General features: G+C 64.7%; 102 protein-coding genes and 3 pseudogenes (1 of these 105 cut by a window edge). 66 read left to right on the top strand and 39 right to left on the bottom strand.

The window, feature by feature from the left end; genetic code table 11:
• Window positions 1–35 precede the first annotated feature (35 nt).
• The 4 genes from I6F31_RS01500 to I6F31_RS01485 all read right to left on the bottom strand — a co-directional run bounded on the left by I6F31_RS01500 (window position 36) and on the right by I6F31_RS01485 (window position 3,789).
• A complete protein-coding gene (locus tag I6F31_RS01500) occupies window positions 36–311 on the bottom strand; it encodes a hypothetical protein (protein ID WP_225184572.1) in 276 nt (91 codons plus the stop codon).
• 14 nt (window positions 312–325) lie between these two features.
• On the bottom strand, window positions 326–757 hold the full coding sequence (locus tag I6F31_RS01495; protein WP_109144574.1) for a pyridoxamine 5'-phosphate oxidase family protein: 432 nt from the start codon (window positions 755–757) through the stop codon (window positions 326–328).
• 191 nt (window positions 758–948) lie between these two features.
• The gene (gene sulP / locus I6F31_RS01490) at window positions 949–2,688 is read right to left on the bottom strand and encodes a sulfate permease (protein WP_225112685.1); all 1,740 of its coding nucleotides are present in this window, start codon (window positions 2,686–2,688) and stop codon (window positions 949–951) included.
• A 441-nt stretch (window positions 2,689–3,129) separates the two neighbouring features.
• Window positions 3,130–3,789 (bottom strand): hypothetical protein, encoded by a 660-nt coding sequence (locus I6F31_RS01485; protein ID WP_225184571.1) that lies wholly within the window; start codon window positions 3,787–3,789, stop codon window positions 3,130–3,132.
• Between the two features lie 1,078 nt (window positions 3,790–4,867).
• Here I6F31_RS01485 and I6F31_RS01480 point away from each other — a divergent pair.
• From I6F31_RS01480 to I6F31_RS01465, 4 genes are all read left to right on the top strand, one after another.
• The gene (locus I6F31_RS01480) at window positions 4,868–6,487 is read left to right on the top strand and encodes a hypothetical protein (protein WP_225184570.1); all 1,620 of its coding nucleotides are present in this window, start codon (window positions 4,868–4,870) and stop codon (window positions 6,485–6,487) included.
• A 62-nt stretch (window positions 6,488–6,549) separates the two neighbouring features.
• Window positions 6,550–7,593, top strand: coding sequence for a TAXI family TRAP transporter solute-binding subunit (locus I6F31_RS01475; RefSeq protein WP_141697548.1), 1,044 nt, complete (start codon window positions 6,550–6,552; stop codon window positions 7,591–7,593).
• Entirely contained in the window at window positions 7,590–8,219 is a 630-nt protein-coding gene (locus I6F31_RS01470) for a hypothetical protein (RefSeq protein ID WP_074447514.1), read from the top strand. The genes I6F31_RS01475 and I6F31_RS01470 overlap by 4 nt, the downstream gene beginning before the upstream one ends.
• Window positions 8,220–8,243: 24 nt before the next feature.
• The gene (locus I6F31_RS01465) at window positions 8,244–8,861 is read left to right on the top strand and encodes a hypothetical protein (RefSeq protein WP_081494513.1); all 618 of its coding nucleotides are present in this window, start codon (window positions 8,244–8,246) and stop codon (window positions 8,859–8,861) included.
• 280 nt (window positions 8,862–9,141) lie between these two features.
• Here I6F31_RS01465 and I6F31_RS01460 read toward each other — a convergent pair.
• Window positions 9,142–9,294, bottom strand: a pseudogene (locus I6F31_RS01460) (SDR family NAD(P)-dependent oxidoreductase); the annotation flags it as partial.
• Window positions 9,295–9,456: 162 nt separating this feature from the next.
• On the opposite strand from I6F31_RS01460, the gene I6F31_RS01455 reads away from it, so the two are divergent.
• The 3 genes and pseudogenes from I6F31_RS01455 to I6F31_RS36600 all read left to right on the top strand — a co-directional run bounded on the left by I6F31_RS01455 (window position 9,457) and on the right by I6F31_RS36600 (window position 12,467).
• Complete coding sequence (locus I6F31_RS01455) at window positions 9,457–10,227, top strand: methyltransferase domain-containing protein (protein WP_225184569.1); 771 nt, start codon at window positions 9,457–9,459, stop codon at window positions 10,225–10,227.
• Window positions 10,228–10,409: 182 nt separating this feature from the next.
• Window positions 10,410–10,967: pseudogene (locus I6F31_RS36605) on the top strand (TRAP transporter small permease); the annotation flags it as partial.
• 219 nt (window positions 10,968–11,186) lie between these two features.
• Window positions 11,187–12,467, top strand: a complete 1,281-nt coding sequence (locus I6F31_RS36600) for a TRAP transporter large permease subunit (RefSeq protein ID WP_036025977.1) — start codon at window positions 11,187–11,189, stop codon at window positions 12,465–12,467.
• A gap of 181 nt (window positions 12,468–12,648) precedes the next feature.
• On the opposite strand, the gene I6F31_RS01440 is transcribed toward I6F31_RS36600, so the two are convergent.
• Window positions 12,649–13,719 (bottom strand): glycosyltransferase family 4 protein, encoded by a 1,071-nt coding sequence (locus tag I6F31_RS01440; RefSeq protein ID WP_036004379.1) that lies wholly within the window; start codon window positions 13,717–13,719, stop codon window positions 12,649–12,651.
• A 274-nt stretch (window positions 13,720–13,993) separates the two neighbouring features.
• On the opposite strand from I6F31_RS01440, the gene I6F31_RS01435 reads away from it, so the two are divergent.
• From I6F31_RS01435 to I6F31_RS01420, 4 genes are read left to right on the top strand one after another with little or no spacing between them, the layout of a single operon-like run.
• Window positions 13,994–15,757 (top strand): ABC transporter ATP-binding protein, encoded by a 1,764-nt coding sequence (locus I6F31_RS01435; RefSeq protein ID WP_036004382.1) that lies wholly within the window; start codon window positions 13,994–13,996, stop codon window positions 15,755–15,757.
• Between the two features lie 58 nt (window positions 15,758–15,815).
• Entirely contained in the window at window positions 15,816–18,020 is a 2,205-nt protein-coding gene (locus I6F31_RS01430) for an amylo-alpha-1,6-glucosidase (protein ID WP_225184568.1), read from the top strand.
• An 18-nt stretch (window positions 18,021–18,038) separates the two neighbouring features.
• Entirely contained in the window at window positions 18,039–18,560 is a 522-nt protein-coding gene (locus I6F31_RS01425; protein WP_057026798.1) for a PRC-barrel domain-containing protein, read from the top strand.
• Window positions 18,561–18,583: 23 nt separating this feature from the next.
• Window positions 18,584–19,897, top strand: a complete 1,314-nt coding sequence (locus I6F31_RS01420; protein ID WP_036004390.1) for an MFS transporter — start codon at window positions 18,584–18,586, stop codon at window positions 19,895–19,897.
• A 43-nt stretch (window positions 19,898–19,940) separates the two neighbouring features.
• Here the strand turns inward: I6F31_RS01420 and I6F31_RS01415 are convergent, their stop codons facing one another.
• The 4 genes from I6F31_RS01415 to fixL all read right to left on the bottom strand — a co-directional run bounded on the left by I6F31_RS01415 (window position 19,941) and on the right by fixL (window position 23,340).
• Window positions 19,941–20,639 carry a helix-turn-helix domain-containing protein gene (locus tag I6F31_RS01415; protein ID WP_036004466.1) on the bottom strand — a complete coding sequence of 233 codons (699 nt, stop codon included), beginning with the start codon at window positions 20,637–20,639 and terminating at the stop codon, window positions 19,941–19,943.
• Between the two features lie 102 nt (window positions 20,640–20,741).
• The gene (locus I6F31_RS01410; protein ID WP_109144567.1) at window positions 20,742–21,158 is read right to left on the bottom strand and encodes a response regulator; all 417 of its coding nucleotides are present in this window, start codon (window positions 21,156–21,158) and stop codon (window positions 20,742–20,744) included.
• Window positions 21,159–21,201: 43 nt separating this feature from the next.
• Window positions 21,202–21,819, bottom strand: coding sequence for a response regulator FixJ (fixJ, locus tag I6F31_RS01405; RefSeq protein ID WP_225184567.1), 618 nt, complete (start codon window positions 21,817–21,819; stop codon window positions 21,202–21,204).
• A 3-nt stretch (window positions 21,820–21,822) separates the two neighbouring features.
• Window positions 21,823–23,340 (bottom strand): sensor protein FixL, encoded by a 1,518-nt coding sequence (fixL, locus tag I6F31_RS01400; RefSeq protein ID WP_225139638.1) that lies wholly within the window; start codon window positions 23,338–23,340, stop codon window positions 21,823–21,825.
• A 217-nt stretch (window positions 23,341–23,557) separates the two neighbouring features.
• On the opposite strand from fixL, the gene I6F31_RS01395 reads away from it, so the two are divergent.
• The 10 genes from I6F31_RS01395 (at window position 23,558) to ccoS (ending at window position 33,091) form a co-directional block, all read left to right on the top strand.
• Complete coding sequence (locus I6F31_RS01395) at window positions 23,558–24,391, top strand: universal stress protein (RefSeq protein ID WP_225184566.1); 834 nt, start codon at window positions 23,558–23,560, stop codon at window positions 24,389–24,391.
• Between the two features lie 39 nt (window positions 24,392–24,430).
• On the top strand, window positions 24,431–24,856 hold the full coding sequence (locus tag I6F31_RS01390; RefSeq protein WP_225146138.1) for a CBS domain-containing protein: 426 nt from the start codon (window positions 24,431–24,433) through the stop codon (window positions 24,854–24,856).
• A 321-nt stretch (window positions 24,857–25,177) separates the two neighbouring features.
• Entirely contained in the window at window positions 25,178–26,827 is a 1,650-nt protein-coding gene (ccoN, locus tag I6F31_RS01385; RefSeq protein WP_036004408.1) for a cytochrome-c oxidase, cbb3-type subunit I, read from the top strand.
• 12 nt (window positions 26,828–26,839) lie between these two features.
• Window positions 26,840–27,574 (top strand): cytochrome-c oxidase, cbb3-type subunit II, encoded by a 735-nt coding sequence (gene ccoO / locus I6F31_RS01380; RefSeq protein ID WP_225184565.1) that lies wholly within the window; start codon window positions 26,840–26,842, stop codon window positions 27,572–27,574.
• A 13-nt stretch (window positions 27,575–27,587) separates the two neighbouring features.
• A complete protein-coding gene (locus I6F31_RS01375; protein WP_025034779.1) occupies window positions 27,588–27,752 on the top strand; it encodes a cbb3-type cytochrome c oxidase subunit 3 in 165 nt (54 codons plus the stop codon).
• A 6-nt stretch (window positions 27,753–27,758) separates the two neighbouring features.
• The gene (gene ccoP, locus I6F31_RS01370) at window positions 27,759–28,634 is read left to right on the top strand and encodes a cytochrome-c oxidase, cbb3-type subunit III (RefSeq protein WP_225184564.1); all 876 of its coding nucleotides are present in this window, start codon (window positions 27,759–27,761) and stop codon (window positions 28,632–28,634) included.
• A gap of 121 nt (window positions 28,635–28,755) precedes the next feature.
• The gene (gene ccoG / locus I6F31_RS01365; protein ID WP_225184563.1) at window positions 28,756–30,222 is read left to right on the top strand and encodes a cytochrome c oxidase accessory protein CcoG; all 1,467 of its coding nucleotides are present in this window, start codon (window positions 28,756–28,758) and stop codon (window positions 30,220–30,222) included.
• Window positions 30,223–30,237: 15 nt separating this feature from the next.
• The gene (locus I6F31_RS01360) at window positions 30,238–30,723 is read left to right on the top strand and encodes a FixH family protein (protein WP_057026793.1); all 486 of its coding nucleotides are present in this window, start codon (window positions 30,238–30,240) and stop codon (window positions 30,721–30,723) included.
• Between the two features lie 11 nt (window positions 30,724–30,734).
• Window positions 30,735–32,924 carry a cation-translocating P-type ATPase gene (locus I6F31_RS01355; RefSeq protein ID WP_225184562.1) on the top strand — a complete coding sequence of 730 codons (2,190 nt, stop codon included), beginning with the start codon at window positions 30,735–30,737 and terminating at the stop codon, window positions 32,922–32,924.
• Complete coding sequence (gene ccoS / locus I6F31_RS01350) at window positions 32,924–33,091, top strand: cbb3-type cytochrome oxidase assembly protein CcoS (protein ID WP_008550618.1); 168 nt, start codon at window positions 32,924–32,926, stop codon at window positions 33,089–33,091. Before I6F31_RS01355 ends, ccoS begins: the two co-directional genes overlap by 1 nt.
• Here ccoS and I6F31_RS01345 read toward each other — a convergent pair.
• Together I6F31_RS01345 and I6F31_RS01340 are read right to left on the bottom strand one after the other, a co-directional pair.
• On the bottom strand, window positions 33,088–34,290 hold the full coding sequence (locus I6F31_RS01345; protein ID WP_225184561.1) for an MFS transporter: 1,203 nt from the start codon (window positions 34,288–34,290) through the stop codon (window positions 33,088–33,090). The genes ccoS and I6F31_RS01345 overlap by 4 nt on opposite strands.
• Window positions 34,291–34,502: 212 nt before the next feature.
• Window positions 34,503–34,982 carry a cupin domain-containing protein gene (locus I6F31_RS01340; RefSeq protein WP_225184560.1) on the bottom strand — a complete coding sequence of 160 codons (480 nt, stop codon included), beginning with the start codon at window positions 34,980–34,982 and terminating at the stop codon, window positions 34,503–34,505.
• A gap of 273 nt (window positions 34,983–35,255) precedes the next feature.
• Between I6F31_RS01340 and I6F31_RS01335 the strand changes: the two genes are divergently transcribed.
• The gene (locus I6F31_RS01335; RefSeq protein ID WP_225184559.1) at window positions 35,256–35,972 is read left to right on the top strand and encodes a peroxiredoxin-like family protein; all 717 of its coding nucleotides are present in this window, start codon (window positions 35,256–35,258) and stop codon (window positions 35,970–35,972) included.
• Window positions 35,973–36,157: 185 nt separating this feature from the next.
• Here I6F31_RS01335 and I6F31_RS01330 read toward each other — a convergent pair whose 3' ends face one another.
• Window positions 36,158–37,045: a LysR family transcriptional regulator gene (locus I6F31_RS01330; RefSeq protein ID WP_036004434.1), complete on the bottom strand. Its 888-nt coding sequence runs from the start codon at window positions 37,043–37,045 to the stop codon at window positions 36,158–36,160.
• A 180-nt stretch (window positions 37,046–37,225) separates the two neighbouring features.
• Here I6F31_RS01330 and I6F31_RS01325 point away from each other — a divergent pair, with 180 nt between their 5' ends.
• From I6F31_RS01325 to I6F31_RS01315, 3 genes are all read left to right on the top strand, one after another.
• Window positions 37,226–38,050 carry a 3-hydroxybutyrate dehydrogenase gene (locus I6F31_RS01325; RefSeq protein ID WP_225139632.1) on the top strand — a complete coding sequence of 275 codons (825 nt, stop codon included), beginning with the start codon at window positions 37,226–37,228 and terminating at the stop codon, window positions 38,048–38,050.
• 58 nt (window positions 38,051–38,108) lie between these two features.
• Entirely contained in the window at window positions 38,109–39,254 is a 1,146-nt protein-coding gene (locus tag I6F31_RS01320) for a patatin-like phospholipase family protein (protein WP_225184558.1), read from the top strand.
• Window positions 39,255–39,344: 90 nt separating this feature from the next.
• Window positions 39,345–40,292 carry an oxygenase MpaB family protein gene (locus I6F31_RS01315; RefSeq protein ID WP_225184557.1) on the top strand — a complete coding sequence of 316 codons (948 nt, stop codon included), beginning with the start codon at window positions 39,345–39,347 and terminating at the stop codon, window positions 40,290–40,292.
• A 142-nt stretch (window positions 40,293–40,434) separates the two neighbouring features.
• Here the strand turns inward: I6F31_RS01315 and glgA are convergent, their stop codons facing one another.
• Window positions 40,435–41,850, bottom strand: a complete 1,416-nt coding sequence (gene glgA, locus I6F31_RS01310) for a glycogen synthase GlgA (RefSeq protein WP_225184556.1) — start codon at window positions 41,848–41,850, stop codon at window positions 40,435–40,437.
• Window positions 41,851–42,041: 191 nt separating this feature from the next.
• Here glgA and I6F31_RS01305 point away from each other — a divergent pair, with 191 nt between their 5' ends.
• The 8 genes from I6F31_RS01305 to I6F31_RS01270 all read left to right on the top strand — a co-directional run bounded on the left by I6F31_RS01305 (window position 42,042) and on the right by I6F31_RS01270 (window position 51,034).
• Window positions 42,042–43,238: a CoA transferase gene (locus I6F31_RS01305; RefSeq protein ID WP_036025930.1), complete on the top strand. Its 1,197-nt coding sequence runs from the start codon at window positions 42,042–42,044 to the stop codon at window positions 43,236–43,238.
• A 130-nt stretch (window positions 43,239–43,368) separates the two neighbouring features.
• On the top strand, window positions 43,369–44,904 hold the full coding sequence (locus I6F31_RS01300) for an ABC transporter substrate-binding protein (RefSeq protein WP_109144553.1): 1,536 nt from the start codon (window positions 43,369–43,371) through the stop codon (window positions 44,902–44,904).
• Between the two features lie 7 nt (window positions 44,905–44,911).
• The gene (locus I6F31_RS01295) at window positions 44,912–45,862 is read left to right on the top strand and encodes an ABC transporter permease (RefSeq protein WP_036025925.1); all 951 of its coding nucleotides are present in this window, start codon (window positions 44,912–44,914) and stop codon (window positions 45,860–45,862) included.
• Window positions 45,849–46,721, top strand: a complete 873-nt coding sequence (locus I6F31_RS01290) for an ABC transporter permease (protein ID WP_036004454.1) — start codon at window positions 45,849–45,851, stop codon at window positions 46,719–46,721. Before I6F31_RS01295 ends, I6F31_RS01290 begins: the two co-directional genes overlap by 14 nt.
• Window positions 46,718–47,710, top strand: coding sequence for an ABC transporter ATP-binding protein (locus tag I6F31_RS01285; RefSeq protein WP_225184555.1), 993 nt, complete (start codon window positions 46,718–46,720; stop codon window positions 47,708–47,710). Before I6F31_RS01290 ends, I6F31_RS01285 begins: the two co-directional genes overlap by 4 nt.
• Window positions 47,707–48,678: an oligopeptide/dipeptide ABC transporter ATP-binding protein gene (locus I6F31_RS01280; protein WP_074447511.1), complete on the top strand. Its 972-nt coding sequence runs from the start codon at window positions 47,707–47,709 to the stop codon at window positions 48,676–48,678. Before I6F31_RS01285 ends, I6F31_RS01280 begins: the two co-directional genes overlap by 4 nt.
• A 75-nt stretch (window positions 48,679–48,753) precedes the next feature.
• Window positions 48,754–49,821 (top strand): alcohol dehydrogenase, encoded by a 1,068-nt coding sequence (locus tag I6F31_RS01275; RefSeq protein WP_036025902.1) that lies wholly within the window; start codon window positions 48,754–48,756, stop codon window positions 49,819–49,821.
• 133 nt (window positions 49,822–49,954) lie between these two features.
• On the top strand, window positions 49,955–51,034 hold the full coding sequence (locus tag I6F31_RS01270) for an isocitrate/isopropylmalate dehydrogenase family protein (RefSeq protein WP_057026781.1): 1,080 nt from the start codon (window positions 49,955–49,957) through the stop codon (window positions 51,032–51,034).
• A gap of 33 nt (window positions 51,035–51,067) precedes the next feature.
• On the opposite strand, the gene I6F31_RS01265 is transcribed toward I6F31_RS01270, so the two are convergent.
• The 3 genes from I6F31_RS01265 to I6F31_RS01255 form a co-directional block, all read right to left on the bottom strand.
• A complete protein-coding gene (locus I6F31_RS01265) occupies window positions 51,068–51,889 on the bottom strand; it encodes an enoyl-CoA hydratase (RefSeq protein ID WP_225184554.1) in 822 nt (273 codons plus the stop codon).
• Window positions 51,890–52,186: 297 nt separating this feature from the next.
• Window positions 52,187–52,558, bottom strand: a complete 372-nt coding sequence (locus I6F31_RS01260) for a helix-turn-helix transcriptional regulator (RefSeq protein WP_020608151.1) — start codon at window positions 52,556–52,558, stop codon at window positions 52,187–52,189.
• 29 nt (window positions 52,559–52,587) lie between these two features.
• Window positions 52,588–53,637 carry a LysR family transcriptional regulator gene (locus I6F31_RS01255; protein ID WP_036025896.1) on the bottom strand — a complete coding sequence of 350 codons (1,050 nt, stop codon included), beginning with the start codon at window positions 53,635–53,637 and terminating at the stop codon, window positions 52,588–52,590.
• 485 nt (window positions 53,638–54,122) lie between these two features.
• Between I6F31_RS01255 and I6F31_RS01250 the strand changes: the two genes are divergently transcribed.
• From I6F31_RS01250 to I6F31_RS01235, 4 genes are all read left to right on the top strand, one after another.
• Window positions 54,123–54,389, top strand: coding sequence for a hypothetical protein (locus I6F31_RS01250; protein WP_025034806.1), 267 nt, complete (start codon window positions 54,123–54,125; stop codon window positions 54,387–54,389).
• 206 nt (window positions 54,390–54,595) lie between these two features.
• Window positions 54,596–55,327: a cytochrome c biogenesis protein CcdA gene (locus tag I6F31_RS01245; RefSeq protein ID WP_036004503.1), complete on the top strand. Its 732-nt coding sequence runs from the start codon at window positions 54,596–54,598 to the stop codon at window positions 55,325–55,327.
• 143 nt (window positions 55,328–55,470) lie between these two features.
• Window positions 55,471–55,743, top strand: a complete 273-nt coding sequence (locus I6F31_RS01240; RefSeq protein ID WP_036025895.1) for a hypothetical protein — start codon at window positions 55,471–55,473, stop codon at window positions 55,741–55,743.
• Window positions 55,744–56,002: 259 nt separating this feature from the next.
• Complete coding sequence (locus I6F31_RS01235; RefSeq protein ID WP_225184553.1) at window positions 56,003–57,547, top strand: heme peroxidase family protein; 1,545 nt, start codon at window positions 56,003–56,005, stop codon at window positions 57,545–57,547.
• A gap of 79 nt (window positions 57,548–57,626) precedes the next feature.
• On the opposite strand, the gene I6F31_RS01230 is transcribed toward I6F31_RS01235, so the two are convergent.
• The 7 genes and pseudogenes from I6F31_RS01230 to I6F31_RS01200 all read right to left on the bottom strand — a co-directional run.
• Window positions 57,627–58,682: an ABC transporter substrate-binding protein gene (locus tag I6F31_RS01230; RefSeq protein WP_036004511.1), complete on the bottom strand. Its 1,056-nt coding sequence runs from the start codon at window positions 58,680–58,682 to the stop codon at window positions 57,627–57,629.
• A 4-nt stretch (window positions 58,683–58,686) separates the two neighbouring features.
• Window positions 58,687–59,019: a hypothetical protein gene (locus I6F31_RS01225; protein ID WP_225146128.1), complete on the bottom strand. Its 333-nt coding sequence runs from the start codon at window positions 59,017–59,019 to the stop codon at window positions 58,687–58,689.
• Complete coding sequence (locus I6F31_RS01220; RefSeq protein ID WP_225123698.1) at window positions 59,016–59,774, bottom strand: ABC transporter ATP-binding protein; 759 nt, start codon at window positions 59,772–59,774, stop codon at window positions 59,016–59,018. The genes I6F31_RS01225 and I6F31_RS01220 overlap by 4 nt, the downstream gene beginning before the upstream one ends.
• The gene (locus tag I6F31_RS01215) at window positions 59,771–60,577 is read right to left on the bottom strand and encodes an ABC transporter permease (protein WP_036004520.1); all 807 of its coding nucleotides are present in this window, start codon (window positions 60,575–60,577) and stop codon (window positions 59,771–59,773) included. The genes I6F31_RS01220 and I6F31_RS01215 overlap by 4 nt, the downstream gene beginning before the upstream one ends.
• Window positions 60,574–61,395, bottom strand: coding sequence for an ABC transporter permease (locus I6F31_RS01210; protein WP_225184552.1), 822 nt, complete (start codon window positions 61,393–61,395; stop codon window positions 60,574–60,576). Before I6F31_RS01210 ends, I6F31_RS01215 begins: the two co-directional genes overlap by 4 nt.
• Before the next feature lie 153 nt (window positions 61,396–61,548).
• A complete protein-coding gene (locus I6F31_RS01205) occupies window positions 61,549–62,370 on the bottom strand; it encodes a FadR/GntR family transcriptional regulator (RefSeq protein WP_036004523.1) in 822 nt (273 codons plus the stop codon).
• Window positions 62,371–62,598: 228 nt separating this feature from the next.
• Window positions 62,599–62,788, bottom strand: a pseudogene (locus tag I6F31_RS01200) (sensor histidine kinase); the annotation flags it as partial.
• A 327-nt stretch (window positions 62,789–63,115) separates the two neighbouring features.
• Between I6F31_RS01200 and I6F31_RS01195 the strand changes: the two are divergent.
• From I6F31_RS01195 to I6F31_RS01185, 3 genes are all read left to right on the top strand, one after another.
• Window positions 63,116–64,114 (top strand): TRAP transporter substrate-binding protein, encoded by a 999-nt coding sequence (locus tag I6F31_RS01195; RefSeq protein ID WP_225127425.1) that lies wholly within the window; start codon window positions 63,116–63,118, stop codon window positions 64,112–64,114.
• An 82-nt stretch (window positions 64,115–64,196) separates the two neighbouring features.
• Window positions 64,197–64,712, top strand: a complete 516-nt coding sequence (locus I6F31_RS01190; protein ID WP_225184551.1) for a TRAP transporter small permease — start codon at window positions 64,197–64,199, stop codon at window positions 64,710–64,712.
• Entirely contained in the window at window positions 64,709–66,028 is a 1,320-nt protein-coding gene (locus I6F31_RS01185) for a TRAP transporter large permease (protein WP_036004535.1), read from the top strand. Before I6F31_RS01190 ends, I6F31_RS01185 begins: the two co-directional genes overlap by 4 nt.
• Window positions 66,029–66,302: 274 nt before the next feature.
• Here the strand turns inward: I6F31_RS01185 and I6F31_RS01180 are convergent, their stop codons facing one another.
• Window positions 66,303–67,577, bottom strand: a complete 1,275-nt coding sequence (locus I6F31_RS01180) for a serine hydrolase domain-containing protein (RefSeq protein WP_225184550.1) — start codon at window positions 67,575–67,577, stop codon at window positions 66,303–66,305.
• 160 nt (window positions 67,578–67,737) lie between these two features.
• Here I6F31_RS01180 and I6F31_RS01175 point away from each other — a divergent pair, with 160 nt between their 5' ends.
• A complete protein-coding gene (locus tag I6F31_RS01175) occupies window positions 67,738–68,655 on the top strand; it encodes a dioxygenase (protein ID WP_225127421.1) in 918 nt (305 codons plus the stop codon).
• A gap of 16 nt (window positions 68,656–68,671) precedes the next feature.
• Here the strand turns inward: I6F31_RS01175 and I6F31_RS01170 are convergent, their stop codons facing one another.
• Window positions 68,672–69,562, bottom strand: coding sequence for a LysR family transcriptional regulator (locus I6F31_RS01170; protein WP_036025875.1), 891 nt, complete (start codon window positions 69,560–69,562; stop codon window positions 68,672–68,674).
• 102 nt (window positions 69,563–69,664) lie between these two features.
• Here I6F31_RS01170 and I6F31_RS01165 point away from each other — a divergent pair, with 102 nt between their 5' ends.
• Window positions 69,665–70,534: an NmrA/HSCARG family protein gene (locus tag I6F31_RS01165; RefSeq protein ID WP_225184549.1), complete on the top strand. Its 870-nt coding sequence runs from the start codon at window positions 69,665–69,667 to the stop codon at window positions 70,532–70,534.
• A gap of 75 nt (window positions 70,535–70,609) precedes the next feature.
• On the opposite strand, the gene I6F31_RS01160 is transcribed toward I6F31_RS01165, so the two are convergent.
• Both I6F31_RS01160 and I6F31_RS01155 read right to left on the bottom strand, forming a co-directional pair.
• A complete protein-coding gene (locus I6F31_RS01160; protein ID WP_225127416.1) occupies window positions 70,610–72,346 on the bottom strand; it encodes a bifunctional protein-serine/threonine kinase/phosphatase in 1,737 nt (578 codons plus the stop codon).
• Window positions 72,347–72,406: 60 nt separating this feature from the next.
• Window positions 72,407–73,246 (bottom strand): formate/nitrite transporter family protein, encoded by an 840-nt coding sequence (locus I6F31_RS01155; protein ID WP_036004575.1) that lies wholly within the window; start codon window positions 73,244–73,246, stop codon window positions 72,407–72,409.
• A gap of 675 nt (window positions 73,247–73,921) precedes the next feature.
• Here I6F31_RS01155 and I6F31_RS01150 point away from each other — a divergent pair.
• The 11 genes from I6F31_RS01150 (at window position 73,922) to I6F31_RS01100 (ending at window position 87,649) form a co-directional block, all read left to right on the top strand.
• On the top strand, window positions 73,922–75,241 hold the full coding sequence (locus I6F31_RS01150) for a CmpA/NrtA family ABC transporter substrate-binding protein (protein WP_036004553.1): 1,320 nt from the start codon (window positions 73,922–73,924) through the stop codon (window positions 75,239–75,241).
• A gap of 64 nt (window positions 75,242–75,305) precedes the next feature.
• Window positions 75,306–76,202 carry a nitrate ABC transporter permease gene (gene ntrB, locus I6F31_RS01145; protein ID WP_074447510.1) on the top strand — a complete coding sequence of 299 codons (897 nt, stop codon included), beginning with the start codon at window positions 75,306–75,308 and terminating at the stop codon, window positions 76,200–76,202.
• 11 nt (window positions 76,203–76,213) lie between these two features.
• Window positions 76,214–77,008: an ABC transporter ATP-binding protein gene (locus I6F31_RS01140; protein ID WP_036004558.1), complete on the top strand. Its 795-nt coding sequence runs from the start codon at window positions 76,214–76,216 to the stop codon at window positions 77,006–77,008.
• Between the two features lie 340 nt (window positions 77,009–77,348).
• Entirely contained in the window at window positions 77,349–78,740 is a 1,392-nt protein-coding gene (locus I6F31_RS01135) for an MFS transporter (protein WP_036025866.1), read from the top strand.
• Window positions 78,741–78,869: 129 nt separating this feature from the next.
• Entirely contained in the window at window positions 78,870–79,298 is a 429-nt protein-coding gene (locus I6F31_RS01130) for a globin family protein (protein WP_225184548.1), read from the top strand.
• A 10-nt stretch (window positions 79,299–79,308) separates the two neighbouring features.
• Window positions 79,309–80,526: an FAD-dependent oxidoreductase gene (locus tag I6F31_RS01125; RefSeq protein ID WP_225184547.1), complete on the top strand. Its 1,218-nt coding sequence runs from the start codon at window positions 79,309–79,311 to the stop codon at window positions 80,524–80,526.
• Between the two features lies 1 nt (window position 80,527).
• A complete protein-coding gene (locus tag I6F31_RS01120) occupies window positions 80,528–83,230 on the top strand; it encodes a nitrate reductase (RefSeq protein WP_225184546.1) in 2,703 nt (900 codons plus the stop codon).
• Window positions 83,231–83,447: 217 nt separating this feature from the next.
• Window positions 83,448–84,344: an SMP-30/gluconolactonase/LRE family protein gene (locus tag I6F31_RS01115; RefSeq protein WP_225134242.1), complete on the top strand. Its 897-nt coding sequence runs from the start codon at window positions 83,448–83,450 to the stop codon at window positions 84,342–84,344.
• Window positions 84,345–84,544: 200 nt separating this feature from the next.
• Window positions 84,545–85,384, top strand: a complete 840-nt coding sequence (locus I6F31_RS01110) for an aldo/keto reductase (protein WP_225143717.1) — start codon at window positions 84,545–84,547, stop codon at window positions 85,382–85,384.
• Between the two features lie 187 nt (window positions 85,385–85,571).
• Entirely contained in the window at window positions 85,572–86,513 is a 942-nt protein-coding gene (locus I6F31_RS01105; protein ID WP_057027221.1) for a DMT family transporter, read from the top strand.
• A gap of 56 nt (window positions 86,514–86,569) precedes the next feature.
• Window positions 86,570–87,649, top strand: coding sequence for a zinc-binding dehydrogenase (locus I6F31_RS01100; protein ID WP_036025860.1), 1,080 nt, complete (start codon window positions 86,570–86,572; stop codon window positions 87,647–87,649).
• Between the two features lie 5 nt (window positions 87,650–87,654).
• Here the strand turns inward: I6F31_RS01100 and ppk2 are convergent, their stop codons facing one another.
• Together ppk2 and I6F31_RS01090 are read right to left on the bottom strand one after the other, a co-directional pair.
• Entirely contained in the window at window positions 87,655–88,575 is a 921-nt protein-coding gene (gene ppk2, locus I6F31_RS01095; RefSeq protein ID WP_036025906.1) for a polyphosphate kinase 2, read from the bottom strand.
• A gap of 91 nt (window positions 88,576–88,666) precedes the next feature.
• Complete coding sequence (locus I6F31_RS01090; RefSeq protein ID WP_027571162.1) at window positions 88,667–89,128, bottom strand: Lrp/AsnC family transcriptional regulator; 462 nt, start codon at window positions 89,126–89,128, stop codon at window positions 88,667–88,669.
• 131 nt (window positions 89,129–89,259) lie between these two features.
• Between I6F31_RS01090 and I6F31_RS01085 the strand changes: the two genes are divergently transcribed.
• Together I6F31_RS01085 and I6F31_RS01080 are read left to right on the top strand one after the other, a co-directional pair.
• Window positions 89,260–91,623, top strand: a complete 2,364-nt coding sequence (locus tag I6F31_RS01085) for a transketolase (RefSeq protein WP_036025856.1) — start codon at window positions 89,260–89,262, stop codon at window positions 91,621–91,623.
• 249 nt (window positions 91,624–91,872) lie between these two features.
• Entirely contained in the window at window positions 91,873–93,303 is a 1,431-nt protein-coding gene (locus tag I6F31_RS01080) for an aldehyde dehydrogenase family protein (protein WP_036025855.1), read from the top strand.
• A 320-nt stretch (window positions 93,304–93,623) separates the two neighbouring features.
• Here the strand turns inward: I6F31_RS01080 and I6F31_RS01075 are convergent, their stop codons facing one another.
• On the bottom strand, window positions 93,624–94,601 hold the full coding sequence (locus tag I6F31_RS01075) for an SMP-30/gluconolactonase/LRE family protein (protein ID WP_036025854.1): 978 nt from the start codon (window positions 94,599–94,601) through the stop codon (window positions 93,624–93,626).
• Between the two features lie 90 nt (window positions 94,602–94,691).
• Between I6F31_RS01075 and I6F31_RS01070 the strand changes: the two genes are divergently transcribed.
• The gene (locus tag I6F31_RS01070; RefSeq protein ID WP_036025853.1) at window positions 94,692–95,516 is read left to right on the top strand and encodes an NAD(P)-dependent oxidoreductase; all 825 of its coding nucleotides are present in this window, start codon (window positions 94,692–94,694) and stop codon (window positions 95,514–95,516) included.
• 7 nt (window positions 95,517–95,523) lie between these two features.
• On the opposite strand, the gene I6F31_RS01065 is transcribed toward I6F31_RS01070, so the two are convergent.
• The 4 genes from I6F31_RS01065 to I6F31_RS01050 form a co-directional block, all read right to left on the bottom strand.
• Entirely contained in the window at window positions 95,524–95,934 is a 411-nt protein-coding gene (locus I6F31_RS01065) for a cupin domain-containing protein (protein ID WP_036025852.1), read from the bottom strand.
• 44 nt (window positions 95,935–95,978) lie between these two features.
• Complete coding sequence (locus I6F31_RS01060; protein ID WP_036025851.1) at window positions 95,979–96,431, bottom strand: carboxymuconolactone decarboxylase family protein; 453 nt, start codon at window positions 96,429–96,431, stop codon at window positions 95,979–95,981.
• Between the two features lie 162 nt (window positions 96,432–96,593).
• A complete protein-coding gene (locus tag I6F31_RS01055; RefSeq protein WP_225146120.1) occupies window positions 96,594–97,127 on the bottom strand; it encodes a DUF417 family protein in 534 nt (177 codons plus the stop codon).
• 30 nt (window positions 97,128–97,157) lie between these two features.
• The gene (locus I6F31_RS01050; RefSeq protein ID WP_036004628.1) at window positions 97,158–97,970 is read right to left on the bottom strand and encodes an SDR family oxidoreductase; all 813 of its coding nucleotides are present in this window, start codon (window positions 97,968–97,970) and stop codon (window positions 97,158–97,160) included.
• Between I6F31_RS01050 and I6F31_RS01045 the strand changes: the two genes are divergently transcribed.
• Entirely contained in the window at window positions 97,878–99,008 is a 1,131-nt protein-coding gene (locus I6F31_RS01045) for a LysR family transcriptional regulator (RefSeq protein WP_345944069.1), read from the top strand. The genes I6F31_RS01050 and I6F31_RS01045 overlap by 93 nt on opposite strands.
• Window positions 99,009–99,023: 15 nt before the next feature.
• On the opposite strand, the gene I6F31_RS01040 is transcribed toward I6F31_RS01045, so the two are convergent.
• On the bottom strand, window positions 99,024–99,995 hold the full coding sequence (locus tag I6F31_RS01040; protein ID WP_225184545.1) for a hypothetical protein: 972 nt from the start codon (window positions 99,993–99,995) through the stop codon (window positions 99,024–99,026).
• Window positions 99,996–100,360: 365 nt separating this feature from the next.
• Here I6F31_RS01040 and I6F31_RS01035 point away from each other — a divergent pair, with 365 nt between their 5' ends.
• On the top strand, window positions 100,361–102,073 hold the full coding sequence (locus I6F31_RS01035) for an IlvD/Edd family dehydratase (protein WP_057027028.1): 1,713 nt from the start codon (window positions 100,361–100,363) through the stop codon (window positions 102,071–102,073).
• A gap of 218 nt (window positions 102,074–102,291) precedes the next feature.
• On the opposite strand, the gene I6F31_RS01030 is transcribed toward I6F31_RS01035, so the two are convergent.
• Window positions 102,292–103,086 carry an enoyl-CoA hydratase/isomerase family protein gene (locus I6F31_RS01030; protein WP_225173691.1) on the bottom strand — a complete coding sequence of 265 codons (795 nt, stop codon included), beginning with the start codon at window positions 103,084–103,086 and terminating at the stop codon, window positions 102,292–102,294.
• Window positions 103,087–103,312: 226 nt separating this feature from the next.
• On the opposite strand from I6F31_RS01030, the gene I6F31_RS01025 reads away from it, so the two are divergent.
• Window positions 103,313–104,530, top strand: coding sequence for an FAD-dependent oxidoreductase (locus tag I6F31_RS01025; protein WP_225184544.1), 1,218 nt, complete (start codon window positions 103,313–103,315; stop codon window positions 104,528–104,530).
• A 161-nt stretch (window positions 104,531–104,691) separates the two neighbouring features.
• On the opposite strand, the gene I6F31_RS01020 is transcribed toward I6F31_RS01025, so the two are convergent.
• Window positions 104,692–105,600, bottom strand: coding sequence for a ribokinase (locus I6F31_RS01020; protein WP_225184543.1), 909 nt, complete (start codon window positions 105,598–105,600; stop codon window positions 104,692–104,694).
• A gap of 6 nt (window positions 105,601–105,606) precedes the next feature.
• Window positions 105,607–106,500, bottom strand: coding sequence for a sugar kinase (locus I6F31_RS01015; protein ID WP_057027031.1), 894 nt, complete (start codon window positions 106,498–106,500; stop codon window positions 105,607–105,609).
• Window positions 106,501–106,712: 212 nt separating this feature from the next.
• Here I6F31_RS01015 and I6F31_RS01010 point away from each other — a divergent pair, with 212 nt between their 5' ends.
• The 7 genes from I6F31_RS01010 to I6F31_RS00980 all read left to right on the top strand — a co-directional run.
• Window positions 106,713–107,561 carry a VOC family protein gene (locus I6F31_RS01010; RefSeq protein ID WP_225184542.1) on the top strand — a complete coding sequence of 283 codons (849 nt, stop codon included), beginning with the start codon at window positions 106,713–106,715 and terminating at the stop codon, window positions 107,559–107,561.
• A 174-nt stretch (window positions 107,562–107,735) separates the two neighbouring features.
• A complete protein-coding gene (locus tag I6F31_RS01005) occupies window positions 107,736–108,443 on the top strand; it encodes a TetR/AcrR family transcriptional regulator (protein WP_225185119.1) in 708 nt (235 codons plus the stop codon).
• 322 nt (window positions 108,444–108,765) lie between these two features.
• A complete protein-coding gene (locus I6F31_RS01000) occupies window positions 108,766–109,575 on the top strand; it encodes an ABC transporter permease (protein ID WP_036025834.1) in 810 nt (269 codons plus the stop codon).
• A 57-nt stretch (window positions 109,576–109,632) separates the two neighbouring features.
• Complete coding sequence (locus I6F31_RS00995) at window positions 109,633–110,625, top strand: ABC transporter substrate-binding protein (RefSeq protein WP_225184541.1); 993 nt, start codon at window positions 109,633–109,635, stop codon at window positions 110,623–110,625.
• Between the two features lie 14 nt (window positions 110,626–110,639).
• A complete protein-coding gene (locus I6F31_RS00990; RefSeq protein WP_162131154.1) occupies window positions 110,640–111,470 on the top strand; it encodes an ABC transporter ATP-binding protein in 831 nt (276 codons plus the stop codon).
• A gap of 4 nt (window positions 111,471–111,474) precedes the next feature.
• Window positions 111,475–112,869, top strand: coding sequence for a hypothetical protein (locus I6F31_RS00985; RefSeq protein ID WP_225184540.1), 1,395 nt, complete (start codon window positions 111,475–111,477; stop codon window positions 112,867–112,869).
• Window positions 112,866–113,883 carry the 5' portion of a Gfo/Idh/MocA family oxidoreductase gene (locus I6F31_RS00980; RefSeq protein WP_225184539.1) on the top strand. Its footprint extends 134 nt past the window's final position, so only the first 1,018 of its 1,152 coding nucleotides appear in the window; the start codon lies at window positions 112,866–112,868; the stop codon falls past the right edge of the window. Before I6F31_RS00985 ends, I6F31_RS00980 begins: the two co-directional genes overlap by 4 nt.

Raw genomic sequence — 113,883 nt, 5'->3', positions numbered from 1 at the left:
ACCGCGAAGGTTAGGCGTGCTTCGTCGAACCCACCTTACGGCACAAACGTGCTGAGCTCGTAGACGACGACCGCAGCGCCGAGGCAGCGCCGCCAGGGATTCACGCCGCGGATAATCTCATCGGCGCCCCAAATCACTAGTCCGCTTTTAAAGACGATTGTCAGGGCGACGCTGGCTCTTCCCGCGGAATGCCAGATCCAAAGCAGAAGGCCCGCGACGATCACGATCCATAGAATGAGGTTGGGCCATTGCGCGATGGTGATGGCACCGGTTTCGCGGCTCCTGAAGAACCAATCGAGGAATCGGCGCACGATCACCGCGTCAGTCAGATCACGACCTCACCCTCTTCGCGGCCCGTCCAATAAGTGATGCGCTTGGCTTTGACCTTGATCAGGACGATGCCCGGCGTATCGATTCCGTTTTCGAACCACTTGTCGAGGTCGCTGGTCCAATGCTGTTGGAAGGCGGCCTTGTCGCGGATCAGCTCGGCAGTCCCTTCGACCGCGAGGTAGATTCCCTTCGAGAATAGGCCCGCCTCCGATGAGAATCCGAGCGCTACCTTGGGATTTCGTTGGATGTCCGACACCGTTCGCGCCTGTTCGTAGGTGAAGTAGTACGAGGTGCCGTCGTAGGCGACGTCGCCGTTGTTGCTCATCGGACGGTTGGCAATCTCGCCGTTCTCGGTGTGCGTCGAGAGAATGGCGATGTCGATGCCGGCCATTTCCTTTGAAATTTCGGCGAGCGATTTCTTGGGCATGAACTTTCCTCCAGTGGAGCGGAGGCAACGATTGGATTGGGCCCATGTTCCCCGAAGCCGGGCACGAAGTGCGCGCCCGCGGTTCAGCAATGACTCGCTTATTGCCGGCGGCGGTCTGGCGGTTGGCCGCCATGCTCGCCGAAAATGGCCGCAGGTGCGGCCCTGCGCTGGTTGTCGCGCTGGCCGGCTCGTCAAGACCCGACGTGACGACCGACCTCGACCTGATCCTCCCAGTCCTCCCATTCGACATTGTTGATGTGGAGGTAGCTCGAGACGGCCGAGCCGATGGTCGGAAAGAACTGGGCTTCGCCGACCTGCGCATACAACCCGAACCGCTTCAGCTTGTCCTTCACGGGATCCTTCAGCTCGGCAAAGCAAAGTTCGATGCTCCTGACGTGGAGCGCCTCGTCCAGTTCGGCAATTGTGTCGCAGGCGGTGACGTCGACGCTCGTGACCGGTTCGGCGGCGACGACCAGCCAGCGCACGGGTGTCGGCGATTGCTCGACCGCGGCCAGAATACGTTCCTTGAAGAACTCGGCATTGGCGAAGAACAGCGGCGCGTCCCAGCGGAACAGCACCAGTCCGGGTATCAGGCGGGCATCGGGATATCTCGTGATGTCGTGATAGCCCTTGACGCCCTGCGCCCGCCCGAGAATTGCGGAGTGCGGACGCCAGCCGTCCCACAGAAACTCGGCAATGGCGACCGCGATGGCGAGGCCGATTCCGGGAATTGCGCCGAGCACGGCTACGCCCACGAAGCACAGCACGGTCAACCAGAATTCCCAGCGCTGGATCCGGTAGATTCGTTTGAGATCACTGATCTCGATCAGGCCGATTGCGGCTGCGATCACCACGGCGGCCAATGCGGCATTCGGTAGGTGCTGCAACAGGTTTGGCGCAGCCAACAGAAGGAACGCGATCGCAAACGCGCCGACGACACATGTGAGCTGGGTGCGGGCGCCGGCGGCTTCGGCAACGGGCGTGCGCGAGGAACTGCTGCTGATCGGGAAGCCCTGGAAAAAGCCGGTCGCCAAATTGGCCGCGCCGAGGCCCACCATCTCCTGGTTCGGATCGACCTTGTCGCCCAGACGAGCAGCATAGGTTCGCGACAACACGCTGGTATCGGCGAACGAGACCAGAGCGATGGCGCAGCCGCCGGCCAGCACGGGGATCAGATCGCCATAGCCGATCCTGGGAATGGAGAAGGCCGGCAGACCTTGTGGAAGTGGCCCCAAGACTTTCACACCATAACCAGTTCCCAGATCAAGGAGTGAGACGACAAGGGTCGCTCCGACGACGGCAATCAGGATTCCCGGCAGTCGCTTGCTGTCCTTGAGCAGCAGGATGACGATCAACGTACCAAGTCCGACTGCGAATGCGGCCCAATTGATCTTGCCATCACCGATCCCAACGGCGATCGCCCATAGGTCTCTCAGCGGTCCTTCGCTTTCGATCGAGAAGCCGAGCAGCTTTGGCAACTGGCTGATCAAAACGGTCAGCGCGATCCCGTTCATGTAGCCGTACCGTATCGGCTTGGACAGCAGCTCCGTCACGAACCCTAACCGTGCGATGCCGGCCACAATGAGCACCGTTCCCGAAACGAGCGCCATCATGGCGGCAAGCATTGCGGCGCGGACCGGATCGCCGCCGGACAGGGGGACGATGACGCCGAGGATGACAGCTGCCAGCGCCGAGTCCGGTCCGAGCACGATGATGCGGCTCGGACCGAACATCGCGTAGGCCAGAAGCGGGACGATGGTCGCGTAGAGGCCGTGGATGCCCGGCAGACCGGACGCCACGGCATAGGCAATTCCGACCGGGACAAGCATGGTCGCCAGCACGAGACCTGCGAAGACATCATGCCGAAGCCAGGCCGCTTCGTAGTACCGAAGCGTATCGATCCCGGGCACCCAACGCGTCCAAACGTTCACCGCGCGCACTCCAAAGGCCGGTCGCCATGCGAAGCGATCGCCGGTCAACAGACGATCAACACGGATATCTGCAGTCACGTGTCGGCTCGCCGATAGCGCGCGACGATCTCGCAACGACTCGACCACTCGCTTGACGCAAATCAACGTTGCCGTAACCCCGACTATTCCGCGGCGCAGCAATCCTTGGGACGAGAGCCTTCGCTCCTGGACCTGATACCGCAACCCGCCATCCACCGAAGGGCCGAGAGCCTTTTTCTGTGCCATCCTTCGCGACGCCCGCTCAGGCGGGCTCCTGAGCAGGGAGTGTGTGGCTGCAGTCTCGGAAGACACTGACGCCGATTAGCCTCATCCTGAGGAGGCGCGTAAGCGCCGTCTCGAAGGACGAGGCGTGCGCACCGGCCAAGTCATGTGCGATAACCTGGCCATCCCTCACGTTCGTCCTCACCGCACGATCATCGACTCCGGCCAGTTCGGTGCTTGCCATACCGTCGACCACGGCTGGTCACCCCCACAGCCGCGCGCCGTGACATCCACGCGGACGAGCACGAAGCTGCTGGTGCCACTGGTATAGCCTTCGGTCGTTCCCAGGCGGTAGACGTGACGAAGGCGAGAGCTCGGACGCATGTCTGTTCCGGTCCCAGCCTCGAACACGCCGGCCTCCTTTCGCCAGGTGATGAGGCCCGGCCGCGGCGTGGTGCCGAACCCGGTGTTCTGTGCGAAGAATGGAAACGCGACGAGCTTCGGATGGCGCGCGTCCTTAAGGTCGAAGACGAGATGACTTCCCACGATCCACTGACAATATACGAGGACGAAACGGCGCTCTCTCTCGACCAAGAAGCGAAGCGGAATCTCTTTCATGCCTTTTTCGACGTCGCAGTTTTCGCGTTGTGCTGCGCGCGCCACCTGCCGTGGGACCTCGGCGAGGGCTGAGACCTGGAAATCCGTTCTGCCTCCAAACGGGATGGGATCGAAGGCGGCAGTCTCATCTCGACTGCCGGCGCTCTGCTTGTCCTCGCCGAACGCGGCGGAGGTCAAGTGAACTGCGGCGAGGAGCATCAAGAGACCGACCCCAACCCTCACGCTCTTCAATGTCGAACGCATCGCATGGATTCCTAGAACTGATACCGCAAACCCCCCATCCACCGGGATCACCGCTCCCGTGATGTATCGCACCCGCGAGGCCCAAAACACTACGAGCGCACTCATGCGGTCAAGCCGGGCCGTTTCGGCGATCTCGAGCCAGCTGTGGTGGCACGAGAACAACTGAAGGGACACGCCTGGGTGTGTAACGGGCATGGGCGCGATGAGGCAAGTGAAGGACCCGCATCCGGGAGTTACGATCCTCGAAATTTGAGGCGCTCCCAACGCGGGCTTGGGCTGTCGACTCGCCTACTGCCAAGATCGGCGCCGCATCGCCAAGCTACCAGTAACTTTTGAACGTTTGCGCATTCGTCGTTCCTCAGCCTTTTCCAGGCGGGTACGAAGGTTCTGAAGCTCCGTCAGTTGAGAGCTGAGCGACAAAACACGTTGACGCAGAATCGCAATACGGTCGCACTGACCACGAGTACTCATGACGCGCCCTAAACTATGACTGTCAGGAAATGAACAGCTGGGCCAAGAAACAGAATGGACTTAAACCTATGAGTGTTGATGACCATAGCAAAGGTTCATGAAATTTGATTGACACGCGCGGCAGGGACGTCGCCGACCGCGATCGGAACATGCCAAAGATCAAAGCGCCGTTGGATCGGTGATTTTGCGCGACCACCCCAGTTCGATTCCGAGTTCTTACGGAAAACCGCTGCTAGAGCACAAGCCCGAGCACCAACCAGCTGGCAACAGACAAACAGACGCCAATTCCCAAATACGGCAATGCAATGCGCATGGTCATTCCTCCATGCCTAGACGCGACGAGAACATGGTCAGATACGCAGATTCGGGGCGCCAGCCCTATATTCCATGCGATGTATGAGGTGTTTAACGGCATCCGACGAGCATATTTAATTTGACTTTTGAATATGGTCAAAATTATATGTATTTGAGTTAACTGCTATATTTAATTTGGGCGTGTCGCCGCGCCGCAACACATTATCTACGCGTGTTCTGATCGGGTGCCGAAACCATGCGAACAGGCTGGGCGATCGCTCCATTGGAGTTGCTCTTGAGAGAGGCGTGATGCATGCGCCAATCAATCGATACTGCACCCAGGGACCGAGAAAGCACCCGAATAGAAGATGCGGCGGAGGAGCTCGGTCACGGGTCGCCCGAGACGGGCAGATGGGGCGCAAAGGACGGCTCAGCGCTCCGCTCTTCACGGACCCATTGGTGGGGTGAGACCGAGGATATCGATCCGGAGGAGACGGGTAGTTCGCTCATTGCAGCTGTCGTTCTGGTCGCCCTTATCTTCGCTGGGGTGACCCTGCTCGGTGCTTTCGACCCGTTCAACGCACAACCGACTGCCGAAACAACTCGAATCGACGGCGGGAGCGCCGCCGGCGTCGACCAGCGGCCTGACTTCGAGACCGGATCGCCAGCACTCCTTCAGAGCGAAATGTCCGAGGCCCCGATTCAGGCGGTCTCCGCAAGCGCGGCGGGCCCGCCACCACGGCTCGACGCCGACGGGCGCAGTGACGCGCTCTCCGGTGAACTGGCCGGCGCGCGCAGGGAGCTCGAAGAGGCGGTCCAGCGCACGCATGCAGCGGAAACTGCCACGGAGGAGCTGCGGCAGTCTCTTCAAATTGAGCGAGCCCGCAGCGCCGCCTTCGCGGACGAACTTGCCGGAACCCGCCGCGAAGTAGAGGCTCGTATCGCGCAGGCGCGCGAGGCGGACGAGGTGGCCGCACAGCAGAGGGATGCGGCAGCGTGGGAGATCGCTGAACTGCGGCAGTCCCTGCAGCAGGAGCGGGAAAAGAGCGCCGTCCTGGCGAAGCGAGTGAGCGCCGCGCAGGCGATAGCGGCAAGCGCTGAGCAAGAACGCTACGAGGCGCAGTCACGCGCCGCCGCCCTCGCGAGCGAGCTTGCCGGCATGACTGGCGGATCGGCTACGGCCGACGGTGCGACGGCGGAGCAAAGCGAGGCGGTGGGCGGGGAGATCGCGGAATTGCGGCAGTCCTTGCAGCAGGAGCGCGAAAGGAACGCAGCCCTCGCGCAACAAGAGGACGCCGCGCGGTCGGCAACGGCGAACGCCGAGCAACAACGCCGTGCCCTCGAAGAGGCCCAGGCTCATGCTGCCGCGCTGGAGAGCAAGCTTGCGCAAACGCGCGGCGTCATCGAATCGCTGAACGGGCATCTGCGCGAGGCGAACGATGCAGCCTCGCAGCAGAGACAGGCAGCGAACCGGGAGATCGCCGAACTGCGACAGTCGCTGGAGCGGGAGCGGAGCAGGACTGAAGCCAGGGAGAGCGAGATCGCCTCGGTATCGCGCCTTATCGATCAGCACGCCCCGGCGGCGCAAAGAAACGGCGGCCCGACCTTGTCGACGGCGCAGAACGTGACCGCAACGGAGCCGCCGACGAATCCAGGCCAGGACGAGGTGGAGGCCCGATTGATCCCGCGTGCCAGAGCGTTGCTCGATCAGGGCAATATCGGTGCAGCGCGGATTGTGCTCGAGCTTGCGGCTGAGAAGAACAGTGCGCAGGCGACCTTCATGCTCGCGGAGACATATGATCCGGCGGTTCTGTCGGCTTGGGGTGCCTATGGAACGCGCGGCGAGGCGGCCAAGGCGCGCGAGCTCTACGCGAAGGCACAGAGGAGCGGCATTCGCGGAGCCAAGGAACGACTGGATGCATTGCATCACTGAGAGTGGGCTTTGCATTCATGCCGGGAAGAGTGGTGACGGTGGGCAATCCGGAAAGGAACGACATGAACAAGCTGCCAAGGTCGCTCTCGTCGCTCGTGCTCGCCGCGCTGGTGCCGATTGCCGTGCTGCTTCAAACGACTTGCCTGGAAGCACAAACCGCAAGATCCGCCAAGGCCGATGCACAAATGCTCCGACGGCCGCTCCCTCAGGAGAGCGAAAAGGGCCGGATGAACGCCTGGACCGTCGGGCTCGCCGGCGGCCTGCTCGAGGGCGCGCCGATCCGCCTCGCGGCAGAAATGGCCCGTGTCGTCGACGACGGAGCAGAGCTGCATCTCCTGCCGATCGTCACCCGGGGCGCCACCGACAATCTGAATGCGCTGCTCTATCTGCGTGGTGTCGATACCGCGATCATCAATTCCGACGCGCTCGAGGAGTACAAGCTTCAGGTTCCGCAGATCCAAAGCCGCATCACTTATCTGCTCAATCTGTTTCCGTCCGAGTTGCACATCTTCGTGCGGCCGGAGATCACGAGCCTGCAGGACCTTGCCGGCAAGAAGGTGAACTTCAATACCCAGGGCACCGCAGCCGCCTATTCCGGTCCGCTGATCTTCAGCCGCCTCGGCATCGACGTCGACAAGACGTTCATTCCGCATCAGCTTGCCCTGGAACAGATGCGCAAGGGGGAGATGTCGGCCGTCGTGTTCATCACGTCGAAGCCCGTGGACGCCTTCGTGCGAGGCCGCTGGGAAGCTGGATTCAAGTTCCTGCCGGTCCATTACGACAGGAAGTTCGAGGACTATTATCTGCCGGCGACCTTGAACGCCAACGAGTATCCCAATCTGATCAAACAGGGTGAGCGGGTTTCGACTCTTGCCGTGCCGACGGCTCTCGTTGCATTCAACTGGCCGCCACGCTCAAACCGCTATCAACGCGTGGCGCGCCTCGTCGAGTACCTGTTCTCGCGGATTGACCGCCTGCAGGCACCAGGCTTCGATCCGAAATGGCAGTCCATCAATCTCGCGGCGTCCGTCCCCGGGCTCACCCGCTTCCCGGCTGCGCAGGAATGGCTGGATCGCAAGGCACGCAGCGTACAGGCAAGGCCATGAAGAGTGCCGTTCCTCCGTTCGCCGTCGCCTTGAACGTAGCCTGCGGAATCGCTTACGCGCAAGACACGGGCGATGCCGTCGAATCACTTCGGGCTTGTTCGGCGATGGAAGGGCGGGGCCGGCTGGAATGCCTGCAAGAACTGTCACGTAAGATTCCGCCGCCCGGGCGGCGGGCGTCAGACGGCGGCTGGCTGATCAGCGAGACCACCTCGCCGGTCGACTATTCACCCGTCGTCACCGCCACCACCTTTTCGGTTGGCGGCTCGGATGGAGCCACGATGCAACTCGCAATCCACTGCCGCAAAGGCCGAACGGAAGTCACGGTCGCCGGACCGGCGCTGTCACGGAGCGCCAACGAATACGTCATCTCCTTTCGGCTGAATGCGGACACGCCGATGCAACTCGCGGCAGCGTCGCCGTCATTCGGCTCCGGCGTCGCTTTCGGGGGCGACGTCGTAAAGTTGCTGAACGCGCTACCCGACGAGGGTCACATCGTCGTGCGCCTTTTCGCCCGCACTGGTCAGGTGCAAGACGGACAGTTCCTGCTCAGCGGATTCGAGAACGTGCGCAAGAGAATGGCGGCTGCATGCAAATGGCCACATAGCGTCGCCAGACCGGGAAGGTGATGGTCAAGGAACGGGAGACACGAGATGATCAATCCGAAGTTGACGATAGCAATCATCGGCGGCCTGGCGATGGTGCTTCTGGTCGAACCAAGCGCGCAGGCGCAACAGGACAACCAGTTGATCCCGCAGATGAGCGAGAAGAATCAGGCACGCGATCCGAAGCAACCGACTAGACGGATGCACGTGAGCAAGCCGGGGCAGACTCACACGAGCAAGCAAACCGCTGCGACACGGGCGGCGATGGCTCAGGCGACAAAACCCGAGATCGTCAAAAAGCCGCACCAGCTAATATTGCAGGTCAATTCCAATGAACCTGCGATGATGAACCTCACGCTCAACAATGCCACCAATGTCGCGCAATATTACCGCGATCTCGGTGAACCAGTCTCAATCGAGATTGTCACCTTTGGTCCCGGTCTTCATATGCTGCGCGATGATACCTCGCCGGTAAAGCCACGCATCGAGGTGCTCGCGATGAGCAATCCCGAAATCTCCTTCAAAGCCTGCGGCAACACCCAGGAAAATATGCGGAAGGCGGAGAACAAGGACATCAATCTGATTCCGCAGGCGACGGTGGTCAAATCGGGTGTCGTCCGCGTCATGGAGCTGCAGGAACAGGGCTGGAGCTACGTCAAACCGTGAGGTCCGGCGACAATGAGGCTGTCGGATGCGCAGTTAGAGCGGAATGGCTTTAGGTTGAATCGATTGCCACGGGCTCGGTGCAACCTCTCCCGCTCTTGTCAGCCGAAGCCTTGGCGAAGGCGGATGCGGGAGAGGTCACGCCACCGGCTCGCGCCCACGTCGCGCCCGACGACAGGCTTTGGCGCGGGTCAGGGCTTTCTCCTCTCGGGGCTATCCCATTGCGGAAACATTCCCCAGCCCTCTCCCGCAAGCGGGAGAGGGATTGCACTTGCCTTGTAGCAATCTCCTTCACCAGCTCGGCGAGGAGATCGGTACGGCGCGCCACGCCGACGACGCGCACACCTTCGGCGGCGCGGCCCTTGGCGATGGCGCGGCCGATGCCGATGCTCGCGCCGGTGACGACGGCGGTTTTCGATTTGAGCCCGAGGTCCATGGTCGCACGCTCCCTTGGTCCTGCCTGCTTTTTGTTGTTCGTTTGCCGCTCTGTCCCGCGGGCTTGCGAATTGCCCGACCGGGACGAGCAGTGGTAACCAAGAGGCTTGCCGAAGGACAAGAGCCTTGGCGAGGGAAATACGAAGAACAAAGGCGTCGAAGGATGGTCTGGGATCCGCAGCAATATCTGAAGTTCTCCGGCCATCGGCTCCGGCCGGCCGTTGATCTGTTGATGCGGATTCCGGATTTTGCCCCGCGTGCGATCGCCGATCTCGGCGCCGGCGCCGGCAACGTCACCAAATTGATCAGGGAGCGCTGGCCGGAGGCACGCGTGACCGGGGTCGAGGGCTCGGCGGAGATGGTCGCCGCAGGACGCAAGGCCGCCCCTGACGTGGAATGGTCGCATGAGGATCTCGGCCATTGGAGTCCGGCTGGGCAGTACGACTTGATCTATTCCAATGCCGCACTGCATTGGTTGCCCAATCATGCGGCACTGTTTCCCTCGCTGATGGAGAAGGTGACGCCCGGGGGCATGCTCGCGGTGCAGATGCCGCGCAATTTCCTCGCGCCTTCGCATGTGCTGATCGGCGAGACTGCGCTCGACGGCCCATGGCGCTCCAAGGTGGAGCATCTCGTCACCCCGCCGCCGGTGGAAGGGCCGGGCTTCTATCACGATCTGCTCGCGCCGATGTCGGCCAACATCGACATCTGGGAGACCGAATATCTGCAGGTGCTCGAAGGCGACAATCCCGTGAAGGAATGGACCAAGGGCACCTGGCTGACGCGCTATCTCGACGTGCTCCAAGGCGAGGAGAAGGCCGCGTTCGAAGCCGCCTACGGGATGCGCGTCGCGAGCGCCTATCCGAAGAATGCGGCGGGGCAGACGCTGTTCCCGTTCCGGCGCCTCTTCATGGTCGCGCAACGGAAAGGCTGATGGCGCTGCCGCAATGCGGCATAGCACGCGTTGCCTTGGACTCGCGCGGATGCCGGCTTGCGCATCCGGCGGTCATCACGTTAGCTTGGCAGCGCTTAGCTCTCGTTGTTACCGACGGCTGCGGCCCAATAACAACAGTACCAACGGTCGGGGGCAATTGCGCTCCCGGCCGTTGCGCTTGAATGATCCAATCCGGGGGGACCAAGTTGCTGCGTGTGCTGAATCGCTTTCTCGATCATCTCGAGGAATGGCTGATCGCGACGATGATCGCGGCTGCGACGTCGCTCATCTTCGTCGCGGTGGTGCACCGTTACGGCGCCGGGCTGTCGATCGACCTCGCCAAATGGGCGGAAGCCCGCAACCTCACCGTCCTCGCGGTGCCCGCGCGCGCGACGTTCGCCTGGCTTGCCGCGCTCGATTTGTCATGGGCGCAGGAGCTCTGCATCTACATGTTCATCTGGATGGCGAAGTTCGGCGCCGCCTACGGCGTGCGGACCGGCATCCATGTCGGCGTCGACGTGCTGGTCAACATCCTGCCGGGCGGCTCGCGCCGCGGCATCATAACCTTCGGCCTCCTGTGCGGCGCGCTGTTCACCGCCATCGTGGGCTATTTCGGAGCCGCCTTCGTCAGCCACATGTGGCACAGCGGCCAACAGTCCAACGACCTCGAGGCGCCGATGTGGGTGGTGTACCTCACCATTCCGATCGGCTCCGGCCTGATGTGCTTCCGCTTCCTGCAGGTCGCCTGGTCGTTCTACCGCACCGGCGAGCTGCCGCATCACGATATGGCGGGCGTCGAGGGCGTCGAGGCGGATCCGGTGCATCCGGCGCCGGTCACGCCCACCCAGGTGGTCCGGGACGAGCGCAGCCCGCTCGGCTGGATCCTGATGCTGCTGCCGGTCCTGATCGTCGCGCTGTGCTTCGCGCATGCGGCCCATGTCATCACCTTGCCGCAGGGCCTGCGCGTCTTCATCGTGTTCGCGCTGCTGCTCTCGCTGATGCTGACGGGCATGCCGATCTCGATCGCGCTGGGTCTGACCGTGCTCAGCTTCATGTTCACGCTGACCGACGTGCGAACCGAATCGGTGGCGCTAAAGCTGTTCACCGGCATCGAGAATTTCGAGATCATGGCGATCCCGTTCTTCATTCTGGCCGGCAACTTCCTGACTCATGGCGGCGTGGCGCGGCGGATGATCACCTTCGCAACCTCGCTGGTCGGCCATTGGTATGGCGGGCTCGCGCTGTCGGGCGTGGTCGCCTGCGCGCTGTTCGCCGCGATCTCCGGCTCCTCGCCGGCGACCGTGGTGGCGATCGGCTCAGTGATCCTGCCCGCGATGGTCGCGCAAGGCTTTCCGAAACGGTTCGGCGCCGGCGTGATCACGACGTCGGGCTCGCTCGGCATTCTGATTCCGCCATCGATCCCGATGGTGCTCTACGCCGTCTCGACCAACAGTTCGGTGGGCAAGCTCTTCATCGCCGGCATCGTGCCGGGGCTTGCGCTCGCCACGCTGCTCGGCATGACGACGTTCTATCGCGCCTGGCGCAACGACTATCCGCGGATGCCGAAGGCGACCTTCATGGAGCGTCTCGATGCGTTCCGCAAGTCGATATGGGGCATCCTCCTGATCGTGATCGTGATCGGCGGCATCTACAGCGGCCTGTTCACGCCGACTGAAGCTGCCGCCGTCAGCGCGGTCTACGCCTTCATCGTCGCGGTGTTCATCTACAAGGACCTGAAGCTGCGCGACGTGCCGCGCGTGCTGCTGTCGTCGGCCAACCTTTCGGCGATGCTGCTCTACATCATCACCAATGCCGTGCTGTTCTCGTTCCTGATGACCTACGAGAACGTGCCGCAGGCGCTGGCGCAATGGATGATCGACCAGGGCCTGGGCTGGATCGGTTTCCTGCTGCTCGTCAACATCCTGCTGCTGCTCGCAGGCAATGTGATGGAGCCGTCCTCGATCATCCTGATCATGGCGCCGATCCTGTTTCCGGTCGCGGTCAAGCTCGGCATCGACCCAATTCATTTCGGCATCCTGATGACGGTCAACATGGAGGTCGGCCTGTGCCATCCGCCGGTCGGCCTCAATCTCTACGTCGCCTCGGGCATCGCCAAGATGGGGATCACCGAGCTCACGGTCGCAGTGTGGCCGTGGCTGCTGACGATGCTGGGCTTCCTCGTGGTGGTGACCTATTGGCCGGGCCTGTCGCTGTGGCTGCCGCGGCTATTGGGGATGTAGCGGTGCGACAGGTGTACCCTCTCCCCTTGTGGGAGAGGGTGGCTTCGCGAAGCGAAGCCGGGTGAGGGGTTTCTCTCCTCACGAACAGTTCTGCGAGCGGAGACATACCCCTCATCCGGCGCTTCGCGCCACCTTCTCCCACAAGGGGAGAAGGGAAGAGACTGGCAGCGATGTAGAAAGTCTACTCTGCGCTGCTCACCAGCTTGATCCGCGGTGCCTGCGCCTCGGTCAGGCTGCGATAGGCGGCGAGGTAGTCCAGGGCCATGCGCCGCGCGGTGAAGCGCGTTTCGAACTGCTTGCGGATCGCGGCGCGGTCGAGTTGCGGAAGCCGGTTCACCACGCCCGCGGCGCTGATGACGTCCTCGACGATGAAGCCGGTGAGGCCCTCGTCGATGATCTCCGGCACCGAGCCGCGGTTGAAGGCGACGACCGGCGTTCCGCACGCCATGGCCTCGATCATGACGAGGCCGAACGGCTCCGGCCAGTCGATCGGCAGCAAGAGGCCGAGCGCGCCGCTGAGGAAATCCGATTTCTCGTGATCGCTGATCTCGCCGATGAAATCGACCAACGGATTGTTCTCGATCATCGGCCGGATCAGCTCGTCGTAATAATCCTGGTCGGCACGGTCGACCTTGGCCGCGATCTTGAGCGGAATGCCGCAATGGGTCGCGATCTTGATGGCGCGATCGACGCCCTTCTCGGGCGCGATGCGGCCGAGCACGGCGAGGTATTCCTGTTTCGCCGGCTTCGGCGTCAGCAGCTTCTCCGGCAGGCCGTGATGGATCGTCGTCACCCAGTTCGCCTGCGGCACCGGCCGCCGCTGCGCATTGGAGATCGAGATGACCGGCATCTTGGTGAAGGTGTTGAAGACCGGCTGATGCTCGGGAAGATCGAGCCGGCCGTGCAACGTCGTCACGAACGGGGTCGGCTGGCGGTGGAACAACGACCAGGGATAATAGTCGAGATGGAAGTGGAGGAAATCGAACTCCTCGTCGTCACATTTTTGCCGCACCCGCTCCAGCAGCACCATGTGCAGCGCGTTGGGATCGCGCACGGAACCGTCGAGCCGAAGCGCCCGCGGCCATAATGCATCGAGCTTGGCCGATGTCCGCGAGTCGCCGCTGGCGAAAAGCGTCACGTCATGGCCCAGGGCCACCAGCTCTTCCGTCAACCAATGCACCACCCGCTCGGTGCCGCCATACAGCTTGGGTGGAACAGCCTCCGTCAACGGAGCTACCTGCGCGATGCGCATCTCACCATCTCCTCTGCGATCATGAAGTTGAAACCCCCGCCTTAACGGCACCGGCAATGCCAGACGAGGGAACGTTCCCGCACCTGCGAAGTTCCTTCCCCCGAACGTTACATATTCGACACGTCGGCGGAGCGTCGCGATGCTGCCACTACATCTTCGCACATCGTCCGCATCCGCATGTCGTGATGGGATTGCCCGGGAACCGAGGCGAAGCGGTCGATGTTCACTCGACCAGTAACGAAACGAAAAATCAGCATAACGGGGCGACAGCCATATGGATCAGCTTTCTGGGTACGCGCGTAGGCCATTTGCCTTTGTCCTGCGCTATCTCCGGCGTCGTCTCGCGTCGCACTTGGTGATCCTGACCGCGGTCGTGGGGGCCGTTGCCTGCTCCGTAGGCACCCAGTATGGCGTCAAAGCTCTGGTTGACGCCTTGTCGGCCGGTCCCTCGTATGGCGGTGGCGTATGGCTGGCATTCATTCTGCTCATGTCACTGATTGCCGCCGACAACTTCCTGTGGCGGATCGCAAGCTGGACGGCGAGCTTCACCTTCGTCCGGGTCACGGGCGATTTACGGCGTGACATATTTCGTCATCTGACCGGGCACGCCCCGAGCTACTTCTCGGACCGGATGCCCGGCATGCTGACGAGCCGCATCACCGCGACCTCGAACGCGGTGTTCACTGTCGAGAACATGTTCGTCTGGAATGTGTTGCCGCCGTGCATTGCCACAATTGCGGCAATCATCCTGATTGGAACCGTCAGTCCCTACATGGCGCTCGGCCTGATCGCGATCGCGGGCGGCATGGTGGTTGCGATGTTTCGTCTGGCCGCGGCCGGCAAGCCGCTGCATGACGATTTCGCCGACAAGGCCGCATTGGTCGACGGCGAGATGATCGACGTCATCAGCAACATGCCGCTGGTGCGCGCCTTCTGCGGCATCAGCCACGAGCATGAGCGGTTCGACGCGACCGTGAACCAGGAGCTGACCGCGCGCAGCCGCAGCCTGCGTTATCTGGAGAAGCTGCGGCTGTTGCATGCCGTCATCACCGTGCTTCTGACCATTGCGCTGATGGCCTGGGCGATCTCGCTCTGGCAGAAGGGCCAAGCGACGACCGGCGACGTCGTGCTGGTCTGTACGCTCGGCATCTCGATCCTGAGCGCGACGCGCGATCTCGCGGTGGCGCTGGTCGACGTCACCCAGCACGTCGCGCGTCTGACAGAGGCGATCGCCACGCTGCTGGTGCCGCACGAGCTCCGCGATCATCCCGAGGCCGAGCCCCTGGTCAAAAGCGGCGCGGCCATCGCGTACAACAACGTCACCTTCGGCTATCCCGGCAGCGACAAGATCTTCGAGCGCTTCAGCCTGCGCCTCCAGCCCGGCCAGCGCGTCGGACTGGTCGGCCAGTCCGGCGGCGGCAAGTCGACGCTGTTCACGCTGCTGCAGCGCTTCTACGACGTCGACGAGGGCAATATCACCATTGACGGCCAGGACATCTCGAAGGTGACGCAGCTGAGCCTGCGCGAGGCGATTTCCGTCGTGCCGCAGGACATTTCCTTGTTTCATCGCTCGATTCGCGAGAACATCCGTTATGGCCGGCCGAACGCGACCGACGACGAGGTGCTGCGCGCGGCGATCGCAGCGCGCTGCGACTTCGTCGAGAGCCTGCCCGAGGGCCTCGACACCATGGTCGGCGACCGCGGCGTCAAGATGTCGGGCGGCCAGCGCCAGCGCATCGCGATCGCGCGCGCCTTCCTGAAGGACGCGCCGATCCTGCTGCTGGACGAGGCGACCGCCGCGCTCGACAGCGAATCCGAAGAGGCGATCCGCGAGGCGCTGTCCCGCCTGATGCGCGGCCGCACCGTGATCGCGATCGCTCATCGCCTTGCGACGCTGCGCAATTTCGATCGTGTCGTGGTGTTGAGGAATGGTAAGATCATCGAGGACGGCTCGCCCGAGCGCCTGATGCAGGGTCACGGGCCGTATCGTGAGCTGGTCACGCAGGAAATGAGCCGGCTCGCGCAAGCCGCCGCGTAAACCAACAGTCGCGTTCTCGAGTCGGTCGCGTTTCGAATCAAGCGCAGGGGAGCAGCTCATGTCGGCAGAAGCCGTAACCCAGTTCGTCTCCGTGACGCGGACCCCGGAACAGGTCGCGGAACAGCCCTTCTACATTCCGATGACCGGGCCCTCGGCCCGGCCGCGGCGTTCGCTCAAGCACGACGACACCTTTATCGTGCTCGACAGCCACGGCGACATCGGCGCGTCCGCTGGCGGGCCGGACGGGCTGTTCCATCACGACACGCGCTATCTTGCGCGGCTGGAGCTCGTGCTCGACGATCTCCAGCCGCTGCTGCTCGGCTCGAATCTGCGCGACGACAATTCGGCGTTGACCGTCGATCTCACCAATCCGGACATCTACCGGCAGGGCAACCTCGTTCTGCAAAAGGACCTGTTGCACGTCGTGCGCACCATCTTCCTGTGGCGCGGCACCGCCTACCAGCGCATCGGCGTGCAGAACCATGGCGACCGGCGCACCAGCTTCGAGCTGACGCTGCTGTTCGGCAACGACTTCGCCGATCTGTTCGAGGTTCGCGGCGAGCGGCGGCCGCGCCGCGGCGTCGGAACCGGCCGGCTGCTCGGGCCGACCGACGTCCTGTTCGAGTATCGCGGCCTTGACGACGCCGAGCGGACCACCGGCCTGCATTTCGATCCGCGTCCGACGCGGCTCTCGGTCAACGCTGCGACGTGGGAACTCGACCTTGAGCCGCACCAGGCCAAATCGCTGTTCGTGGCCGTGTCCTGCAACCGGCCGCTGACGGAGAAGCCGGTGCGGTTCTTCCCGGGTCTGCTGGCGCACCGCCGCGAGATGCGGCAGTCGACCATGGGCGCGGCCAGCATCGAGACCTCCAACAACATCTTCAACGAGGTGCTGTGCCAGGCCATGGCCGACCTCAACATGCTGATGACCGAGACGCCGCAGGGACGCTATCCCTATGCCGGCATTCCCTGGTACTCGACGACGTTCGGGCGCGACGGCCTCATCACCGCGCTGCAGATGCTCTGGGTCGATCCGCGCATTGCCAAGGGCGTCCTGCGCCGGCTCGCGCATTTCCAGGCCGCGGCGGTCGATCCGCTCGCGGACGCCGCGCCCGGCAAGATCCTGCACGAGATGCGCGGCGGCGAGATGGCGGCGCTCGGGGAAGTCCCGTTCGCGCATTACTACGGCAGCGTCGATTCGACCGCGCTGTTCGTGCTGCTCGCAGGCAGCTATTTCGAGCGCACCGGCGACGAGGCCACGTTGATCGAGCTGTGGCCGGCGATCGAGGCGGGGCTGGCCTGGATCGACGGCCCTGGTGATCCCGACCAAGACGGTTTCGTCGAATACCAGCGCGCGACCGAGAAAGGGCTGGCGAACCAGGGCTGGAAGGATTCCTATGACGCGATCTTCCATGCCGACGGCCGGCTTGCCGAGGGCAATATCGCGCTCGCGGAGGTCCAGGGCTACGTCTTCGCCGCCAAGCAGTTCGCGGCGCGTTGCGCGCTGCGGCTCGGCAAGCCGGACCGCGTGCGCAAGCTCGAGGCCGAAGCCAGGGCGCTCGCCGAGCGCTTCGAGCAGGCGTTCTGGTGCGAGGAGCTCGGCACCTATGCGCTCGCGCTCGACGGCAAGAAGCGGCCCTGCAAGGTCAGGACCTCGAATGCCGGGCAGATCCTGTTCAGCGGCATGGTCCGCGAGGACCGCGCGCGTCTCGTCGCTGCCGATCTGATGCGGCCGCATTTCTTCTCGGGCTGGGGCATCCGCACCGTCGCGCAAGGCGAGGTGCGCTACAACCCGATGTCCTACCATGACGGATCGATCTGGCCGCACGACAACGCGCTGATCGCGCTGGGGCTGGCGCGCTACGGCCTCAAGCATTCGGTGGCGCATGTCTTCAAGGGTCTGTTCGATGCCGCGACCTACATGGATTTGCGCCGGTTGCCCGAATTGTTCTGCGGCTTCCGGCGCGAGAAGCGGCGCGGGCCGACGCTTTACCCGGTCGCCTGCGCGCCGCAGGCCTGGGCCAGCGCGACGCCGTTCACGCTGCTGGAGGCGGCGCTCGGCCTCGAGTTCGACGTCGCGCGCGGCGAGATTCGCCTGCGCAACCCGCATCTGCCGGCGTTCCTCAACGAGGTGATCCTGCGCGATCTGCGCCTTGGCGAATCCAGCGTCGATCTTCGCGTCAGCCGTCACGGCGACGACGTGGCGCTGGAAGTGTTGCGCACGCGCGGTCAGATCCAGGTCTCGATCGTGCTGGCGCGCTAGAGGCGCGAGGAGGAGGTCATGCGTGCGATCGGAAGGTTGATCTTGGGCGTGGCGATCGTCGCGGGCTTGACGGTCGCCGAATCGCGCGCGGCCGAGGAGCCGCCTGCATCCCCGAGCGAGGCAAAGGCACCGGCAAATGTGCAACCGCCGGCTTCCACGGTGCCCGTCACGCCCAAGGACGCCGCGCCGCCGCCATCGGTGACCATCATCGGCGCGAGCGAGGCCCACGGCGTTCTCGGCCGCGACGTTCGCAGCGCCGCCGGCGAGGACATGGGTCGCATCGTCGACGTCATCGTCGATCGCACCGGCCATGTCCGCGCTGCGGCGATCGATTTCGGCGGCTTCCTCGGCGTCGGCAGCCGCAAGATCGTCGTCGACTGGAACGCGCTGCGCTTCGGCAAGATCGCCAACAAGAAGGACAGCATCACGCTGGAATTGACCAAGGCGCAGGTCGCGGCCGCACCGGAATACAAGGAGGACACGCCGATCGTCGTGCTCGGCGCGTCCGGCAGCCTTCAGCCGCTGCAAGCGATTCAGTGAGGTGCAGGGAGGGCTGACCGCCCGTGCTGTTGTCGAGGAAGCCGAATCATGCAGATCGCGGCGGCGTCGTCGAGCAGGACAACGTCGCGGAGCCGGCGGCTGCGGGCATTCCGGCGCCGTCGCGCCAGAGCCTGCGCGGCCTCGACTGGTTCATCTTCTTCCTCGCCGACGTGCAGACCGGATTCGGTCCCTTCATCGCGGTCTATCTGACGACGCAGAAATGGACCCAGGTCGAGATCGGGTTCGTGCTGTCGATCGGCGGCATCGTCGCCCTGATCGGCCAGATGCCGGGCGGCGCGATCATCGATGCCGCGAAATCGGAGCGCCTCGTCGCTGCCCTCGCGATCGCGACCATCGGCGCCTGCGCGCTGGCCTATGCGGCGATGCCGATCTTCGCCGTCGTGGTGACCGCCGCCACGCTGCATGCGATGGCGAGCTGCGTGCTCGGGCCGGCGATCGCCGCGATCAGCCTCGGCCTCGTCGGCCCGCTCGCGATCGGCGAGCGGCTCGGGCGCAACGCGCGCTTCGCCTCGCTCGGCAACGGCGTCGCGGCGGCGGTGATGGGCACCGCGGGCTACCTGTTATCGAGCCGCTCGGTCTTCCTGGTCACCTTCCTGCTCGTGATTCCAACCCTGATCGCTCTGTCGCGCATCCGCGAGAACGAGGTCGACATCAGGCGCTGTCACGGCGAGCTGCCGCCTGAAGCCGCCGACCGCGGCGATCCCAATATCTGGCACCTGATCCGGCAGCGCCCGCTCATCGTGTTCGCGCTCAGCGTGCTGCTGCTGCAGCTCGCGAACGCCGCGATGATGCCGCTGATGGCGAGCGCGGTGACGGCGCGATCGAGCCAATGGGCGACCGTGCTCGTCGCCTTTTGCATCGTCGTTCCGCAAGCGATCGTGGCGCTGCTGTCGCCGACGGTCGGGCGCAAGGCGCAAGCGTGGGGCCGGCGCCCGCTGCTGCTGATCGGATTCGGTGCTCTGGCGATTCGCGGCCTGTTGTTTGCGACCGTGCGCGATCCGTATCTGTTGGTGCTGGTGCAGGTGTTCGACGGCATCACCGCGGCGGTCTTCGCGGTGATGATCCCGCTGATCGTCGCCGACGTCGCGTTCGGCAGCGGGCATTTCAACCTGGCGCAGGGGATCGTCGGCACCGCAACGGGCATCGGCGCGTCGCTGAGCACGGTGCTTGGCGGCTATGTCAGCGACAAGTTCGGCAATGCCACCGCATTCATCGGGCTGTCCGGCGTTGCCGCAGCGGGGCTCCTGCTGATCTTCTTTGTGATGCCGGAGACGCGGCGCACGGGTCTGACAGCCACCAAAGAAATGGCCGGCTGAACGAATTCAGCCGGCCAAAGTGGGTGGGGAGGAAGATTGAGGATCAGGCGTCGAGATTGTGCAGACGCTGGCGGTTGCGCAGCACGATCTGGCGGGCACCGGAGAAACCGAGAATGCCCTGAGCGTGAAGCTGCGACAGCGCGCGCGACACGGTCTCCAAGGTGAGGCCGAGATAGTCGCCGATGTCGCGGCGGCACATCGGCAGTGCCATCATGCCGGCGACGGCGAGGCGGCGGTCCATTTCGAGCAGGAAGGTCGCGACGCGCTCCATCGCAGTCTTGCGGCCCAGCAGCAGCATGTGGTCCTCGGCATGGCGCAGCTCGCCGGCGGTCATGGCCCAGAGCTTGCGGGCGACCTGCACGTCGGTGCCGGCGGCCTTTTCCAGGCTGGCGCGCTTCACGAGGCGAACGGTGGTGTCGATGATGGCTTCAGCGGCGAGGCGGTGAGTGGGACCGGATTCGAGGCCGAACACGTCGCCGGGAAGATGGAAGGCGCCGATCTGGCGGCGGCCGTCGGAGAGAAGCTTGTAGCTGCGCACCGCGCCGGTGACGACCTGATAGACATATTCGGCCGCCTCCTCCTCGCCATAGATCTCCTCGTCCTTGCCGTAGGAGAACTCGGTGGCGACCAGGCCGACATGGCCCGCGATCGCGCCGAACTGGTCGGTAACGGGGTGGGCAGGAGCAATCTTGCCACCGATTTGGGTGTTGATCGCCTGGGTGTTGAGCGTCTGGGTCAGCATCTGCGCCATCTCCGTTGTGATGGAGCACTGCTACGATGAAACACGCAATCCGGAAATTTCGCGCGTTATCTTAGGGATGTTTACCTACGTAGAGTCCCTAGGTCACGCTCCGGGGCGGTCCTGGATGGCGTGGCGGATGCACTTGACCAGGTTTTCGTCGAGAAGCGGCTTCAAAACCACGTCCTTGATACCCGCCATCGCGGCCCGGGCCGAGATGTTCTCGTCGGGATAGCCGGTGATCAGGATCACGGGCGCGTCGCGGTGGGATTTGCGAAGCCGGCCGGTCAAATCGATGCCGTTGATGTCGGGCATCTTGTAGTCGATGACGTAGCAGTCCGGCGCGGGCGCGGCGCCGAGATTGAGCAGCGCCGTGCCACTCCTGAAGGTCCGCACGGCGAAGCCGTCGGTCTCCAGCAGGAACCGCAGGGATCCGAGAACTGCGGCATCATCGTCGACCACAAAGACGGTGGGTTGTGGGGAGGACGACGGCCGCGCACGATGTGGGCTGACCTCAACCATGCTGTCTGGCTAGCACTGCGCCGTGAAGTCGCCTTGACCTGCCTCAATCGTTGAGCATGCCGGCGCGCATCGCGAGGCGAACCAGTTCCGAAAGGCTGCTCGCCTGCATCTTGGTCATGACGTTGGCCCGGTAGACCTCAATGGTCCGCGGGCTGATGTCGTATTCGCGGGCGATCAGCTTGTTGGAGAGGCCCGCGACCAGCCCCTCCATGACCTGGCGTTCCCGCGGGCTCAAGGACGCGACGCGGGCAGCGATATCCTGCGCGACGGCCTCGTTCTTGGCGGCGGGCTCGGCCTGGCGGAGCGCCGACTCGATCATGGCGGTGAGACGGTCGTCATCGAATGGCTTTTCCAGGAAGTCGACCGCCCCGAGCTTCATCGCCTCGACCGCCAGCGGCACGTCGCCGTGACCGGTCATGATCACGATCGGGAATGGGCTTTGCTGCGCCTTCATCCGCTTCAAGAGCTCGATGCCGTCGAGGCCGGGCATGCGCACGTCGGAGACGATGCAGCCGAAACCGAGGCCGGGCAGGGCTTCGAGAAAGGCGAGCGCGTCGTCGAACAAAGTGACGGCGAAGCCGGCGGAATCCAGCAGGAAGTTCAGCGAGTCCCGCATCGCCGCGTCGTCGTCGATGACGTAAACATTTCCCTTGGTCATCATGGATCAGCTCTCGTCGGTTGCCGGCAGGGTGAAGCGGAACGTCGCTCCGCCCGCTGCGTTGCTCTCGGCCCACATGCGGCCGCCATGGGCCTCGATGATCGAGCGGCTGATGGAGAGTCCCACGCCCATGCCGGTGTCCTTGGTGGTGAAGAAGGTCTGGAACAGGTTTGGAATGATGTCTTCCCGGAAGCCGATGCCGGTGTCGGAGACCTCCACCTCGATCATGCCGTCGGCGACACGGGTGTTGGCGACAACGAGCTCGCGCCGCTGCGACTGCGCCATCGCCTCGAGCGCGTTGCGGAACAGGTTGACCAGCACCTGCTGAATCTGCACCCGGTCGGCGAGAACGAGGTCGGCGTCGGGATCGAGGCTGAAGCGCAGCTGCACGTTCTGCTCGCGCGCGCCGGCGAGCCCGAGCGCGCCGGCTTCCTCGATCAGCTTGGACAGGCTCTCGACCCGCTTCTCGGATTCGCCGCGGGAGACGAAGTCGCGCAGGCGGCGGATGATCTGGCCGGCGCGCAACGCCTGCTCCGCCGCACGGTCCAGCGCGCTTTCGACCTTCGGCATGTTGGGATCGGTGCTGCCGGCGAGGAGGCGCCGCGATCCCTTCATGTAATTGCTGATCGCCGCCAGCGGCTGGTTGAGCTCGTGGGCGAGCGCGGAAGCCATCTCGCCCATCGCGGTCAGCCGCGACACATGCACGAGCTCGGATTGCAGCTCCTGGAGCCGCGCCTGGGTCTGCTGGTGCTCGGTGAGATCGCGCACGAAGCCGGTGAAATGGGGCTCGCCCGCGCGTTGCGTCTTCCCGACGGACAGGTGCATCGGGAAGGTCGTGCCGTCGCGGCGTTTGCCCGTCACGATCCGGCCGATGCCGATGATGTGCGGATCATTGGTCCTGAGATAGCGCGTGAGATAGCTGTCGTGACGCGACTGATCGGGTTCCGGCATGAGAATGCTCACGTTCCGGCCGATCGCTTCCTGCCTGCTGTAGCCGAACAGCCGCTCCGCCGCGCTGCTGAAGAGCTGCATGATGCCGCGTGAATCGATGACGATCATGGCATCGGGCACCGTTTCGAGAATCGAGCGAAGATGATTCTCCTGGGACCGCAGGGCCTCTTCGAGCTGCTTCTCCTCGTTGATGTCGAGGAATATCCCGCTGAGGTGACGCGGCATGCCCGCATCGTCCCGGATCACGCCGGCCCTGGCCCGGATCCATTGGCCGTTTCCGGACGCGCCGCTGACCTTGAAGGACAAGTCGAGGCCCCCGCCACCTTCCGATGTGCGCCCGATCGCCTTCAGGAGGTGGTCCCGATCGCCCGGCTCCAACAGGGAAAGAAAGAGATCGTAGCTGACGGCCCGGTCCGGCTGCAGGCCGAACAGTCGCCTGGCCGTGTCCGACCAGTCGAGCTCGCGAGTCTGCAGGTCGAGGTCCCAGGTGCCGACCCCGAATCCCTCGATGCGGACTCGGAAATGCTCGCCCCGACCATCGTCTGCCGGATGGTTCCCGCGGGTCGGCGCCAAGGTTCTGCTCCTATTCTCGGCGGACCGGCAGGATGCCGTTACCGCTTCGGCAATGTCGCCCAAGGCTCGGCCGGAGGCAAGCGTGGACGTTGAATCCACTGCCGGACTCCCCATTCCGGGAGAGTGGGCAGCCAGAGACCTCGATTTGATCTAGCTCAGCCTGTTGCGCGGCAGCAGGTCTAGGATTCAAAAAATTCTGTAATGCTGGAGATCCCCGATGACATACGCCACCGTCATGGTCAGCCTGGCGCTCGATCAGCCCAACGAAGCGCGTCTTCAGGTCGCAGGCGAGCTCGCCGAACGATTCGAGGCGGCCATCGTCGGGGTCGCTGCGGCGCAGTTCGTCCCGCCGCTCTATTTCACCGACGGCGCAGAGGCGCAAGCGCTGATCGACGAGGGCGAAGCTTCGATCAAGCGGCGGCTGGCCGGGCTCGAAGCGCAATTCCGCGCCGCCGTGAAGAATCGCGGTGGGCATGCGGAGTGGCGCAGCGCGATGGATTATCCGGCCCGCTTCGTCACGGCGCAGGCGCGTTGCGCCGACATCGTCGTCAGCGGCGGGCAGAGCCCGGCCTTCTCCGATGCTTTCTCGCTGGCGAGTCCCAAGGACCTGGTGATGCAGACCGGCCGCCCGCTGCTCGTCGTTCCCGACCGGGCCAACTGGCTCGACCTGCGCAGCGTGCTGGTGGCGTGGAAGGACACGCCGGAAGCGCGGCGGGCGGTGGCGGGCGCGCTGCCGATGCTGCACAAGGCGAAGGACGTCACCATCGTGGAAATCCCGGAGCGGGGCGACGACCGTTCGGCCGTGATGGCCGGTGTCAGCGACGTTGCCGCCTGGCTCGGCCGCCACGGCATCACCGCGACTGCGCGGGTCCTCGAGGCCGCAGGAAACGAAACCCCTGCTGCGCGGTTGGAGAAAGTCGCCGGCGACATCGGCGCGGGCCTGATCGTCGCGGGCGCCTATGGTCATTCGAGATTTCGCGAACTGATCCTCGGCGGCGTCACCCAATATCTGGTGACGCAAACCGCCCGCAGCGTGCTGCTGTCGCACTGACCAGCGGCCGGCCAGTTGAGGAATCGAGGAGGACGCGCCGTGTACCAATTTCTTGAACAGACCGTCGACGGCTACATGACGCGCAACGTCAAGACGGTGCAGCGCGACCTCGACTTGTTCCAGCTCAGCGAGATGTTCGAGACCGACGATTTCAATTCCTATCCTGTCGAAGACGACGGGCAGGTGGTCGGCATCGTCACCAAGTTCGACATCCTGAAGTGCTTCGCCTTCACGCCGAGCCAGATGTTGCCGCGCTACGACGACCTGATGAGCCGCAAGATCGGCGACGTCATGACGCCCGAGTTCATCTATGTCAGCCCCGACACGCGTCTGACGCGCGTGCTCCAGATCATGGTCGAGCACCGCATCAGGAGCATCATCGTGCTCGACGGTGCGCAGAAGCTGGCCGGCATCATCGCGCGCGAGGACGTCATCGCGGCGCTCAAGGCGACGGCGCGGGAGTGAGGTCTGGATCCTTCTGTTCCAACCTCCGTGATTTCACGGAGGTTATCTATCTTTCTTCCCTTCTCCCCTTGCGGGAGAAGGTGGCGCGAAGCGCCGGATGAGGGGTCGGCTTCAACGAAAAAACTTTTCGTGCGGAACCAACCCCTCACCCAAGTGAGTTTGCCGCACCTTTCTCGCTGCCCTCTCCCACAAGGGGAGAGGGCATTTCAACCGGCACTGCATCGGCTCACATTAACAGAAATCCATCTATCTTGATTTCAATCAATTCCCCGCGAGGGTGGATGTGGTTTCTGGCAGCGTGTTCTTTCAGAGAGAATCCGCATGAGCCAGCCCTCCATCTCAAAATCCATGACCATCGGTGAAAGCGGCTTGGCTGTCGTATTCGCAGTCACCGCTTTCCTCTGCGTGATCGCCTCGGCCAAGGCGCTCGATGCGCCCTTCGCGTTCCACGCTGCGCTCAGCGCGGCGGCGAGCCTCGCTGCGGTGTTCTTCATCGTCAACCGCTACTTCGAGCGGCCGGCGGCGCTGCCGGCCCAGGAGATCAACGGCCGCCCGAACTACAGCATGGGGCCGATCAAGTTCTCGGCCTTCATGGCGATGTTCTGGGGCATTGCCGGATTCCTCGTCGGCCTCATCATCGCCTCGCAGCTGGCCTGGCCCGCGCTGAACTTCGATCTGCCCTGGATCAGCTTCGGCCGCCTGCGCCCGCTGCACACCTCCGCCGTGATCTTCGCCTTCGGCGGCAACGTGTTGATCGCGACCTCGTTCTACGTGGTGCAGAAGTCCTGCCGCGCGCGCCTTGCCGGTGACCTCGCGCCGTGGTTCGTCGTGCTCGGCTACAACTTCTTCATCCTGATCGCCGGCACTGGCTATCTGCTCGGCGTCACCCAGTCGAAGGAATATGCCGAGCCGGAATGGTACGCCGATCTGTGGCTGACCATCGTCTGGGTCGTCTATCTGCTCGTCTTCCTTGCCACCATCTTCAAGCGCAAGGAGCCGCACATCTTCGTTGCGAACTGGTTCTATCTCGCCTTCATCGTGACGATCGCGGTGCTGCATCTCGGCAACAACCCGGCGCTGCCCGTTTCGGTGTTCGGCTCGAAGTCCTACGTCGCCTGGGGCGGCATCCAGGACGCCATGTTCCAGTGGTGGTACGGCCACAACGCGGTCGGTTTCTTCCTGACCGCCGGCTTCCTCGCCATCATGTACTACTTCATCCCGAAGCGCGCCGAGCGGCCGATCTATTCCTACCGGCTCTCGATCATCCACTTCTGGGCGCTGATCTTCCTCTACATCTGGGCAGGTCCCCACCATCTGCACTACACGGCGCTGCCGGACTGGACGCAGACGCTCGGCATGACCTTCTCGATCATGCTGTGGATGCCCTCCTGGGGCGGCATGATCAACGGCCTGATGACGCTGTCGGGCGCCTGGGACAAGCTGCGCACCGATCCCGTGCTGCGCATGCTCGTGGTCTCCGTCGCCTTCTACGGCATGTCAACCTTCGAAGGCCCGATGATGTCGATCAAGGTGGTCAATTCGCTCAGCCACTACACCGACTGGACCATCGGCCACGTGCATTCCGGCGCGCTCGGCTGGGTCGGCTTCGTCTCCTTCGGCGCGCTGTACTGCCTGGTGCCGTGGGCCTGGAATCGCAAGGGCCTCTACAGCCTCAAGCTCGTCAACTGGCACTTCTGGGTCGCCACCCTTGGCATCGTCCTCTACATCTCGGCGATGTGGGTCTCCGGCATCCTGCAAGGCCTGATGTGGCGCGCCTACACCTCGCTCGGCTTCCTCGAATATTCCTTCATCGAGACCGTCGAGGCGATGCATCCCTTCTACATCATCCGCGCCGCAGGCGGCGGCCTGTTCCTGATCGGCTCGCTGATCATGGCCTACAATCTCTGGATGACGGTTCGCGTCGGCGAGCAGGAAGTCCAGATGCCCGTCGCTCTTCAGCCGGCGGAATGAGGAGCTCAAGCAATGTCGTTCTGGACACGCCACCAAATCTTCGAAAAGAACTCGATCATCCTGGTCGTCGGTATCCTCCTCGTGGTTGCGATCGGCGGTCTCGTCGAGATCACTCCGCTGTTCTACCTCAAGAGCACGATCGAGAAGGTCGACGGCGTCAGGCCTTACACGCCGCTCGAACTCGCCGGACGCAACGTCTACGTCCGCGAGGGCTGCTATCTCTGCCATTCGCAGATGGTCCGGCCCTTGCGCGACGAGGTCGAGCGCTACGGCCATTTCTCGCTCGCCGCCGAGAGCATGTACGATCACCCGTTCCAGTGGGGCTCCAAGCGCACCGGCCCGGATCTCGCCCGTGTCGGCGCCAAATATTCCGACGAGTGGCACGTCACCCATCTGGCCAACCCGCGCGCGATCGTGCCGCAGTCCGTGATGCCCGGCTATCCGTTCCTCAGCAAGGCCGAGATCGACCCGGATGCGATCGCCGGCGACATGCGCACCCTCAGGACCGTCGGCGTGCCCTATAGCGACGAGCAGCTCGCCAATGCCGCCGCCGACCTGAAGGTCCAGGCCGATCCGGACAATGCCGGCACCGACGCCTTCACCAAGCGCTACGCCAAGGCCGTCGTACGCAATTTCGACGGCAAGACCGGCACGCCGACCGAGATGGACGCGCTGGTCGCGTACCTGCAGATGCTCGGCACGCTGGTCGACTTCAAGATCTACAACGAGAAAGCCAATCTTCGCTGAGAAGGCATGAACGATGAAAGCCATCCTGACCGTCCATAATCTTGCGTCCGATCTCGTGACGACGATCTGGACACCGGTGTTCGTCGCGATCTTTCTCGCGATCATCGCCTACGCATTTTGGCCCCGTAACAAGGCTGCGTTCGACAAGGCAGCGCACCTGCCCTTGCGGGAGGAGTGAGAAACCATGACCGATCATTCTAGCGACATCGATTCCGTCTCCGGCAAGTCCACCACCGGACACGAGTGGGACGGCATCAAGGAGCTCAACACGCCGCTGCCGCGGTGGTGGGTGATCACCTTCTATCTCACCATCGTCTGGTCGATCGGCTATTGGATCGTCTATCCGGCCTGGCCGCTGATCCAAAGCAACACCACCGGCCTGTTCGGCTACTCCTCGCGCGCCGACGTCGCGGTCGAGCTCGCCAACCTCGAAAAGATCCGGGGTGACAAGATGGCGGCGCTGGGCACGGCCTCGCTCGCCGACATCCAGAAGGATCCGGCTCTGCTCGCGCTTGCGCGCGCCAAGGGCAAGACGGTGTTCGGCGACAATTGCGCGCCGTGCCACGGCACGGGTGCGACGGGGTCCAAGGGCTATCCCAACCTGAACGACGACGAATGGCTGTGGGGCGGCTCGCTCGACCAGATCATGCAGACCATCCAGTTCGGCGTGCGGTCGGGCCATGCCAAGACCCATGAGGGCCAGATGCTCGCCTTCGGTAAGGACGGCGTGCTGAAGAGCGACGAGATCGTCACGGTCGCCAATTACGTGCGGTCGCTGGCGGGCCTGTCGACCCGCAACGGCTACGACGCCGCCAAGGGCCAGAAGATCTTCGCGGAGAATTGCGCCGCCTGCCATGGCGACGCCGGCAAGGGCAACCAGGAGCTGGGCGCCCCCAACCTGACCGACAAGATCTGGCTCTACGGCTCCGACGAGGCGAGCCTGATCGAGACCATTGCCCAAGGCCGCGCCGGCGTGATGCCGGCCTGGGAAGGCCGGCTCGATCCCGCCACCATCAAGGCGATGGCGGTCTACGTCCACTCGCTGGGCGGCGGCAAATAGGCCGATCCGCGACCGACGACTTCCGGCGGGGGCGAAGAAAAGCGCCCCCGTTTGCGTTGGATCAACCCGCGCGGCGGTGCCGGGTCTAGGTTTAATCGCACCTTTGAAGAAGCTCGAGGCGATGAACAAGACCGTCAATCCGAACGAACTGAAGCCCGCGGACGACGTCGGGCCGCTCTATGCGGCCCGCAAGAAGGTCTATCCCCAGAGCGTCTCGGGCACGTTCCGCCGGATCAAATGGGGCCTGATGGCATTCTGCCTCGGCGTCTACTACTTCCTGCCCTTCGTGCGCTGGAATCGCGGTCTCGGCGCGCCGAGCCAGGCGGTGCTGATCGATCTTCCCAACAGCCGCTTCTATTTCTTCTTCATCGAGCTGTGGCCGCAGGAGGTCTATTACTTCACCGGCCTGTTGATCGTCGCCGCGGTGGCGCTGTTCCTGATGAACTCCGTCGGCGGCCGGATCTGGTGCGGCTATCTCTGTCCGCAGACGGTGTGGACCGACCTGTTCTATGCCGTGGAGCGCCTGATCGAGGGCGACCGGCGCGAGCGCATGAAGAAGGATGCCTCGAGCGATCCGATGAAGCTCGAACGCATTTCCGAGATCGTGCTCAAGCATTCGATCTGGCTCTTGATCGCCTGGTGGACCGGCGGCGCCTGGGTGCTCTACTTCAACGACGCGCCGACCCTGGTGAAGGAGCTCATCACCTTCCAGGCGCCGATGATCGCCTATGTCTGGATCGGCATCCTCACCGCGACGACCTATCTGCTCGCCGGCTTCATGCGCGAGCAGGTCTGCACCTATATGTGCCCGTGGCCGCGCATTCAGGCCGCACTCACCGACGAATGGGCGCTCAACGTCACTTATCGCTATGACCGCGGCGAGAAGCGCACCTCGGTGAAAAAGGCCGCCGAGCTGCGCGCCCTCGGCCAGCAGGTCGGCGATTGCGTCGACTGCTACCAATGCGTCGCGGTCTGCCCGACCGGCATCGACATCCGCAACGGGCCGCAGATGGAATGCATCCAGTGCGGCCTCTGCATCGACGCATGCGACAACGTGATGACAAAGATCGGCCGGCCGAAGCGGCTGATCGGCTACGACAACGACATCAACATCCATCGCCGCCAGGAAGGCAAGGCGCCGATCTACCGGATCGTCCGGCCTCGCACCGTCGTCTATAGTGCCATTATCGCGGCCGTCGGCGGCTTCATGATCTATACGCTGGCGACCCGCAGCCTGCTCGACGTCAACGTGCTGCACGACCGCAACCCGGTCGCGGTCAAGCTGAGCGACGGCTCGATCCGCAACGCCTATACGGTGCGGCTGCTGAACAAGAGCGGCTACGACCGCGTCATCGCGATCGACGTCGAGGGGCCCGTGAACCCCACGATGCACGTCGTCGGCATCGATTCGGTCACGCCGGACCGTCCGATCATCGTGATCCCGCGCGATGCGACCAGCGAGCTGCGGCTGCTGGTCACCGCGCCGGCCGAAAACAATCCGGAGAAATCGATTCCGGTCCGCTTCCACGTCATGGACATCGGGCTCGGCGTCGCCGCGAGCGCCACCGACAATTTTGTCGCGCCGTAAGATCAGGAGACCACCATGTCATCCAAGCCGCTGACCGGAACCAAGGTTTTCCTGATGCTGGTCGCTTTCTTCGGCCTCGTGATCGGCGTCAATGCCACCATGATGAAGCTCGCCATCGCAACGCTGCCCGGCACCGACGTCGACAGCCCCTATGCCGCGGGCCTCGTCTACGATCGCGAGATCTCGGCGGCGCAGGACCAGGCCGCGCGGAAGTGGAAGGTCAACGCCCATGTCGAGCGCCGCAACGATGGCGGCGCCTCGGTCCAGGTCGAGGCCCGCGACGCCGGCGGCCAGCCGATCTCCGGGCTGAAGTTCGGCGGCCGGCTGGAGCGGCCGACCGACAAGCGCGCCGACCTCGCCGTCGAGCTCAGCGAAGCCGGCATCGGCCTCTATCGCGGCAATGCGGCGTCCGTCGCGCCGGGCCAATGGGACCTGGTGATCGAGGGCGAGGCGCGGGGGACGCGCGTGTTCATGTCGCGCAACCGCGTGATCCTGAACTGAAGGATTCCGTCATGCAGGTCACGCGCGATTTCTCTCATTACGTCCGCGATGCGGGCGAGGGCCTCCGGCACATCGATCTCGCCGTCGAGGGCGTTCACTGCGCCGGCTGCATGGCCAAGATCGAGCGCGGGCTCTCGGCCATCCCCGACGTCACCCTGGCGCGCGTCAACCTCACCGACCGCCGCGTCGCGCTGGAATGGAAGGCGGGCACGCTCGACCCCGGCCGTTTCATCGACCGGCTCGAAGAGCTCGGCTACAAGGCCTATCCGTTCGAGACCGAGAGTGCGGAAGTGGCCGAGGTCGCCGAATCCCGCTTCCTGCTGCGCTGCCTCGGGGTCGCCGCGTTCGCCACCATGAACGTGATGATGCTGTCGATCCCAGTGTGGTCCGGCAACGTCTCGGACATGCTGCCGGAGCAGCGCGATTTCTTCCACTGGCTGTCGGCGCTGATCGCGCTGCCGGCGGCGGCCTATGCCGGCCAGCCGTTCTTTCGCTCGGCCTGGCGCGCTCTGTCGGCCAAGACCACCAACATGGACGTGCCGATTTCGATCGGCGTGATCCTGGCGCTCGGCATATCCGTGGTCGAGACCATCCACCACGCCGAGCATGCCTATTTCGACGCCGCGATCATGCTGCTGACCTTCCTCCTGGTCGGCCGCTTCCTCGACCAGAACATGCGGCGGCGGACCCGCGCGGTCGCCGGCAATCTCGCCGCGCTGAAGGCTGAGACGGCCGCGAAGTTCATCGGGCCCGACGAGATCTCGCAGGTGCCGGTGGCGGCGATCAATCCGGGCGACATCGTGCTGCTCCGGCCCGGCGAGCGCTGCGCGATCGACGGCACCGTGATCGAAGGGCGTTCCGAGATCGACCAGAGCCTGATCACCGGCGAGACGCTCTATGTCACGGCCGAGCAGGGCACGCCGGTCTATGCGGGATCGATGAACATCTCCGGCAGCTTGCGGGTGCGGGTCTCGGCCGCCTCCGAGGCGACGCTGCTCGCCGAGATCACGCGGCTGCTCGACAACGCGCTCCAGGCGCGCTCGCGCTACATGCGCCTTGCCGACCGGGCCTCGCGGCTCTATGCGCCGGTGGTGCATGCGACCGCGCTCCTGACCATTCTCGGATGGGTCCTCGCCGGTGCGAGCTGGCACGATGCGATCGTGACCGGCGTCGCCGTGCTGATCATCACCTGTCCCTGCGCCCTAGGGCTTGCGATCCCGACGGTGCAGACGGTGGCCTCGGGCGCGATGTTCAAGGCCGGTGTGCTGCTCAATGCGGGCGATGCGATCGAGCGGCTGGCCGAAGCCGACTATGTCATCTTCGACAAGACCGGCACGCTGACGCTGCCCGAGCTCGAAGTGGTGAATGCCGCCGACATTCCCGCCGATGTCTTCGAACTCGCCGGCCGGCTCGCACTGTCGAGCCATCACCCGGTGGCTGCCGCCGTCGCGCAAGCTGCCGGTGCGAAGTCTCCGATCCTCAGTGCGGTGGAGGAGGCCGGGCAGGGTGTCCGTGCGACCGTCGACGGCCTCGAGCTTCGCCTCGGCCGTCCCTCCTTCTGCGGTGCCGAGGCGCTGGTCGGCAGCGCCTTGGTCGATCCCGAAGCTTCCATCGTCGCGTTCAGCAAGGGCAGCGAAAAATTCATCCTCTCGGTTCGCCAGGGCCTGCGACCCGATGCCAAGGCGGTGATCGCGGCTCTGAAGGCGCGCAACATCGGCATCGAGATCCTGTCCGGCGATCGCGAGCCGGCCGTGAAGGCCGCGGCCCAATCGCTCGACATCCCCGAGTGGCGCGCCGGCGTCACCCCGGCCGACAAGATCGCGCGGATCGAGGAGCTGAAACGGCGCGGTGCGAAAGTGCTGATGGTCGGCGACGGCATGAACGATGCGCCATCGCTCGCGGCGGCCCATGTCTCGATGTCGCCGATCTCGGCCGCGCATCTCAGCCAGGCCACCGCCGATCTCGTCTTCCTCGGCCGGCCGCTGGTTCCCGTCGTCGCCGCCATCGACGCCTCGCGCAAGGCGCTGCATTTGATGCGGCAGAACCTCTGGCTTGCGATCGGCTACAATGTGCTCGCGGTGCCGGTTGCGATCAGCGGCGTCGTGACGCCCCTGATCGCCGCTGCCGCCATGAGCGGATCGTCGATCCTGGTGATGCTGAACTCGCTGCGCGCCCGCAGCGCCTCGCGGGAGATCGTGTAATGGAGATACTGGTCATCCTGGTCCCGCTAGCATTGATGCTCGGAGGTGCCGGTCTCGTCGCTTTCCTGTGGTCGCTCAGGAGCGGCCAGTACGACGATCTCGACGGCGCCGCCTGGCGCGCGATCGCCGACGACGAGCCGCCGCAGGAAGCGCCGGCCAAGCGCTAGCGTTTCAGGGCGAATGTAAGCAGGGCTGCGGCAGCGAGCGCCGCGCCCACGCCGAATACGCACGCCTGCCATCCGAAAGCGTCGAACAGGCGCCCGAGCACGGCGGTGCCGACCAGTCCGCCGCAGAAGTAACACGTAAGATAGATCCCGCTGGCGATGCCGCGATTGTCGGCTGCGGCCTGTCCGACGAAACCCGTCGCGGCGGCCTGTGCGAAGAATGTGCCGACCCCGACCAGGACCATGCCGGCGAGCACTTCGCCCAGACGCGGCGACAGCATCAAGGGCAGGCCGAGCCCGGCAACAGCGAGCGCGCCCCAGATCGTGGGCCGCGTTCCCAGCCGCGCCGCCACCCTGCCGGCCAGAAGCGTCGTGACGATCGACGGCAGGAAGACGAAATAGACGAGGCCGAGATCCATCATGCCGAGCGACAGCGGCGGCCGCACCAGCACGAAATTGACGTAGGTGAAGGTGCCGATGAAGGCGAACAGGATGCAGAAGCCGATGCCGAAAGAGGCGCGCAGCTGCGGATTGCGCCAATGCGCGATGGTGGCGGCGAGCGGCGAAGCCGCCGGCGTCATCGCATGCATCGGCGGCACGCGGTTGACGGTGAAATAGACCAGCGCCGCGCCGGCAAGATTGAGCGCCGCGAAGAAGTAGAAGTTCCAGGCGAGGCCGAGGCCATCGGCCAATGCGGCCGAGATCAGCCGGCCGACGAGATTGCTGGCGACATTGCCGGTGATGTAGGCGGCAAAGGCGCCGCCGGCGTCCATGGCGCTGCATTGCTCGCCGAGATAGGCGAGGGTGAGCGCGAAGGCGGACGCCATGCACAGGCCCTGCGCGACCCGCAACGCGGTGAAGACGGCAAGATTGGGCGCGACAGCAAGCAGGCTGGTGGGAACCGCAAGCAGGACCAGGCTGAGCAGGATGCCCGTTCGCCGGTCGATACGCGGGCTGAAGAAGCCGACGACGAGGCTGGCTGCGGCCATGCCGAAGGTGCTGGCATTGACGGCAAAGCCCATTGCCGCGGGTGTGACGCCGTAGTGCCGTGTCAGCGAGGGCAGGATCGCCTGCGTCGCGAAGAGATCGACGACCGTCAGGAATGCGGTGAGGCCGATCACGAGCGAGCGAAACGCGAAGCCAGGGGAATGCGCATTCATCGTCGTCGCGGTCGGTTTGATCGATGCGGAAAGATCGGTCATGTCGTTGCGCTCCCTCATGCCCCGAGCGCGCGCCTCGTCCTTCGAGACGACCGCGGAGCCTGTCATCGGGCCGCGCTCTGCGCCGACCCGGTGGCGGTCTCCTCAGGATGAGGCTAAGCGACATCGTGGCCGCCGAGGCTGCTGCCGCACACTCCGTCCTCATCCTGAGGAGCCTGCCTGAAGCGGGCGTCTCGAAGTATGGCCGCAGGGAATTACATATGGCGGTCGTTGGGATCCTTGCGGACGTCGCCGACATAGAGAATGACGGTCTCCTTGCCGAGGTTCTTCCACCAGTGCGAGGTGCCGTGGACTTCGGGGCGAATGTCGCCGGCCTTGTGCACGATCGGGTCGACGCAGTTGGAGGCGTATTCGACGATCTCGCCCTGCTGCACGAAGATCAGGGCCGGACGGTCGTCATGGCTGTGCCAGGGCACGATGCCGCCGGGCTCGATGGTCAGCTTGCGGAAGCGCAGCTCGCGGCCCTCAATACGGGCGGGCTGCTTGCCGAGATCGATCGCGCCGAGCGTCACGTCGGTAACGCCGACAGGCTTGTAGTCGACCATCGGCTGCGCATTCGGCTTGGTCTTGCCGGCCGGACATTCGCCGGCGAAAACCGGCGTCGCAAATGTCAGCGCGCCGAGAACGGCAACGCCTGTCCAAACCACGCGCGACATTGTGAGATGGTTAGACATGGAAAGTCTCCGCTGTTGGCCGCGAGCCCTGATGGCCGCGGGCTATGGCAGGAGCTTCGTCGAGACCTTTTCCATGTTGAAATGCCGGCTTGCTTTCGATGCGATAGCCCCGCGCTATGCCGATAGGCGGCAGCTATCGAACCGATTGGGCATCGGCATTTCCGCTTTCGCAGCATCCGGCGTCCGATGCCAGCACGCCCGATTGCGGTCGCCCCTTGCGGGCGGGCGAACCGGGAAACTAATATTCGCCCGCAAGGAAGCCGGAGCAGGAAGATGACGTCTCTCTCGCCAGCCGATGCCGAACAGCTCAGGCTCGCGTTCCAGCGCTGCCGCGACATGGACAGCACGCTGAACGAACAGCTCCGCGCCTATGCCGATGCCAGCCGCGAGGTCTTTCCGGCCTATGGCGAGGCGGTCGATCGCCTGGTCGCGCGATTGAGCGACAACGGCGGCGGCGAGACCGCGCCGCGGCCGGGCGATCCGATGCCGCCGTTCATGCTGCCCGACGAGGGTGGGCGTCTCGTGTCGCTGCCCTCGCTGCTGGAGGGCGGCCCCGTCGCGGTGATGTTCTTCCGCGGCCATTGGTGTCCCTATTGCCGGCTCAATGTCCGCGCCGTGGTCCAGGCGCTGGACCGCATCAAGGCGATGGGGGCGCAGGTCATCGCGATCGTGCCGGAGACGCAGGAATATACCGGGCAGCTCAAGGCCGAATCCGGCGCGCCGTTTCCCATCCTGACGGATCTCGACAACGGCTATGCGCTGTCGCTCAACCTCGCGATCTGGTTAGGTGCCGAGATCCAGCAATTGCTATCCTATCAGGACATGGCGAAATTCCACGGCAATGACGGCTGGATGCTGCCGATCCCGGCCGTGTTCGTGGTCGGACGCGACGGCATCGTGAAGGCCCGCTTCGTCGATCCGGATTTCCGCAAGCGCATGGAGATCGAGGATCTGATCGAAGCGCTGGAGCGCGCGAGCCAGGAGACTTGAGCTACGCTTTCTTCCTTCTCCCCTTGTGGGAGAAGGTGGCGCGAAGCGCCGGATGAGGGGTTGCCTCCGCAATCACAAATGAGGATTGGAGTCGCGGAGAGATACCCCTCACCCGTCTCGCCGCTATGCGGCGAGCCACCCTCTCCCACAGGGGGAGAGGGGAAGGGCGGTCGACACTGTAAAGACTACCCCGCGATCTCGCGCCAGTCGGCGCCGCGCAGCATGCGCATCACGGCGTTGCCCACGGCAGTGCGTTGCCGGCCGGCGACCCCATAGAGATTGACGGTGCGGCGGGCGTCCAGCCCCGTGACCGCGGCGCGGGTCAGCCGCTCCGGCACTGGCGAGGTGTGCGGCACCATGGCGATGCCCATCTCGGCCTCGACCAGCTCGATCAAATCGCGCTCGTTCGAGACCTCATGACCCTGTTCGATGTCGATGCCGTGCTCGCGCAGGCTCGCGGAGATGCGGCGCGCGTGCTCGCAGAAAGTTCGGCTCAGCAGCAACTCCGATCGCAGGTCGTCCAGTTCGACCGAGCTGCGGCCGGCCAGCCGGTGCCCATCGCCGACGACGAGCTCGAAGCTCTCGGTGAACAGCGGCCAGACATCCAGCCGGTCCCAGGCCTCGTCGATCTCGGCCGCAATGCCGAGCTCGGCTTCGCCCTTCTTCAGGAAGTCGCCGACCTCCCGGCCCGAGCCGCGCAGAAAGCGGAATTCGAGCCGGTTGAACTGCCGCTTGATCTCGTTGAGATGCGGAATCAGCAAAGCGAGGTCGATCGAATGCGTCAGCGCAATGCGGAGCGCACCGATCTCTCCGCTCCTGAACGAGGAGGCGAGCGAGCGCGCGCCGATGGCCGCGTCATAGCACTGCTTCAGGAGTGGATGCATGCGCTGGCCGAGCTCAGTCAATTGCGCGGCGGGGCGTTCGCGGCGGAACAGGTCGCCGCCCAGCTCGGCCTCGAGCTGCTTGATCGCTCGCGTCAGCGAGGGCTGCGTGACGTTGCATTCCTCGGCCGCGCGCGTGAAGTTCAAGAGCTGCGCCACCGCGAGGAAATAGCGGACCTGGTGCATTTCCATGGATCGGCTCCCAGCAAAAATCGACCGGAAATCTAGCCGATCAGGGCGAAAAATGACATCCCGCCTGCGATAGCGCGGACGTATCGACTCGGAAGCCAACCGGCATTTCCGCAAATCCCGGAGATCCGGCACATTTCGCTCCAGGCTGGCGCGGTGTCGCGCTGAGAAGAGGTCTGGATCATGAATATTCCCATCAAGACGCAGACGTCCGCTTCATCACGCGTGCTTGCCGGCAAGGTGGCGCTTGTCACCGGGTCGACCAGCGGCATCGGTCTCGGTATCGCGCGGGCCCTCGCCGCCTCGGGCGCCGACATCGTGCTCAATGGCCTTGGTGTCGCCAGCGAGATCGGCCGAACGCGCGAGCAGATCGCCGCCGAGTTCGGCGTCAAGGCCAGCTATTCGCCGGCGGACATGACGAGGCCGAAATCGATCGCCGAGATGATCGCGGCAACGGTGGCCCAATCCGGCCGGCTGGACATCCTGGTCAACAACGCCGGCATCCAGCATGTCGCGCCGCTCGACCAGTTTGCGGTCGAGAAGTGGGACCAGATCCTCGCAATCAACCTGTCCTCGGCCTTCCACACCACGCGGCTCGCGTTGCCGGCAATGCGGCAGAACGGTTTCGGCCGGATCATCAACATTGCCTCCACGCACGGCCTGGTCGGTTCGCCGTTCAAGGCAGCCTATGTCACCGCCAAGCATGGCATCGTCGGCCTCACCAAGGTGACGGCGCTGGAGACGGCGGAGCAGGGCATCACCTGCAACGCAATCTGCCCTGGTTATGTCCATACGCCGCTGGTCGAGGCGCAGATCGACGGCCAGGCCAAGGCCCATGGCATCTCCCGCGATCAGGTGATCCGCGACGTGCTGCTGGCGCAACAGCCGAACAAGCGCTTTGTTGCGGTCGAGGAGCTCGGCGCACTCGCGGTGTTCCTGTCGACGGACGCGGCGGCCTCGATCACCGGCGTTGCGCTGCCGGTCGACGGCGGTTGGACCGCGCATTGACATGGGCCGGCGCAGCAAGTCGAATACTCGAACGGCGCAAGCTCACCAGGAGCGAGACATGAGCACGCAGGACAATTCGCAGCACAGGAAGTTCGACCTGCCGGGTCAGGTCGTGCTCGTGCTTCAGGGCGGCGGCGCGCTCGGCTCGTACCAGGCCGGGGTCTACCAGGCCTTGCACGAAGCCGGCATCGAGCCGGACTGGATCATTGGCACCTCGATTGGTGCGATCAATGCGAGCCTCATCGCCGGCAACGCGCCCGAGCACCGCCTCGCGCGCTTGCGTGAGTTCTGGAAGCGGATGGAGCAGCAGCCGGTCTGGAACTGGCGCACCGCGTTTCCCGGCTTCAACGAGAAGCTGGCCTATTGGTCGACCGTGACCCACGGCATTGCCGGTTTCTTCCGGCCCAATCCGCTGGCCCATGCCGGCGATTCCTATCCGCTGGGCGCCGATTACGCCGGCTATTATTCGACCGCGCCGCTGGAGAAGACGCTGAGCGAGCTCGTCGATTTTGATCTCGCCAACCGCTGCGCGCCGCGTCTGACGGTCGGTGCGGCTCATGTCGGCACCAGCGAAATGCGCTATTTCGACAGCCGCGACGGCGAGCTGACGGTGAAGCATGTGATGGCTTCGGGCGCGCTGCCGCCGGCTTTCCCCGCCGTGCGCATCGACGGCGAGCTCTATTGGGACGGCGGCATCCTGTCGAACACGCCGACCGAAGCCGTGTTCGACGACAATCCACGCAGGAACTCGCTGATCTTCTCCGTGCATCTGTGGAATCCGGTCGGGCCGGAGCCGACCACGATGGCGGAGGTGCTGAACCGGCACAAGGACGTGCAATATTCCAGCCGCATCGCCAGCCAGATCGTGCGACAGCAGCAGGCCCATCGTCTGCGCCACGTCATTAACCAGCTCGCGGCGCGGCTGCCCGAGAGCGAGCGCAACGATCCCGCGGTGAGGGAACTGACGAGCTACGGCTGCCCGACCCGCATGCATGTGGTGCGTCTGCTGGCGCCGCAGCTCGAGCACGAGACCCATACCAAGGATATCGACTTCAGTCCGTCCGGGATCACGCGGCGCTGGCACGCCGGCTATGCGCACACGAAATCGGTGCTGGCGCGCAAGCCCTGGATCGGCGAATTCGATCCGCTCGCCGGCGTCGTGCTGCACGAGCATATGGACGAGATGCCGATGGCGGCGGAGTGAGGCTCTGTTCGTCATAGCCTCGCACGACGACGATTTTGCAGGCGCGCGGTCCGGAGTATGGTCGCCGTATCTTCGTCGCGAGGCTTGCAATTGGTCGCTGAGAAAGATCTGGAGGAGTCGCTCGAGACGCTGCGTGCCAACGCGGCGGGACCGGTCGCGGGCGTATTCGGTCCGGCCTCACTGACCTGGCAGATCGACCGGGAGGCCGTGCTCTTTCTCGGCGCCGGCCGTGCGCTGCTGCTGCAACTGGCCCATCCCTGGGTGGCGGCGGCGATCGCCGAGCATTCGCGCACCCTTGCCGATCCGATCGGCCGCTTCCATCGCACCTTCGACATCGTCTTTACGATGGTGTTCGGTTCGCTGGACCGGGCGCTGCTGTCGTCCCGGCAGCTACATCGGCGTCACAGCATGATCGTCGGCGAGATGCCCGAGACCGTGGGGCCGTTCGCGGCCGGCTCGCGCTACTGCGCCAACGACATCCCCGCGCTGCGCTGGGTCCACGCCACGCTGGTCGAGACCGCGCTCATGGCACATGATCTGGTGCTGCCGCCACTCTCGGCGGAGGAGCGCGATCGCTATTGGAGCGAGGCCAGGCTGTACGGCGCCCTCTTCGGATTAAAGGGGGATGATTTGCCGGCGGACTGGTCCGGCTTCGTCGCCTACACCAAGGCAATGGCGCAGTCGGAGACGCTAACCGTTGGCCCTGCGGCGCGCGAGATCGCCGCGCAGATATTCAGCGGCGCGCGCCCGTGGCTGCGGCCGCCGCGCTGGTATTGCGCGCTCACCGCGAGCATGCTGCCCGAGCGCTTGCGCGCGGGCTTCGGCTTCGAGCTCGACGCGCGTGCGATCCGATCCGCCGATCACGCGCTGCGGTGGATTCGGCGCGTCTATCCGAAATTGCCTGGCCGGCTGCGCTATGTCGGTCCCTACCAGGAAGCGCAGGCGCGGCTGCGGGGCGAAGCGCAGCCTGACTGGATGACACGGTGTCTTAATCGCGCCTGGATCGGCCGTTCGCAGATGGATGTGCGCGGGAAATAGGGACTCGAGGCAAGCTCGTTGCAGCTTGTCATTCCGGGGCGCGCGGAACGCGAACCCGGAATCCATTTCTCCCAGCATTTCCGGCGGAGCGATGGATTCCGGGTTCGCGCCAAACGGCGCGCCTCGGAATGACAGCGGTGCCTCACGCCGACGCCAGCTTGCGGTACAGCGCGCTGTAGCTGCCGGCCGAGATGCTCCAGGAGAACGAGCGCCCCATGGCGCTGCGGCGCATCGTATCGAGCTGGTCGTGGGCCATGAAGGCCGAGAAGGCGCGCCGCACGCCGCCGAGGAAGGACTCGCGCGACGGCCTCGAGAACAGGAAGCCGGTCTCGCCGTCGCTGATGGTCTCGGCGAGGCCGCCGGTCTGGTGACCGATCGGCAGCGAGCCGAAGCGCTGGGCGTACATCTGGCTGAGCCCGCACGGCTCGAACCGCGACGGCATCAAGGTGAAGTCGCTGCCGGCGAAGATGCGCCGCGCCTGGGCGTCGTTGAAGCCGATCGCAACTCCGATGGAGTCGGGGCGGCGGCGGTGCGCGTCGATCAAGGCCTGCTCGAGCGCCGGCTCGCCGGAGCCGGTGACCACGATCTGCCCGCCGGCATCGACGATCTCGTCCGCCGCCGACAGCACGAGGTCGATCCCCTTCTGGTGCACGAGGCGCGCGACGATGCCGAACATCGGCCCGCGCGAGACCGCCAGCCCGAACTGCTTGCGGACGTAGTCCGCGTTGGCCTTCTTGCCGACCCAGTCGCCGGCGCCGAATTGCTGGGCGAGCTGGGCGCAGGAGCGCGGGTCCCAGCTCTCGTCGATGCCGTTGAGGATGCCGGTGAGCTCGGCGGCGTCCGAGCGCAGGCGGAGCAGGCCCTCGAGGCCACAGCCGAACTCGGCCGTGGTGATCTCCCGCGCATAGGTGCCGCTGACCGTGGTGAGGTGCGAGGCGTAGACGAGGCCCGCCTTGAGGAAGGAGACCTGATCGTAGAACTCCACGCCGTCGATGTGGAAGGAGCTCTCCGGTGCGCCGATCCGCCGCAGCGAGTCCTTCGGGAAGAGGCCCTGATAGGCGAGGTTATGGATGGTCAGGATGGACGGCAGCTTGGCGCCCTGCCAGGCCAGATAGGCCGGCACGAGCGAGGCCTGCCAATCGTTGGCATGGATCAGGTCTGCTGCCCAATTCTTGTCCAGCTTGCCCATGGCGAGCTCAGCCGCGGCCGAGGCCAAGCGCGCGAAGCGGATGTCGTTGTCGGGCCAATCGCGCCCGAACTCGTCGCCATAGGGGTTGCCGGGTCGGTCGTAGAGCTGCGAGCACAACAGCACATAGACCGGCAGGCCGTCCTTGGTCGCGGCACGGCCGAGCGAGCAGGCCGGCATCTCCGCGAATGCGGGACAGCGGCCAACGACCTGAATATGCGTGAGTTGCTCGATGATGTCGCGATAGCCGGGCAGCATGATCCGGATATCGGCGAAGGAGCGAAGTGCGCGGGGGAGGGCGGCGGAAACGGCGCCCAATCCGCCGACGCGAACGAAGTCGTCCATCTCTGTGGTGACGAACAAGACCCTCAAGAACAACCGCCCTCTTTCGACCCCGCTTGCTGCTATGCAAGAACGGGTCCAGTTGTGCTGGAAATCCAAAGCCCGCCCACGCGGCACGTCTGTTCGGTAAACACTTTCCTACTCAGCCGCCGCCCTCTAGGGTCGCCGCATCAACAACAAAGATCTTCGATGGTTCCACGAGTTCAAGGGCGCAGGCAGGCATGCAGCTAGCAGATAAGCATGAGGGGACGACGACAAAGGCCTTCGCGGGCCTGCGGGTGCTGGATTTTTCGACCACCATCGCCGGGCCCCATTGCACACGGATGCTCGCCGACATGGGTGCCGAGGTCATCAAGATCGAGACCGATGGCGGCGAGACGATGCGGACGCGGCCTCCCCTCCGCAACGGCTGCAGCACCGCGTTCGGTCAGCTCAATGTCGGCAAGAAGAGCGTGGTCCTCGACCTCAAGTCCGAGGATGGCAAGGAGGCGGTGCGCCGGCTGGCCGCGACGTCGGACATTCTGGTCGAGAACTTCCGTCCCGGCGTGATGCGCCGCCTTCGGCTCGACTACGACAGCCTGCGTCAGGTCAACCCGAGGCTGATCTACTGCTCGATCTCGGGCTATGGCCAGACCGGCCCTTCGGCCGAGCTGCCGGCCTACGCCCCGGTGATCCACGCGGCCTCGGGCTACGACATGGCCCATCTCGCCTACCAGCCGGGCCGCAACCGTCCCGACTATTGCGGTATCTACCACGCCGACGTCGTCACCGGGACCTATGGTTTTGGCGCGATCGCGTCGGCGCTCTATCAACGCAGCGTGACGGGCGCCGGCCAGCACATCGACGTCTCCATGCTGGAAACCATGCTGTCGCTGACGCTGACCGAGCTGCAGAGCTCGCAATTCGCGGTGCCGCCGCCGCCACGCCCGATGTTCGGACCGACCGAGACGGCAAGCGGCTACGTCATGATCACGATCGCCAGCGAGAAGACGTTCCAGGCCCTGATGGGGGTGATCGGCCGCCCGGACTGGGTCTCCGATCCACGCTTCGCCACCTATGCTGCGCGGCGCGCGAACTGGGCCGAGCTGATGGACGGCGTCGAAATCTGGTCGCGGCAGCTTTCGACCGATGCGTGCTTGCGCGTGCTTGGCGCTGCCGGCGTGCCGGCCTCGGCCTATCGCAGCGTGTCCGAGGCCTTGGCCGATCCGCAGCTTGCGCACCGCCAGGCACTCTCCGAGGTGCGGGACGAGGGCGGCTCGTTCCAGGTGCTCAACCTGCCGTTTCGGATGTCGGGGGCTGACACGGCGCCGGCCAAGACCGTGTCCGTGCTCGGGGAGCACACCGACGCGTTGCGCCAGGAGATCGGCCTTGCGGACGGTACGGCAATTCCGCCAGGCAAAACGGCCGCGACATCCTGAGTCTCATCGCCGCCACATGCGGCGTTCGAACTCTCGTTCGTTCCTCTTGCCGAGGCGGGCATTTGTCGCCAAGCTCGCCTCCGAGTCATTCACGATCCGAAACATCGGACGAGGGATCCCGGGAGGAACCATGACGAACGCGGCGGCCTTGGCACGCAGGCGCGTGCCTATTTTCCTCGTTGCGGCATTTGCACTGGCTACGCCAGCGCAGGCGCAGAAATCAGGCGGCAGCATCACCGTCGGTCAGGAGCTGGAGATCGCAGGCTTCGATCCGCTCAAGGTCGGCGTCTACGACACCTCGACCTTCACCGCTGCCGCCGCGATCTTCGACACGCTGACGACGCTGAATGACAAGGGCGAGGCCGCGCCGAAGCTCGCGGTGTCCTGGAGCCATTCCGAGGACTACAAGACCTGGACCTTCAAGCTCCGCGAAGGCGTCAAATTCCACGACGGCACGCCGTTCAATGCGCAGGCCTTCAAGGAGAATTTCGACCGGCAGAAGGACCCCGCCAACAAGTGCCGCTGCGCCTTCTACATCACCAACGTCAAGGAGGTGCTGGCGCCGGACGAATACACAATCGTCTATAATCTCACCGATCCTTCCGTGAACCTGCCGGCGACGATCACCATCCAGAGCCAGAACAACGTCATCCATTCGCCGACCGCCTGGAAGACCAAGGGCGACGATTACAACCGCAATCCCGTCGGCACCGGCCCGTACATCCTGAAATCATGGACCGCCGGCGACCGCATGGTGCTGGAGAAGAACCCGAACTACTGGGACAAGGGTCGCCCGTATCTCGACCGCATCGTCCTGAAGCCGCTGCCCGACGCGCAGTCGCGCTTTGCCTCGCTGCAATCGGGCGAGGCCGACATCATCTGGGATGACGAGAACGACGCCGACAACATCATGAGGGCGCAGAAGGACCCCAAGCTCACCGTGCACACCTACAAGGGCTCGGGCGCGCAGGTCTACGCCTTCAACACCAAGGTGGCGCCGTTCGATGACGTGAGGGTGCGGCAGGCCCTGGTGATGGCGATCGACCGTCCCAAGATGTCGCAAGCGATCAGCAACGGCCTGAGCCGGCCCGCGAGCAATCCTTACGGCGACGGCTCCTGGGTCAAGTGCAAGGACGACGGGGCGCTGCCGTTCGACGTTGAGAAGGCCAAGGCGCTGATCAAGGAGTACGGCAAGCCGGTCGAGTTCAAGATGCTGGTGACGGCGACGCCGCGCGGCCGCATGGTCGGCCAAGTGCTGCAGCAATTCTGGAAGCGCGTCGGCGCCAACATGGAGATCGAGCAGGTCGACCAGGCCACGATTCCGACGCGCGCCTTCACCCGGCAGTTCCAGCTGACGCCGTGGCGCATCGTCGATCTCGCCGATCCCGATCCGCAGATGTACGCGAATTTCCGCAGCGGCAGCCCGCTGGCGCTCGCCGGATACGCGAACCCCGAGCTCGACAAGCTTCTGGACCATGCGCGCGTCACCGCCGACATCGGCCAGCGCACTGAGGATTATTGCGCCATCAGCCGTCTGATCAACAAGGAGGCGATCTGGTTCTGGACCTTCCAGAATACCTATTACGCGCTGTCCAGCGCCAAGCTGAAGGGCTTTCCGAAGATCTACAACGGCGTGATCGACGTCTCGACCACCTGGCTGGAATGACCGCGCGATGCTGAACTTCGTCGCGCGGCGGCTGCTTGCCATGCTGCCGGTCCTGCTCGCCGTCTCGTTGCTGACGTTCCTGATCGCCTCGCTGCTGCCGGGCGATCTCGCGCTCGTCATCCTGGGCGATCAGGCAACGCCGGAGAACGTCGCGGCGCTGCGCCGCGACATGGGACTCGACCAGCCGCTGTGGTGGCGTTACCTGAGCTGGCTCGGCCACGTGGTGCAGGGCGATCTCGGCCGCTCGTTTCGCACCGGGCAGACGGTGCTGCAGGCGGTGGCCGAGCGCATCCCGGTCTCGCTGCAGCTGATGCTGATGGCCGAGTTCATCGGGCTCCTGATCGGTGTTCCCGTTGCGATCGCCTGTGCCGCGCGCGCCGGCGGTGCGTTCGACCGCTTCATGACCGGCAGCGCTTTCGCGATGCTGTCGATGCCGTCGTTCCTGACTGCGATCCTGCTGATCTATCTGTTCGCGGTCGAGCTGCGCTGGCTGCCGGCGACCGGCTATGTGCCGTTCACCGAGGCGCCGCTGGCCAATTTGCGCTTCTTCGTGCTGCCGGCGCTGACGCTGGCGCTGGCGGAATGGCCGGGCATCATGCGGGTGCTGCGCTCCGACATGATCGCGACGTTGCAGGAGGACTATATCGCGCTGGCGAAAGCAAAGGGTCTCAAGCCATCGCGCATCCTGTTGGTGCATGCGCTGAAGCCTTCTTCGCTGACCCTGGTGACGGTGACGGGCATCAATATCGGTCGCCTGCTCGGCGGCACGCTGATCGTGGAAACGATCTTCGCGCTGCCCGGCATCGGCCGGCTGCTGGTCGGGGCGATCTACACCCGGGACCTCGTCATTCTCCAGGGCGTGGTGCTGCTGGTCGCCTGCGGCTTCGTCATCGTCAACTTCATCGTCGACATGCTCTATGCCGTGCTCGACCCCAGGATCCGCCATGGCCACGCTTGAGCTGTCGATCCAGGACGAGGAGGTAGCTGCGCCGGTCGGCCGCAAGCCCAAGCTCGGCCTGTTGTTCTGGATCGCAAGCGCCTGGGTTGCGATCATCCTTTCGCTAGCGATCCTGGCGCCGGTGCTGCCGCTGCAGAACCCGACCGATATGGACATGCTGGAACGGCGCGCCGCCTTCTCCGGGGAACATTGGCTCGGCACCGACGGGCTCGGCCGCGACGAGCTCGCCCGGCTGATCTTTGGTGCGCGGGTGTCGCTAACGGTCGGGCTGATCGCGCCCATGATCGGCCTCGTCATCGGCGGCGCGCTCGGCCTGCTGGCCGGCTATTTCCGCGGCCGGTTCGAGACGCTGGTGGTCGGCAGCATGGATGTGTTGCTCGCCTTTCCGCCGCTGATCTTCGCGCTCGCGGTGGTCGCCTATCTCGGGCAGTCGGTCCCCAACCTCACTATTGTCCTCGGCGTGCTCGGCATTCCCGCTTTCATGCGCGTGGCGCGCGCGGCGACGCTGACGCTGGCGCGGCGCGAGTTCGTGATCGCCGCCGAGGCGTTAGGGGCTAGCCATGCGCGCATCTTGCTGCGCGAGCTGCTGCCGAACGTCATCCTGCCGCTGCTCGCCTTCTTCCTGCTCGGCGTCGCGGTCACCATCGTGGTCGAGGGCGCGCTGTCCTTCCTCGGCCTCGGCGTGCCGCCGCCGATGCCGAGCTGGGGCAGCATGATCGGGGAGGGACGTGACAGTCTGGACGTCGCGCCGCGCCTCGCCTTTCTGCCGGCGGCAGCACTGTTTGCGACGGTGCTGGCGTTCAACCTCGTCGGCGACACCTTGCGGGCTCTCACCGACCCACGTCAGGGGGCACTGTGACCGCGCCGCTCCTGGCCATCGAGGATGTCGCGGTCGAGCTGCCGACCCCGCGCGGAAACCTGCGCGCGGTCGATCACGTCGACCTTTCGCTGCAGGCCGGCCGCACGCTCGGGATCGTCGGTGAATCCGGCTGCGGCAAGACCATGCTCTCGCGCGCCGTGCTGCAACTGCTGCCGAAGAAGGCGAAGCTGACGGGCCGGGTGATGTTCGACGGCGAGGATCTGGTGCGGCTCGAGGCTGAAAGCCTGCGGCGGCTGCGCGGGCGCGACCTCGCGGTCGTATTCCAGGACCCCATGACCTCGCTCAACCCTGTGCTCACCATCGGCACGCAGCTGATGGAGACGATCCAGGAGCACCTCGAGCTTGACGCTCTCGCCGCGAAGGCCCGCAGCATCGAGCTGCTCGCCGCCGTCGGCATTCCCGCCCCGGAGCAGCGGCTCGCGCAATATCCGCATCAATGCTCCGGCGGCATGCGCCAGCGCATCGCGATTGCGATCGCACTGTCCTGCGAGCCGAAGCTCCTGATCGCGGACGAGCCGACCACCGCGCTCGACGTCACCATCCAGGCGCAGATCCTCGATCTGCTCGCGCGCGAGCAGCGCCGCCGCCACATGGCGATGATCATCATCACCCACGATCTCGGCGTGGTAGCCGGCCGCGCCGACGAGGTCGCGGTAATGTATGCCGGCCGGGTGGTGGAGCGCGCGCCGACGCAAGCCTTGTTCAAGCGCATGCACATGCCCTACACCGAGGCGCTGCTGGCGGCGATCCCGAAGCTCGATACCGCGCCTCATACGCCGCTGCCGGCGATCTCGGGCCGTCCACCCGATCCGACGCGCCCGCTGAAGGGCTGCTCCTTCGCGCCGCGCTGCAGTTATGCCGGCGGGCGCTGTCATGAGGCCAAACCGGTCCTGACCAGCGCAGAGGTGTCGGGACATCTCTATGCCTGCTTCCATCCGATCCGGATGACGGAGGGGATCGAGGCATGATGCAGCTTGCCGCGCGCCCCGCGCCGCTTCTCAACGTCGACAATCTCGTGGTCGAATACGGCCTCGGCAACAAGATTGTTCATGCCGTTTCCGGTGTCAGCCTCCAGGTCGCGCGCGGCGAGACGCTTGGGCTGGTCGGCGAATCCGGCTGCGGCAAGTCGACGCTCGGGCGCGCGGTGTTGCAACTGCGCCGCGCCAAGTCCGGCCGCGTGATGTTCGACGGCGAGGACCTCACCGCGATGGAGGGCGAGGCGCTGCGCCGGATGCGCCGCCGCGTGCAGCTGATCTTCCAGGATCCGATTGCTTCGCTCAATCCGCGCCGGCGCATCGGCGACATCGTCGCCGAGCCGCTGATCATCGCCGGGATCAAGGATGCCGCCGAGCGCAAACGGCGCGTTCACGAGGTGCTCTCCGCGGTCGGGCTCGACCCCGATCTCGTGGCGACCCGCCTGCCGCACGAATTCTCCGGCGGCCAGTGCCAGCGCATCTGTATCGCACGCTCGCTGGTGCTCAACCCGGAGTTCATCGTCTGCGACGAGCCGGTGTCGGCCCTCGACGTCTCCATTCGCGCGCAGATCCTCAACCTGCTGGAGGAGATGAAGGCGCGCTTCGGTCTGACGCTGCTGTTCATCGCGCACGACCTCGCGGTGGTCAAAGCGGTCAGCGACCGCGTCGCGGTGATGTATCTCGGCCGGCTCTGCGAGGTCGCCCCCTCCGAGCAATTGTTCGCGCGGCCTGCGCATCCCTACACCGCGCTGCTGTTGCAGGCGATCCCGGTGCCGGATCCGGACGTGCGACCCGCCGAAAGTGTGGCGGCCGGCGAGCCGCCATCGCCGATTGCGCCGCCGTCCGGCTGCCGCTTCCGCACCCGCTGCCCGCGCGCGGATCAGCGTTGCAGCGCGGAGATACCGGAGTTGCGCCAGGTCGCACCCGGCCAGTTCGCGGCTTGCCATCATCCGCTGGCCTGAACTAAGACCGGTTTGTCTGGTCGCGCCGACCATGGCATGGTGGCGCGACAACAAGAAGCATGCGGGAGGACGCCGATGAAGAGTTTCAAGGTTGCCGATTTCAAGGCGCCGCTGCAGGAGGTCGACGAGGCGACGCCGCAGCCCTCGGGCACGCAGGTGCTGATCAAGGTGAAGGCCGCCGGCGTCTGCCACAGCGACCTCCACATCTGGGAAGGCGGCTACGATCTCGGCCATGGCCGCAAGCCGCTCTCGTTGAAGGACCGCGGCATCAACCTGCCGCTGACCATGGGCCACGAGACGGTCGGCGAAGTCCTCGCCTTCGGCCCCGACGTGAAGCCGACCGACCAGGGCGACCTGAAGGTCGGCGATGTCGGGCTGGTCTATCCCTGGATCGGCTGCGGCAAATGTGCAACGTGCCTCGCCGGTGACGAGAACATGTGCCTGACGCCGCGCTCGCTCGGGGTCTATTGCGACGGCGGCTATTCCGATCACATGCTGGTGCCGCATCCGCGCTACCTGCTCAATCTGAAGGGCCTCGATCCCGCGACGACCGCGCCCTATGCCTGCTCGGGCGTCACCACCTACAGCGCGCTGAAGAAGGTCGAGCAGCATTTCGACACGCCGATCGTGATGTTCGGCGCCGGCGGCCTCGGCCTGATGGCGTTGTCGCTGCTCAAGGCGATGGGCGGCAAGGGCGCGATCATGGTCGATATCGACGCGAGGAAGCGCGAGGCGGCGGAGAAGGCCGGTGCGCTTGCGACCGTCGATCCCAAGGCCCCTGACGCGCTGGAGCAGCTTGCCAAGAAGGCGGGCGGCCCTATCCGCGCCGTGATCGACCTCGTCGGCAACGCTGCTACGACGCAGCTCGGCTTCGACTGCCTGACAAAGGGCGGTAAGCTCGTCCTTGTCGGCCTGTTCGGCGGCGGCGCGACCTGGGCGTTGCCGCTGATTCCGATCAAGGCGGTGACGATCCAGGGCAGCTATGTCGGAAACTTGCGCGAGACGCAGGAGCTGCTCGACCTCGTGCGGTCGAAGAAGGTGCCGCCGATCCCGGTGACGCCGCAACCGCTCGCCAAGGCCAACGACGCGCTGCTGCAATTGCAGCAGGGCGCGGTGGTCGGGCGTACGGTGCTGACGCCGTAACGAATGCTCTCTCCCTCGTCATTGCGAGGAGCGAAGCGACGAAGCAATCCAGAATGTCTCCGTGGATGCAGTTCTGGATTGCTTCGCTTCGCTCGCAATGACGACCTGGTTGACACCTCCCTTGAGGCCTTAAATGTCCGCAAACAACGCCTTCCACATTGCCGTGCTCGCCGGTGACGGCATCGGCCCTGAAGTCATGGCGCCGGCGCTGGAGGTGCTGCGCAAGGTCGGCGAGAAGTCCGGCCTCGGCTTCCGCTTCACCGAGGCGCCGGCCGGCGCCAACCATTATCTCGCGACCGGCAAGTCGATGCCGGATAGCACCATCAAGCTCTGCGAGGAGGCGGACGCGATCCTGCTCGGAGCCTGCGGCCTGCCGTCGGTGCGCTACCCCGACAACACCGAGATCGCGCCGCAGATCGAGCTGCGCTTCATCTTCGATCTCTATGCCGGCGTGCGTCCGGCGCGCCTCATTCCGGGCGTACCGAGCCCGATCGTCGGCGCGGACCAGCGCGGCATCGATCTCGTCGTGATCCGCGAGTCCACCGAAGGCCTGTTCGCCTCGATGGGCAAGGGCGTCGTCACCCACGAGGACGCGCGCGAGACCATGGTGATCACGCGCAAAACCTCCGAGCGTTTGTTCGAGTTCTCGTTTCGCCTTGCCGAGCGGCGCAAGGCGCGCGGCAAGCCGGGCGCGCTCACCTGCGTCGATAAGGCGAACGTATTCAAGGCGTTCGCGTTCTTCCGCGGCATCTTCGACGAGATCGAGAAGAAGCATCCTGACGTGAAGACCGACCGGCTCTATGTCGATGCCTGCTCGGCGATGCTGGTCAAGCGTCCCTGGGATTTCGACGTGATGGTGATGGAGAACATGTTCGGCGACATCGTCTCCGACATCACCGCGAGCCTGATCGGCGGCCTCGGCATGGCGCCGTCCGCCGACATCGGTGACAAATACGCGGTGTTCCAGCCGTGCCACGGCACGGCGCCTGACATCATGGGGCAGGGCAAGGCCAACCCCACCGGCATGATCCTGTCCGCCGCGATGATGCTGGATTGGCTCGCCGACAAGCACGGCATCGAGAGCGCTGCGGAAGCCGGCGAGACGATCGAGCGTGCGGTGGACCAGGTCTATGCCGGCGGCATCAAGCCGATGGAATTCGGCGGCGGCAATGGCACGGCTGACATCACGAAAGCGGTGCTGGGAGCGCTGTAGGGGCTGTGCTCCTGGCCTCTCTCCACGACGAAATTACTTCCCCCTAAACTGCGGCTTCCGCTTTTCCATGAAGGCCTGCCGGCCCTCGCGGAAATCCGCGCTGTCCATGCAGGCATTGCCGATCACCTTGATCGCCTCCATGTCGCGCCGGCTCTCGTCCTTCAGCACCTGCGCGATTGTGATCTTGGCCGCCTTGATCGCGAGCGGGGCGTTCTGCGCGATCGTCTCGGCCATCGCCATGGTCTCGCCCCAGAGCTCGCCTTGCGGAAACACGCGCTCGACGAGGCCGATGCGCAGCGCCTCGGCGGAATCGATGCGCATGCCCGTATACATCAGCAGCCGCGCCCAGGACGGCCCGACCAGCGACACCAGATGCCGCAGGCCGTCATAGCCATAGGCGATGCCGAGCTTGGCGGCGGGAATGCCGAACTGGCTTTCATGCGAGGCGAGGCGGATGTCGGCGAGCATGGCGACCTGCATGCCGCCGCCGAGGCAATAGCCGTCGATGCAGGCGATGGTCGGCTTGGGATAATCGGCGAGCAGCGCGCGCTGGGCGGCGCTGCGCTTGGCGTATTGCTCGGATGCCGCCGCATTGTGCCGCACCTTCTCGAACTGGCTGATGTCGGCACCCGAGACGAACGCCTTGCCGCCGGCGCCGCGCAGGATCACGACGCGCACCGTGTCGTCGTCGCGCAAGGCCGTCAACGCCTCGCCAAATCCCTCCCACATCTCCAGCGACATCGCGTTGCGCTTGTCGGGATTGTTGAAGGTGATCACGCCGACGCCATCGGCCGTGTGCGTCAGAATCTTGCCGTCGGCGTAAGGTGTTCCGGTCGTGCTGATAGCGTCTGGCATCGCGCGCTCGCTGCTCGGTGGCGAGGCGCAATGTGCGGCGCAGGCACCGCCGCGGTCAACCGGCGCGGGAGAGGAGAGCCCGCATCCGCCCGTGCTGCGATTGCATGGCGCGCGGCGTTCGACGGAGGCGGAAAGGTCGGGGGAAGACCGCCAACAAAAGGGGCGGCCATGCCGCCCCGAGACCGGCCGCGCGCGGTTGCGCGCAGACATCTTTCGGCCGATCTCGTGCAATCCGGCCGCGCCCCCGTGACGCGGCGGATTGAACGTCGGCCGTGAAGGCCGGACCGTCGACCGGCCTCAGCTCTCGTTCGCCGCGATCGATTCCATCAGCGAGACGAGCTGACGCTGCACCGTCTGATCCTTGATCTTGCTGTAGGCGCGCAGCAGGCGGAGGCTGAAGGCCGAATCGAGAAAGAGCAGGCTCTCGACTTCGCGGGCCTTGTTGTCGCCGTCGTAGAAGAAGGTCACGGGCACATCGAGGGCGGAGGCGATCTGCTGAAGCCGGGCCGCGCCGACGCGATTGACGCCCTTCTCGTATTTCTGCACCTGCTGGAAGCTGACGCCGAGCTTCTCGCCGAGCTCGGCCTGCGAGATCTTCATCTCGACGCGCCGCAGACGGATCCGCTTGCCAAGCTCGATGTCCGGCTTGCCCGCGCTGCGCTGCTTCATTCTTTTGGCCGCTGCTTTCATCTCTGTTTTCACCTTTGTTCTTCGGTTGAAAATCCCCCGAAGAGCTGGGTCAGGGGTTCGCCCATATACGAGTCCTTGAATTCATGCGGGTGCACGAACTCTTCCTTAAACCACGGGAAGCGGGCCGGATTGAAAGCCTCGATCAGCCAGTCAATCATGTGCCGCACGCGCGGGATACGGCCGCTACCAGGGTGGTAGGACAGCCAGATATCCAGCGGTCGGTTCAGCTCGACCTCCAGTGGAATTAATTTCCCGCCGAGCGCAATGGCGTAGCTCGGGAAGACGCCGATGCCGGCGCCATTCGCGACCGCCCAATAGTTGGCGCTCGAGACGTTGGTCTTCATGACCAGAAGGTCACGTTCGGACACGCCCGGGAAGAAGCTTTCGAAGGATTCCTTGGCGGCGAGCTGGTCGGCGAATTGCAGCACCAGACGATGCTTGATCAATTCCGCCGCCGAGCGCGGCGCGCCATGCTTTGCGATGTATTTCTCCGAGGCCCAGAACATCAGATGCATGCGGCCGAGCCGCACCAGCTTGATGTCCAGCGCCGAGGGACGGGACAGATGAATGGCGACGTCGGCCTCGTGGCGCGAGACGTCGGCCGAGCGCATCGCGCAATGCAGGTCCACCAGGATCTTCGGATAGGCCTGCTGGAATTCGACCAGGCGGGGGGCAAGCCAGAATGTGCCGAGCCCTTCGGTGACGGCCACGCGGACCTCGCCCGACAGCGCGTTGGCCATCGAATCGCTGGCGCGCAGCACGTCGAAGGTGGCCGCCTCCATGCGTTCGACAGCGGAGACTACCAAGGCGCCCTCATCGGTCAGATGGGTGCCGTGGACGTCGCGCGTGAATAACGTGGTGCCGGTCTGGCGTTCGAAATCGTCGATTCGGCGCCGCACGGCGTTGATCGACAGAGACAGGCGCTCGGCCGCCGAGCGAAAGCTTCCGCATCGGACGACTTCCAAGAATATGCGGGCGGCGTCCCAGTCGGAGAGGCCGCTGATATTTGTCTTTGGGCGTTCCTCCAGAGGAACGCCCCTTTCCGCCAAGGAGTGCATACAATTCCCTTTGGAACGCTAAACTGGCAGAATCTGGCGCAAACCACAACCACGACGGGTTGGGGAACGACGAGTTTTGAACGTCATCCTTACTACCTTAGGGCGGTATTTGGATGCTCCCATGGGCTGGGAATTCGGGCGAGGCTAATCGGCTCGAGTGAGGGGTATGACGTGAGTTCCGTTGCGAGCCGCGAGATGGCTGCGGGAGTGCCGGCGCTGACTGCAATGAACGGTCTTGCGCAGGAGTCGGTGCTCTTCGCCGTTGCTGGATCAATCGCACCGCGTCAGGCGTTCGCTCCCGGAGCATTGCGGCGGTCGCCAAAGGCGCCGCATGGCGATGCGAGCGGGAACCCGGTTCCACAGCAGAAACACACTGAAATCAGGTTCGAAGGCGCAGTCGCCTCGTGCTATCTATCGTCTTCCATGGGGGCCGAAGGGGGCGTGACAGATACGTCTCGCAGGCCGAATTAACGGAAAGAACGCCGGTGTCGCATTCAGACGAACAGTTGCAGTCGGTGCTGGAAACGCTCGAGGAGTGCCGCAGGGTTCTCAATGCCTGCAACAGCCGCGAGTCGGCCGAGATGCTGTCCATCGTCATCCTCGACGTCAGGATGAAACTGAAAGGAATCGACAGTGCCGATCTCAAGGCGCTGTGCGACGAAATGCTGCGGAGCGCTGCCAGCGAGCCGCCGCCCCCTTCCAAGCAGACGCAGGACCAGCCCCGGCGTCCGCTGCTCCGCGTGGTGAAGTAGCCGCGCCGCCCAATCTCGCTTTCCGGCGAGGTTTGTGCGCGTCCCGATGCCGCATCTGTGATCACGGAGGGCATCGGGCGGAGCCCTGGCTTTGTGCGCCTCTGTTGCGCATTCTCCGGCATGGGCTACACCAGAGCCGGTTCGGCTCCGGGCCGGGCGCGTTCCCTGCGCGCCCTGACGGGGCCTGAGATGGCTCCGATTGCATCATGCAAAATGTTTCGATTCCGGCCGCACTGATTGCCGGCCTCGTCAGCTTCCTCTCGCCTTGCGTCCTGCCTCTGGTTCCGCCCTATCTGGTTTACCTCACGGGCGCCACGATCGAGCATGTCGAGAGCGACGAGCCGGTCGCGGCCTCCAAGCGCGCGATCATGATGTCGGCGCTCCTGTTCGTGCTCGGCTTCTCCACCATCTTCGTGGCGCTCGGCGCCAGCGCTTCGCTGATCGGCGGGCTGATCCGTGCCTGGTCGGCGGAGCTGTCGATCCTCGCCGGCATCGTCATCATCATCATGGGCCTGCACTTCCTCGGCCTGACGCGGATCGGCTTTCTGATGCGGGAAGGACGCCTGCCGATCCCCAAACCGGTCGGCCTGTGGGGCGCCTATATCATGGGCCTCGCATTCGCGTTCGGCTGGACACCCTGCATCGGCCCGATCCTCGCCGCGATCCTCTCGGTCGCCGCGGCGGAAGCCACGGTGACGAGGGGCGCCGGCCTGCTCGCGGTCTATTCCGCGGGCCTCGGCATCCCATTCCTGATCGCCGCGCTGATGATCGAACAGTTCTCCGCGCTGTTCGCGCGCATGAAGGGCCACCTCGTCAACGTCGAGCGCGCAATGGGCGTCCTGATGGTGCTCACCGGCATCGGCTTTCTCACCGGCGCGGTCTCGAATGTGAGCATCTGGCTGCTGGAGACGTTTCCGGTGCTGCAGACGATCGGTTAGGGCGCGCGGGGACCGGGTTTTCACGGACGAAAAAGTAGAGGAACCGTTGAAATCGGTCAGGCATGCTGTCACGGAACGACGATTCCAAACCTTTCCGGTCCCAAGGCGTTGCATCGGGGGACAACTCGCATGGTGGAGATCACGTGACCAAGACACTGCGCTTAGAACCCCTGTCGGACAACGCGGCGTTGGTTGCCTGGCAATTTCTGGGGCAGCCGTTGCAGGAGTGGCCGAGCTGGGTTCAGTCGAATTGCTCGCTGCAGAAGGATGCCGACGGAAAATTCGAGCTTCGGCACGAGCGGCGCAGCGGCACACAGATCGTCTACCTCGGCGAGTGGCTGGTGAGAGATCTCGATGGCGGCGTGGACTTCTACACGGACGCTGAAATCTGGTCGCGGTTCGCTGCCAAGCGGTGACGCGCTGAGAGATTCAGCCGACGCGTCGATCGCGCCTTAGTCTTTCCTGCTCGAGCTTCGGACGATCAAAAGCCTGTGTCGTCGGTGGGGCAAAAGGCCTCGCGGCAGGGCCCATCCACAGAATGCAATCTGTGGTAATATTCTCTCGTACTGCACCCTGAGGGGCAATTCTTCAGAACGTATACTGAAACGAGTATTTTAGGCCAATCGACATCTTCGGCGCCCCTCTCCCTTACAGCATTTTAAGCAGGAGCAAGCGATGGGAACCGACGTGAATGTTCATCCCGGTCATGGCAAGGCCGGACGTCAACCGACGCGACAATTTCTGGATACGCTCTCCGGACACGACGATCCGGGCATGTTTGGCCGGATGTTTCCGACCCTGGAGCCGCTGGCTGTCGACGACGGTCCGCTGCGCGAGCTCGCCGACGCGATGAAGGATCCCGCCCCCGGCGACGCCGCGGGCAACAACCTCAACGTCCCGGCGGGTTTCACCTATCTCGGCCAATTCGTGGATCACGACATCACGCTCGATCTGACCTCCTTCGGCGAGAAGGAAGCCGATCCGACGGCGGTCACGAATTTTCGCACGCCCGCACTCGATCTCGACAGCGTCTATGGTCTCGGCCCCGACGGCAGCCGCCATCTGTACGCGCGCAATTCGGCCAGCGACAGCGGCAAGACACCGGGCCCCAAGCTGCTGATCGGCAAGACCGTCAACGTCGATGACATCACCGGCGATCATCGCAACGACCTGCCGCGCAATCCCGAGGGGTTTGCCCTGATCGGCGATCATCGCAATGACGAGAACCTGGTCGTCGCGCAAACCCATCTTGCGATGCTGAAGTTTCACAACAAGGTCTGCGATCAGCTCGCGGCGTCCGGCAAGCCGGCGGGCGAGATCTTCGAGGAAGCGCGCCGGATCGTGACCTGGCACTACCAATGGATGGTCCTGCACGATTTCGTGGAGCGGATCACCGAGAAGGGGATCGTCGCGAAGATCCTCGAGCAGGGGCGGCGCTTCTACCGCTTCAAGAAGATCCCCTACATGCCCGTCGAGTTTTCGGGCGCCGTCTATCGTCTCGGCCACAGCATGGTGCGCCAGGTCTATAGCCACAACCGGATCTTCACGCCCGGTGGCCTCGCGCCGGCGACCCTGGACCTGCTGTTCAGGTTCACCGGGCTGTCGGGCGGCATCATCGGCGATCTGGCACCAAACCCGATTCAGCCACCGCTCCCGCTTCCGGTGCTTTCGAGCAACTGGATCATCGACTGGCGGCGCTACTATAAGCTGTTGCCGAACAATCCTGCGGGCGTGGGGTTCAATCCCTCCCGCAAGATCGACCCGTTCATCGTGCCGCAACTCCATACCCTGCCCGGTGACGGCGGCAGCCTGCCGTTCCGCAACCTCAAGCGCGGCGTGTTGCTGGGATTGCCGTCCGGGCAGGACGTCGCCAAGGCCATGAAGATCAAGAATCCGCTGACGCCGGAAGAAATCTCGAAGGGGAGCGACGGCGCCGTGGCGAAGAAGCATGGCCTGCACCAAAACACCCCGCTCTGGTACTACATCCTCAAGGAGGCGGAGCAGCGGGGCAGCGGCGAAAGGCTCGGCCCGGTCGGCGCGACCCTGCTTGCCGAGGTCTTCGTCGGCCTCGTCCATGGCGACCACCAGTCGTATCTCTGGCTCAAGGGCAAGACCTGGAAGCCGACGCTGCCGTCGCAAGTGCCGGGCGAATTCACGATGGCCGACCTGCTGCGTTTCGTCGGGGATATCAGCCCGATCGACGGCATCTCGACCGTCTAGACCAGACGCCCGCCAGCGTTGCAGACGATGGGCCGGACCGGCGCGCATGGCGCGCTGGTCTGGACGTTTGCAACAATGCTCAGGGCTTGAACACGTAGCCCGGCGTGATCGCCGCCGTCTCCGGGATCGGCGGCAGGTCGGCGAACAGCTGAGGACGGTCTTTCATGACCTTGAGAATGTGCTTCGGCTCGATATGCGCATTGACATCGAAGGTCGATTTGAGGATGCCGAGCCGGGTGAGCCGGTCCTGGGCGCTCCACAGCGCGCGGTAATTGTTCGCCGACAGCCGGCGGTCCGCCTGCTGGATGTTGAACTGCATCGCGGCCTCCGCGACCTCCTGCTTCAGGCCTGGAATCCAGCGCGTCGCGACTTGTGCCGCCAGCTTCGGGTTCTTGCGCATCCATTGGTCGGCCTCGGAGACGGCGGCGAGGAATTTCTCGATCGTCTCGCCGTTGGCCTGCACCCATGGGCGCAGCGCGACGTTGAAGCCGATATAGGAGATCACGTCGCCGCCCCGAATGATCTCGACGGCGCCCGGCACGTCCTTGCCCGCGACGATCGGCCAGGGGTCCCAGCCCGAGAACGCGTCGATGCCCTTGGCGAGCAGGGCGACGGTCATGTCCGGGGGCGGGGTGTTGACCAATGTTACGTCGTCGGGTTTCAGTCCGGCCTTCTCCAGCGTCGCCAGGATGTAGAGATGGTTGATCGTGCCGAACGACGCCGCGATCTTCTTGCCCTTCAACGTCGACAGGTCGCCCTTGACGATGCCCGAGCCTTCGCGCGCGATGATCGCCATCGTGGCATCGGAGCCGGCCTTGGTGGCGTTGCCGCTGTAATTGCCCAGCGCGACGAGGTCCATGCCGCGCAGCACCGCGCCGATCATGGGTACGCCGACCTGCACGATCTCGCTCTCGCCGGCCTGCAACGCGTTCAGCGCGTCGACACCGGTGGCGTAGGGGCGTGCGATCGTGACGTCGAGCCCGTACTTCTCGAAGAAGCCGCGCTCGAGCGCGATGGGCAGGCCAATCTGGTCGATGCCAGTGACCATGCCGGCCTTGAGTTTTGTCAGGGTTTGGGCGCTTGCCGGCACCATGCCGGCGAGAAGCGCCAATCCAAGCAGCAAGAGTCGTTTCATAGTCTCAGCCTCCCTCTTTTATCGGCCCCACCGCCGTCACCCAATAGGGCCGGGCCACGGCATTGAGGTCCGTTCTTTTGACACCGCGCAGCTCGATCGAATGCTCGTCCGTGCCCGAGACGCGTCCGTATTGCTGGAAGGCGAGCACGTGGAAACGCTCCGGCGTGAACGGCAGCTCGATCTGCACGTTCACCTTTTCCGACGTGCCCGTGAGCTGCGGCGAGATCTTTCCGGGCGCTGCGATGGTCAGCCAGAGCTGAAACAGCGCCCATGCGGCCACCGCGCCGAGAACGACACGGCTCTTGGGCGAGCGAAGAACGTCGGCGGCGATGCTCATGCTGCGCGCACCATCTGCAGCACGCGCGCCGAAAGCTGCTTGAACTGGTCGTCCCGGACGAGATCGTCCCAGATGCGGGGACGCGGAAGGTCGACCGCGACCTGGTCGAGCACGCGTCCCTTCGACAGCACGACGACGCGGTTGGCGAGAAATACCGCTTCCGCCACGTCATGGGTGATGAAGATCACCGTCGGCTTGCGCTCCTGCCAGATGCGGGTCAGTTCCTCCTGGAGCGTCATGCGCGTCTGCGCGTCGACGCTGGCGAACGGCTCGTCCATCAAGAGGACGTCGGGGTTGTTGGCGAGTGCGCGCACCACGCCGACGCGCTGCTGCATGCCCCCGGAGAGCTCGTTGGGATAGCGGTGCGCCGCATGCGAGAGCCCGGCAAGCGCGAGATATTCATGCGCGATGCGGTCGCGCTCGGCCTTCGGCACGCCGCGCATCTTCGGCCCGAAGCCGACATTGTCGAGCACGGTCTTCCAGGGAAACAGCGCGAACGACTGGAACACGACGCCGCGCTCGGGGCCGGGCCCGTGCACCGGCTTGCCGTCGAGCAGGATGTCCCCCTTCGAATAGGGAATGAAGCCGGCGATCATGTTCAGGATCGTCGTCTTGCCGCAGCCGGAGGGGCCGACCACCGAGATGAACTCGCCGGGCTCGACGTCGAGTGAGACGTCGTGGACGGCGGTGACATGCGCGCCTGCATAAGGGTCGAAATAGGTCTTGCCGAGATTGCGCAGCGAGAGCGTCTTCATGATGTCACCAATCCCCAACGCTGGCCGGTCGCACGCTCGAGCGGGGCGAGAATCCAGGCGTCCACGATGTACCAGAGCAGTCCGAGAATGATCATGCCGAGGATGATCTCGACGGTCGACCCGGCGCGGCGCGCATCGAACATCATGAAGCCGATGCCCGACGTGCCGACGATCATCTCGACCGCGATCAGCGCGCGCCAGCCGTAGCCGAGTCCGTTGCGCAGGCCGGTGATGATGTTGGGCAGGGCGCCGGGCAGCGTCACCTCCCAGAGCACGCGCGCCCGCGAAGCCCCGAGGCTCAAGGCGGCGCGTGACAGATCGCGCGGTACCGATTCGACGCCGAGCACGGTGTTGAGCACGACGGGGAACAGCACGGTGTAGACGATGACGAAGGTCATCGTCGTCAGACCGAAGCCGAACCAGATCAGAAGGATCGGCAGCCAGGCGATGTCGCCGATGGCCTGGAAGAACAGCAGCACCGGCCAGCAGATGCGATGCGCCCAGCGGCTGGTGCCGATCAGGATGCCCAAGGGTATGCCGAGCGCCATGCCGACCGCGGCGCCGGTCGCGAGCCGGATCAAGCTGTCCTGGAGATAGTCGGGCAGGATGCCCTTGTAGGTCAGCGTGAAGAATGCGCGGATGACGTCGGCCGGGCCGGGGAAGAACGCGCGTGGAAACAGCCCGGCCTCGCTGACCGCGGTCCACAGCGCCAGCACCGGGATGAAGGGAATGATCGCGGCGATGCCCGGCCAGCGCCGGGTCAGGCGGGCATAGCCGGCCCAGATTTGCAGCAGGACGTTCATGCGCGCCTCACCATGCCCCAGCGCTCGATGGTCGCGCGTTCCAGCGGGACCAGCAACAGACGGTCGATCAGAAGCCAGAGCACGCCGATCACGATCATGCCGAACACGATCACCTCGGTGCGGTAGAAATCGCGCGCGACGAACAGCATGTAGCCGAGCCCGACATTGGTCGCGATCATCTCCGCGGCGATCAGGCCGCGCCAGGCAAAGCCCAGGCCGGTGCGAATGCCGGTGACGATATTGGGCAGCGCGCCCGGCAGCAGTACTTCGGTCAGCAGCGCCCAGCGGCCGGCGCCGAGCGAGGCGGCAGCGTTGCGCAGCGTGTGCGGGACGGTCCTGACGCCGAGAAGCGTGTTGTAGGCGACGACGAAGAATACGGCGTTGAAGATCACGAAGACGATCGCGCCGAAACCGTAGCCGAACCACAACGTCGCGATCGGGATCCAGGCAATGCCGGCGAGCACCGAGAAGAACCGGAACAGCGGCGTGAGAAAGGCCGCGACCGTCGGGCTGACGCCCATGGCGATACCGAGCGGCACCGCGGTGGCGATGCCGATCAGTGTCCCCAGGCCGACGCGCAAGAGGCTGGCGCCGACATGGGCGAACAACGTGCCGTCCCGGATCGAGTCAAGCGCGGCGGTGCCGACCGCGCCGACCGAGGGAAACACGCGCGGATTGACGTTGAACAGCGGGATCACGGCGGCCCAGACCGCGACCAGCGCAAGCAGCGGCGCGACGAACATTGCAGCGCCGGCCAGCGAGTTGACGCTGCGCATCAGCCGCGACGATCGGCCTTTCAGACTGCCCGTCAGCTGCATTCGACCTCCCTGACGCTCAGCTATGCCTGTACCGGCATTTCCCACTGATCATTGCTGGTATCGTAGCCGCGTCTCGCGCAATCGCATATCTGTATCGGTTGCGACCCTCCTCGCGATCCGCGCGGAGCGGGGATCCGGGCCGAGCCCCTCATGTCACGGTGCATGGCGCTTTCTCTTGCGGTTGAGGCTCGGCTTCCTGACGGCGCGCAGGGTCGATCCGTCCGCTTTGCGAGCCGCCGCGGCGATAATGGTCTTTCGGTTCGACAGCTTCGATCGGGTGTAGCCCAGCAGCCGTTCCATCGCGGCGCGCGCCTTCTCCGGGTTGCCGCTCTCGATGGCCCGCGCCGCCGTGACGTGGTTCGGCAGATTGTCCTTGAACCAGCCGCCGGGGCCGCCGACGGCAACGGTGAAGACGGTGCCCAGAATGGTATCGATCGCCCCGCGAAAGCCCTGGAGGACCGGATTGTGGGTCGCGTCCAGGATGGCGAGATGGAAAGCCTTGTCGGCAGCGAGGGCGCTGGCCTGGTCCTTTGCAGTCTGCATCGCCGCCAGGGCCGTGTCGATCCGCCAGCGGTCGTTCCTTGTTGCACGCTCGGCCGCAAGCGCTGCGGCAGCGGGCTCGATGATCGAGCGCACCTCCTGGATTGCGAGCAGAAGGTCCCGATCCGGCTCATCCTGACCGACCAGCCAGCTCAGCACGTCGCGGTCGAGCAGGCTCCATTCGTGGCGCGGCAGCACGTGCGTGCCGTGGCGGGGCCGCACGCTGACCAGACCTTTGGCGGCGAGCGTCTTGATGGCTTCGCGCACCACGCCGCGCCCGACTCCGAAGCGGGCTTCGAGCTCAGGCTCCGGCGGCAGGGCTGTCCCGACCGGAATGAGATCCTGCGCGATCTCCCGGCCGAGCGTCGTCAGCACGGCGCGAATGCGGCCGGGCTTGATCGGCTTGTCGACGGGGCTCGGGCGCGCTCTTGCCACTCGTACGTTTCTCCCGTCCGGCCTGTCGCGGCTGGTTCGTTTGTATTTGGCTGCCACGCCCCGGCAGCTGCAATCATCGGATGTTTAACATCGGATGAATGGATGAGGGCAAGCGCAATTGTCGCAGCACACCCCGTGTTGCGTTGCGATATGCGCGTGACCGCGGATCAAAGCGTCTCCTCCAGCGTGCAGGTCACAGTGCAGACGACGCCGCGCGGCAGGGGCAAGCCCCGTGATCCGCTGCACCTCGGCATCCAGCACCATGCGCATGCTACGCACCGTTTCCAGCAAACGGCGCGCAGCCTCGCTGCGATCCTGACGGTAGTTGTAATAGACAAGGCCACCGCGAAAACGATCAGCGGCAGCGTCGTTCCGGCGACAAGGAGGCGAGCCGAACGGGCAGGGTAAGCTTTGGCAAACGCAGGCGTCCCGGTTCCAGCGCGGCAGCACCGGACAATGATTTTGAAGAGACCATAGGCGCAGGAATTGTGCTGCGCCACGAATTTTCGCCGTCCGTCCAGCGCTCCTGATCGCCGGAGACCTCGCGCATTCGCCGCAAAGCGAAGTGGCGAGTTGCAGTGCAGCAGGCGCTTACGTGCAGTCCTGCGACGAAGGGGTAGCTCCAGCGCACGCGAAATGACTTCCGTCCCGCCGAGGTTTTTCATACGCTTGCCTCTCGCAAGCCGCATAACGGCTGCGCTCACGGCCCGGCGACAGGGCCGGAGCATCAAAGGGAGGGGAGACGATGAAGCGAAGGTCATTTCTCGCTGGGATCGGTGCAACCACTGCGGCAGCTACCATCGGCATGCCGTCGATCCTGAGGGCGCAAGCCCCGATCACGCTGAACGGTGCCGTGCAGTTCAATGACGACCATGCCTTCAATCGGGCCCTGTTGCGGTTCGAGGAGCTGGTGAAGAAGTATTACGGCAAGCCCGTCAACTTCACCCTGCACAGGAACTCCTCGCTCGGCCTCGAGAAGCAGTATTTCGAGTACATGTCGCAAGGCAAGGCAGTCGATTACGGCATCGTCTCGCCGGCTCACATGTCGACCTTCGCCAAGGCCGCCCCGTTCATCGATGCGCCCTTCGTGTTCAAGGGCATCGAGCACATGAACAAGGTGGTCGAAGCCAATATCCTGGCGCCAGTCGCCGACGAGGTCGCGGCCAAGGCGGACGTGGTTCTGATCGGTTATGCCGGCGGCGGCATCCGCAACATCTTCGCCAACAAGCCGCTGAAGAACCTCGCCGATCTCAAAGGCCTCAAGGTGCGCGTGCAGGGCGCGCCGATCTGGTCGAAGACCTTTGCGGCCGTCGGCATGAGCCCCACGGTGATCGCCTATAACGAAGTCTACAACGCGATCCAGAACGGGGTGATATCAGCCGGCGAGAACGAAGCGGCCGGCGTCGAGGCGATGAAGTTCTATGAAGTGGCGCCGCATCTCAACCTGACCCAGCACGCCGTGTCGATCCGGCCGATCTGCTTCTCGGTGAAGACGCTGAAGACCCTGCCGAAGGATCTGCAGGACGCGATCATGAAGGCGGGCAAGGAGGCCGGCGATTACGGCCGTCAGCTCGAGTCGAGCGAGGAGGTCGTCAAGCTCGACACGCTGGAGAAGGCCGGCAAGCTCAAGCGCGTTCCGTTCGAGGAGCGGGACGCCATGAAGAAGCTCGCCGACCCCGTGATGGCCACCTACGCCAAGGAGATCGGCGCGGAGGGCATCTTCGAGAAGATCAACGTCGTCTGAGGCCGCCCCGTCCGCCGACAGCATTCCGGGCAGGCCCCGCTTCCTGCCCGGACGTGGCGGATGAGCGCCGTACGGAGCTCCAATGTCCGAAATGCACGTCCCGTCCACACCGTCGCTGTGGCGTCGCGTCACCGCGGCCTATGCGAAATTGCTGGAATTCCTGCTCGCCGCCTGCGTCGGCATCCTGGTCATCCCCGTCACATTGCAGATCGTCTCGCGCTACACGCCGTTCATTCCCTCCTACATCTGGACCGAAGAGATGGCGCGATTCCTGTTCATCTGGACGATCATGATTGGCGCCATGGTCGGCATTCGCGAGGCTCAGCATTTCGAGGTCGACGTGTGGCCCGATTTGTCGCGGCGGTCGGAGGCCGCGGTGCGGATCATCGCGCGGCTCGGCGTGCTGGCACTGGCCATCGTGTTCGTGTCCGCCGGAATCGAATTCACACGCTTCGCCTGGAACAGAACGTCGGAGCTGGCCGATCTGCCGCTCTGGCTGATCCACGTCGCCTGGCCGGTGGCCGGCGTGACCTGGATTGTGTTTGCGGGCGAACAGATGCTCGATGAACTGCGCGTTCTGGTCGGGGCACAGCAATGAACGGCACCGTACTTTCTGCCGGACAGGCCGCGATGGTGCTGTTCGGGGTCTTCGTCGGCCTGCTGATCGTGCGGGTGCCGGTCGCCTTCGCGCTGGGCCTTGCCTGCGTGCCGATCCTTCTGATCGAGCCGCGCCTCTCGCTGATGACGCTCGCGCAGGAGACTTTCAACGCATACAACTCGTTCATCCTGCTCGCCGTGCCGTTCTTTCTGTTGACGGCGAACCTGATGAGTATCGGCGGCATCACGGATCGCCTGGTGGCGCTGTCGCGCTCGATGGTCGGGCACTGGCCGGGGTCGCTGGCGCAGATCAACGTCGTGCTGTCGGTGTTCTTTGCCGGCATCTCCGGCTCCTCCACTGCGGATGCGGCGAGCCAATCGAAGATCTTCATCGATGCGCAGACCAAGGAGGGCTACGATCTCTCGTTCTCCATTGCCATCACGGCGGCCTCCGCGGTTCTTGCGGTCGTCATTCCGCCCTCGATCCTGATGATCGTGTGGGGCGGTCTGATCTCGACCTCGATCGCGGCGATGTATCTGGCCGGTATCGTGCCCGGGCTGCTGATCGCGGGCGCGCAGATGGCGACGGTGCACGTCTATGCGGTGCGCCGCGGCTACCCGACCTATCCGAAGTCGACCTGGGTCGACATGCGATGCGCCATCTGGCGGTCGATACCGGCGCTGATGACGCCGTTCATCATCGTCGGCGGCATTCTGCTCGGCTGGTTCACCGCGACCGAGTCCGCCTGCGTTGCCGTGCTCTATTCCGTCGTGCTCTCGGCGTTCTTCTACCGCGAGACGGGAATCCGCGAATTGTACAGAGCCTTGCTCGACACTGGGCGCCTCGCCGGCGTGGCGCTGTTCTGCGTCGGCACCGCCAGTGCGTTCGGCTGGCTGCTGGCCTATTACAAGATCCCGCAAGAACTGCTGGCGAACGTTTCGACATGGGGCATGGGTCCCGTCGCGGCCGGCTTCTTCATCGCCTTCTGCTTTCTGGTGGTGGGCTGCTTTCTCGACGCCATCCCCGCGATCATCATCGTCGGCACCGTGCTGGAGCCGCTCGCCAGGTCCGTCGATCTGCATCCGGTCCAGTTCGCGATCATCTCCATCGTCTCGCTGGCCTTCGGATTGGTGACGCCGCCCTACGGCCTCTGTCTGATGATCGCCTGTTCGATCGCGGGCGTGCGGCTGCGCTATGCCCTGAAGGACACGGTCATCATGCTGATCCCGATGCTACTCGTGCTGGCGGCCGTGATCATTTGGCCCAGCGTGTCGCTGTTCCTGCCGCGCCTGATCGTGCCGGAGATGCTCAAGTGACCGCCTGATAGGAGGACCCCGCAGCCGGGCAGGGCTATCGCATCTGAGGGATTTTCCCCGTGGCCATCCTTCGAGACGCCCGCTTTAGGCGGGCTCCTCAGGATGAGGACGGAGTGTGCGGCAGCAGTCGAAACGGGCACTGACGCCGATTAGCCTCATCCTGAGGAGGCGCGTAAGCGCCGTCTCGAAGGACGAGGCGTGCTCGCAGGCCGCCGCAGCGAGTCATATGCGATCGTGCTGCCGCGGCCGGTGGCCGCGGGGTCGTCGCGGTCGGCTACAGATTGCTTTCAGTGATTGCGGCGTAGACCATGCTGCGCAGCTCGCGGCGGATCGGATAGGCGCTCGACGGCAGCACTTGCGTCATGAAGATCGCGATCAGGTCCTCGGCCGGATCGATCCAGAACGAGGTCGTGGCGGCGCCGCCCCAATTGTATTCGCCGGGGCTGCCGGCGATCAATGTCTCGGCCGGGCGCATGGTCACGGCGAAGCCGAGACCGAAGCCGATGCCGTTATAGGTCGCTTCCGAGAACAGCGAGCGCGAGACGTCCGGCAGCGCACGGCCGCCCGGAATGTGGTTGGTGGTCATCAGCGCCAGCGTCTTCGGCCCGATCAGCCTGACGCCGCCGAGCTCGCCGCCATTGAGCAGCGCACGGCAGAAGGTCAGATAGTCGGCAACGGTCGAGCACAGCCCGCCGCCGCCGGAGATGAACGAGGGCGGCGACAGGAACGAGCTCGTTGCCGGGTCGTCCTGGAGCGTCAGCCCCTCGCGGCGCTGGCCCGCATGGAAGGTCATGCCGCCGCCGGGATCGGCGGAATAGCAGGCGGCGAAGCGATGCGCCTTCGAGGCCGGGACGTGGAAGTCGGTGTCGGTCATGCCAAGTGGATCGAGGATGCGCTGTTTCAGGAACTGCTCGAACGGCATGCCGGAGATCTTGCCAATGAGATAGCCGATCACGTCGGTTGCAACGGAGTAATTCCAGGCCTCGCCCGGCGAAAACTCCAGCGGGATCTTGGCCAGGCCCTCGACCATGGTCTGGAGTGTGCCTGACTTCTCGACCTCGCCGATCTTTTCAGTGCGATAGGCGGCATCGACGTTGGAGCGTTGCTGGAAGCCATAGGTGAGCCCAGAGGTGTGGCGCAAGAGGTCGACGATCAGCATCGGCCGGGACGGCGGCCGGGTCAGGAACGCCGGGTAGGTGCCGGCGACGAACACGCCGAGGTCCTTCCACTCCGGAATGTATTTGGCGACGGGCTCGTCGATGGCGACGAGGCCTTCCTCGACCAGCATCATGAAGGCGACGCTGGTGAGCGGCTTGGTCATGGAATAGATGCGATAGATCGTATCGTCCTTCACCGGCACCTTGCGCTCGACATCGGCAAAGCCCTGCACCGAGCTGTGCGCGACCTTGCCGCGGCGGTAGACCAGGAGATGCGTGCCCGGGAAACGCCCGGCATCGATGTACCGGCGCTTGAGATGCGCATCGACGCGGTCGAGCGCGGCCTTGGACATGCCGACGGATTCGGGCGAAGCGGGGGTGGGGGCGAGCATCAGTTCCTCCGGGGCGTTTTGTCGGAAAGTTGATACCGAAATGACGGCCGCATTCCAAGCCGGTTGCGCTTAACGAGGCCGGGCCGGCTGGTGTAGACTCGGGCTCGGAACGCAAGGAGCCCGCCGGGGCCAACGAGAAGAACGCGAGGGCAAACGCACCATGACTCAGTTCACCGAGACCGAACTCACCGAAGCCGTCGTCAGGAGCTTCGACCACACGCCCGACACGCGCGCGAAATTTCTGCTGCAGGAATTGGTGAGGTCGCTGCACGATTACGTGAGCAAGACCGGTCTCACCTTCGCGGAATGGGAATATGCCATCGATTTCCTGACCCGGACCGGGCAGAAATGCACCGACACCCGCCAGGAATTCATCCTCTTGTCCGACGTGCTCGGCGTCTCCATGTTGGTCGACGCCGTCAATCACAGGGATCGCGACGGTGCCACGGAGACCACAGTGCTCGGCCCGTTCTATGTCGGCGAGCACAAGGTGACTGCGCACGGCACCGACATCTCGCCGAACAACCAGACCGGCGAGCGGATGTTCGTGCAGAGCCGCGTCACCGACCTCGAGGGCAAGCCGCTCGCCGGCGTTCCCGTCGACGTCTGGCACGCCGATGACGACGGCTTCTACGATTCCCAGAAGCCGAACTACGATGAGGTCGGCGCCTCGGCGCGGGCGCGCTTCATCACCGATGACGATGGCCGCTTCTTCTTCCGCACCATCCTGCCGTGCAGCTATCCGATCCCGACCGATGGTCCGGTCGGCGAGATGATCGTGCAGACCGGCCGCCACCCGATGCGCCCGGCGCATGTGCACTTCCTGGTCAATGCCAGAGGCTATGAGCCGCTGATCACGCACGTCTTCATGGACGGTGACAAATATCTCGACTCCGACGTGGTGTTCGGCGTGAAGGACGACCTCGTCGCCAAGGTCGAGCCGCGCAACGACCTTGAGATGCCCGACGGCACCACGGCGAACGGGCGGTGGCATTTGATGACTTACGAATTCCACCTCAAGCCGGGCGGCGGCATGGCGCCGAAGCCGCTCGGGATGAAGGCGACCGAGCCGGCGTGAGGATGCGAAATCTCAGTCATCCCCCGATATAGGCTGCCAACTCGTCGGGCGTACCCTTTGGAAAGGCGTCTTTCAGATGATCGAGGAAAGCGGAGACGCGCGCACTGAGCAATCGCCGCGAGGGATAGAGCGTCCATAGGGCGATGTCGGCTCCCTCGACGTCACCCCAGCGAACGAGCGTGCCGGCGGCAAGATCGTGGCTGACGAGCGACAGCGGCAGCCTCGCGGCGCCGATACCGGCTCTCACGGCATCGCGAACCATCATCAGGGATGACAGTCGAAGCACGGGATCGATCGCGATGCGCGATGGGCCGCTTGGCCGTCTGATGTCCCAAACCGCAGCTTTGTCATCGCCGCGCACGATGGCCGGAACAGCGAGGTTTCCTCTCGGGTGCTTCAGAGCGGGGCTGGCGACGACCAGCATTCGGTCGCGCAAGAAGATGCGGCCGACCAGGCTTTCATCCGGATCGGGATTGACCCGGATCACGAGATCAAAGCCTTCCTCGATCATGTCGACGTAGCGGTCATCGGTCGTGACTTCGAGCCGGACTTGCGGATGCCGAAGGGCGAAGCCGGCCGCGAGACGGCCCATCGCGGTTTGCGAGAAGAGCAGGGGTGCGCTGATCCGCAACCTGCCCTTTGGCTTGTCCCCGCCCGAGGCGATCGCGGCCGCGGTCTCGTCGAGCTCGGTGAGGAGTGCGCCCGTCCGCTCATAGAGCGCGCGCCCTTCCTGGGTGAGCTTGAGCGTGCGCCCGCCGCGCTCGAACAGACGCAGATCAAGACTGCTCTCCAGTTCGGACACACGTCGAGACAAGGTCGCTTTCGGACGCCCCGCTGCTCGCGCGGCCTTTCCGAACCCTCCGTGACGGGCGACGAGATTGAAATCGGCGAGCGCAAGCAAATCCATCTGTTCCACCAATGAGACGGTCTGTCCAAATATAACGCCTATCGGCTCGCATGTGGATCATTAGTTTCCGGGTGTCTTCCAATACCCAACCGGAGTGATCCCATGACCATCCTCGTTACCGGCGCCACCGGCACCATCGGCCGCAACGTCGTCGAGCAACTCGTCAAGCGCGGCGCCGATGTGCGCGCACTCGTCCGAAATCCCGAGAAGGCCAACCTTCCGGCAGGTGTTGCCGTCGCCCAGGGCGACTTGCTGGACGTCGATTCCGTGCGCACTGCGTTTTCGGGCGTCTCGACGCTGTTCCTGCTCAACGCCGTGGTGCCGGACGAATTCACTCAGGCGCTGACTGCGCTCAACCTTGCCCGCGAAGCCGGCATCGAGCGGTTCGTCTATCTGTCGGTCATTCACAGCGACCTCTACGTGAATGTGCCGCACTTCGCCGGCAAGTTCGGGGTCGAGCGCATGATCGAGCAGATGGGCTTCAAGGCGACCATCCTGCGGCCCGCCTATTTCATGAACAACGAACTCATGATCAAGGATGCCGTGACCGGATATGGTGTCTACCCGATGCCGATCGGCAGCAAGGGCCTTGCGATGATCGACGCGCGCGACATCGGCGAGATTGCTGCGATCGAACTGATCCGCCGCGAGACATCCGCAGCGCCGCTTCCGCTCGAACGCATCAATCTTGTTGGCCCTGAGACACTCACTGGCGCGAAGGCCGCCGCGATCTGGTCGGAGGTGCTCGGCCGCGCGATCGCCTACGGCGGAGACGACACTGCGGGGTTCGAGAACAACCTCAGGCAGTTCATGCCGCCCTGGATGGCTTTCGACATGCGGGTGATGGGCGAGCGTTTCCTCACCGAGGGAATGATCCCTGAGCCCGGCGACGTCGAGCGTCTGACCGGCATGCTGGGTCGTCCCTTGCGCTCCTATCGCGACTTCGTCGCCGAGATCGCGGCCCCCGTTTGAGGCTTGCCAGAGCAGAAGCGCAGGCGGGCTGGCTGCGCCGCTCGCTATTAATCATGTGGCGAGCGGCAATCTCGATCAGCGCGCATGCAGCAAGGCCAGCAGCACGACGACGGCGCAGGCGAGCGCCGCCGTTGTCAGCTTCCAGAACATCAGCGGGCTGCGCTCCAGGAGCGGTGTGATGCGCGTGTCGAGATAGGCCGGGTTGGGCGTGCGAAGCTCGAAGATGAATTCCGAGAGATCCTCGTGCCGCTTGTAGGGATCGGGATGGAGCGCGCGCCGGAGCGCGCCGTCGACCCAGGCGGGAACGTTGCGGTCATCGTCGGCGGCGCGATATTTAAGCTTTCGCACATCCGCCTTGCGCCGGATTTTGGCGATTTGGGTGCCGTAGGGCAGCTTTCCCGTCAGCATCTGGTAGCAGATCACGGCCAGAGAAAACATGTCGGAGCGCGGCGAGCCGCCTTGCCCCAGGAAATATTCCGGCGCCGTGTACTGGACGGTGCCCAGGATTTCGTCGGCCTCCCCTGGCGGCGCCGCCTCGGCCACGCCGGCGACCCTGACCGATCCGAAGTCGATGATCTTGGCGGTGCCGGTCTTGTCGATCAGGATGTTGTCGGGCCTGAGGTCTTGATGCAGCATCTCCATGCGATGGAAGGCGCGCAGGCCTGCGGCGATCTGCTCGATGAGGCCGCGCACGGTTTCGAGATCGGGCCGCGGATTGTCGGTCATCCACTGCTTCAAGGTCTGCCCCTCGACGAACTCGGTCGCGACGTAGAGATAGCCGCGTCGCCGCGACTGCGACAGCGGCTTGAGCACATGCGGGCTGTCGATCCGGCGTGCGATCCATTCTTCCATCAAGAAGCGCTTGAGATAGGCGGCGTTGTCGCGTAGGTCGACCGACGGCAGCTTGAGCGCGACCGGTTGCTCGGTCTCGGTGTCGACGGCGAGGTAGATATGGCTGCGGCTGCTGCCGTGGATCTCGCGGACGATCCGGTAGCCGTCGAAGATCGCCCGCGGCTCCGGCAGCGTCGGCAGCGGCAATTCCGAGCTCTGATTGAAGATGCCGGCCGGATCGCGCTGCGGCACCGCATCGATCCGCAGGATCTGCACGGTGATGTTGTCGTCGCTGCCGCGCCGATAGGCTTCCTCCACGATCGCCTTCGCCGCCCCGTCCAGCTCGGCTGCGTGCTCGTCGATTGCACTCGTGACGAAACGCGCATCGACGAACTCGTACGCACCGTCGGTTGCCAGCAGGAAGGTGTCGCCGGCCTCGATTTCGATCGCCTGATAGTCGATCTCGAGCTGCGGATTGATGCCGAGCGCGCGGCCGAGATAGGTCTGCTCGGACGAGACGATGATGCGGTGATCGTCGGTCAGTTGCTCCAGCGCCTTGCCGGCGACGCGATAGACGCGGCAATCGCCGACATGGAAGATGTGCGCGGTGGTTGCCTTGATGACCATGGCGCTGAGCGTGCAGACATAGCCCTTGTCGCGGTCATAGGCATATTGGCTCTTGCGCGTCTGCGCATGCAGCCAGGAATTGGTCGCCTCCAGCACGCGGCGGGCGGAGGTCTTCACCGTCCACGACTCCGACGTGCAGTAATAGTCCATCAGGAAGCTCTTGACCGCCGACTCGCTGGCGATCTGGCTTACCGTGCTCGAGGAAATTCCGTCCGCGAGAACGGCCGCGATGCCCTTCAGGCTGAGCAGCGGCTCTTCCGGAATCAGGACGCCGTGAAAGTCCTGGTTGATGGGCTTGCGACCCTTGTCGGAATGCTGGCCGACCGAAATCTGGAGTCCGCGGGGCATCGTCATCACCGGGAGAGGGGAGCCTCACCGTGCTTGGGCGAGGCTCCCCTGTCGAGACCTATTCGATCAGGCCGCGACGCGGGGCTTCGCGGGCTTCTCCGCCTGGCGCTTCGGCAGGGTCATGACATGGGTGGCATAGAGGGTCATGCCGGTGAAGGCGAGGCCGCCGACGAGGTTGCCGAGCACGGTCGGGATCTCGTTCCAGATCAGATAATCCATGATCGAGAACTTCGCGCCGAGCAGCAGGCCCGACGGGAACAGGAACATGTTCACGACGGAATGCTCGAACACCATGTAGAAGAACACCAGGATCGGCATCCACATCGCGATGACCTTGCCGGGGACGGAAGTCGAGATCATGGCGCCGACGACGCCGGTCGAGACCATCCAGTTGCAGAGCATGCCGCGCAGGAACAGCGTCGCCATGCCGGCCGCACCGTGCGCGGCATAGCCAAGGGTTCGGCCCTCGCCAATATTGCCGATGGCGGCGCCGACCTTGTCGGGCGCCTGCGTGAAGCCGAAGGTCGTGACGAAGGCCATCATGAAGGCGACGGTGAAGGCGCCGGCGAAATTGCCGACGAAGACGAGACCCCAATTGCGCAGCACGCCGTTGAGCGTAACGCCCGGGCGCTTGTCGATCAGCGCGAGCGGCGAGAGCACGAACACGCCGGTCAGGAGGTCGAAGCCCAGGAGATAGAGCATGACGAAGCCGACCGGGAACAGGAGCGCGCCGACCAGCGGTTGGCCGGTGTTCACGGTGATCGTGACGGCAAACCAGGCTGCGAGGGCCAGGATCGCGCCGGCCATGTAGGCGCGGATAATGGTATCCCGGGTGGACATGAAGATCTTGGACTCGCCCGCATCCACCATCTTGGTGACGAATTCCGAAGGCGCGAGATACGACATCAATGGTTCCTTTGCTTCGTAAGTGAGATCGACACGCCCCCGACGAGGGCGCGGCTGAACGTCATCGGCCGTGCGGGCAGCCTGGCGCGCACGAGGGCTATGGAAAGTTTGGAAGCCTTGGGAATCGCGTCACGAGGACTCTGAAGCCGGAGACCGCGAAGCAGGTGAGCTTCCGGGATGCAGCCGCCAGAGGCTGCATCAATGCGGCCAAGCCGCAGTCGTCGTTGACGCAACCTTAGAAGCAATTTGTGTGCCGTGGCGCGTCGATCGAAAAAGCTAGCAAATTCAGCCAGATGTCAGCTGCAGGGGGATGATTGGCAGAACTGCGCCGCCTCTTGCTTGAGCGACTGCACAACGTTTGTGCGGCGCACAAGGATTGAGCAGACCGCAAATTTCGCGTGCGGAACAGGGCTGTGTTAGTCAGGCGCGGAATTACCAAGCATCTGATTATCCATCATTTTTGGCGGTGGCAGGCTTGGCATGAAGCTTGAATAGTTCCAGGTCGACGCCATTGAAGCCGTCCCGCGAGACTTCTCATCCGAATTGCTGACGCACCCGAACGGGGTCTCCCCGTCGCGCGTTCGCATGCGCCTTTTTCTGGCGTCACGGACGGACGGGCTGCTCGTGCGCACTGACGCAATCATTCCGCAACGACGCAAAAGGACGACACGACCTATGACCAAGCGCATTCGCCGGCCCTCCGAGACTGGCCTCAGCCGCCGTCAATTGTTGAAAGCCACCGGCTCGACCGCCGCACTGCTCGCCGCCGCCAAGCTGAATTTCCCCGCCGGCGCCTTCGCGCAGGACGCAGGCCCCGAGGTCAAGGGAGCCAAGCTCGGTTTCATTGCGCTCTCCGATGCCGGCCCGCTGTTCGTCGCCAAGGACAAGGGCCTGTTCGCCAAGCACGGCGTGCCTGACACCGACGTGCAGAAGCAGGCGTCCTGGGGCACCACGCGCGACAACCTCGTGCTCGGCTCCGAAGGCAACGGCATTGACGGCGCGCACATCCTCACCCCGATGCCGTACCTGATCTCGGCCGGCAAGGTGACGCAGAACAACCAGCCGACGCCGATGTACATCCTGGCGCGGCTCAATCTCGATGCGCAGTGCATCTCGGTCGCCAAGGAATATGCCGACCTCAAGCTCGGCACCGATGCGGCGCCGTTCAAGGCGGCGCTTGAGAAGAAGAAGGCGTCCGGCAAGGCCGTGAAGGCTGCGATGACCTTCCCCGGCGGTACCCACGATCTGTGGATCCGCTACTGGCTCGCCGCCGGCGGCATCGATCCCGACAAGGACATCGAGACCATCGTGGTGCCGCCGCCGCAGATGGTGGCGAATATGAAGGTCGGCACCATGGACTGCTTCTGCGTCGGCGAGCCCTGGAATCTCCAGCTCATCCACCAGGGCATCGGCTACACCGCCGTCAACACCGGCGAGATCTGGAATAAGCATCCGGAGAAGTCCTTCGGCATGCGCGCGGCCTTCGTCGACAAATACCCGAAGGCCAGCAAGGCGATCCTGATGGCCGTGCTGGAAGCCCAGCAATGGGCCGACAAGGCGGAAAACAAGCAGGAGCTGGCCGCCATCATGGCCAAGCGGCAGTGGATCAACTGCCCGGTCGAGGACGTCTACGATCGCACCGCCGGCAAGTTCGACTATGGCATCCCCGGCAAGGTGGTCGAGAACTCGCCGCACGTCATGAAGTACTGGCGCGATCATGCCTCCTATCCGTTCCAGAGCCACGATCTCTGGTTCCTCACCGAGGACATCCGCTGGGGCAAGTATGAGCCGAACTTCGATACCAAGGCGCTGATTGCCAAGGTCAACCGCGAGGACATGTGGCGCGATGCGGCCAAGACCCTCGGCGTCGCCGCCGCCGACATTCCGGCCACCACCTCGCGCGGAAAGGAGACCTTCTTCGACGGCAAGGTGTTCGACCCCGAAAATCCGGCCGCCTATCTGAAGTCGCTCGCGATCAAGCGCGTCGAAGTCTGATGGAGCCCTGCGGCCGCCTTTAGGGGCGGCCGCATCGTCCCTGCCACGCCGGAGAGAGATAGCGATGAACATGACTGCCACGAAGATCGAGGTTGAGACCGCAACGCCTGCTGCAACGATTGCGCCGGTCGTCACGCTGACGCCGAAGCGTCCCCCGCGTACTGAGGCTTACGCACGCATGGCACGCGAGACCGCCGTGCGCGTGATCCCGCCGCTGGTCGTGATCGCTCTGCTGACGCTGGTGTGGGAGCTGGTCTGCCGCAGAGCCGGCTCGGCGCTGCCGCCGCCCTCAAAAGTGTTTGCGGATACGAAGGAGCTGATCTTCGATCCGTTCTTCGACCGTGGCGGCATCGACAAGGGCCTGTTCTGGCATCTGTCCGCCAGTCTCCAGCGCGTCGCCTTCGGCTATTCGCTCTCGGCCATCGCCGGCATCGCGCTCGGCGTGCTGGTCGGGCAGTCGGTCTGGGCGATGCGCGGGCTCGATCCGCTGTTCCAGGTGCTGCGCACGATTCCGCCGCTGGCTTGGCTGCCGCTCTCGCTCGCGGCCTTCCGCGACGGCCAGCCTAGCGCGATCTTCGTCATCTTCATCACCTCGATCTGGCCGATCATCATCAACACCGCGGTCGGCATCCGCAACATCCCGCAGGACTATCGCAACGTCGCCGCGGTGGTGCAGCTCAATCCGCTGGAATTCTTCGCCAAGATCATGATCCCGGCGGCGGCGCCCTACATCTTCACGGGCCTGCGCATCGGCATCGGCCTGTCGTGGCTCGCGATCGTCGCCGCCGAAATGCTGATCGGCGGCGTCGGCATCGGCTTCTTCATCTGGGACGCCTGGAACTCCTCGCATATCAGCGAGATCATCCTGGCGCTGTTCTATGTCGGCATCATCGGCTTCGTGCTTGACCGCCTGATCGCGGGGCTCGGCAAGGTCGTCACCCGCGGCACCGCGCAGAACTGAGGAGAGGGGACATGACCGCCTACCTGAAACTCGACCACATCGACAAGGTCTTCACCCGCGGCACCGCCACCACGGAGGTGCTCAAGGACATCAATCTGACGATCGAGAAAGGCGAATACGTCTCGATCATCGGCCATTCCGGCTGCGGCAAGTCGACCCTGCTCAACATCATCGCAGGGCTGACCGGCGCCACGATGGGGGGCGTGCTGCTGGAAAACCGCGAGGTGAACTCGCCGGGGCCGGATCGCGCCGTGGTGTTCCAGAACCACAGCCTGCTGCCGTGGCTGACCGTCTATGAAAACGTCAGGCTCGGCGTCGACAAGGTCTTCGCCAAGACCAAGTCCCGTGCCGAGCGCGACGCCTGGGTGATGCACAATCTCAACCTCGTGCAGATGGCCCATGCCAGGGACAAGCGTCCATCGGAGATCTCTGGCGGCATGAAGCAGCGCGTCGGCATCGCGCGGGCGCTGGCCATGGAGCCGAAGGTGCTGCTGCTCGACGAGCCGTTCGGCGCGCTCGACGCGCTGACCCGCGCCCACTTGCAGGACTCGGTGATGGCGCTGCATCAGAAGCTCGGCAACACCATCCTGATGATTACCCACGACGTCGATGAGGCCGTGCTGTTGTCCGACCGCATCGTGATGATGACCAACGGACCGAGCGCGCGCATCGGCGAGGTGCTGGAAGTGCCGCTGGCGCGGCCGCGCAAGCGGCTCGACCTCGCGACCAACGCCACATATCTGAAGTGTCGCCAGCGCGTGCTCGAATTCCTCTACGAGCGTCATCGCTTCGTCGAAGCCGCGTAAGTCACGCGTTCACGCGAGATCTGCCCGCGCCCAATTAATCGACATCAAGCTCAATCCTTGTGCGTCGCACAGGGATTGAGCGAAACGCAAATTTTGCGTGCGGAAAAGCCCTGCAAACAATTCGGGCAATACGAATAACATCCTGAAATCCCTGTGTTTCCTGCGTGCGCGCAACTGGCACGGAAATTGAAGTGTCTTTGCGCGACGCCAACGACGACGTCCCTCAACATCATCAATCAGCATCGTGATCTCGCCACCGGGGGTGAAGCCTCGGAGCGCGCCTCCGTGACCGGAGGCAGAGCCTGCAACGACGCAGCGGTGAGCCTGGAAGGGATACGCAATGACGAAGAATCCGACCCTGAACTCCAGCTGGATTTCAGACTGGCGCCCCGAGGATGAGGCGTTCTGGAACAATACCGGCAAGTCGATCGCGCGGCGCAATCTGATCTGGTCCATCGTCGCCGAACATATCGGCTTCTCGGTCTGGCTGATCTGGAGCATCGTCACCACCAAGCTGCCGCAGGCCGGCTTCCACTACACCACCGACCAGCTGTTCCAGCTCGTCGCCGTGCCGGGCCTGATCGGCGCCTTCATGCGCTTTCCCTATACTTTCGCGGTGACGACGTTCGGCGGCCGCAACTGGACCATCTTCAGCGCGGCGATCCTGTTCATCCCGACCTTGTCGCTCGCCTATTTCGTCAGCCAGCCCGACACGCCGTTCTGGCTCATGCTGCTGGTCGCCTCGACCGCGGGTCTCGGCGGCGGCAATTTCGCCTCCAGCATGACCAACATCTCCTTCTTCTTTCCCGACCGGATGAAGGGATGGGCGCTCGGCCTCAACGCGGCCGGCGGCAATATCGGTGTCTCCAGCGTGCAGCTCCTGACCCCGATCCTGATGACGCTCGCCGTCTTCAACCTATATCAGGCGACGCCCGTCGACGGCATCTTCCTGCAGAATGCCGGCCTGATGTGGGTGCTGCCGATCGCAATCGCGGTGTTCGGCGCGGTGTTCTTCATGAACAATCTCACCACGGCGAAATCGTCGGTGAAGAACCAGCTCGCGATCGTCAAGCGCAAGCACACCTGGATCATGGCGTATCTCTATATCGGCACGTTCGGGTCCTTCATCGGCTATTCGGCGGCGTTTCCGCTGCTGCTGAAGACGCAATTCCCCACCGTGACGATCTCGATCGCCTTCCTCGGCCCGCTGGTCGGCTCGCTGTCGCGTCCGCTCGGCGGCTGGCTCGCAGACCGGGTCGGCGGCTCCATCATCACCTTCTGGAACTTCATTGTGATGGCGGGCGCCACGGTCGGCGCGCTCTACTTCGTGGGGCACAAGGATTTCATCGGCTTCCTGTCGATGTTCCTGATCCTGTTCGTGACGACGGGCATCGGCAACGGCTCGACCTACCGCATGATCCCCTCGATCTTCCGCGAGGAGAACCTGTTCAAGGTGCGCGGCAAGGGCGATGCGGCACGCAGCGCTGCCCTGAAGACCGCGAGCATCGAGAGCGGCGCGGCGGTCGGCTTCATCGGCGCGGTCGGTGCCGTCGGCGGCTATCTGATCCCGAGCGGCTTCGGCAAGTCGATCGCCATGACCGGCGGGCCGCAGCTCGCGCTCGTGGTCTATCTCGCCTTCTACGCCTCCTGCCTCGCTCTGACCTGGTGGTTCTACCTGCGTCGCAGCCCGCAGGGCGAAGGCGCGCCAAGCCTCGCCGAGGCGCGTGTGTGAGCACGACAAACTGGCACGAATGTCGCTTCTCCCCGTCCGCGGGGAGAAGTCTCTCTGATGACGTTTGATCCATGAACTTTGTCCGCAATGGCGCGGACGAAGGCAGACCGAAACAGACAGGAGAACATTATGAGGCCCGAGCAGATTACTCTCATTCAGCAGAGCTTCGCCAAGGTCGCCCCGATTTCGGAAGCCGCCGCGGTGCTGTTCTACGACCGCCTGTTCGAGGTGGCGCCGTCCGTGCGCGCGATGTTTCCCGAGGACATGACCGAGCAGCGCAAGAAGCTGATGGGCATGCTCGCCGCCGTAGTCGGCGGCTTGTCGAACCTGGAATCGATTCTTCCCGCGGCCTCCGCGCTCGCCAAGCGTCACGTCGATTATGGCGCCAAGGCCGAGCACTACCCCGTGGTCGGCGCCACCTTGCTGTGGACCCTCGAGAAGGGCCTTGGCGAAGCCTGGACGCCTGAACTCGCCGCAGCCTGGACCGACGCCTATGGCGTGCTGTCCGGCTACATGATGTCCGAGGCCTACGGCGCGCAAGCGCAGGCCGCCGAATAGGAGATGCGTTGTGAGTGAACCGCTGGTCATCGTCGGTAACGGTATGGCGGCCGCGCGTCTGGTCGACGAGCTCGCCAAGACCGCGCTCGGCCGCTATGCGGTCGCCGTGATCGGCGAAGAGCCGCGGCTCGCTTACAATCGCGTGCTCCTCTCCTCCGTGCTGGCGGGCGAGACCGGCTCGCACGAGATCGAGCTGCGGCCGGCCGGTTGGTGGCGAGACCGCGGCGTCACGGTGCGCTACGGCTATCGCGTCAGCGAGATCGATGTCGGCCGCCGTGAGCTCAAGATCGCGGGCGAGGAGAGCATGGAATATTCCAAGCTCGTGCTCGCCACGGGATCGACGCCGCTGCGGCTCAACGTGCCAGGCGCCGATCTTGCCGGCGTGCACACGTTTCGCGACACCCGCGACGTCGACCTGCTGCTGACACTGGCCGCGGCCAGGAAGCGCGTCGTCGTGGTCGGCGGCGGCCTGCTCGGGCTGGAAGCGGCCTACGGTCTCGCCAAGGTCGGCGCGCCCGTGACGCTGCTGCATCTGATGGATCGACTGATGGAGCGTCAGCTCGACGCGCCCGCGGCCGACCTGCTCAAGACGCTGGTCGAGCGCAAGGGTATCCGCGTCATGCTCAATGCCGCGACGGCCCGCATCCACGGCGAGGGCCAAGTCCAGGCCGTCGAGCTCGCCGATGGCAGCCGCATCGAGGCCGATGCGGTGATCTTCGCCGCCGGCATCAAGCCGAACGTCGCGCTGGCGAAAGAGGCGGGGATCGCGGTCAACCGCGGCGTCGTCGTCAACGACGTGATGCAGACCTCCGCGTCCGACATCTTTGCGCTCGGCGAATGTGCCGAGCATCGCGGCACCTGCTATGGCTTGGTCGAGCCCGCCTACGAGCAGGCGCGCGTGCTGGCGCGGCATCTGGCCGGCCGGCCCGCCGCCTATCAGGGCAGCGTGGTCTCGACCAATCTGAAGGTCTCCGGCGTCAGCGTGTTCTCCGCCGGCGACTTCATGGGCGGGGAGGGCAGCGAGAGCCTCGTGCTGTCGGATCGCAGGCGCGGCACTTACAAGAAGCTCGTCATCGCCGACGGTCGGCTCACCGGGGCGGTGCTGATCGGCGATACGATCGATGCGCTCTGGTACCTCGAGCTGATCCGCAATCGCGACAAGGTCGCTTCGATCCGCACCGACATGATGTTCGGCCGCGCGCTGGCGCAGCCTTCGAAAGCGGCGTGATATGACGGCGATCGATCCAAATCTCCGCACCACCAAGACCACCTGCCCCTATTGCGGCGTCGGCTGCGGCGTCCTGGCGACGCCCGACGGCAAGGGCGGCGCGGCGATCGCGGGCGACCCCGATCATCCCGCCAATTTCGGCCGGCTGTGCTCGAAGGGCTCCGCGCTCGGCGAGACCGTCGGCCTGGAAGGGCGGCTGCTCTATCCGATGATCCGCTGCAAGGGCGTGCTGGAGCGGGTCGCCTGGAGCGATGCGCTGGACCACGTCGCCCACCGCATGCAGCACATCGTCGCGCGCGACGGCGCCGACGCGGTCGCGTTCTATCTCTCCGGTCAGCTGCTGACCGAGGACTATTACGTTGCCAACAAGCTGATGAAGGGGTTTGTCGGCACCGCCAATGTCGACACCAATTCCCGGCTCTGCATGTCGTCCTCGGTTGCGGGCCATCGCCGCGCTTTCGGCGCCGACACGGTGCCTGGCTGCTATGAGGATCTCGACCAGGCCGATCTGCTCGTCTTCGTCGGCTCGAACGCGGCCTGGTGTCATCCGGTGCTGTTCCAGCGCATGCTGAAGAACAGGCAGGAGCGCGGCGCCCGCATGATCGTGATCGATCCGCGCCGCACCGACACCGCCGGCGATGTCGACCTGTTCCTCGGCCTCAGGCCCGGCACCGACACCGCGCTGTTCTCCGGCCTGTTCGTGCATCTCGCCGACAATGGCGTGCTGGACCGGGATTACATCGCGCAGAACACGTCTGGCTTCGATGATGCGCTGGCGCGCGCGCGCAGCATCGCCGGCAGCGTCACTGCGACCGCGCTCGCCACGGGCCTCTCCGAGCAGGACGTCGCCGCCTTCTTCAGGATGTTCCGCGACACCGAGAAGGTCGTCACGCTGTATTCGCAAGGGGTCAACCAGTCGGCGCAGGGCACCGACAAGGTCAACGCCATCCTGAACTGCCATCTCGCCACGGGCCGCATCGGCAAGCCGGGCGCCTCGCCGTTCTCGCTGACCGGCCAGCCCAACGCGATGGGCGGCCGCGAGGTCGGCGGCCTCGCCAACATGCTCGCCGCCCATATGGGCTTCACGCCGCCCGACATCGATCGCGTCAGACGGTTCTGGAAGGCGCCGCGCATCGCCACCCATGAGGGGCTGAAAGCGGTGCAGCTGTTCGAGGCGATCAACCGCGGCGAGGTCAAGGCGCTCTGGGTGATGGGCACCAACCCCGCGGTGTCGCTGCCCGATGCCGACATGGTGCGCGATGCCCTGAAGAAGCTCGAGCTGTTCGTGGTGTCCGAGAACGTGCTCTCCAACGACACCGTCGCGGCCGGCCCGCACGTGCTCCTGCCGGCGCTGGCCTGGGGCGAGAAGTCGGGCACGGTGACCAATTCGGAGCGGCGCATCTCGCGCCAGCGCGCGTTCCTGCCGGCGCCGGGGGAAGCGCGTCCCGACTGGTGGATCCTGAGTGAGACCGCAAAGCGCCTCGGCTTCGGCGACAGCTTCAACTACAAATCGGCCGCCGATATCTTCCGAGAGCATGCCGCGCTCTCGGCATTCGAGAACAATGGCAGCCGCGATTTCGACATCGGCGCGCTGACCTCGCTGTCGGACGAAGCCTTCGATGGTTTGAAGCCGGTGCAATGGCCGGCGCGCGAAGGCGGGGTGCCCGGCGAGCGCTTCTTCGCTGCTGGCGGCTTCTTCACCAATGACGGCAAGGGCCGCTTCGTTGCGCCGGAGGTGCCGGCGCTGCGCGGCGAGACCGGTCCGTCGCGCCCCTTAAGGCTGAACACCGGGCGCATCCGCGACCAGTGGCACACCATGACGCGCACCGGCCTGAGCCAGCGCCTGGGCGCGCATCTGCCCGAGCCTTTCGTCGAGATCCATCCCGACGACGCCGGCAAATACGGCATCGTCCATGACGGCTATGCCCGCATCACCACCGATTACGGCCAGTGCATCCTGAAAGTCGTCGTCAGCGAGTGGCAGCAGCGCGGCACGCTGTTCGTGCCGATCCACTGGAGCGCGATGAACGCCTCGCACGGCCGCGTCGGGGCGATGGTCGCACCGTTCACCGATCCGTTCTCGGGGCAGCCGGAAGCCAAGGCGACGCCGGCCGCGATCGCGCCTTACGAATTTGTCTTCCGCGGCTTTGCATTGTCGCGCAAGCCGCTCGATCTGCCGCAGAACCTGTTGTGGACGCGCGTGACCGTCAGCGGCGGCTTCGGCTATCTTTTCGCCGACAACGCGGATCTCGCCCGCTGGCCCGCCTGGCTCGAGAGCGTCGCCGGCGAGGACGTTGCCGAATATCGCGATTTCGGCGGCGGGGTTTTTCGCGCAGCTTCGTTCGTAGGCGATCGCATCGAGACCTGCCTGTTCGTCGGCCCCGCGCATGATGCCGGCGACTGGGAGGTGGTGAAGAGTCTGTTCGCGGCCGATCAGGTCAGCGACGAGCAGCGCCGCATGCTGCTGTCGGGCAGGTCAAGCGAAGGCGCGGCCTCGACCGGCCCCATCGTCTGCGCCTGCTTCGGCGTCGGCCGCGGCACCATCTGCGACAGCATCGCCAGCGGCGCGCGCACCGCCGCCGACATCGGCGCCAAGCTCAAGGCCGGCACCAATTGCGGCTCCTGCATCCCCGAGCTGAAACGCCTGATTGCGATGACGGAAGTGCCTGCACAGCAGGCGAAGGTCGCGAGCGCGGCGGGATAGGTCTCGTAGGGTGGGTTAGCGCAGCGTAACCCACCACTCTTCGTCAATGCGGAAGCGAAAGAGGTGGGTTACGCCAAGGGACTGCGCTTCGCGCAGCCCCCGGGGCTAACCCACCCTACGCAGCGCCCGCACCATTGCAATGTGGACCACCCCAATCGACGCGCCGGCTAATGTGCCGTATGGTGCCGCGCTCCTTTCAACATCCACAACAACCATGATGTACCTGGAAACGCCGCCGCGCCTGATCGAGACCAGGCTGTTCACCGCCATGCCCGACAAGTTTCGCCGCAAGGGCGTGCGAACCGATTGGGCCGACGCCAACCGGCCGAACATACCGACCGAGAGCTTCATCGAGGGGCCGTCATTCGACAAGGACGGTAATCTCTATATCGTCGACATTCCGTTCGGCCGCATCTTCCGGATTGCGCCCGACGGCGAATGGTCGCTCGTGATCGAATATGAGGGCTGGCCGAACGGGCTGAAGATCGCAGCCGACGGACGCATCCTGGTCGCCGACTACAGGCATGGCATCATGGAGCTCGATGCCGCAGCCGGCCGCGTCAAGCCGGTCCTGACCGGGCGCAATTCGGAATCGTTCCGCGGCTGCAACGATCTGCATCTCGCCTCCAACGGCGATATCTACTTCACCGATCAGGGCCAGACCGGGCTGCATGATCCGAGCGGGCGGGTTTATCGGCTGGCATCGAACGGCCGGCTCGACTGCCTGCTCGACACCGGCATCAGTCCGAACGGCCTGGTGCTCGACCCAACCGAAACCGTGCTGTTCGTTGCGATGACGCGCGACAACGCGGTGTGGCGGCTGCCGTTCATGAAGGACGGCAGCGTGTCCAAGGTCGGCCGCTTCTGCTCGCTGTTCGGCACCAGCGGCCCCGACGGCTTGACCATGGATGCCAAGGGCCGCCTGTTCGTCGGCCACCCCTCGCTCGGCCACGCCTTCGTGTTCGCGCCGAACGGGGAACTGATCGCGCGCATCAAATCGTGCGCGGGACCGAACTGCACCAATGTCGCGATCGGTGGCGAAAACAAGGATCGGCTCTATATCACGGAGTCCGCGACCGGCAGCGTGCTGGTGGCGGATATCGGGGGATTGTAGCGCGGACTCTTCGCCTCTCCCCGCTTGCGGGGAGAGGCCGACGCGCAAAGCGCGGCGGGTGAGGGGGGCCTCCGCGAGCCTCTTTGTTATCGAGTTTGCGGAAGCAGCCCCTCACCCCGACCCTCTCAGCGCGAGCGAAGCTCGTCGCGGCCCCGTAAGAACGGGGAGAGGGAAAAATAACAGCGGAGATCGGAGCGACCATGAACAAGAAACCCTTCGGCAAGATCGGCGCCAGCGTCTCCGTCATCGGGCAGGGCACCTGGTATCTCGACCACGGCGACCGCAAGCGCGCGATCGCGGCGCTGCAGCGCGGGCTCGATCTTGGCATGACCCACATCGACACCGCCGAGATGTACGGCGATGCCGAGCTCGTCATTGCGGATGCGATCGCAGGCCGGCGCGATGAAGTGTTCCTCGTTTCGAAAGTGCTGCCCAGCAACGCCTCGCGCCGCGGCACCATCACCGCCTGCGAGCGCTCGCTGAAGCGGCTGAAGACCGACCGGCTCGACTGTTATCTGTTGCACTGGCGCGGCTCCTATCCGCTGGAGGACACCGTCGCTGCGTTCGAGGAGCTGGTGCAATCAGGCAAGATCAAGTCCTGGGGCGTCTCCAATTTCGATGCCGACGATCTCGATGAGATTCTCGACGTCTCCGGCGAGGGGCGGATCGCCTGCAACCAGGTGCTCTACCACCTGAAAGAACGCGCGATCGAGCATGCGGTGATCCCGTGGTGTGAACGGCATAATGTTGCCGTCGTTGCCTACTCCCCTTTCGGCCACGACGATTTCCCCGCAGGCAGCAGCAAGGGCGGCGCCGTGCTGGCGCGCATCGCGGAGGCGCGACGTGCGACGCCGCGTCAAGTTGCGCTGAGCTTTCTCACCCGTGCGACTACGGTGTTCGCCATTCCGAAGGCCTCGTCTGCGGAACATGCCGGCGAGAATGCGGCGGCAGGCGACCTCGTGCTGACGAAGGACGAGATTGCGGCGCTCGACGCGGTGTTTCCGCGCGGGCCGAAGCCGCGCGGCCTGCCCATGCTGTAGTGCACAACGGGCAAGATTAACGGAGCATCGACGCGCGCGGCGGCTCGCGCATATCGGCATCCTGTTTTCGGAAGTTGTGAATGCGGAGCAGATGTCGTTTTTTACGGCTGTTCTCGATTCGCATTTTGCCCGGGTTCCAGCTGTGACACCGCCGCCCGCCGCAGCCGCAAGGCTCGACAGTATTCCCATGCCCGTTCCGGAGAAGAAGCAGCAGGCTCGCCGCGCGCCTGCGCGCGTCGATCATCCCTTCAAGGGCATTGCGCTGGTGTTGCTCTCGACGATCTTCCTCGGCTGCTCCGACGTCACCGCGAAATATCTGTCGACCAGCCTGCCTTCGATCGAGATCACCTGGATCCGCTTCGTCACGTTCGCGCTGCTATTCACGCCCGTGATGCTGCCGGGCTCGCCACTGCATGCGATGCGCACCGAGCGGCTCGGTCTGCAATTGATGCGCGGCGCCGCACTCCTCGGCTCGTCGCTGTTCTTCATCACCGGCCTTGCATTTCTGCCCATCGCCGAAGCCTCCGCCACCGGCTTCGTCTCGCCGCTATTCGTCACCGCACTGTCGATCATCTTCCTGAGCGAGAAGGTCGGCATGCGGCGCTGGATCGCGACCGCGATCGGCTTGACGGGCGTTCTGATCATCCTGAGGCCCGGCACGAGCGCGTTCCATGCCGCCGCATTCTTCCCGATCATCTCGGCGTTCTGCTGGGCCGCCGCGCTGATCCTGACGCGGATGATGAGCGGTCGCGAAGCGGTGCTCACCACCATGGCCTATTCCGCGCTGACCGGCGTTGCGATCCTCAGCGTCATGGTGCCGTTCGTCTGGGTCACGCCGAGCTGGACCGCGATCGGGCTGGGCATCGTGATCGGCGTCGCCTCGACCGTGGGCCAGTGGATCATCGTGCTGGCCTATCGCTACGGCGATGCCTCGGTGCTGGCGCCGTTCTCCTATACGCAGTTGCTCTGGGTCAGCATTCTGGGCTTCTTCATCTTCGGCGAGGTCCCGGATATCTGGACGGTCGTCGGCGCCGCCTTCATCGTCGCCAGCGGTCTTTATATCGCCCATCGCGAGCGGGTGCGCCGCGCCCAGCTGCTGGTGCTGGAAGAGCGGTCCCCGAACCCCTGACGCAAGTTTGCACGTCCTGCTTCGTGCTATCACTCGCTCCAAAGGGGAGGAGCCGGATGCGCGCCGCGATTTTCAGGAACGGTGAGATTGTCGTTGGCCGGATGGCCGAGCCGACGCCGGGCCCAGGTCAGGTTCTGGTCAAGACGCTCGCCTGCGGCATCTGCGGCTCCGATCTGCACGCGCGCCAGCACGCCCATCGCATGGTGGAGATGGCGCGGAAGACCGGGCGCAAGCCGATGGACCTCAGCCGCGACGTCGTGTTCGGCCACGAGTTCTGCTGCGAGATCGTCGATTACGGCCCCGGCACATCGCGCAAGCTGAAGCCGGGAACCCAGGTCTGCTCGCTTCCCGCGCTGGTGACGCCGCAGGGCATCGAAGGGATCGGCTATTCCAACGACAATGTCGGTGGCTATGCCGAGGCGATGCTGCTGAGCGAAGCGCTGCTGCTCGAAGTGCCCAACGGCCTCGCGCCGGAGCATGCCGCGCTGACCGAGCCGCTCGCCGTCGGCGTTCATGCCGTCGCCAAAGCCAATATCCGTGGCGGCGAGGTGCCGCTCGTGATCGGCTGCGGCCCGGTCGGACTCGCGGTGATCGCCGCGCTGAAGCTCAAACGGCTGCATCCGATCGTCGCGGCCGACTATTCGCCGGCGCGGCGTGCGCTCGCCGCAAAACTCGGTGCCGACATCGTCGTCGATCCCCGCACGTCGCAGCCTTACGCGACCTGGGCCGAGCACGCGCAGATGTCGGAGGCCGAGAAGGCGGCGCGGCCGCCGTTCCAGGCCATGCTGCCCGCGCTAAAGCCCGCGATCATCTTCGAATGCGTCGGCGTGCCCGGCCTGTTGCAACAGGTGTTCGAGGGTGCCCCGCGCGATGCGCGCATCGTCGTGGTCGGCGTCTGCATGGAGAGCGACAGAAGCGAGCCCATGCTCGGCATCATGAAGGAGCTCAACGTCCAATACGTGCTCGGCTACACCCCGGAGGAGTTTGCTGCGTCGCTGCGCCTGATCGCCGAAGGGCAGGTGGACGCGGCCGCGATGGTCACCGCCGAAGTCGGCCTCGACGGCGTCGCCAAGGCCTTTGCCGATCTCGCCAACCCCGAAGCCCACACCAAGATCATCGTGCAGCCGTGGCGGTAGGAGTGTCAGTATTTCGCCGGCACGTACATCTCTGGCGGGACCGGGCCTCGCTGATAGTCGGGATGTCGCACGCGCGGCGGCAGCGTTACCGGAGCCCGCACGACCTCCTGGTACGGGATCTGAGTCAATAGGTGTGCGATGCAGTTGAGCCGGGCGCGCTTCTTGTCCACGGCATCGACGATCCACCACGGGCTATCCGGCAGATGCGTGTGCTCCAGCATCGTCTCCTTGGCCTTGGTGTACGCCTCCCAGCGACTGCGGGACTCGACGTCCATCGGGCTCAGCTTCCACTGCTTCAGGGGATCCTTGATGCGCATGGTGAAGCGGAATTGCTGCTCGTCGTCGGTAATCGAAAACCAGTACTTGACCAGGATGATGCCGGATCGGATCAGCATGCGCTCGAATTCCGGCACGGTCTTGAAGAACTCCTGGTACTCCGCCTCCGAGCAGAAGCCCATCACGCGCTCGACGCCGGCGCGGTTGTACCAGCTTCGGTCGAATAGCACGATCTCGCCGCCGGCCGGCAGGTGCGCGACGTAGCGCTGGAAATACCATTGCGTACGCTCGCGCTCGTTCGGCGCGGGGAGCGCCGCGACGCGGCAGATACGCGGATTGAGCCGTTGCGTGATGCGCTTGATCACGCCGCCCTTGCCGGCGGCGTCGCGGCCCTCGAACAGCACCACGACCTTCTTCCTCTCGCTCTGCACCCAGTCCTGGAGCTTGATCAACTCGCCCTGGAGGCGAAGCAGTTCCCGGAAATAGAGCCTGCGATCGACCATCGGCCTCAGGGTTCCGGTCTCGTCGAGGAGCTCGTCGAGACGGGTATCATCCATCTCCATCTCGAGTTCCTCGTCGAGATCGTCGGCCATTTCCTGGATGATGCGCTCGCGCTTGGAGATCTCGGATTTGCGATCGGCTGCGGTCATGGGCTCTTCTCTCGGCTCGGATACCAGCACAACGACCATCGGCGGGGTTTGTTGCGCCCATGTGACAACATGCAATCCGGCGGACGCTTGGTTACACCGGCAGCGCGATCGAATATTTCACTTGGCTCAGCGCAAAGCTCGATTCGATCGAGGCAATGCCGTCGAGCCGGGTCAGCTTGGTCTTCAGGAACGTCTCGTAGGAGGCGAGGTCGGCGGCGACGACGCGGAGCAGATAATCGCGGTTCCCGGTCATCAGATAGCATTCCAGCACCTCGTCCCATTTCGAGATGGCGCGGGCAAAGCGGTTGAGATCCTCCTCCTTCTGCCGTGCCAGCTTGATCGAGATGAACACGCTGACATGCAGTCCCAGCGCCTTCTGGTCGACGGTCGCGACATAGCGCGAGATGACGCCGCGCTCCTCCAGGAGCTTGACCCGGCGATGGCAGGGAGAGACCGAGAGCCCGACCTTGTCGGCGAGCTCCTGCATGGTCAGGCGGCTGTCGTTCTGAAGGTGGCTGAGGATCTTGCGGTCGATGGCGTCGAGCTCGGGCATTGGGATGAAACCTGCATTTTGTCCGCTACGTTGGTAAAGTATCCCAATATCGGCGGGGATGGCGCGAAAAATTGAGAAGTTTGACGCACCGCGCAGGCGTATGATCGGTGCATATTTCCCGGAGCATCGCCATGCCCGTTGACCCCGCCCGTCTTGACATCCTGACCGCCCTCAGCCGCAAGGCGCTGTGGCTGTCGTCCTGGACCATCCACCACGCCAATCACATCCGCTCCAATGCGGATGGCCTCAAGGTCGGCGGCCACCAGGCCTCGTCCGCCTCGCTCGCCACCATCATGTCGGCGCTGTACTTCCACGTGCTGAGGCCGGAAGATCGCGTCGCGGTGAAGCCGCATGCGAGCCCGGTGTTCCACGCCATCCAGTATTTGTTTGGCCGGCAGAGCCGCGAGAAGCTGGAGAACTTTCGCGGCTTCAAGGGCGCGCAGTCCTATCCCTCGCGCACCAAGGACGTCGACGACGTCGACTTCTCCACCGGCTCGGTCGGCCTCGGCGTCGCGCAGACGCTGTTCTCTTCGCTGGTGCAGGATTACGTCAAGGCGCATGGCTGGATGAAGGATCGCCGCGAGGGGCGGATGATCGCGCTCGTCGGCGACGCCGAGATGGACGAAGGCAACATCTTCGAGGCGCTCGCGGAGGGCTGGAAGCACGGCCTGCGCAACACCTGGTGGGTGGTCGACTATAACAGGCAGTCGCTCGATGCCGTTGTGCGCGAAGGTCTTTGGGAAAAGTTCGAGACCATGTTCCGCAATTTCGGCTGGGACGTCGTCATCGTGAAATACGGCCGCCTGATGCGCGAGGCCTTCGCCGAGCCCGGCGGCGAGGCGCTGAAGACGTGGATCGACAATTGCCCGAATGCGCTCTACGCGGCGCTGTGCTTCCAGGGCGGCGCGGCCTTCCGAAAACACCTCCATGACGAGATCGGCGACCAGGGCCCGATTACAAAGCTGATCGACAAGCGCAGCGACGAGGAGCTGCTGGCGCTGATGTCGAACCTTGGCGGCCTCGACATGGCGAGCGTGCTGGAGGCGTTCGATTCCATCGACCACGACCGCCCCGTCTGCTTCATCGCCTACACGATCAAGGGCGTCGGCTTGCCTTTCCAGGGCCACAAGGACAATCACGCCGGCCTGATGACGGTCGCGCAGATGGAGAAATATCGCGACAGCCAGAACATCCGGCCGGGCCACGAATGGGACAAGTTCGAAGGGCTGCCGCAGGATGCGGCCGAGCTCGAGGCCTTCCTCGCGCGGGTGCCGTTCAATCAGGATGGCCGCCGGCTCACGGCGCCCGTCGTCGAGGTGCCGCAACAGCTCGCCTTCAAGCCGTCGCCGCAGATGTCGACCCAGCAGGGCTTTGGCCTCGTGCTGAACGAGATCGCGCGCAGCGACAGCGAGCTCGCCAGGCGCATCGTCACGACCTCGCCGGACGTCACCGTCTCCACCAATCTCGGCCCCTGGGTCAACCGCCGCGGCCTGTTCGCGCGGGCCGAGAAGGCGGACTTGTTCCGCAGCGAGAAAATTCCCTCGACCTACAATTGGGACGCTTCGCCAAAGGGCCAGCATCTGGAGCTCGGCATCGCCGAGATGAACCTGTTCATCATGCTCTCGGCGCTCGGCCTGTCGCACCAGATCAACGGCGAGCGGCTCTTGCCGGTCGGCACGCTCTACGATCCTTTCATCGAGCGCGGCCTCGATGCGCTGAACTACGCCTGCTACCAGGACGCGCGCTTCATGGTGGCGGCGACGCCGTCCGGCATCACGCTCGCGCCCGAAGGCGGCGCGCATCAGTCGATCGCAACGCCCTTGATCGGCATGGCGCAGGACGGCCTGGCCTCGTTCGAGCCGGCCTTCGTCGACGAGCTCGCCGTGATCATGGCTTTCGGCTTCGAGCACATGCAGCGCGAACCGGGCGAGGGCGGTTCGGTCTATTTGCGCCTCTCCACACGCGCCATCGAGCAGGCGCAGCGGATCATGACACCGGAGCTGCGACAGGGCATCACCGACGGCGCCTATTGGCTGCGCAAGCCGGGCCCGAATGCCGAGGTCGTGATCGCCTATACCGGCGCGGTCGCGCCCGAAGCGATCGAGGCGACCGGCTTCATCGGCGAGAGCCGCCGTGACGTCGGCCTGCTCGCGATCACTTCGGCCGACCGTCTGCATTCGGGGTGGACCGCCGCGCGGAAATTGCGGCGCGACCGCCGCGGCGTGCAGCATCTCAGCCACATCGAAAAGCTGCTCGCGCCGCTGCCGCGCGACTGCGGCATCGTGACCGTGATTGACGGCCATCCGTCTGCGCTCGGCTGGCTCGGCAGCGTCCGTGGCCATCGCGCCGAGGCGCTCGGTGTCGAGCAGTTCGGCCAGACCGGCAGCATCGCGGACCTTTATCGGCACTATGGCATCGACGCCAACGCCATCATCGATGCGGCCGAAAGCCTCACCACCGGCGCGCCGGTGCTGCATCGGAAGATGGCGGTGTAGCGGAGGTAACTGCCTCGTCATTCCGGGGCGACGCGAAGCATCGAACCCAGAATCTGGAGATTCCGGGTTCGCGCTAATGCGCGCCCCGGAATGACGCCGTCGTCCACCTTGCCTCGTTCCCGCCATCGGCTCATATAACCTCCGCTCGCCGCAACGCTGGCCCCGCATATGGCGGGTTCAATTGCCGGCGCTTTCGTGCAAGGATGCCTGCCGAAACGCCCCCTCCAAGCCCCCAAGAAGAGGTTAACGATGGTCAATCGCATGCAATTCTACATCGACGGCGCCTGGGTCGACCCCGCCGTCAAGAAGTCCACCGCCGTGATCAATCCGGCGACGGAAGAGGCGATGTACGAGGTTGCGCTCGGCTCCAAGGCCGACGTCGACAAGGCGGTTGCCGCCGCCAAGCGCGCTTTCGCGACCTTCTCCCAGACCAGCCGCGAGGAGCGCGTCGCGCTGCTCAGCAAGGTCATCGAGGTCTATAAGGGCCGCCTCAAGGAGATCGGCGCCGCCGTCTCCGACGAGATGGGCGCACCGCTGCCGATGGCGGAGAAGCTGCAGGCCGGCGCCGGCCTCGGCCATCTCATGACCACGCTCGACGTGCTCAAGAACTATCATTTCGAGGAGCCGGTCGGCACCGCCATGGTGCTGCGCGAGCCGATCGGCGTGGTCGGCATGATCACGCCCTGGAACTGGCCGCTGAACCAGATCGCCTGCAAAGTCGCGCCCGCGCTCGCCGCCGGCTGCACCATGATCCTGAAGCCCAGCGAGTTCACGCCGACCTCGGCGCTGATCTTCGCGGAAATCCTCCATGAAGCCGGCGTGCCCAAGGGCGTGTTCAACCTCGTCAACGGCCTCGGCCCCGAGGTCGGCGCCGCCATGAGCGAGCACCCCGACATCGACATGATCTCCTTCACCGGCTCGACCCGCGCCGGCATCGACGTCGCGAAGCGCGCCGCGCCCACGGTGAAGCGCGTCAGCCAGGAACTCGGCGGCAAGTCGCCGAACGTCATCCTCGAAGGCGCCGACCTCACGAAGGCGGTGACCGGCGGCGTGATGCACATGTTCAACAATTCCGGCCAGTCCTGCAACGCGCCCTCGCGCATGATCGTGCCGCTGTCGAAGATGAAGGAAGTCGCCGCGATCGCGAAGGCCGTCGCCGACAAGACCAAGGCGGGCGATCCCCGCGCCGAAGGCACCACCATCGGCCCGGTCGTCAATCGCGGCCAGTGGGACAAGATCCAGGGCCTGATCAAGAAGGGCATCGACGAGGGCGCAACGCTCGTCGCCGGCGGTCCTGGCCTGCCCGAAGGCGTCAACAAGGGCTTCTATGTCCGTCCGACCATCTTCGCCGACGTCACGCCTGACATGACGATCGCGCGCGAAGAGATCTTCGGGCCGGTGCTGACCATCATCGGCGCCAAGGACGAGGCCGACGCGGTCAAGATCGCCAACGATACGCCGTATGGCCTCGCCGGCTACGTCACGGGTGCGACGGTCGAGGACGCCAAGCGCGTCGGCCGCCAGATCCGCGCCGGCAACGTCAACCTGCAGGGCGTGCCCAACGACCGCACCGCGCCGTTCGGCGGCTACAAGCAGTCCGGTAACGGCCGCGAGTGGGGCAAGTTCGGCCTCGAGGACTTCCTCGAAGTGAAGGCGGTCGCCGGCTTCAACGCGGCGTAAGTTCTTCCGTCTGAACAAACGAAGCGCCGGAGCGGGCAACCCCTCCGGCGTTTTTTAGCGCTGTCCTGTCATTCCGGGGCGTCGCGAAGCGACGAGCCCGGAATCCATTCCTCCACAAACTCCGTCGCACAATGGATTCCGGGTTCGCGCCGAACAGGCGCGCCCCGGAATGCGCCAGAGAGTTTCGCATTCCGAGGAAAGATCTCGTAGGGTGGGCAAAGGCGCGCTCTTTGCGCGACGTGCCCACCATCGCGCGACGAACGAGAGATGGTGAGCACGCTTCGCTTTGCCCACCCTACGAGACCGTGCTCGCGGCGCGTCTATCCCCCCACAGCACCTTGCGTGTTCACGTAAAGCGCGTAGATCGACTGGCTCGCGGCCATGAACAGGCGGTTGCGCTTGACGCCGCCGAAGCAGACGTTGGCGCAGCGCTCGGGCAGGGCGATGCGGCCGATCAGGACGCCGTCGGGCGCAAACACCACGACGCCGTCGAGCTCGGGATCGCCCATGCCCCAGCCGCACCAGAGATTGCCGTCGATGTCGCAGCGCATGCCGTCGGGCGTGCCCGGCCCGGCATCGATATGGATACGCTTGTTCGAGATCGTGGTGCCCTCGGGCGAGACGTCATAGGCGAGGATCTTTCGGTTCGGAACGCCCCGCGATTCCACGACATAGAGGATCTTCTCGTCCGGCGAGAAGCACAGCCCGTTCGGCCCGAGCACACCCTCGGCGACGATCGTCGCCTTGCCGGTCGCGGGATCGAGTCGATAGACGTTCGGATCGATCTCGGGCTCGGCCTTGTAGCCCTCGTAATTGCCGAGCAGGCCGAAGGTCGGGTCGGTGAACCAGATCGAGCCGTCCGATTTAACGACGACATCGTTCGGCGAGTTCAACCGCTTGCCGTTGAATTGATCGATCAGCACGGTGATGCTGCCGTCATACTCGGTGCGCACCACGCGCCGGCCGCCGTGCTCGCAGGTGATCAGCCGGCCCTGCCGGTCTCGCGTGTTGCCGTTGGCAAAATTCGAGGGCTTGCGGAACACGCTGACCGCACCGGTCTCTTCCTCCCACTTGAGGATGCGCTGGTTCGGGATGTCGCTGCACAGCAGATAACGTCCGTCGCCGAACCACACCGGCCCCTCGGCCCAGCGCAGGCCGGTCGCCAGCCGCTCCACCGCCGACAGTTTCAGCCAGTATTTTTCGAAGCGGGGATCGAGCGCTTTGATCGCGGGATCGGGATAATAGGTCGCCGGCCGCCAACCAGGCCGTTCCTCCGTGTGGGACGATGCCTCATTCATGCCGGTTCTCTCGTTTCGTTCCCTCTGGACAATCCTGCTATCATTAGAGACACGTGATCGCAAATTCGGTCACCAACGGCGAGGGACGACATGCCGCGTATTTTGATGACGGGAGCTTCGGGCGGAATCGGCACGAGCCTGCGGAAGCTGTTGCCGCCGATCTACCCGGATCTCCTACTGTCCGATATCAAGCCACCGGCTGATCTCGGCCCCGATGAAAAATTTAAGGCCGCGGACCTTGCCGATCTCGCGCAATGCGAGGCGATCTGTGAGGGCGTCGACGGCATCCTGCATTTCGGCGGCTATTCGGTCGAAGGCACCTGGGATCAGATCCTCCAGGCCAACATCATCGGCGGCTACAATCTGTTCGAGGCCGCCTACCGCAAGGGCGTCAAGCGCGTGGTGTTCGCCTCGTCGAACCACGCCGTCGGCTTCTATCCGCGCCATCACAAGATCGGCACCGACGTCACCCCGCGCCCCGACGGCCGCTATGGCGTCAGCAAGGTGTTCGGCGAGGCCGTCGGCGCGCTCTACGCCGACAAGCACGGGATGAAGGTGACTTGCCTTCGCATCGGCAATTTCGGCGACATGCCGCTCGACAAGCGCCGGCTCTCGATCTGGCTCAAGCCGGACGATCTCGTGCAGCTCTGCCGCATCGGGCTCGAGCATCCCGACATCCATTTCGAGATCTTCTACGGCGCCTCCTTCAACGAGCGCGCCTGGTGGGACAACCACCGCGCCTACGAATTCGGCTATCGCCCCACCGGCCGCGCCGAAGAGTTCCGCGACCACGCCATGGCCGAGCAGGCCAAGCTGAAGCCGGATCCGGTCGGCGATTATTTCCAGGGCGGCACGTTCTGCAGCATGGAGTTCGACGCTGATCCGGATCGTGTGATCGACTGGAATAAGCGGTAGAGATCGTTCACCGGCCGAGCGTCAACAGCGGCTTGCCGGTCTCGACAATGTAGGTCGCAAGCTCCGCGGCGTTGCCGCTGCCGACATTCTTCACGGCGTGATGCACTCCGTGAGGAATGAGCAGCACGTCCCCGGCTTTCAGGATGACGGGCGGCCTGCCGTCGAGCCGATATTCCAGCTCGCCTTCGATCAGATAGACGAGCTCTTCGCCCGGGTGACTGTGCCTGACGGCAACGACGCCCGGAGGAAAGTCGACGCGAACCTGGATGACCTCGCGCCCGGGCGCACTCAGCGCTTCCTTCATGAGATGTGTGCGCTTGATGTCGCCCAGTCGTGGCTCTTCGGATCGTGCCGAGAGTGAAGCCAGGCTGATTGCGGCGATCAGCGCCGCCGCAACCACGGTTCCACGTTTCGTCATGTGAATGTCCTTTCGGATTGTGCAGGATGTTGTCGGTGAGCGCATCAGCCGGCGGCAGCCGCCGGCATTGCGCGAAAGCTGATGGCCATGCGGTTGTAGGCGTTCATCAGGCTGATCGCGATCGTGAGGTCCACGAGCTCACGTTCTTCGAACACAGCGCGTGCGGCCTGGTATGCCTCGTCGGGCACGCCGGTCTCGGCAACCCGTGTCACCGTCTCCGCCCAGGCAAGGGCGGCTCGTTCGCGTTCGTCGAACAGATTGCCGGCCTCGCGCCATGCCTGCAGCAGCGCGATCTTCTCGACCTTTTCTCCCTTGTTGAGCAGGTCGCGGGTGTGCATGTCCAGGCAGTAGGCGCAATTGTTGATCTGAGAGATCCGCAGATAAACCAGCTCGATCAGCGTGGCGGAAAGCCGGCTCTGCAGGACGTAGCCGTAGACGCCGCCGAGCGCCTTGATCCCTGCCGGGGCGATCTGGTTATAGTCGAGACGCTTACTCATGTTTCTCTCCTTGACGATGATTCTGCTGGACGGCGGTGGTCAGATCCTTCTCGCTGCTGTCACGACGAACATTGTGAGCAGCGTGAGCCCCGCCGAGGTTGAATCGTATTTTCAGGGCGGGACTCTTTTTCGATTTCGGTTATTGCGCTGTGGTGTGAGCTCTCACCTGCGGATGACAGCCTTCAGCGAGTCCGTGAACACCCAGAAGGAAGCGGCGAGCAGGCCGACGTCCTTCAGCAGGAACTGACCCGGAGCGACCGTGATCGCGGGGACCCCGAGCTCCGGCACGACGACGCCGGGCGTCGAGATCATGAAGCTCAGCGTGGTGACGAACAGCCCGGCCGACAACAGGCCGCCGGCCGCGGAGTAGATCGGGCTGGACAGGCGGAGCGCGATCAGGAGCCCGATGCTGAGTTCGACGAAGCCGAGAAAGGTCGAGAAGCCGCGCACCGAGAACAGCGTGTAGAACCATCGCAGCAGCGGACTGTTCTCGACCAGGGGCACCAGTCCCTGTGCTTCGTAGTCGGTGAATTTCATCCCGCCGAACCAGGCGTAGATGATTGCGAGCGAGGCGTAGAGACCGATCCGGCTGATCGGTTCGGCGTAAGCGAGCAGGCGTTCAGAACGTTCGCGCCAACTGATCGTGCGGCGCAGGGCGATGGATAAGGTGGACGATTGGCTGATGATGCGTGACATGGTGATCTCCGTTTGATGCCGGTTGTTCGCTCACGCATTCACGTGCGTGTGCAGGTTGTAGCGAGGGGCGGGAATAGTGCTCGAGAGCTTGTTCGTCATGGCAAGCCGCGCGCTCTCGTGGCGATCCCACTCCGACTTGTCGGCCAGCGCCGGGATCGTCACGACTTCGCCGAGGTCGAGACCGGCGAGGGCGGCGTCGACCAGGTCGTCGGCCGACATGACGATCTCTGCCGGAAGCTGGTGAACCGGCGTGCCCGCGATGTCCCAAAACTCCGTCGCAGTGGCGCCCGGCAGCACGGCCTGAATGCGGATGCCCTTCCCGGCGAGCTCGTGAACGAGTGACTGGGTGAATGCGAGCACGAAAGCTTTCGAGCCGCCGTAGACGCCGTTGAGCAGCTCCGGCGCGATCGCGACGATGGAAGCGATGTTGATGATCGTGCCGTGGCCGCGGGCGATGAATCCGGGCACCGCTGCGTAGGTCAGGCGCGTCAGTGCACCGACGTTGAGACGGATCATGTCTTCCATCTTGTCGATGTCGGAATCGATCAGCGGGGCCGAGGCGCCGACGCCGGCGTTGTTGACCAGCACCGAAATGTCGCCGTTGGTTCTGATGAGTTGCTCGACGCGGCGGAGGTCGGCAGGGGATGTGAGATCGGCTTCCACCGTTTCCACCTTGCGGCCAGTTTCGTTGCCGAGCCTGCGCGCGAGCGATGCGAGCCGCTGCCTGTTGCGCGCAACGAGGATGAGGTCGTGGCCGCGCTTCGCCAGGCGATCGGCGTAGATCGCGCCGATTCCGGTCGAAGCTCCGGTGATGAGGGCAGTGCCTGTTCTGGTCTGGGTCATTTTCGTCTCTCCTTCGGATTGGGTGCGGAGAGGAATAGGCACTTCCGGAAATGGTGGGTATCTGGCAAAATCGGGATCTTTCCTTCCAGAATATGGAAGTGTCCCATGGATCGTCTCGAAAGCATGTCGGTGGTCCTGGCGGTGGCGGAGGCGGGCAGCCTGTCTGCCGCCGCGCGCCGTCAAAAAATGCCGTTGGCAACGGTGAGCCGGAAGGTTTCGGAGCTCGAGGAGCACCTCCAGACCAAGCTGTTTCATCGCTCGAGCCGCGCGCTCGTCCCAACGGACGCCGGTCGCTCCTACATCGCCGCGGCCAAGCGAATTCTCGCCGACCTCACCGAAGCCGAGCGCGTTGCCTCCGGCGAATACACCACGCCGCGTGGCGATCTCAGCATCACGACGCTGGTCGCGCTCGGTCGGCTATGCTTGCAGCCGATCCTTGCCGAGTTTCTTGCGGCATTTCCGGAGGTGGATGTTCAGCTCATCTTGCAGGACCGGACGCTTAACCTTCTGGACGAGAACATTGACGTCGCGCTTCGCGTCGGCGATCTCGCCGACAGCGGCCTGATCGCCGTGCGCGTGGGGGAAATTCACCGCGTCGCCTGCGCCAGCCCGTCCTATCTGAAGCTGCGGGGAACGCCGAAGGCTCCCGATGATGTCTCCGCCCACGACTGCATCAGCTATCCTCCGCTTCAATCGCCGGGCACGTGGAGATTCAAACGAGGGCAGACCGAGTATGCAGTGCCGGTGCGGTCGCGCTTCATTGCAAGCAATCTGGAATCGGCCATCGATGCCGCGCGCGCAGGCATCGGGATCACCGTCGTGTTCTCCTATCTGGCGTCGGATGCGCTGAGGTCTGGAGAGCTCGTTGCGGTCCTGCAGGACTTTCAACCGCCGCCGCAGCCGGTCAGCTTCGTCTACTCGCCCAACCGCTTCATGCCGGCGAAGCTGCGAGCGTTTCTCGACTTCGCAGGGCCGCGCCTGAGGGCGCGCTTGGCCGACAGTCCCGGCAACGTTGCGCCGCGGAGGCCGCGGGCGTAACTGCGGGCCCGCACATCAGAAATGCAGGTTGAGCCGCAACAGCGCCTGGTGCCGCTCGAACTGATCGAGGTTGAGGCTGCGAACGTCGCCGATCGCCTGGCCGGCAACCTGCATCTGCCAGGTGCCGGAGATGCCGACCTCCTTCGAGACGTTGTAGGAGAAGGTTGGGCCAGCAAAGACTGCGTCTCCCAAAAAGCGGTCGAGGCCGCCGCCGTCATAGGCCCGCGCGTAGCGTACGCCGAGGCCGAGCACGAGGTCGGGATGCACTGCGTACGAGATCGCGGCCTGGAGCTGCATCTCGGAATCGTGTCGCCAAAGATTGGTTAGGGTCTCGCGGGTTCCGCCGGTCCCGTACCAGACGTTGAAGGCGGCGAACAGCCTGTCCTTGACCAGCTCGCGATCGAACAGGGCGGCAAATTCTGCGCCATATTGCGCGATGTGCATGCCGCTGCCGTCGTCGATCCGGCTCCAGCCGGGCTGCGCATGGAGAGTCAGCCCAAAGGGCGCGACGGCACGATCGAGCAGCTTGTAGCGCAGTTCGAGCGCCACCCCGCCGAAAGCGAGGTCGCGATGATCGGCAAGTCCCGGAACGCCATTGATGTGATGTCCGGTCAGTGCAAATCCTGGCGCGATCCGGAAGTTGTCCGAGACCGTGTATTTGACCTGATTGAGATTGGCCCAGGCTGCGTAAGTGCCGGAGCGCTTGCCGAATGCGCCGACATTCTCGAACTCGATCTCCATTTCGCCGGGCTTGCCGATGTCGGAGCCCATGCTGAAACCGAAGATGTGCTCGGTGTCGATTTCCGAATGAGCCGACGGCAAACCTCCCGTCAGCTTGCTGACGCCGGGGGCCGGTTCTGAGCCGGGCCAGGCATAGGCGAGGCCGCGTGGACCGTCGTCGGCAGAGGCGGAGACGCAACTCGCCAGATGACCGGCGACGACAATTGCGGCCGTTATTGCGCCCCGCAAGCTCAACTTTCTCAGCACGACATCCACCAACCCGCGCGAACCAAGGACACTGATCGACGCAAGGAGCTTGGTTCACGCGAAGCCCCTGCGATTGCAAGTCATTCGCAAGAACAATTCCACAGAATGGCCGGCCGTGCAACTACTTGCTAATCATTCTTAGTTGCGTTCAATGGAATTCACTTCGGCTGGGCGGCGGGTCGGGTCCGATCCACGCTGGAGAGGCTGGAAACGGGAGATTCCCTGCGCGTTCGGCGCCGTCCCGTGCGGCAATGCCGCGCGGTGCTCAGGAGTGCCAGAAACCAAGCGTCAGGCCTGCAAGTCGAGTTATTGACAATCAGGGCGCTGGCCTTACCACCACGACAAAAGCTGAAGGGAGCGCCCTGATGACGAGTGGCTTGCGCAAGGGTCTGACGAGCTATGGCGATGCCGGTTTCTCGCTGTTCCTGCGCAAGGCGTTCATCAAGGCCATGGGCTATTCTGACGACGCGCTGGAGCGCCCGATCGTCGGCATCACCAACACCTATAGCGACTACAATCCCTGCCACGGCAACGTCCCTGACATCATCGAAGCCGCCAAGCGCGGCGTGATGCTGTCGGGCGCGATGCCCTTCGTGTTCCCGACCATCTCGATCGCGGAGAGCTTTGCGCATCCGACCTCGATGTACCTGCGCAATCTGATGGCGATGGACACCGAGGAGATGATCCGCGCCCAGCCGATGGATGCGGTGATCGTGATCGGCGGCTGCGACAAGACGCTGCCGGCGCAGGTGATGGCCGCGATCAGCGCCGATCTGCCGACCGTGGTCATCCCCGTCGGGCCGATGGTGGTCGGTCATCACAAGGGCGAGGTGCTGGGGGCCTGCACCGATTGCCGCCGCCTCTGGGCGAAATATCGCGCCGGCGACATGGACGATGCCGAGATCGAGGCGGTGAACGGCCGGCTGGCGCCATCGGTCGGCACCTGCATGGTGATGGGCACGGCCTCGACCATGGCCTGCATGATCGAGGCGATGGGCCTGTCGCTGCCGATGAGCGCGACGATTCCCGCGCCGCATGCCGAGCGTTTCCGTCTCGCCGAGGCCAGCGGCAAGGTTGCCGCGGAGATGGCCAAGGCCAAGGGCCCGAAGCCGAGCGACGTGTTGACGCCGGCCTCGTTCAAGAACGCGCAAGTCGTGCTGCAGGCGATCGGCGGCTCGACCAACGGCTTGATCCATCTGACCGCGATGGCGCATCGCTCGCCGCACCGGCTCGATCTCGCAGCGTTCGACCAGATCGGTCGCGAGGTGCCGGTGCTGGTCGATCTCAAGCCGTCCGGCGAGCATTATATGGAGCACTTCCACCACGCTGGTGGCGTGCCGAAGCTGCTGGCGCAGCTCGGCGATCTCGTCGACCTCGATGCCAAGACCATCAGCGGCCAGACGTTGCGGGAGATCGCGGCGAATGCGGAGGACGTGCCAGGCCAGGATGCGATTCGTCCGCGTGATAATCCGATCAAGAAGGAGGGCGGCCTCGCCATCCTGCACGGCAATCTCGCCCCGCGCGGCGCGGTCATCAAGCAATCCGCCGCCAGCCCGAAGCTGCTGCAGCACACCGGGCGCGCCGTCGTGTTCGAATCCGTCGAGGACATGACCTTGCGGGTCGACGATCCCGATCTCGACGTCAACGCCGACGACGTGCTGGTGCTGCGCAACGCCGGCCCGAAGGGCGCGCCGGGCATGCCGGAAGCCGGTTATCTGCCGATCCCGAAGAAGCTCGCGCGCGGCGGCATCAAGGACATGGTGCGCATCTCGGATGCGCGCATGAGCGGCACCGCGTTCGGCACCATCGTGCTGCACATCACCCCGGAATCCGCCGTCGGCGGGCCGCTGGCGCTGGTTGAGAACGGCGACATGATCCGCCTTGATGTGGCCAAGCGCAGCATCGAGCTCTTGGTTGACGCCGCCGAGCTGGAGCGGCGCCGCGCTGCGTTGAAGCCGGTGGCCGCGCCGGAAGAGGCGCGGCGCGGCTACGCCTGGCTGTTCAACGAGACCATCCTGCAGGCCGACGAGGGCTGCGATTTCGACTTCATGCAGAGAACGGGCCCCGCGAAGGGCTGAGCCACCGACCGCAGTGGTATCGCATTTGGGAGCTTTCCCTGCGGCCATCCTTCGAGCCGCCCGCTTTAGGCGGGCTCCTCAGGATGAGGTCGGAGTGCGCGGCTGCAGTTTCAACGGGCACTGACGCTGATGAGCCTCATCCTGAGGAGGCGCGTAAGCGCCGTCTCGAAGGACGAGGCGTACGCACCGGCGCCGCCCTGCCACCGATCGTGTGGCCGCTACTTGCTCTTGCTCGTGAACTTCTTCACGGCGGTGCGGAACGCTTCCGTGTTCATCGCCATGATGATCTTGTGCTCCTCGGCATCGAGCTGCTGCTTCACCGGCGTGGTCGCCGCCTGATAGACCAGCTGCTTGGTGCCGGCGATCGAAGCCGGCGGGTTCTGCGCGAGACGCTCGGCAAGTTTTCGCGTCGCGGTCTTCAGCTCGGCGGCAGGAGCGACCTTCGCAACCAGGCCCCATTCATAGGCCTGCTGCGCGGTAAAATTATCCTCGGCGAGAAAGATCTGCAGCGCCCGGCGGGAGCCGACCGTGCCGACGATGCCGACCGTCGAGCCGCCGTCCGGCGACACCCCGATCTTGGCATAGGCCGGCGTGAACTTGGCATCGTCAGCGGCGATGCAGAGATCGGTGACGAAGGCGAGGCCCATGCCGGCGCCGGCGGCCGAGCCGTGCACGCTCGACAGCGAGATCTTCGGCATGCGCCTGATGATCTCGATGAAGGCGTGATAGTGCTTCAATAGCTCGCCGACGACGGGTGTCACCGTGCCGGCTTCGGCTGCGGCCCCGATCGTCTGCAGATCGCCGCCGGCGCAGAACGCGCGGCCTTCGCCTTCGAGCACCACGACGCGGATGTCGTCGGCGCCTTCGATATAGGTTGCGAGCTGCTCGAGCTTCTGGGCAATCGCAAGATCGATCGCGTTGAATGCGGCAGGGCGGTTCAGCGTGATGGTCGCGATCGGGCCGTCGACCTTGAGCAGGGCGGGATCGTCGGGCTTTGAGACGGGAGCGGTCATCTGGATTCTCCGGCAGGAGGTCGAGGCTCGAACTAAATCGCAGAAGGGCAGGGGTGACAATCCCCGAACCACCGCTCTTGCGCCGGGCGGAACGATAGGCTCAAATGGAGCCGCTTTCGCCAAGGGACGGACACGAGCGCCGGCTCCTCGCAAGGCCAGCAAGCAAAATCAGCGAGAGAGGAGGCGGCATGGGTCACGCTCGTGTCTTCCGGAAATGGGCTGTCCGATGACTGGCCCGGTGATCATCGTCGGTGCCGGCCATGGCGGCTACCAGATCGCGGCATCGCTGCGCCAGGCCGGCTTTGCCGAGCGCATCTGCCTGATCAATGACGAGCCGCATCTGCCCTATCAGCGGCCGCCGCTGTCCAAGGCCTACATCAAGGGCTCCGCGGGCCCGGAGAGCCTGATGTTCAGGCCTGAGAAGTTTTACCAGGACCAGAGCATCGAGCTGATCGCCGGCCGCGCCGCCTCGATCGACCGCGCCGCGCGTAAGGTGCATCTCGCATCCGGCGAGACGCTGGACTATTGGCACCTCGTGCTGGCGACCGGCGCGCGCAATCGCCTGCTCGATCTGCCCAATGCCAATCTGCCCGACGTGAAATATCTGCGCATTCTCGATGACAGCGAGGCGCTGCGCGCGATCATGCCGTCGAAGACGCGCGCCGTGATCATCGGCGCCGGCTTCATCGGCCTCGAATTCGCCGCGACCGCCCGCATCAAGGGCCTCGAGGTCGACGTGCTCGAGCTCGCCCCGCGTGTGATGGCGCGGGCGGTGACGGCGGAGGTCTCCGAATATTTTCAGGCGCGCCACCGCGAGGCCGGCATCCGTATCCATCTCGGTGTGCAGGCGACCTCGATCGAAGCCGAGGCCGGCAAGGTCACCGGCGTGTCCTTGAGCGACGGGCGGCATCTGCCGGCCGACCTCGTCGTGGTCGGCGTCGGCGTGCTGCCGAACATCGAACTCGCGGCCGAGGCAGGGCTGCCGGTCGCCGCCGGCATCATCGTCGATGAATATCTGTCGACGGCTGATCCCAGCATTTCGGCCATTGGCGATTGCGCGCTGTTCGCAAGCCCGCGCTTCGGCGGATCGCTGCGGCTGGAATCGGTGCAGAACGCCACCGATCAGGCCCGCTGCCTCGCAGCAAAGCTGACCGGGGATAAGAAACCGTACGACAGCCATCCCTGGTTCTGGAGCGATCAGGGCGACGACAAGCTCCAGATCGCGGGGCTGACGACCGGCTACGACCGCGTCGTGCTGCGCGGCGATCCCGCCAAGAAGGCATTCTCGGCGTTCTGCTATCACGGCGACAAGCTGCTCGGAATCGAATCCATCAACCGCGCCGGCGATCACATGTTCGGCCGGAGATTGCAGGCTATGGACCGCTCCATCACGCCGGAGCAGGCCGTGGACGAGAGCTTCGACCTCAAGAGCGCGCTGGCATGAAGTTCTTCTCCCTCTCCCCGTTCTTACGGGGAGAGGGCTGGGGTGAGGGGCTTTCTCCGCGCATAGGATAGCAGTCGGACTCGCGGAGAGTCCCCCTCACCCGGAATTTGCTCTCGCAAATTCCGACCTCTCCCCGCAAGCGGGGAGAGGCGAAGAGGCCTCTACAGTATCGCCGCCACTTCCGCCCCCGTCGGCATCGACGGTCCGGCGCCCATGCGCTGCACGCTGATCGAGGCGGCGGCATTGGCGAACGTCAGCGCCTCACGCAAGGGCGCGCCATCAGCGAGTTGCGCGGCGAGCGCGCCGACGAAGCAGTCGCCGGCGCCGGTGGTGTCGAGTGCCTTCACCACACGGCCGGCAACCGAGATTTCCTCGCGCTCGGCCAGCGCGAGCACGCCGCGCTTGCCGAGCGTGACGCAGATGGTTTGGTCCTGCCGCGCCTGAAGTTTTCGCGCGACGTCGATGATCTTCGCGGCCTCATCGTCGTCCGACAGCTCGCTGCCTGCGAGAAAGCCGAGCTCGGTCTCGTTCAGCACGAGGATGTCGACCAGCGCCAGCAGCTCGCCCGGCATCTTCTGCGCCGGCGCCGGGTTCAGCACGGTCACTGCCCCCGCCGCGCGGGCGCGGTGGAAGAAGGCAGCGATCGTCGGCAGCGGAATCTCGAACTGGCTGACGGCGACGTCGCCCTTCAGCAGCGGCACGACCTTGACGTCATCAGCGCCGACCAGCCCGTTCGCTCCGGGAACGACGACGATGGTGTTGTCGGCCTCGGCCACCGTGATGATGGCCGTCCCGGTGTGCGCCTCGGCCGTCTCCACGACGTAGCCGAGGTCGATGCCCTGGTCGCCGAGAAAGGCCTTCAGCTCAGCGCCCAACGAATCCCTGCCCAGCCGCCCGATCAGCGTGGTCCGCGCCCCTAACCGCGAGGCCGCGACCGCCTGGTTCGCGCCCTTGCCGCCTGGGAAATACAGGACCTGGCGGCCGGCGACGGTCTCGCCGACGCGCGGATGGCGATCGGCCGTGGCCACCACATCCATGTTGATGCTGCCGGCAACGAAGACCCGCCCCATCTCTTTCTAGACCCTGACCTCGAACTCGTGCCTGACCTTGGCGATATCGACCAGCGTCGGCAAGCCGGCCTCGTTGCCGAGGCGCTGGATCTTGTAGGTCGAGGCGGCGCGGGCAAAGTCGAAATGCTCGCGCCAGCTTTTGCCGGGATGGGCGAGGTAGGAATAGACATAGGCGCCGTGGAAGACGTCGCCGGCGCCGTTGGTGTCGATCACGCGCTCGCGCGGGATCGGCATCGCCGGCATCACCTGCACCGTCCCGGTTTCGTCGTACCAGAACAGGCCCTTCTCGCCCATGGTGACGCCGCCGATCTTGCAGCCGCGGCTCTTGAGATAGTCGAGCATCTTCTCCGGCGTCAGATCCATCTGCTCGCACAGGCGCTCGGCGACGATGGCAACGTCGATGAATTCCAGCAGCTCATGGGTGTTGGTGCGCAGGCCGCCGCCGTCGAGCGAGGTCAGGATGCCGGCCTCGCGGCACACCTTGGCGTAGTGGATGGCGGCATCCGGCTGGTGGCCGTCGACATGCAGCGCGCGGCAGCCGCCGAGATTGAGCATCGGAAAGGGGTGGATGTGCTCGTCGTCGCGGCAGCGGACGATGGCGCGCTTGCCGTCCTTGGGCATGATGAAGGAGAGCGAGGACTGGTTGACCTTGCGCCCATGCAGCGAGATGCCGTACTTCGCGCACATGTCCTGGAACATGCGCCCCAGCCAGTCATTGGCTGCGGTCGCGATCAGGTCCGGCACGATGCCGAGCTTGGCGCAGCAGAACGCCGCCGTCACCGCATTGCCGCCGAAGGAGACCGCGTAGTCACGCGCCACGTGCTTCTCGTCGCCGGTCGGCATGTGGTCGGTGATGAAGACGACGTCGATATAGGTCTGTCCGATGAAGAGAGCCTGCATTGCTTGTCCGTGATGCGCTTGTGGTCCCGGCCGGCGAGATTACTCTAGCACCGGTTCCGCTCCGGAGGGACGCTGAAATTATTCGCAAAACTGCCGCCCGAAGCGCTTGAGGTCAGCATGGTCCGGGAATACGACCATCACTGGCCTATGCCAAGCCCGGACAAACGCCGTCTTTCGCTCCCGGGGTTCCCCGTCCACAAAAAGGGTGCAGAATGATCACCGGCCTCGATCACATCGTCGTTCTCGTAGGCGATATCGGCGCGGCCAAGGCGGCCTATCAGACGCTGCTCGCCCGCGCGCCGGCCTGGCAGAACTCGGGCGAGGGCGCCGACCGGGTGCTGTTCACCCTCGACAACGTGACCGTCGAGCTGATGGCCCCTCACGGCTTCAGCGTCACCGCCGACCGCATGCGCGCACTGCTCGGCGACCAGGAAGGCATCCTCGCCAGCCTGTGCTTTCGTGTCGCCGACATCGGCAAGATGCACCGGCGGCTGGAGCGGGTGGCCCTGAGGCCTGATACGGTCGCCGAGGTCGAGAGCAGCGACGCCGCCACCAACGCCGTGCTGCACTGGAAGCGCACGCGGGCCGCGACGGAGCTGACGCGCGGCGTGCGCATGTTCTTCCTGGAGCTGGCCGACGAGCGTCCGAAGTCGGCCGCGACCGACATCGCGCCGATCGAGGGGCTCGACCACGTCGTCGTCACCACGGAGGATTCCGAGCGCGCCGCCGCGCTCTACGGCGCCCGGCTCGGCCTTGATCTCGCGCTCGACCGCTCGCACCAGGACTGGGGCCAGTTGATGTTCTTCCGCTGCGGCGACCTCATCGTCGAGGTGGTGCGCCGCCCGGTCGCGGGCGGCGATGCATCGCATGACCGGCTCTGGGGCCTGAGCTGGCGGGTCGGCGACATCGACGCCACCCGCGCCCGCCTGATCGCGAGCGGACTCGACGTCAGCGAGGTGCGCACCGGCCGCAAGCCGGGGACGCGCATCATGACCGTGCGCAACGGCACCTGCGGAATCCAGACCGTGCTGCTGGAGCGTTCGCCGAAGCCGGTGGAGTGATTCTGTCATTCCGGGGCGATGCGTAGCATCGAACCCGGAATCCATTTCGCGGCTGACTCTGCCGCCCAATGGATTCCGGGCTCGCGCCAAGAGGCGCGCCCCGGAATGACGAACATTCTCAAACTCACGCTCGCGTGCTACACGCGTCTTGTCGGCACCCAGCGAGCACCCGGTTTGGCGAAGGCAAAGCGAACTCTGAAATGGCAGCGTGACCCCGAGGGGATGCGGCTGCGCATTCTCGAAGCCGCCAAGCAGGAGTTTTCCGCCCATGGCCTTGCCGGCGCGCGCGTCGACCGCATCGCCGCCAAGGCCGGCGCCAACAAGCGCATGCTGTACTATCACGTCGGCAACAAGGACGAGCTCTATCTCGCGGTGCTCGAAGGCGCCTATGACAAGATCCGCAGCGAGGAGCGGGGGCTCGACCTCGAACATCTCGATCCGCCCGAGGCGATCCGCCGCCTGATCGAGTTCACCTGGAACTACTTCCTGCGCAATCCCGAATTCCTCTCGCTGCTGCAGACCGAGAACCTCGCGCGCGCCAAGCACCTGAAGAAATCGACCAAGGTCAAGTCCATGCATTCGCCCTTCGTCGAGATGATCCGCACCGTGGTGCGCCGCGGCGTCGACAGCGGCGACTTCCAGGTCGCGGTCGACCCCGTGCAGCTCTACATCTCGATCGCAGCGCTCAGCTTCTTCTATCTCTCCAATTCGGCAACGCTCAGCGTGATCTTCGGCCGCGATCTCCTGGACAAGAAGGCCAAGGAGGAGCGGTTGACGCATATGGTGGGCCTGGTGCTGGCCGCGCTGACGGGGCAATCCGCGGCGCTGTTCGAGATCGCGAAGACGCCGAAGTCGCGCGCCGCGGTCGTGCAGGCGGTGTAGCCCGTAGCCATGATGGGGCGCCTTGCTCCGTCATTGCGAGCGCAGCGAAGCAATCCAGACTGTCTCCGCGGAAAGATTCTGGATTGCTTCGCTGCGCTCGCAATGACCACGTGGAGGCGCGTGCACCTCACTCCGCCCCCGTGCCCCGACGCAGCGCAGCAACGCTTACATTGCAGCGCGTCCGGGACACGGAAGGCGATAGTCCCGTCCCCAAAAGCTCCCGGAACCCCGAGCACAAAACGTCACAGGGAAAGCTCTGGACAGTATTTATCCAACGGGTTAATTTCTCCCCCATAATGAAGAAGACTGCCGGGAGTGAAAATTGGCCGAGCCGAAGCCGCAAAACGCTGTTTCCAAGCTGCTGAATGCAGCCTGGGTTCGGCCGTTCTTGTTCCTGGTCTTCATCGTCGTCGCCTGGGATCTCGCGATCCGGCTGTTCAGAATCCCGGCCTACCAGATACCGGCGCCGCTCGACGTCGTCGCCGTGCTGCGCACCGAATGGCCGGAGCTGCTGCGCCAGTCCTGGCCGACCACCTATGCGACCGTCTGCGGCTTCCTGCTGTCGGCGCTGTTCGGCATTCCCGTCGCGATGTTGATCGCGGGCTCGAAGACGGTGGAGAGCTACGTCTATCCACTGCTGGTGTTCTCGCAATCGGTGCCGAAGATCGCGATCGCCCCGCTGTTCGTGGTCTGGTTCGGCTTCGGCATCATTCCCAAGGTGATCTCGGCGTTCCTGCTCGGCTTCTTCCCGGTCGTGGTCTCCGCGGTGCAAGGCTTCAAATCGGTCGATCCCGATATGGTCGATCTCGCCCGTGCCATGCAGGGCAGCCGCCTGCAGGTGTTCCGCGCGGTGAACCTGCCGCATGCGCTGCCGGCGATCTTCTCCGGCCTCAAAGTGTCGGTGACGCTAGCCGTGGTCGGCGCGGTGGTCGGCGAGTTCGTCGGCTCCAATTCCGGCATCGGCTACGTGATGCAGCGCTCGATCGGAACTTTCGACCTGCCGACGATGTTCGCGGCGCTGGTGATCCTGGCGCTGCTCGGCGTGGTCCTGTTCTGGATCGTCGACCGGATCGAGAAGCTGGTCATTCCCTGGCATGTCAGCCAGCGCGAGGACGTGATCTTTGCATCCTGACTAAAGCAACGAGCGGCCACCAACGGCCGACGCAACCAACGGCAAGGGAGAGAAACGATGAAGCGGTTGATTGGAGCTGCATCCGTAGCACTGATGGCGTTCGCAGCCATGCCGGCGCAGGCAGCCGACAAGGTCGTGCTGATGCTGAACTGGTACGTCTATGGCGAGCACGCGCCGTTCTATTACGGCAAGGCCAAGGGCATCTACGCCGCCGAAGGCATCGAGCTCGAGATCCAGGAAGGCCGCGGCTCGGCTGCGACCACGCAGGCGGTTGCCGCCAAGACCGCGGACTTCGGCTATGTCGACGTCCCCACCATGATGCGCGCCGCGATCAAGGGCGCGCCCGTGGTCGCAACCGGCGTGCTGCTGCAAACGAGCCCGATGTCCGCCATGGGCTTCGCCGACAAGAACATCAGGAAGCCTGAAGACATCAAGGGCAAGACGGTGGCGATCACGCCGGCCGATTCCATGACGCAGATCTGGCCGCTGTTCCTGAAGAAGACCGGCCTGAAGGAAAGCGACTTCAAGACCGTCGCCGGCGACGGCCAGACCAAGCTCAACGCCGTCATCAACGGCCAGGCGGATCTGTTGCTCGGCTACGTCATGGACCAGTCGATGAAGATCAAGGACGCCACCGGCAAGGATGTCTATCCGATCAAGTTCGCCGACTACGGCATCAACATGGTCTCCTCGGGCGTCATCGCCAACACCGACTACGTGAAGGCCAATGCGGACCTCGTCCGCCGCTTCATGTCGGCGACGACCAAGGCGGTCGAAGCTGCCGAGAAGGAGCCGAAGGTGGCGGCGCAATCGATCCTCGATGCCAACCCCAAGGGCGGCAAGATCGACACGCTGACGCAGGGTTTTGAGCTGACCATCCCGCTCTACCGGACCGCGGAGACCAAGGGCAAGCGTCCGTTCCAGGTCACCGAGCAGAACATGACCGAGACCGTCAACCTGCTGGTGGAATATGGCGGCCTAGACGCCAAGGCCAAGGAGAACCCGAAGGCCTTCTACACCAACGACTATCTGCCGAAGAGCGGCTCGTGAAACCTGCGACGGTCATGAGTGAAAACGCGCAGTCGGCCGCTCATCTGAGACTGGTGAGCGACCGGGCTGCCGGCGATGCGTCGGGCATCAAGCTGTCGGGCGTGTCGAAGACCTACCGGACGCGCGACGGCGATGTGCCGTCGCTGCGGCCGCTCGACTTCCACATCAATGACGGCGAGTTCTTCGTCGTGGTCGGCCCAAGCGGCTGCGGCAAGTCCACGCTGCTCAAATTGATCTCGGGCCTGCTGGCGCCGACCACGGGCGAGATCCTGGTCGAGGGCCAGAAGGTGACGACGCCGCACGGCAATGTCGGCATCGTGTTCCAGAACGCGCTGCTGCTGCCCTGGCGCAACATCCTGGGCAACGTGATGCTGCCGATCGACATGAAGCGGCTGCCGCGGCAGGAATATCTCGACCGCGCCAAGTCGCTGCTGAAGCTGGTCGGCCTCGAAGGCTTCGAGAAGAAGTTGCCCTGGCAGCTCTCCGGCGGCATGCAGCAGCGCGCCTCGATCTGCCGCGCGCTGGTGCACGATCCGAAGATCATGCTGATGGACGAGCCGTTCGGCGCGCTCGACGCGCTGACACGCGAGCGCATGAATGTCGAATTGATGCGGATCCAGCGCGAGACGAAGAAGACCGTGCTCCTGATCACGCATTCGATTCCGGAGGCCGTGTTCCTCGCCGACCGCGTGCTGGTCATGACCGAGCGCCCCGGCGCGATCGCCGCGATCTACGACGTGCCGCTGCCGCGCCCGCGCTCGCTCGACGCGATGGCCGACCCGGTGTTTACGGAGCTGGTGCAGCGCATCCGCAAGCATTTCTTCTCGCAAGGGGCGTTGGACTGAAACCATGTCCCCCCGCCTGAAGCTGCGAGACATCGCCTTCTTCGAACGTCCCGTGCAGTTCGCGCGGCCGTTCCGCTTCGGTGCGATCACGATCAACGCGACGCCGCAGCTGTTCGTGCGGGCCGAGATCGAGGTCGAGGGCCGGGGCACCGCCGTCGGTGCCAGCGCCGAGCTGCTGGTACCAAAGTGGTTCGACAAGCGGCCGGAGCTGTCGCCAGCGCAGACGGTGGACGAGTTGCGTCGCTCGCTGGAGATCGCGCGCGGACTCTATCTGGCACGGACCGGCTTCCAGACGGCGTTCGATCTGCATGCCTCCTGCATCGGTGCCCAGATCGCGACCTGCGCGAAGAAGAACATTCCGGCGCTGGCTGCTGCCTACGGCCCCGCGGAGATCGACAAGGCCATCCTCGATGCGCTGCTGCGCGCGATAGGTACCAGCTTCTTTGAAGGAATGGCCGCGAACATCGCCGGCATCGACGCGCGGCTTTCTCCTGACCTGAGCGAGCGGGACATCAGGACGTTTCTCGCCGGCCGGGTGCCGCTGGCGCGTGTTGCCATCAGGCATACCGTCGGCCTTGATGATGTCGTCGAGGGTGAGGGCGGCGTTGCCGATCCACGCGAGAATACCGGAGCACGCTATTTCAAGCTCAAGCTGTCCGGCGATCCGGCTGCCGATGCGGCGCGGCTCGCCCGGATCGGCAAGCAGCTCGACACGCTTGGACGCGACTACAAGGTGACGCTCGATGCCAACGAGCAGTATGCCGATCTCGCCGCGTTACAGGCGCTGATGGACGGGCTCAATCGCGACGCCGCGCTGCGCCCGATTGCCGCGCGCCTGCTCTATGTCGAGCAGCCGATGCCGCGCGACATTACGCGGCGAACGCCGCTCGGCGCGCTGGGCACACGCGGCTTCATCATCGACGAAGCCGACGATTCCTACGACGCGTTCCCGGCAGCACGGGCGCTCGGCTATCGCGGCATCTCCTCGAAATCTTGCAAGGGACTTTACAAGTCCATCATCAACGCCGCGCGTGTGGCGAAATGGAGCGCGCAAGGCGAAGCCTTCTTCATCACTGGTGAGGACCTCACCTGCCAGGCCGGCCTTGCCGTGCAGCAGGATCTTGCGCTCGGTGCCTTCATCGGCGTCACCCACGCCGAGCGCAACGGCCACCACTACGTCGATGGCTTCGGTGAAACGCCCATAGCAGAAGCTCAGGCCTTCGCCGCCGCGCATCCCGATCTCTATGCCGATGCCAGGCGGGGTATCCGGCTCTCCATTCACGACGGCGATCTCCTGACGGGATCGCTTCATTGCGCGGGCTTCGCCTCGTCGGTCCATCCGGACTGGTCGGCATTGCGCCCGCTCGCCCAGCCAAGATCTCAGGAGCAATTGGCATGACCACCCAACGCCTCGGCCTCATCATGAACGGCGTCACCGGCCGGATGGGGCTCAACCAGCATCTGATCCGCTCGATCGTCGCGATCCGCGACCAGGGCGGCGTGCGCCTGAAGAACGGTGACCGTGTCATGCCCGACCCGATCCTGGTCGGCCGCAGCGCCGACAAGGTCGAGGCGCTGGCCAAACGCTACAACATCACGCGCTGGACCACCGATCTCGATGCCGCGCTCGCCGACAAGAACGACACCATGTTCTTCGACGCCGCGACGACGCAGGCCCGTCCCGGCCTGCTGACCCAGGCCATCAACGCCGGCAAGCACGTCTATTGCGAGAAGCCGATTGCGACGAATTTCGAGGAAGCGGTCGAGGTCGTGAAGCTCGCCAATGCCAAGGGCGTCAAGCACGGCACGGTGCAGGATAAGCTGTTTCTGCCGGGGCTGAAGAAGATCGCTTTCCTGCGCGATTCCGGCTTCTTCGGCCGCATCCTCTCGGTGCGCGGCGAGTTCGGCTATTGGGTGTTCGAAGGCGGCTGGCAGGAGGCGCAGCGGCCGTCCTGGAACTATCGCGATGAGGATGGCGGCGGCATCATCCTCGACATGGTCTGCCACTGGCGCTACGTGCTCGACAACCTCTTCGGCAACGTCCAGAGCGTCAGCTGCATCGGCAACACCGACATCCCCGAGCGCTATGACGAGCAGGGCCAGAAGTACAAGGCAACTGCGGACGATTCCGCCTACGCCACATTCCAGCTCGAAGGCGGCGTCATCGCCCACATCAACATGTCCTGGGTTACGCGCGTCTATCGCGACGATCTCGTCACCTTCCAGGTCGACGGCACGCTCGGCTCGGCGGTCGCGGGCCTCACCGACTGCATGATCCAGGCGCGGCAGGCGACACCGCGCCCGGTGTGGAATCCCGACGAGAAGCGGCTGCACGACTTCTACGGCGACTGGCAGAAGCTCCCGGATAACGTCACCTACGACAACGGCTTCAAAGAGCAGTGGGAAATGTTCA

Source organism: Bradyrhizobium sp. NBAIM01, from assembly GCF_020194115.1.
Lineage (GTDB): Bacteria > Pseudomonadota > Alphaproteobacteria > Rhizobiales > Xanthobacteraceae > Bradyrhizobium > Bradyrhizobium yuanmingense.
This window is presented reverse-complemented; position numbering and strand designations above follow the sequence as displayed.

Excerpts from the sequence above, each read along its gene's own strand:
- I6F31_RS01245 (WP_036004503.1), top strand. The coding sequence starts at position 54,596 with ATGCAAAATGTTTCGATTCCGGCCGCACTGATTGCCGGCCTCGTCAGC.
- I6F31_RS01190 (WP_225184551.1), top strand. The coding sequence starts at position 64,197 with ATGTCCGAAATGCACGTCCCGTCCACACCGTCGCTGTGGCGTCGCGTC.
- I6F31_RS01295 (WP_036025925.1), top strand. The coding sequence starts at position 44,912 with ATGCTGAACTTCGTCGCGCGGCGGCTGCTTGCCATGCTGCCGGTCCTG.
- I6F31_RS01140 (WP_036004558.1), top strand. The coding sequence starts at position 76,214 with ATGACCGCCTACCTGAAACTCGACCACATCGACAAGGTCTTCACCCGC.
- I6F31_RS01300 (WP_109144553.1), top strand. The coding sequence starts at position 43,369 with ATGACGAACGCGGCGGCCTTGGCACGCAGGCGCGTGCCTATTTTCCTC.
- I6F31_RS01100 (WP_036025860.1), top strand. The coding sequence starts at position 86,570 with ATGCGCGCCGCGATTTTCAGGAACGGTGAGATTGTCGTTGGCCGGATG.
- I6F31_RS01475 (WP_141697548.1), top strand. The coding sequence starts at position 6,550 with ATGAACAAGCTGCCAAGGTCGCTCTCGTCGCTCGTGCTCGCCGCGCTG.
- I6F31_RS01160 (WP_225127416.1), bottom strand. The coding sequence starts at position 72,346 with ATGACGATGCCCCGCGGACTCCAGATTTCGGTCGGCCAGCATTCCGAC.
- ppk2 (WP_036025906.1), bottom strand. The coding sequence starts at position 88,575 with ATGACCGCAGCCGATCGCAAATCCGAGATCTCCAAGCGCGAGCGCATC.
- I6F31_RS01280 (WP_074447511.1), top strand. The coding sequence starts at position 47,707 with ATGATGCAGCTTGCCGCGCGCCCCGCGCCGCTTCTCAACGTCGACAAT.
- I6F31_RS01305 (WP_036025930.1), top strand. The coding sequence starts at position 42,042 with ATGCAGCTAGCAGATAAGCATGAGGGGACGACGACAAAGGCCTTCGCG.
- ccoO (WP_225184565.1), top strand. The coding sequence starts at position 26,840 with ATGTCGTTCTGGACACGCCACCAAATCTTCGAAAAGAACTCGATCATC.
- I6F31_RS01060 (WP_036025851.1), bottom strand. The coding sequence starts at position 96,431 with ATGAGTAAGCGTCTCGACTATAACCAGATCGCCCCGGCAGGGATCAAG.
- I6F31_RS01355 (WP_225184562.1), top strand. The coding sequence starts at position 30,735 with ATGCAGGTCACGCGCGATTTCTCTCATTACGTCCGCGATGCGGGCGAG.
- I6F31_RS01360 (WP_057026793.1), top strand. The coding sequence starts at position 30,238 with ATGTCATCCAAGCCGCTGACCGGAACCAAGGTTTTCCTGATGCTGGTC.
- I6F31_RS01105 (WP_057027221.1), top strand. The coding sequence starts at position 85,572 with ATGCCCGTTCCGGAGAAGAAGCAGCAGGCTCGCCGCGCGCCTGCGCGC.
- I6F31_RS00990 (WP_162131154.1), top strand. The coding sequence starts at position 110,640 with ATGAGTGAAAACGCGCAGTCGGCCGCTCATCTGAGACTGGTGAGCGAC.
- I6F31_RS01290 (WP_036004454.1), top strand. The coding sequence starts at position 45,849 with ATGGCCACGCTTGAGCTGTCGATCCAGGACGAGGAGGTAGCTGCGCCG.
- I6F31_RS01410 (WP_109144567.1), bottom strand. The coding sequence starts at position 21,158 with ATGGTTGAGGTCAGCCCACATCGTGCGCGGCCGTCGTCCTCCCCACAA.
- ccoP (WP_225184564.1), top strand. The coding sequence starts at position 27,759 with ATGACCGATCATTCTAGCGACATCGATTCCGTCTCCGGCAAGTCCACC.
- I6F31_RS01215 (WP_036004520.1), bottom strand. The coding sequence starts at position 60,577 with ATGAACGTCCTGCTGCAAATCTGGGCCGGCTATGCCCGCCTGACCCGG.
- I6F31_RS01415 (WP_036004466.1), bottom strand. The coding sequence starts at position 20,639 with ATGCTGACCCAGACGCTCAACACCCAGGCGATCAACACCCAAATCGGT.
- I6F31_RS01015 (WP_057027031.1), bottom strand. The coding sequence starts at position 106,500 with ATGCAGGCTCTCTTCATCGGACAGACCTATATCGACGTCGTCTTCATC.
- I6F31_RS01430 (WP_225184568.1), top strand. The coding sequence starts at position 15,816 with ATGTCGGCAGAAGCCGTAACCCAGTTCGTCTCCGTGACGCGGACCCCG.
- ccoN (WP_036004408.1), top strand. The coding sequence starts at position 25,178 with ATGAGCCAGCCCTCCATCTCAAAATCCATGACCATCGGTGAAAGCGGC.
- I6F31_RS01090 (WP_027571162.1), bottom strand. The coding sequence starts at position 89,128 with ATGCCCGAGCTCGACGCCATCGACCGCAAGATCCTCAGCCACCTTCAG.
- I6F31_RS01325 (WP_225139632.1), top strand. The coding sequence starts at position 37,226 with ATGAATATTCCCATCAAGACGCAGACGTCCGCTTCATCACGCGTGCTT.
- I6F31_RS01080 (WP_036025855.1), top strand. The coding sequence starts at position 91,873 with ATGGTCAATCGCATGCAATTCTACATCGACGGCGCCTGGGTCGACCCC.
- I6F31_RS01260 (WP_020608151.1), bottom strand. The coding sequence starts at position 52,558 with ATGAAGCAGCGCAGCGCGGGCAAGCCGGACATCGAGCTTGGCAAGCGG.
- I6F31_RS01230 (WP_036004511.1), bottom strand. The coding sequence starts at position 58,682 with ATGAAACGACTCTTGCTGCTTGGATTGGCGCTTCTCGCCGGCATGGTG.
- I6F31_RS01340 (WP_225184560.1), bottom strand. The coding sequence starts at position 34,982 with ATGTCTAACCATCTCACAATGTCGCGCGTGGTTTGGACAGGCGTTGCC.
- I6F31_RS01395 (WP_225184566.1), top strand. The coding sequence starts at position 23,558 with ATGACATACGCCACCGTCATGGTCAGCCTGGCGCTCGATCAGCCCAAC.
- I6F31_RS01185 (WP_036004535.1), top strand. The coding sequence starts at position 64,709 with ATGAACGGCACCGTACTTTCTGCCGGACAGGCCGCGATGGTGCTGTTC.
- I6F31_RS01155 (WP_036004575.1), bottom strand. The coding sequence starts at position 73,246 with ATGTCGTATCTCGCGCCTTCGGAATTCGTCACCAAGATGGTGGATGCG.
- I6F31_RS01075 (WP_036025854.1), bottom strand. The coding sequence starts at position 94,601 with ATGAATGAGGCATCGTCCCACACGGAGGAACGGCCTGGTTGGCGGCCG.
- I6F31_RS01320 (WP_225184558.1), top strand. The coding sequence starts at position 38,109 with ATGAGCACGCAGGACAATTCGCAGCACAGGAAGTTCGACCTGCCGGGT.
- I6F31_RS01485 (WP_225184571.1), bottom strand. The coding sequence starts at position 3,789 with ATGCGTTCGACATTGAAGAGCGTGAGGGTTGGGGTCGGTCTCTTGATG.
- I6F31_RS01210 (WP_225184552.1), bottom strand. The coding sequence starts at position 61,395 with ATGCAGCTGACGGGCAGTCTGAAAGGCCGATCGTCGCGGCTGATGCGC.
- ccoS (WP_008550618.1), top strand. The coding sequence starts at position 32,924 with ATGGAGATACTGGTCATCCTGGTCCCGCTAGCATTGATGCTCGGAGGT.
- I6F31_RS01455 (WP_225184569.1), top strand. The coding sequence starts at position 9,457 with ATGGTCTGGGATCCGCAGCAATATCTGAAGTTCTCCGGCCATCGGCTC.
- I6F31_RS01195 (WP_225127425.1), top strand. The coding sequence starts at position 63,116 with ATGAAGCGAAGGTCATTTCTCGCTGGGATCGGTGCAACCACTGCGGCA.
- I6F31_RS01110 (WP_225143717.1), top strand. The coding sequence starts at position 84,545 with ATGAACAAGAAACCCTTCGGCAAGATCGGCGCCAGCGTCTCCGTCATC.
- ccoG (WP_225184563.1), top strand. The coding sequence starts at position 28,756 with ATGAACAAGACCGTCAATCCGAACGAACTGAAGCCCGCGGACGACGTC.
- I6F31_RS01025 (WP_225184544.1), top strand. The coding sequence starts at position 103,313 with ATGACTGGCCCGGTGATCATCGTCGGTGCCGGCCATGGCGGCTACCAG.
- I6F31_RS01130 (WP_225184548.1), top strand. The coding sequence starts at position 78,870 with ATGAGGCCCGAGCAGATTACTCTCATTCAGCAGAGCTTCGCCAAGGTC.
- I6F31_RS01020 (WP_225184543.1), bottom strand. The coding sequence starts at position 105,600 with ATGGGGCGGGTCTTCGTTGCCGGCAGCATCAACATGGATGTGGTGGCC.
- I6F31_RS01335 (WP_225184559.1), top strand. The coding sequence starts at position 35,256 with ATGACGTCTCTCTCGCCAGCCGATGCCGAACAGCTCAGGCTCGCGTTC.
- I6F31_RS01435 (WP_036004382.1), top strand. The coding sequence starts at position 13,994 with ATGGATCAGCTTTCTGGGTACGCGCGTAGGCCATTTGCCTTTGTCCTG.
- I6F31_RS01055 (WP_225146120.1), bottom strand. The coding sequence starts at position 97,127 with ATGTCACGCATCATCAGCCAATCGTCCACCTTATCCATCGCCCTGCGC.
- I6F31_RS01180 (WP_225184550.1), bottom strand. The coding sequence starts at position 67,577 with ATGCTCGCCCCCACCCCCGCTTCGCCCGAATCCGTCGGCATGTCCAAG.
- I6F31_RS00985 (WP_225184540.1), top strand. The coding sequence starts at position 111,475 with ATGTCCCCCCGCCTGAAGCTGCGAGACATCGCCTTCTTCGAACGTCCC.
- I6F31_RS01265 (WP_225184554.1), bottom strand. The coding sequence starts at position 51,889 with ATGCCAGACGCTATCAGCACGACCGGAACACCTTACGCCGACGGCAAG.
- I6F31_RS01330 (WP_036004434.1), bottom strand. The coding sequence starts at position 37,045 with ATGGAAATGCACCAGGTCCGCTATTTCCTCGCGGTGGCGCAGCTCTTG.
- I6F31_RS01150 (WP_036004553.1), top strand. The coding sequence starts at position 73,922 with ATGACCAAGCGCATTCGCCGGCCCTCCGAGACTGGCCTCAGCCGCCGT.
- I6F31_RS01175 (WP_225127421.1), top strand. The coding sequence starts at position 67,738 with ATGACTCAGTTCACCGAGACCGAACTCACCGAAGCCGTCGTCAGGAGC.
- I6F31_RS01115 (WP_225134242.1), top strand. The coding sequence starts at position 83,448 with ATGTACCTGGAAACGCCGCCGCGCCTGATCGAGACCAGGCTGTTCACC.
- I6F31_RS01345 (WP_225184561.1), bottom strand. The coding sequence starts at position 34,290 with ATGACCGATCTTTCCGCATCGATCAAACCGACCGCGACGACGATGAAT.
- I6F31_RS01470 (WP_074447514.1), top strand. The coding sequence starts at position 7,590 with ATGAAGAGTGCCGTTCCTCCGTTCGCCGTCGCCTTGAACGTAGCCTGC.
- I6F31_RS01120 (WP_225184546.1), top strand. The coding sequence starts at position 80,528 with ATGACGGCGATCGATCCAAATCTCCGCACCACCAAGACCACCTGCCCC.
- I6F31_RS01375 (WP_025034779.1), top strand. The coding sequence starts at position 27,588 with ATGAAAGCCATCCTGACCGTCCATAATCTTGCGTCCGATCTCGTGACG.
- I6F31_RS00995 (WP_225184541.1), top strand. The coding sequence starts at position 109,633 with ATGAAGCGGTTGATTGGAGCTGCATCCGTAGCACTGATGGCGTTCGCA.
- ntrB (WP_074447510.1), top strand. The coding sequence starts at position 75,306 with ATGAACATGACTGCCACGAAGATCGAGGTTGAGACCGCAACGCCTGCT.
- I6F31_RS01235 (WP_225184553.1), top strand. The coding sequence starts at position 56,003 with ATGGGAACCGACGTGAATGTTCATCCCGGTCATGGCAAGGCCGGACGT.
- I6F31_RS01275 (WP_036025902.1), top strand. The coding sequence starts at position 48,754 with ATGAAGAGTTTCAAGGTTGCCGATTTCAAGGCGCCGCTGCAGGAGGTC.
- I6F31_RS01165 (WP_225184549.1), top strand. The coding sequence starts at position 69,665 with ATGACCATCCTCGTTACCGGCGCCACCGGCACCATCGGCCGCAACGTC.
- I6F31_RS01480 (WP_225184570.1), top strand. The coding sequence starts at position 4,868 with ATGCGCCAATCAATCGATACTGCACCCAGGGACCGAGAAAGCACCCGA.
- I6F31_RS01220 (WP_225123698.1), bottom strand. The coding sequence starts at position 59,774 with ATGAAGACGCTCTCGCTGCGCAATCTCGGCAAGACCTATTTCGACCCT.
- I6F31_RS01035 (WP_057027028.1), top strand. The coding sequence starts at position 100,361 with ATGACGAGTGGCTTGCGCAAGGGTCTGACGAGCTATGGCGATGCCGGT.
- I6F31_RS01495 (WP_109144574.1), bottom strand. The coding sequence starts at position 757 with ATGCCCAAGAAATCGCTCGCCGAAATTTCAAAGGAAATGGCCGGCATC.
- I6F31_RS01070 (WP_036025853.1), top strand. The coding sequence starts at position 94,692 with ATGCCGCGTATTTTGATGACGGGAGCTTCGGGCGGAATCGGCACGAGC.
- I6F31_RS01270 (WP_057026781.1), top strand. The coding sequence starts at position 49,955 with ATGTCCGCAAACAACGCCTTCCACATTGCCGTGCTCGCCGGTGACGGC.
- I6F31_RS01065 (WP_036025852.1), bottom strand. The coding sequence starts at position 95,934 with ATGACGAAACGTGGAACCGTGGTTGCGGCGGCGCTGATCGCCGCAATC.
- I6F31_RS01085 (WP_036025856.1), top strand. The coding sequence starts at position 89,260 with ATGCCCGTTGACCCCGCCCGTCTTGACATCCTGACCGCCCTCAGCCGC.
- I6F31_RS01010 (WP_225184542.1), top strand. The coding sequence starts at position 106,713 with ATGATCACCGGCCTCGATCACATCGTCGTTCTCGTAGGCGATATCGGC.
- fixJ (WP_225184567.1), bottom strand. The coding sequence starts at position 21,819 with ATGATGACCAAGGGAAATGTTTACGTCATCGACGACGACGCGGCGATG.
- I6F31_RS01465 (WP_081494513.1), top strand. The coding sequence starts at position 8,244 with ATGATCAATCCGAAGTTGACGATAGCAATCATCGGCGGCCTGGCGATG.
- I6F31_RS01425 (WP_057026798.1), top strand. The coding sequence starts at position 18,039 with ATGCGTGCGATCGGAAGGTTGATCTTGGGCGTGGCGATCGTCGCGGGC.
- I6F31_RS01050 (WP_036004628.1), bottom strand. The coding sequence starts at position 97,970 with ATGACCCAGACCAGAACAGGCACTGCCCTCATCACCGGAGCTTCGACC.
- I6F31_RS01135 (WP_036025866.1), top strand. The coding sequence starts at position 77,349 with ATGACGAAGAATCCGACCCTGAACTCCAGCTGGATTTCAGACTGGCGC.
- I6F31_RS01255 (WP_036025896.1), bottom strand. The coding sequence starts at position 53,637 with ATGCACTCCTTGGCGGAAAGGGGCGTTCCTCTGGAGGAACGCCCAAAG.
- I6F31_RS01440 (WP_036004379.1), bottom strand. The coding sequence starts at position 13,719 with ATGCGCATCGCGCAGGTAGCTCCGTTGACGGAGGCTGTTCCACCCAAG.
- I6F31_RS01030 (WP_225173691.1), bottom strand. The coding sequence starts at position 103,086 with ATGACCGCTCCCGTCTCAAAGCCCGACGATCCCGCCCTGCTCAAGGTC.
- I6F31_RS01225 (WP_225146128.1), bottom strand. The coding sequence starts at position 59,019 with ATGAGCATCGCCGCCGACGTTCTTCGCTCGCCCAAGAGCCGTGTCGTT.
- I6F31_RS01170 (WP_036025875.1), bottom strand. The coding sequence starts at position 69,562 with ATGGATTTGCTTGCGCTCGCCGATTTCAATCTCGTCGCCCGTCACGGA.